108 protein-coding genes, 2 tRNA genes and 1 pseudogene are annotated in these 110,813 nt (G+C 59.1%); 50 read left to right on the top strand and 61 right to left on the bottom strand.

Annotation, left to right across the window (positions count from 1 at the left end; translation table 11 throughout):
- Positions 1–632, top strand: a 632-nt coding sequence (locus ACIY1O_RS03085; protein WP_397473607.1) for a molybdopterin cofactor-binding domain-containing protein, incomplete at its 5' end; no start/stop codon positions are given.
- Positions 633–678: 46 nt separating this feature from the next.
- Here the strand turns inward: ACIY1O_RS03085 and ACIY1O_RS03080 are convergent.
- From ACIY1O_RS03080 to ACIY1O_RS03040, 9 genes are all read right to left on the bottom strand, one after another.
- Entirely contained in the window at positions 679–1,377 is a 699-nt protein-coding gene (locus ACIY1O_RS03080; RefSeq protein ID WP_397473606.1) for a class II aldolase/adducin family protein, read from the bottom strand.
- An 18-nt stretch (positions 1,378–1,395) separates the two neighbouring features.
- Positions 1,396–2,337: a helix-turn-helix domain-containing protein gene (locus ACIY1O_RS03075; protein WP_397473605.1), complete on the bottom strand. Its 942-nt coding sequence runs from the start codon at positions 2,335–2,337 to the stop codon at positions 1,396–1,398.
- A gap of 107 nt (positions 2,338–2,444) precedes the next feature.
- Positions 2,445–3,458: an NADPH:quinone oxidoreductase family protein gene (locus ACIY1O_RS03070; RefSeq protein ID WP_397473604.1), complete on the bottom strand. Its 1,014-nt coding sequence runs from the start codon at positions 3,456–3,458 to the stop codon at positions 2,445–2,447.
- 20 nt (positions 3,459–3,478) lie between these two features.
- Complete coding sequence (locus tag ACIY1O_RS03065; protein ID WP_397473603.1) at positions 3,479–3,910, bottom strand: PaaI family thioesterase; 432 nt, start codon at positions 3,908–3,910, stop codon at positions 3,479–3,481.
- Positions 3,911–3,967: 57 nt separating this feature from the next.
- A complete protein-coding gene (locus ACIY1O_RS03060; protein WP_397473602.1) occupies positions 3,968–5,638 on the bottom strand; it encodes a class I adenylate-forming enzyme family protein in 1,671 nt (556 codons plus the stop codon).
- Positions 5,639–5,680: 42 nt separating this feature from the next.
- Entirely contained in the window at positions 5,681–6,514 is an 834-nt protein-coding gene (locus tag ACIY1O_RS03055; protein ID WP_397473601.1) for an SRPBCC family protein, read from the bottom strand.
- Positions 6,501–8,942, bottom strand: coding sequence for a xanthine dehydrogenase family protein molybdopterin-binding subunit (locus ACIY1O_RS03050; RefSeq protein WP_397473600.1), 2,442 nt, complete (start codon positions 8,940–8,942; stop codon positions 6,501–6,503). Before ACIY1O_RS03050 ends, ACIY1O_RS03055 begins: the two co-directional genes overlap by 14 nt.
- The gene (locus ACIY1O_RS03045) at positions 8,939–9,421 is read right to left on the bottom strand and encodes a (2Fe-2S)-binding protein (protein ID WP_397473599.1); all 483 of its coding nucleotides are present in this window, start codon (positions 9,419–9,421) and stop codon (positions 8,939–8,941) included. The genes ACIY1O_RS03050 and ACIY1O_RS03045 overlap by 4 nt, the downstream gene beginning before the upstream one ends.
- A complete protein-coding gene (locus ACIY1O_RS03040; protein ID WP_397473598.1) occupies positions 9,414–10,337 on the bottom strand; it encodes an FAD binding domain-containing protein in 924 nt (307 codons plus the stop codon). Before ACIY1O_RS03040 ends, ACIY1O_RS03045 begins: the two co-directional genes overlap by 8 nt.
- Positions 10,338–10,476: 139 nt before the next feature.
- Between ACIY1O_RS03040 and ACIY1O_RS03035 the strand changes: the two genes are divergently transcribed.
- Complete coding sequence (locus tag ACIY1O_RS03035) at positions 10,477–11,379, top strand: polysaccharide deacetylase family protein (protein ID WP_397473597.1); 903 nt, start codon at positions 10,477–10,479, stop codon at positions 11,377–11,379.
- Positions 11,380–11,535: 156 nt separating this feature from the next.
- Here the strand turns inward: ACIY1O_RS03035 and tcuB are convergent, their stop codons facing one another.
- Both tcuB and tcuA read right to left on the bottom strand, forming a co-directional pair.
- Positions 11,536–12,756, bottom strand: a complete 1,221-nt coding sequence (tcuB, locus tag ACIY1O_RS03030) for a tricarballylate utilization 4Fe-4S protein TcuB (RefSeq protein ID WP_397473596.1) — start codon at positions 12,754–12,756, stop codon at positions 11,536–11,538.
- The gene (gene tcuA, locus ACIY1O_RS03025; protein WP_397473595.1) at positions 12,743–14,179 is read right to left on the bottom strand and encodes an FAD-dependent tricarballylate dehydrogenase TcuA; all 1,437 of its coding nucleotides are present in this window, start codon (positions 14,177–14,179) and stop codon (positions 12,743–12,745) included. Before tcuA ends, tcuB begins: the two co-directional genes overlap by 14 nt.
- Before the next feature lie 229 nt (positions 14,180–14,408).
- Here tcuA and ACIY1O_RS03020 point away from each other — a divergent pair, with 229 nt between their 5' ends.
- Positions 14,409–15,083, top strand: a complete 675-nt coding sequence (locus tag ACIY1O_RS03020; protein ID WP_397473594.1) for a GntR family transcriptional regulator — start codon at positions 14,409–14,411, stop codon at positions 15,081–15,083.
- 181 nt (positions 15,084–15,264) lie between these two features.
- On the top strand, positions 15,265–16,281 hold the full coding sequence (locus tag ACIY1O_RS03015; protein ID WP_397473593.1) for a 2,5-dihydroxypyridine 5,6-dioxygenase NicX family protein: 1,017 nt from the start codon (positions 15,265–15,267) through the stop codon (positions 16,279–16,281).
- 73 nt (positions 16,282–16,354) lie between these two features.
- Here ACIY1O_RS03015 and ACIY1O_RS03010 read toward each other — a convergent pair whose 3' ends face one another.
- The 9 genes and pseudogenes from ACIY1O_RS03010 to thiD all read right to left on the bottom strand — a co-directional run bounded on the left by ACIY1O_RS03010 (position 16,355) and on the right by thiD (position 24,322).
- Positions 16,355–17,323 (bottom strand): AraC-like ligand-binding domain-containing protein, encoded by a 969-nt coding sequence (locus tag ACIY1O_RS03010; RefSeq protein ID WP_397473592.1) that lies wholly within the window; start codon positions 17,321–17,323, stop codon positions 16,355–16,357.
- Between the two features lie 98 nt (positions 17,324–17,421).
- A pseudogene (locus tag ACIY1O_RS03005) lies at positions 17,422–17,766 on the bottom strand ((2Fe-2S) ferredoxin domain-containing protein); the annotation flags it as partial.
- A 24-nt stretch (positions 17,767–17,790) separates the two neighbouring features.
- A complete protein-coding gene (locus tag ACIY1O_RS03000; protein WP_397473591.1) occupies positions 17,791–18,996 on the bottom strand; it encodes an NADH-ubiquinone oxidoreductase-F iron-sulfur binding region domain-containing protein in 1,206 nt (401 codons plus the stop codon).
- Positions 18,997–19,037: 41 nt separating this feature from the next.
- Positions 19,038–19,478: an ester cyclase gene (locus tag ACIY1O_RS02995; RefSeq protein ID WP_397473590.1), complete on the bottom strand. Its 441-nt coding sequence runs from the start codon at positions 19,476–19,478 to the stop codon at positions 19,038–19,040.
- 48 nt (positions 19,479–19,526) lie between these two features.
- A complete protein-coding gene (locus tag ACIY1O_RS02990; protein WP_397473589.1) occupies positions 19,527–19,919 on the bottom strand; it encodes a hypothetical protein in 393 nt (130 codons plus the stop codon).
- A gap of 28 nt (positions 19,920–19,947) precedes the next feature.
- Complete coding sequence (locus ACIY1O_RS02985; RefSeq protein WP_397473588.1) at positions 19,948–21,201, bottom strand: aromatic ring-hydroxylating oxygenase subunit alpha; 1,254 nt, start codon at positions 21,199–21,201, stop codon at positions 19,948–19,950.
- A gap of 142 nt (positions 21,202–21,343) precedes the next feature.
- A complete protein-coding gene (gene hemL / locus ACIY1O_RS02980) occupies positions 21,344–22,621 on the bottom strand; it encodes a glutamate-1-semialdehyde 2,1-aminomutase (RefSeq protein ID WP_397473587.1) in 1,278 nt (425 codons plus the stop codon).
- A gap of 224 nt (positions 22,622–22,845) precedes the next feature.
- Positions 22,846–23,514, bottom strand: a complete 669-nt coding sequence (gene thiE, locus ACIY1O_RS02975; RefSeq protein WP_397473586.1) for a thiamine phosphate synthase — start codon at positions 23,512–23,514, stop codon at positions 22,846–22,848.
- Complete coding sequence (gene thiD, locus ACIY1O_RS02970) at positions 23,507–24,322, bottom strand: bifunctional hydroxymethylpyrimidine kinase/phosphomethylpyrimidine kinase (RefSeq protein WP_397473585.1); 816 nt, start codon at positions 24,320–24,322, stop codon at positions 23,507–23,509. Before thiD ends, thiE begins: the two co-directional genes overlap by 8 nt.
- A gap of 166 nt (positions 24,323–24,488) precedes the next feature.
- Here thiD and ACIY1O_RS02965 point away from each other — a divergent pair, with 166 nt between their 5' ends.
- From ACIY1O_RS02965 to ACIY1O_RS02950, 4 genes are all read left to right on the top strand, one after another.
- Positions 24,489–24,653, top strand: a complete 165-nt coding sequence (locus ACIY1O_RS02965; RefSeq protein WP_026068197.1) for a rubredoxin — start codon at positions 24,489–24,491, stop codon at positions 24,651–24,653.
- A 41-nt stretch (positions 24,654–24,694) separates the two neighbouring features.
- Positions 24,695–25,285 (top strand): YqgE/AlgH family protein, encoded by a 591-nt coding sequence (locus ACIY1O_RS02960; protein WP_397473584.1) that lies wholly within the window; start codon positions 24,695–24,697, stop codon positions 25,283–25,285.
- Positions 25,278–25,676, top strand: coding sequence for a Holliday junction resolvase RuvX (ruvX, locus tag ACIY1O_RS02955; protein ID WP_397473583.1), 399 nt, complete (start codon positions 25,278–25,280; stop codon positions 25,674–25,676). The genes ACIY1O_RS02960 and ruvX overlap by 8 nt, the downstream gene beginning before the upstream one ends.
- Before the next feature lie 80 nt (positions 25,677–25,756).
- Positions 25,757–26,548 (top strand): lysophospholipid acyltransferase family protein, encoded by a 792-nt coding sequence (locus ACIY1O_RS02950; protein WP_397473582.1) that lies wholly within the window; start codon positions 25,757–25,759, stop codon positions 26,546–26,548.
- Between the two features lie 20 nt (positions 26,549–26,568).
- Here ACIY1O_RS02950 and ACIY1O_RS02945 read toward each other — a convergent pair whose 3' ends face one another.
- The 8 genes from ACIY1O_RS02945 to mpl form a co-directional block, all read right to left on the bottom strand.
- Positions 26,569–27,408 carry a symmetrical bis(5'-nucleosyl)-tetraphosphatase gene (locus ACIY1O_RS02945; protein WP_397473581.1) on the bottom strand — a complete coding sequence of 280 codons (840 nt, stop codon included), beginning with the start codon at positions 27,406–27,408 and terminating at the stop codon, positions 26,569–26,571.
- Positions 27,405–28,583, bottom strand: coding sequence for an LPS export ABC transporter permease LptG (gene lptG, locus ACIY1O_RS02940; protein ID WP_397473580.1), 1,179 nt, complete (start codon positions 28,581–28,583; stop codon positions 27,405–27,407). The genes ACIY1O_RS02945 and lptG overlap by 4 nt, the downstream gene beginning before the upstream one ends.
- 118 nt (positions 28,584–28,701) lie before the next feature.
- Positions 28,702–29,421 carry a monofunctional biosynthetic peptidoglycan transglycosylase gene (mtgA, locus tag ACIY1O_RS02935; RefSeq protein ID WP_397473579.1) on the bottom strand — a complete coding sequence of 240 codons (720 nt, stop codon included), beginning with the start codon at positions 29,419–29,421 and terminating at the stop codon, positions 28,702–28,704.
- A 4-nt stretch (positions 29,422–29,425) separates the two neighbouring features.
- Positions 29,426–30,280 (bottom strand): shikimate dehydrogenase, encoded by an 855-nt coding sequence (gene aroE / locus ACIY1O_RS02930; protein ID WP_397473578.1) that lies wholly within the window; start codon positions 30,278–30,280, stop codon positions 29,426–29,428.
- The gene (locus tag ACIY1O_RS02925) at positions 30,277–31,176 is read right to left on the bottom strand and encodes an energy transducer TonB (protein WP_397473577.1); all 900 of its coding nucleotides are present in this window, start codon (positions 31,174–31,176) and stop codon (positions 30,277–30,279) included. The genes aroE and ACIY1O_RS02925 overlap by 4 nt, the downstream gene beginning before the upstream one ends.
- 6 nt (positions 31,177–31,182) lie before the next feature.
- Complete coding sequence (locus ACIY1O_RS02920) at positions 31,183–33,069, bottom strand: ribonuclease catalytic domain-containing protein (RefSeq protein ID WP_397473576.1); 1,887 nt, start codon at positions 33,067–33,069, stop codon at positions 31,183–31,185.
- A gap of 113 nt (positions 33,070–33,182) precedes the next feature.
- Positions 33,183–33,803 carry a YqiA/YcfP family alpha/beta fold hydrolase gene (locus tag ACIY1O_RS02915; protein WP_397473575.1) on the bottom strand — a complete coding sequence of 207 codons (621 nt, stop codon included), beginning with the start codon at positions 33,801–33,803 and terminating at the stop codon, positions 33,183–33,185.
- Complete coding sequence (mpl, locus tag ACIY1O_RS02910) at positions 33,800–35,182, bottom strand: UDP-N-acetylmuramate:L-alanyl-gamma-D-glutamyl-meso-diaminopimelate ligase (RefSeq protein WP_397473574.1); 1,383 nt, start codon at positions 35,180–35,182, stop codon at positions 33,800–33,802. Before mpl ends, ACIY1O_RS02915 begins: the two co-directional genes overlap by 4 nt.
- 159 nt (positions 35,183–35,341) lie before the next feature.
- On the opposite strand from mpl, the gene ACIY1O_RS02905 reads away from it, so the two are divergent.
- The 8 genes from ACIY1O_RS02905 (at position 35,342) to ACIY1O_RS02870 (ending at position 41,824) form a co-directional block, all read left to right on the top strand.
- The gene (locus tag ACIY1O_RS02905; protein ID WP_397473573.1) at positions 35,342–35,833 is read left to right on the top strand and encodes a TlpA family protein disulfide reductase; all 492 of its coding nucleotides are present in this window, start codon (positions 35,342–35,344) and stop codon (positions 35,831–35,833) included.
- 88 nt (positions 35,834–35,921) lie between these two features.
- Entirely contained in the window at positions 35,922–36,356 is a 435-nt protein-coding gene (gene aroQ, locus ACIY1O_RS02900) for a type II 3-dehydroquinate dehydratase (RefSeq protein ID WP_397473572.1), read from the top strand.
- Between the two features lie 86 nt (positions 36,357–36,442).
- Positions 36,443–36,889, top strand: coding sequence for an acetyl-CoA carboxylase biotin carboxyl carrier protein (gene accB / locus ACIY1O_RS02895; RefSeq protein ID WP_397473571.1), 447 nt, complete (start codon positions 36,443–36,445; stop codon positions 36,887–36,889).
- 7 nt (positions 36,890–36,896) lie between these two features.
- A complete protein-coding gene (gene accC / locus ACIY1O_RS02890; RefSeq protein ID WP_397473570.1) occupies positions 36,897–38,243 on the top strand; it encodes an acetyl-CoA carboxylase biotin carboxylase subunit in 1,347 nt (448 codons plus the stop codon).
- A 63-nt stretch (positions 38,244–38,306) separates the two neighbouring features.
- Positions 38,307–39,227 carry a 50S ribosomal protein L11 methyltransferase gene (gene prmA / locus ACIY1O_RS02885; protein ID WP_397473569.1) on the top strand — a complete coding sequence of 307 codons (921 nt, stop codon included), beginning with the start codon at positions 38,307–38,309 and terminating at the stop codon, positions 39,225–39,227.
- Between the two features lie 23 nt (positions 39,228–39,250).
- Positions 39,251–40,330 carry a zinc-ribbon and DUF3426 domain-containing protein gene (locus ACIY1O_RS02880; protein ID WP_397473568.1) on the top strand — a complete coding sequence of 360 codons (1,080 nt, stop codon included), beginning with the start codon at positions 39,251–39,253 and terminating at the stop codon, positions 40,328–40,330.
- Positions 40,331–40,338: 8 nt separating this feature from the next.
- Positions 40,339–41,277, top strand: coding sequence for a carbohydrate kinase family protein (locus ACIY1O_RS02875; RefSeq protein ID WP_397473567.1), 939 nt, complete (start codon positions 40,339–40,341; stop codon positions 41,275–41,277).
- A gap of 31 nt (positions 41,278–41,308) precedes the next feature.
- The gene (locus tag ACIY1O_RS02870) at positions 41,309–41,824 is read left to right on the top strand and encodes an outer membrane lipoprotein (protein WP_397473566.1); all 516 of its coding nucleotides are present in this window, start codon (positions 41,309–41,311) and stop codon (positions 41,822–41,824) included.
- 248 nt (positions 41,825–42,072) lie between these two features.
- Here ACIY1O_RS02870 and ACIY1O_RS02865 read toward each other — a convergent pair whose 3' ends face one another.
- From ACIY1O_RS02865 to ACIY1O_RS02845, 5 genes are all read right to left on the bottom strand, one after another.
- Positions 42,073–42,636, bottom strand: a complete 564-nt coding sequence (locus ACIY1O_RS02865) for a YggT family protein (RefSeq protein ID WP_397473565.1) — start codon at positions 42,634–42,636, stop codon at positions 42,073–42,075.
- Positions 42,637–42,755: 119 nt separating this feature from the next.
- Entirely contained in the window at positions 42,756–43,400 is a 645-nt protein-coding gene (locus ACIY1O_RS02860; protein WP_397473564.1) for a histone H1-like DNA-binding protein, read from the bottom strand.
- A gap of 155 nt (positions 43,401–43,555) precedes the next feature.
- Complete coding sequence (locus ACIY1O_RS02855) at positions 43,556–44,752, bottom strand: ribonucleotide-diphosphate reductase subunit beta (protein ID WP_397473563.1); 1,197 nt, start codon at positions 44,750–44,752, stop codon at positions 43,556–43,558.
- Between the two features lie 19 nt (positions 44,753–44,771).
- A complete protein-coding gene (locus ACIY1O_RS02850) occupies positions 44,772–47,687 on the bottom strand; it encodes a ribonucleoside-diphosphate reductase subunit alpha (RefSeq protein ID WP_397473562.1) in 2,916 nt (971 codons plus the stop codon).
- 361 nt (positions 47,688–48,048) lie between these two features.
- The gene (locus ACIY1O_RS02845; RefSeq protein WP_397473561.1) at positions 48,049–48,486 is read right to left on the bottom strand and encodes a CopD family copper resistance protein; all 438 of its coding nucleotides are present in this window, start codon (positions 48,484–48,486) and stop codon (positions 48,049–48,051) included.
- 147 nt (positions 48,487–48,633) lie between these two features.
- On the opposite strand from ACIY1O_RS02845, the gene ACIY1O_RS02840 reads away from it, so the two are divergent.
- On the top strand, positions 48,634–49,149 hold the full coding sequence (locus tag ACIY1O_RS02840) for a hypothetical protein (RefSeq protein ID WP_397473560.1): 516 nt from the start codon (positions 48,634–48,636) through the stop codon (positions 49,147–49,149).
- Here ACIY1O_RS02840 and gltX read toward each other — a convergent pair.
- A complete protein-coding gene (gene gltX / locus ACIY1O_RS02835) occupies positions 49,146–50,564 on the bottom strand; it encodes a glutamate--tRNA ligase (RefSeq protein ID WP_397473559.1) in 1,419 nt (472 codons plus the stop codon). The genes ACIY1O_RS02840 and gltX overlap by 4 nt on opposite strands.
- A 119-nt stretch (positions 50,565–50,683) precedes the next feature.
- On the opposite strand from gltX, the gene ACIY1O_RS02830 reads away from it, so the two are divergent.
- Positions 50,684–53,137: a bifunctional acetate--CoA ligase family protein/GNAT family N-acetyltransferase gene (locus ACIY1O_RS02830; RefSeq protein ID WP_397473558.1), complete on the top strand. Its 2,454-nt coding sequence runs from the start codon at positions 50,684–50,686 to the stop codon at positions 53,135–53,137.
- Positions 53,138–53,160: 23 nt separating this feature from the next.
- Here the strand turns inward: ACIY1O_RS02830 and ACIY1O_RS02825 are convergent, their stop codons facing one another.
- Positions 53,161–53,835, bottom strand: coding sequence for an alpha/beta hydrolase (locus ACIY1O_RS02825; RefSeq protein ID WP_397473557.1), 675 nt, complete (start codon positions 53,833–53,835; stop codon positions 53,161–53,163).
- 34 nt (positions 53,836–53,869) lie between these two features.
- Entirely contained in the window at positions 53,870–54,412 is a 543-nt protein-coding gene (gene yjgA / locus ACIY1O_RS02820) for a ribosome biogenesis factor YjgA (protein ID WP_397473556.1), read from the bottom strand.
- A gap of 60 nt (positions 54,413–54,472) precedes the next feature.
- Between yjgA and pmbA the strand changes: the two genes are divergently transcribed.
- The 6 genes from pmbA (at position 54,473) to erpA (ending at position 59,574) form a co-directional block, all read left to right on the top strand.
- Positions 54,473–55,840: a metalloprotease PmbA gene (gene pmbA, locus ACIY1O_RS02815; RefSeq protein WP_397473555.1), complete on the top strand. Its 1,368-nt coding sequence runs from the start codon at positions 54,473–54,475 to the stop codon at positions 55,838–55,840.
- 323 nt (positions 55,841–56,163) lie between these two features.
- Positions 56,164–56,592 carry a 50S ribosomal protein L13 gene (gene rplM, locus ACIY1O_RS02810; RefSeq protein WP_397473554.1) on the top strand — a complete coding sequence of 143 codons (429 nt, stop codon included), beginning with the start codon at positions 56,164–56,166 and terminating at the stop codon, positions 56,590–56,592.
- Positions 56,593–56,601: 9 nt separating this feature from the next.
- Complete coding sequence (rpsI, locus tag ACIY1O_RS02805; RefSeq protein ID WP_397473553.1) at positions 56,602–56,994, top strand: 30S ribosomal protein S9; 393 nt, start codon at positions 56,602–56,604, stop codon at positions 56,992–56,994.
- Positions 56,995–57,214: 220 nt separating this feature from the next.
- Positions 57,215–58,273 carry an N-acetyl-gamma-glutamyl-phosphate reductase gene (argC, locus tag ACIY1O_RS02800; RefSeq protein ID WP_397473552.1) on the top strand — a complete coding sequence of 353 codons (1,059 nt, stop codon included), beginning with the start codon at positions 57,215–57,217 and terminating at the stop codon, positions 58,271–58,273.
- 109 nt (positions 58,274–58,382) lie between these two features.
- Positions 58,383–59,141: a DUF6776 family protein gene (locus ACIY1O_RS02795; RefSeq protein WP_397473551.1), complete on the top strand. Its 759-nt coding sequence runs from the start codon at positions 58,383–58,385 to the stop codon at positions 59,139–59,141.
- 64 nt (positions 59,142–59,205) lie between these two features.
- The gene (gene erpA, locus ACIY1O_RS02790; protein WP_397473550.1) at positions 59,206–59,574 is read left to right on the top strand and encodes an iron-sulfur cluster insertion protein ErpA; all 369 of its coding nucleotides are present in this window, start codon (positions 59,206–59,208) and stop codon (positions 59,572–59,574) included.
- Between the two features lie 11 nt (positions 59,575–59,585).
- Here erpA and ACIY1O_RS02785 read toward each other — a convergent pair whose 3' ends face one another.
- Both ACIY1O_RS02785 and ACIY1O_RS02780 read right to left on the bottom strand, forming a co-directional pair.
- Positions 59,586–60,707, bottom strand: coding sequence for an anhydro-N-acetylmuramic acid kinase (locus ACIY1O_RS02785; protein WP_397473549.1), 1,122 nt, complete (start codon positions 60,705–60,707; stop codon positions 59,586–59,588).
- 21 nt (positions 60,708–60,728) lie between these two features.
- On the bottom strand, positions 60,729–62,111 hold the full coding sequence (locus ACIY1O_RS02780; RefSeq protein WP_397473548.1) for a M23 family metallopeptidase: 1,383 nt from the start codon (positions 62,109–62,111) through the stop codon (positions 60,729–60,731).
- 161 nt (positions 62,112–62,272) lie between these two features.
- Between ACIY1O_RS02780 and tyrS the strand changes: the two genes are divergently transcribed.
- From tyrS to ACIY1O_RS02740, 8 genes are all read left to right on the top strand, one after another.
- The gene (gene tyrS, locus ACIY1O_RS02775) at positions 62,273–63,502 is read left to right on the top strand and encodes a tyrosine--tRNA ligase (RefSeq protein WP_397473547.1); all 1,230 of its coding nucleotides are present in this window, start codon (positions 62,273–62,275) and stop codon (positions 63,500–63,502) included.
- 16 nt (positions 63,503–63,518) lie between these two features.
- Positions 63,519–64,157, top strand: a complete 639-nt coding sequence (locus ACIY1O_RS02770) for a YbhB/YbcL family Raf kinase inhibitor-like protein (RefSeq protein WP_397473546.1) — start codon at positions 63,519–63,521, stop codon at positions 64,155–64,157.
- Positions 64,158–64,347: 190 nt separating this feature from the next.
- Positions 64,348–65,592: a serine hydroxymethyltransferase gene (gene glyA / locus ACIY1O_RS02765; protein ID WP_397473545.1), complete on the top strand. Its 1,245-nt coding sequence runs from the start codon at positions 64,348–64,350 to the stop codon at positions 65,590–65,592.
- 38 nt (positions 65,593–65,630) lie between these two features.
- Complete coding sequence (nrdR, locus tag ACIY1O_RS02760) at positions 65,631–66,107, top strand: transcriptional regulator NrdR (RefSeq protein WP_397473544.1); 477 nt, start codon at positions 65,631–65,633, stop codon at positions 66,105–66,107.
- Positions 66,108–66,119: 12 nt separating this feature from the next.
- Positions 66,120–67,295: a bifunctional diaminohydroxyphosphoribosylaminopyrimidine deaminase/5-amino-6-(5-phosphoribosylamino)uracil reductase RibD gene (ribD, locus tag ACIY1O_RS02755; protein ID WP_397473543.1), complete on the top strand. Its 1,176-nt coding sequence runs from the start codon at positions 66,120–66,122 to the stop codon at positions 67,293–67,295.
- A gap of 30 nt (positions 67,296–67,325) precedes the next feature.
- Positions 67,326–67,970 (top strand): riboflavin synthase, encoded by a 645-nt coding sequence (locus ACIY1O_RS02750; protein ID WP_397473542.1) that lies wholly within the window; start codon positions 67,326–67,328, stop codon positions 67,968–67,970.
- A gap of 154 nt (positions 67,971–68,124) precedes the next feature.
- Positions 68,125–68,215, top strand: a tRNA-Ser gene (locus ACIY1O_RS02745).
- A gap of 200 nt (positions 68,216–68,415) precedes the next feature.
- On the top strand, positions 68,416–68,607 hold the full coding sequence (locus ACIY1O_RS02740; RefSeq protein WP_397473541.1) for a hypothetical protein: 192 nt from the start codon (positions 68,416–68,418) through the stop codon (positions 68,605–68,607).
- Positions 68,608–68,639: 32 nt separating this feature from the next.
- Here the strand turns inward: ACIY1O_RS02740 and ACIY1O_RS02735 are convergent, their stop codons facing one another.
- Both ACIY1O_RS02735 and ACIY1O_RS02730 read right to left on the bottom strand, forming a co-directional pair.
- On the bottom strand, positions 68,640–69,146 hold the full coding sequence (locus ACIY1O_RS02735; RefSeq protein WP_397473540.1) for a GGDEF domain-containing protein: 507 nt from the start codon (positions 69,144–69,146) through the stop codon (positions 68,640–68,642).
- Positions 69,067–71,271 (bottom strand): putative bifunctional diguanylate cyclase/phosphodiesterase, encoded by a 2,205-nt coding sequence (locus tag ACIY1O_RS02730; RefSeq protein WP_397473539.1) that lies wholly within the window; start codon positions 71,269–71,271, stop codon positions 69,067–69,069. Before ACIY1O_RS02730 ends, ACIY1O_RS02735 begins: the two co-directional genes overlap by 80 nt.
- A 177-nt stretch (positions 71,272–71,448) precedes the next feature.
- On the opposite strand from ACIY1O_RS02730, the gene ACIY1O_RS02725 reads away from it, so the two are divergent.
- Positions 71,449–72,168 (top strand): class I SAM-dependent methyltransferase, encoded by a 720-nt coding sequence (locus ACIY1O_RS02725; protein WP_397473538.1) that lies wholly within the window; start codon positions 71,449–71,451, stop codon positions 72,166–72,168.
- 3 nt (positions 72,169–72,171) lie between these two features.
- On the opposite strand, the gene ACIY1O_RS02720 is transcribed toward ACIY1O_RS02725, so the two are convergent.
- The 4 genes from ACIY1O_RS02720 to ACIY1O_RS02705 all read right to left on the bottom strand — a co-directional run bounded on the left by ACIY1O_RS02720 (position 72,172) and on the right by ACIY1O_RS02705 (position 76,097).
- Positions 72,172–73,167 carry an AraC family transcriptional regulator gene (locus ACIY1O_RS02720; protein ID WP_397473537.1) on the bottom strand — a complete coding sequence of 332 codons (996 nt, stop codon included), beginning with the start codon at positions 73,165–73,167 and terminating at the stop codon, positions 72,172–72,174.
- Positions 73,168–73,289: 122 nt separating this feature from the next.
- Positions 73,290–73,799: a flavin reductase family protein gene (locus tag ACIY1O_RS02715; protein WP_397473536.1), complete on the bottom strand. Its 510-nt coding sequence runs from the start codon at positions 73,797–73,799 to the stop codon at positions 73,290–73,292.
- Positions 73,796–74,893: an LLM class flavin-dependent oxidoreductase gene (locus ACIY1O_RS02710; RefSeq protein ID WP_397473535.1), complete on the bottom strand. Its 1,098-nt coding sequence runs from the start codon at positions 74,891–74,893 to the stop codon at positions 73,796–73,798. Before ACIY1O_RS02710 ends, ACIY1O_RS02715 begins: the two co-directional genes overlap by 4 nt.
- A gap of 133 nt (positions 74,894–75,026) precedes the next feature.
- On the bottom strand, positions 75,027–76,097 hold the full coding sequence (locus ACIY1O_RS02705; protein ID WP_397473534.1) for a metal-dependent hydrolase: 1,071 nt from the start codon (positions 76,095–76,097) through the stop codon (positions 75,027–75,029).
- Positions 76,098–76,257: 160 nt separating this feature from the next.
- Between ACIY1O_RS02705 and ACIY1O_RS02700 the strand changes: the two genes are divergently transcribed.
- Positions 76,258–77,466 (top strand): amino acid aminotransferase, encoded by a 1,209-nt coding sequence (locus ACIY1O_RS02700; protein WP_397473533.1) that lies wholly within the window; start codon positions 76,258–76,260, stop codon positions 77,464–77,466.
- Here the strand turns inward: ACIY1O_RS02700 and ACIY1O_RS02695 are convergent.
- A complete protein-coding gene (locus ACIY1O_RS02695; protein ID WP_397473532.1) occupies positions 77,424–78,128 on the bottom strand; it encodes a TetR/AcrR family transcriptional regulator in 705 nt (234 codons plus the stop codon). The two genes, ACIY1O_RS02700 and ACIY1O_RS02695, sit on opposite strands and share 43 nt — an antisense overlap.
- Positions 78,129–78,295: 167 nt before the next feature.
- Between ACIY1O_RS02695 and ACIY1O_RS02690 the strand changes: the two genes are divergently transcribed.
- The 4 genes from ACIY1O_RS02690 to ACIY1O_RS02675 all read left to right on the top strand — a co-directional run bounded on the left by ACIY1O_RS02690 (position 78,296) and on the right by ACIY1O_RS02675 (position 82,870).
- Complete coding sequence (locus tag ACIY1O_RS02690; RefSeq protein ID WP_397473531.1) at positions 78,296–79,018, top strand: SRPBCC family protein; 723 nt, start codon at positions 78,296–78,298, stop codon at positions 79,016–79,018.
- Between the two features lie 62 nt (positions 79,019–79,080).
- Complete coding sequence (locus ACIY1O_RS02685) at positions 79,081–79,941, top strand: FAD binding domain-containing protein (protein WP_397473530.1); 861 nt, start codon at positions 79,081–79,083, stop codon at positions 79,939–79,941.
- A 19-nt stretch (positions 79,942–79,960) separates the two neighbouring features.
- Positions 79,961–80,455 (top strand): (2Fe-2S)-binding protein, encoded by a 495-nt coding sequence (locus tag ACIY1O_RS02680; protein ID WP_397473529.1) that lies wholly within the window; start codon positions 79,961–79,963, stop codon positions 80,453–80,455.
- A 15-nt stretch (positions 80,456–80,470) separates the two neighbouring features.
- Positions 80,471–82,870 carry a xanthine dehydrogenase family protein molybdopterin-binding subunit gene (locus tag ACIY1O_RS02675; protein WP_397473528.1) on the top strand — a complete coding sequence of 800 codons (2,400 nt, stop codon included), beginning with the start codon at positions 80,471–80,473 and terminating at the stop codon, positions 82,868–82,870.
- Between the two features lie 37 nt (positions 82,871–82,907).
- Here the strand turns inward: ACIY1O_RS02675 and ACIY1O_RS02670 are convergent, their stop codons facing one another.
- The 10 genes from ACIY1O_RS02670 to ACIY1O_RS02625 form a co-directional block, all read right to left on the bottom strand.
- Complete coding sequence (locus tag ACIY1O_RS02670; RefSeq protein ID WP_397473527.1) at positions 82,908–83,612, bottom strand: ABC transporter ATP-binding protein; 705 nt, start codon at positions 83,610–83,612, stop codon at positions 82,908–82,910.
- A 9-nt stretch (positions 83,613–83,621) separates the two neighbouring features.
- Positions 83,622–84,365, bottom strand: coding sequence for an ABC transporter ATP-binding protein (locus ACIY1O_RS02665; RefSeq protein ID WP_397473526.1), 744 nt, complete (start codon positions 84,363–84,365; stop codon positions 83,622–83,624).
- Positions 84,355–85,335 carry a branched-chain amino acid ABC transporter permease gene (locus ACIY1O_RS02660; protein ID WP_397473525.1) on the bottom strand — a complete coding sequence of 327 codons (981 nt, stop codon included), beginning with the start codon at positions 85,333–85,335 and terminating at the stop codon, positions 84,355–84,357. The genes ACIY1O_RS02665 and ACIY1O_RS02660 overlap by 11 nt, the downstream gene beginning before the upstream one ends.
- A 4-nt stretch (positions 85,336–85,339) precedes the next feature.
- On the bottom strand, positions 85,340–86,224 hold the full coding sequence (locus ACIY1O_RS02655; protein ID WP_397473524.1) for a branched-chain amino acid ABC transporter permease: 885 nt from the start codon (positions 86,222–86,224) through the stop codon (positions 85,340–85,342).
- A 64-nt stretch (positions 86,225–86,288) separates the two neighbouring features.
- Complete coding sequence (locus ACIY1O_RS02650; RefSeq protein WP_397473523.1) at positions 86,289–87,491, bottom strand: ABC transporter substrate-binding protein; 1,203 nt, start codon at positions 87,489–87,491, stop codon at positions 86,289–86,291.
- Positions 87,492–87,543: 52 nt separating this feature from the next.
- The gene (locus ACIY1O_RS02645) at positions 87,544–88,251 is read right to left on the bottom strand and encodes a TetR/AcrR family transcriptional regulator (RefSeq protein WP_397473522.1); all 708 of its coding nucleotides are present in this window, start codon (positions 88,249–88,251) and stop codon (positions 87,544–87,546) included.
- Positions 88,248–89,006: an SDR family NAD(P)-dependent oxidoreductase gene (locus ACIY1O_RS02640; protein WP_397473521.1), complete on the bottom strand. Its 759-nt coding sequence runs from the start codon at positions 89,004–89,006 to the stop codon at positions 88,248–88,250. The genes ACIY1O_RS02645 and ACIY1O_RS02640 overlap by 4 nt, the downstream gene beginning before the upstream one ends.
- Positions 89,003–90,295: a histidinol dehydrogenase gene (gene hisD / locus ACIY1O_RS02635; protein WP_397473520.1), complete on the bottom strand. Its 1,293-nt coding sequence runs from the start codon at positions 90,293–90,295 to the stop codon at positions 89,003–89,005. The genes ACIY1O_RS02640 and hisD overlap by 4 nt, the downstream gene beginning before the upstream one ends.
- An 11-nt stretch (positions 90,296–90,306) precedes the next feature.
- Positions 90,307–91,275 carry a cyclase family protein gene (locus ACIY1O_RS02630; protein ID WP_397473519.1) on the bottom strand — a complete coding sequence of 323 codons (969 nt, stop codon included), beginning with the start codon at positions 91,273–91,275 and terminating at the stop codon, positions 90,307–90,309.
- Positions 91,276–91,431: 156 nt separating this feature from the next.
- Entirely contained in the window at positions 91,432–92,943 is a 1,512-nt protein-coding gene (locus tag ACIY1O_RS02625) for a CoA-acylating methylmalonate-semialdehyde dehydrogenase (RefSeq protein ID WP_397473518.1), read from the bottom strand.
- 127 nt (positions 92,944–93,070) lie between these two features.
- Between ACIY1O_RS02625 and ACIY1O_RS02620 the strand changes: the two genes are divergently transcribed.
- Positions 93,071–94,030: a LysR family transcriptional regulator gene (locus ACIY1O_RS02620; protein WP_397473517.1), complete on the top strand. Its 960-nt coding sequence runs from the start codon at positions 93,071–93,073 to the stop codon at positions 94,028–94,030.
- Here the strand turns inward: ACIY1O_RS02620 and ACIY1O_RS02615 are convergent.
- Together ACIY1O_RS02615 and ACIY1O_RS02610 are read right to left on the bottom strand one after the other, a co-directional pair.
- Positions 94,019–95,263: an FAD binding domain-containing protein gene (locus tag ACIY1O_RS02615; RefSeq protein WP_397473516.1), complete on the bottom strand. Its 1,245-nt coding sequence runs from the start codon at positions 95,261–95,263 to the stop codon at positions 94,019–94,021. The two genes, ACIY1O_RS02620 and ACIY1O_RS02615, sit on opposite strands and share 12 nt — an antisense overlap.
- 11 nt (positions 95,264–95,274) lie before the next feature.
- Positions 95,275–95,733 (bottom strand): VOC family protein, encoded by a 459-nt coding sequence (locus ACIY1O_RS02610; RefSeq protein WP_397473515.1) that lies wholly within the window; start codon positions 95,731–95,733, stop codon positions 95,275–95,277.
- A gap of 163 nt (positions 95,734–95,896) precedes the next feature.
- On the opposite strand from ACIY1O_RS02610, the gene trhO reads away from it, so the two are divergent.
- From trhO to ACIY1O_RS02595, 3 genes are read left to right on the top strand one after another with little or no spacing between them, the layout of a single operon-like run.
- Positions 95,897–96,865 (top strand): oxygen-dependent tRNA uridine(34) hydroxylase TrhO, encoded by a 969-nt coding sequence (gene trhO / locus ACIY1O_RS02605; protein ID WP_397473514.1) that lies wholly within the window; start codon positions 95,897–95,899, stop codon positions 96,863–96,865.
- Between the two features lie 52 nt (positions 96,866–96,917).
- A complete protein-coding gene (locus tag ACIY1O_RS02600) occupies positions 96,918–97,880 on the top strand; it encodes an NAD(P)H-dependent flavin oxidoreductase (protein ID WP_397473513.1) in 963 nt (320 codons plus the stop codon).
- 6 nt (positions 97,881–97,886) lie between these two features.
- The gene (locus ACIY1O_RS02595) at positions 97,887–98,705 is read left to right on the top strand and encodes a glutathione S-transferase (RefSeq protein WP_397473512.1); all 819 of its coding nucleotides are present in this window, start codon (positions 97,887–97,889) and stop codon (positions 98,703–98,705) included.
- 132 nt (positions 98,706–98,837) lie between these two features.
- On the opposite strand, the gene fabI is transcribed toward ACIY1O_RS02595, so the two are convergent.
- The 3 genes from fabI to gloB are packed head-to-tail and all read right to left on the bottom strand — an operon-like array spanning position 98,838 to position 101,840.
- Entirely contained in the window at positions 98,838–99,620 is a 783-nt protein-coding gene (fabI, locus tag ACIY1O_RS02590; protein ID WP_397473511.1) for an enoyl-ACP reductase FabI, read from the bottom strand.
- 30 nt (positions 99,621–99,650) lie between these two features.
- Complete coding sequence (locus ACIY1O_RS02585) at positions 99,651–101,039, bottom strand: transglycosylase SLT domain-containing protein (RefSeq protein WP_397473510.1); 1,389 nt, start codon at positions 101,037–101,039, stop codon at positions 99,651–99,653.
- A gap of 6 nt (positions 101,040–101,045) precedes the next feature.
- Positions 101,046–101,840 carry a hydroxyacylglutathione hydrolase gene (gene gloB, locus ACIY1O_RS02580; protein ID WP_397473509.1) on the bottom strand — a complete coding sequence of 265 codons (795 nt, stop codon included), beginning with the start codon at positions 101,838–101,840 and terminating at the stop codon, positions 101,046–101,048.
- Between the two features lie 31 nt (positions 101,841–101,871).
- On the opposite strand from gloB, the gene ACIY1O_RS02575 reads away from it, so the two are divergent.
- From ACIY1O_RS02575 to ACIY1O_RS02540, 8 genes are all read left to right on the top strand, one after another.
- Positions 101,872–102,675, top strand: coding sequence for a class I SAM-dependent methyltransferase (locus tag ACIY1O_RS02575; protein ID WP_397473508.1), 804 nt, complete (start codon positions 101,872–101,874; stop codon positions 102,673–102,675).
- Complete coding sequence (gene rnhA / locus ACIY1O_RS02570) at positions 102,668–103,135, top strand: ribonuclease HI (RefSeq protein ID WP_397473507.1); 468 nt, start codon at positions 102,668–102,670, stop codon at positions 103,133–103,135. Before ACIY1O_RS02575 ends, rnhA begins: the two co-directional genes overlap by 8 nt.
- Before the next feature lie 83 nt (positions 103,136–103,218).
- Positions 103,219–104,325 carry an efflux RND transporter periplasmic adaptor subunit gene (locus tag ACIY1O_RS02565; RefSeq protein WP_397473506.1) on the top strand — a complete coding sequence of 369 codons (1,107 nt, stop codon included), beginning with the start codon at positions 103,219–103,221 and terminating at the stop codon, positions 104,323–104,325.
- Between the two features lie 7 nt (positions 104,326–104,332).
- Positions 104,333–107,362, top strand: a complete 3,030-nt coding sequence (locus ACIY1O_RS02560; protein ID WP_397473505.1) for an efflux RND transporter permease subunit — start codon at positions 104,333–104,335, stop codon at positions 107,360–107,362.
- A 244-nt stretch (positions 107,363–107,606) separates the two neighbouring features.
- Positions 107,607–108,332: a DNA polymerase III subunit epsilon gene (gene dnaQ, locus ACIY1O_RS02555; protein ID WP_397473504.1), complete on the top strand. Its 726-nt coding sequence runs from the start codon at positions 107,607–107,609 to the stop codon at positions 108,330–108,332.
- A gap of 46 nt (positions 108,333–108,378) precedes the next feature.
- Positions 108,379–108,453 (top strand) — tRNA-Val (locus tag ACIY1O_RS02550).
- A 315-nt stretch (positions 108,454–108,768) separates the two neighbouring features.
- The gene (locus ACIY1O_RS02545; protein WP_397473503.1) at positions 108,769–109,266 is read left to right on the top strand and encodes a DUF2971 domain-containing protein; all 498 of its coding nucleotides are present in this window, start codon (positions 108,769–108,771) and stop codon (positions 109,264–109,266) included.
- A gap of 30 nt (positions 109,267–109,296) precedes the next feature.
- A complete protein-coding gene (locus ACIY1O_RS02540; protein ID WP_397473502.1) occupies positions 109,297–110,199 on the top strand; it encodes a DUF2971 domain-containing protein in 903 nt (300 codons plus the stop codon).
- An 84-nt stretch (positions 110,200–110,283) separates the two neighbouring features.
- Here ACIY1O_RS02540 and ACIY1O_RS02535 read toward each other — a convergent pair whose 3' ends face one another.
- Positions 110,284–110,769 carry an antitoxin Xre/MbcA/ParS toxin-binding domain-containing protein gene (locus tag ACIY1O_RS02535; RefSeq protein WP_397473501.1) on the bottom strand — a complete coding sequence of 162 codons (486 nt, stop codon included), beginning with the start codon at positions 110,767–110,769 and terminating at the stop codon, positions 110,284–110,286.
- Positions 110,770–110,813: the final 44 nt, after the last annotated feature.

Below are 110,813 nucleotides of genomic sequence, written 5' to 3'. Positions count from 1 at the left end.
ATGGCGAAGATCCCATTGCGTTTCGGCTAAGGTTCATGGAAGAACCGCGAGCCAGGGCGTTGAGCATGTCCGTTGCCGAGCGGGCGGGGTGGGCCACTTGCGCCGGCAGGCCGTCCCGCACCGTCGACGCGCAGCGGCCCCATGTGCGACTGGGGCGCGGTTTCGCGCAGCATCAATATGTGCATGGCACTTTTCCGGGGGTGGGTTCCGCGTATTGCGCCTGGGTGTGTGACGTCGAGGTGAATATAGAAACCGGGGTGGTTCATGTACGCAAGGTGTGGGTCGGATATGACTGCGGCCTGGTCGTCAACCCTGCCGGCGTGCGCCATCAAATGCATGGCAACGTAATCCAATCGATAAGCCGGGCCCTGGGCGAGACCGTGCGCTTCGATGCGAACGGCGTGACGTCGCTTGAATGGGGGTCGTATCCCATCATCAGGTTCCAGCAGGTGCCGGAAATCGACGTGTATATCGCCCCCGGCGGCGATAATCCGCCGCTGGGCGCAGGCGAGTCCGCGTCAGTGCCCAGCGCGGCAGCCATCGCAAATGCAATTTTTGATGCAACCGGGGTAAGGCTGCGCGAACTGCCTTTTGATCGAGATCGGCTGCTTGCAGCGCTGCGAAAGGTGTAAAACCGCGGCCGGGCGTGAAGTGGCGGCAATTCAAAAAGCGACCGCTTTATGCGATACGGCCCTTCCACAGATTCCAGGCGCGTGCCATGGCCATGTCGGGTACTTTCGCGGCTTTTTCTATTTCGCCCGGGGTCAAGCCCGGCGCCGGGCCCAATGCCAACGCCCGATAGAGGGCTTCCGCATTCTTGCAGGATGTGACCGATCGAAAGACCAGTTCTTTGATGTCTTTGCCGACCACGGTCGCTCCATGGTGTTTCATCAGCACTATGGATGCCTTGCCCAGCGCACGCGCCAGCGAGGCGCCCTGTTCTGTATTGACGATCAGAAGATTTGTATCGCCGAAGTCGTCCCGGCTGTCCCAGCGCGGCACGTGGGCGCCGATCATGGCTCCGTGCTGGTATACGGGCGCCAAAGGAGCGTCGCTGATGCAAAACGGCATTATCGCGGGGCTATGATGATGGCATATGGCCTGTACATCAGGCCGCAACCGGTAGATTTCACCATGGATATAGCGCTCGGCATACTGGCTCTCTGAGATCGGGATAACGGGCTCGGAGTTGGCGTCGTATTCGATGATGTCTTGTTCAAGCACCAGTTCGGGGGCTCTGGAAGTAGACAATAGAAAGTGGCCGGGCCTGGCGGGATGCCTGACGCTGACGTGGCCGAATGCGTCCAATACGCCCTCATTGGCAAGAATCTGATTGGCGGCGACTAATTCTTGAACGCATAAGCTCACATTACTCATTGAAACTCCTCGAGACCTTCATTTGTTTTCCTGGCTTGAACCGGATTGGCTTGCTTGCGCCGGCTTTCGCGCGGCGTTATGTGTGTCGGCAGCCAGCAGTTCACGCAGATAGTTGGCTGCCTCGGCGCCGACCATCGACGTGCGCCAGGCGTCCTTGACTATGTTGTGATGTAGCTTCAGCGCTTCGGGCGCAGATGTTGCCAAAGCAACACCCACACGGATATTGGGCTGTTCGCCCAAGCGGAAGGGGCTGATGGTCAGCGTGCTGTGATCGGCTTGCCTGAAGATCTGGAACCCGTTCATGGGCAGGGTGTCGGTAACCAGGCCGATCTGCACGCCCAGGTCGTCAGCCTCGATCAATGCCGCCAGGTGTTCGATTTCGGCGCGCGCTATTTCGTGGCGTTCGCGTCGTGTTGATTCCGACAGGTCGGCGCGTCCGATCAGGCCGTTGCTTAAAAAGCGAGAGATTTGATCCGCGGACACCAGGTTCACGATGCTGGGGCGGCGGCGCAGATAGGTCTGCTTGCGTTGATGCAGGATTTCCATCACGCTATCCACGTCGGCCAGCAGCCTGGCGCGCTTGGCGCTCTTCTCGGGCACGCTTTCCGTCAATAACTGGCTCAATGTGGTTTCGAACTGTGGCGACGCCAACAGAAAAGATACCGGGCCTGCCAGCACTATGATCTGGTCGGCGGTTTCTTCAAGTTGGCGCGTACGCTCGAAATAGCTCACCGCCGAAGGCATGTATTCAATACCTACTCCAAGCAGCGTAGTGAGCGAGACTTCCAGAAGGTCGGACAGGCGTTCCAGCGTGTCGATCTTGGCTATTTCGCCTTTTTCCACGCGATAGAGCGCAGTTCGAGAGATGCCGATTTTTTGAGCCACCTCGTCGGCGTTCAAGCCCGAGGCCATACGGAATGCTTTAACTCGTTGCCCGATCTCTGCATATCGCCAACGCATAGTGTCGCCCTCCTTGCGGTCGGATCGTCGGCGAACAGCCGCCGACTATCCTTGATGTCAATAAGGATGGATAGTACAACACAACGTGGTCAAATTTGGTATTTTCCCTAAATTTGGACGGTTTCACGCTCGGGGTTCGGAACAAGAATCATTCGTCCCGATGCCTGGCGCGTGCTGACCCGCATCAATGCATCTGCGGCCTCTTCCAGACTTACTGTGTTTGTCGGGGTGGGTACCAGGCCGCCTTCTCCGTAAAGCCGGAAGATCTCGTCCAGGCAGTGCTGCATCATGTCGGGGCGGCGCTTGCGGTAGTCGCTGACTTGCACCCCGCTGACTTCAATGTTCTTGAGCAACAGATAATTGACCTTGACTGTCGGAATTTCTCCGGCCGCAAAGCCGATGACGACGAGCCTGCCGCACCACGCCACAGTGCGCAGGGCCGCGCTGAAGATATCGCCGCCCAGCGGGTCCAGCACGATATCCACGCCCTGGCCGTCGGTTAAGGCGTAAACCTGTTCACGCAGGCTATCCCGTAGATTGGGGGCGGCCAGATCGACGCAGTGGTGAGCGCCCGCGTTGAGCACCATTTCGCGTTTTTCGGGGCTGGATATGCCGGCAATGACCTTCAGTCCGTATGCGCGTGCAAGTTGTACGGCGGCCATGCCCACGCCGCCTGTGGCGCCAAGCACCAGCACCGAGTCGCCGGCCTTGGCGCGGCCGCGCTCGCACAGCGAGAACCAGGCAGTGTCATAAGCCAGCGCCATGCCGGCAGCCTGCACAAACGGCAGGTTGTCGGGCAGGGTAAAGCAATCGTGCGCTTTGGCGACGGCTTTTTGCGCATAGCCGCCATGTTCGGCCAGTGTCAGGACGCGGTCGCCGGGCTTGACGTTCTTGACCGAATCGCCGACTGCCAAAACCACGCCTGCCGGAAGCTTTCCGGGCGAGAACGGACGTTCGGGCAAGAATTGATAAGCCCCGGTGACGACCAGGGAGTCCACATAATTGATGGCGGTGGCCCGTACTTCGATCAAGACTTCGTCCGACGCCGGAACGGGATCGGCGACTTCTTCGATCGTGAGTGACTCCAGGGGGCCAAATTCGCGAATCAGTATGGCTTTCATATTGGATCCTGATAATTTTATTAAGGTAGCGTGCTGAAGGTGCCGCGCGCCACCGCGATTGCCGGTGTGTCTTTTCCACTGATCACCACGTCGACGCGCGCGATTGATCGGCCTACGCGCAAGGTTTTCGCCCTTGCATAAAGGTCGGCGCCGGGCGCCGCCCGCAGGTAATCGATTCGCAGATCGATGGTGGGCGCCATGCGTTGAATCTGCACGGCGACTGCGGCATGGGCCGCCAGGTCGGCCAGCGTGGCGATCACGCCGCCGTGGATGGCCGTGGAATCGGCAGCGCGCCGCAAGTGGTCTTGATACGGCACGCGAATGACTACCGAGCCTTCGTCCAGGTCGACAGAAATTGCTTCCGGCGCCAGCACCGCATGAAACGGTGGATGAGCAAGCTCATGGCGCAGTCTTTCAAGAGCAGCTTGTGAGGTGTCAGCAGTGTGGTTCATACGGATGGCAGAGTCAGGTGGCGCGAAAACAATGTGCTACAGCACGCATTTCGTAGTTCATGTGGTTACGCTGAAGCGGATTGATTCCACCTTCAGCTTGCCCGACTTGATGTCTTCGCTTAGGGGGCGCTTATATATCTTGCCGCTGGCGGTCAGCGGAATCTCCGGCAAGGCCACGAAATATTCAGGCATGTCGTAGCGCGACAACCCGGCTTGGTCAAGATGCGCCAGTATGTCTTCCGCCGAGCATTGCCTGCCAGGCTTGAACATGACGGCCAGGCATACTTTCTCGCCCAGCCGGTCGTCAGGCACAGGCAGCGCGGCGACGCGCGCCACATCGGGGTGCTGCGTTGCCAGGCTTTCTATTTTTGCCGGATAAATATTGTGCCCGCCCCGGATGATCAGGTCTTTTTTTCGTCCGGTGATTACCAGGTAGCCATGTTCGTCCAGCATTCCCAAGTCGCCGGTCATGAACCAGCCGTCAGAGTTGAAGGACTCTTCGGTTGCAAGCTGGTTATCGAAATAACCCAGCATCAGGCTGGCCCCGCGTCCGCCTATCTGGCCTACTTCGCCCGCCGGCAGTTCCTGGTCGGCGTTGTCTGTGGAGAATATCCTGACTTCGTATCCGTTGCAGGCGCGTCCCGAAGTGCTGATGATTCTGGCAGGATCGTCGTTCGGCAAAGTGTAGTGATGAGAGCAGGCTTCAGTCATGCCGTAGCCGCTTTGCGGTTTGATGCCGTGGTCGATCAGGCCCTGGACCACGCCGGAGGGCGCCGCGGCGCCGGACACCCGGAAGCCTTGCAAGCGCCCGACCGACTTGAGGCCTCGGCGGCGCAATTCATTGAGCATGTCAATGGCGTGTGTGGGTACGCCAAACAGAAAGGTCGTGTCCGTTTCGATCAGGCGGTCGATGAGGTTTCCGCCTTTGGGCAGGTCGTGCAGCACCACTTCGGCGCCGGACGCGAATGCGCTGATCATGGCCCCCAGGCCCAGGTTATGACTAAGCGGGCTCATTGTATAGAGCACGGAATCAGTGCCGAAATGCCAATCCTTCGCTATGGCGCGGGCGTTCGCCAGCAGCGTGTTGTCGCTGTGCATGACCCCCTTGGGTACGCCTGTGGTGCCCGAGGTGAACGCAAGATACACCACGCGGTTCGGATCCCGGCATGGCTCGCTTGTGGCGGTTCGGGCGGTGGCCGTCGACAGTAGTTCATCGGCGGCCCCGTCTTGGCTTGACGGCTTCAAGGCCACTTTCAGTTTCAGCGAATCCAGTGCTTCCAGGCGTGCAAAAATATCATTGCGGTGCGCATCGGCGCCCCAACCGATCTCGCCGATGAAAGCCGTGGCGCGCACGCGCTCCATCAGCTTGTACACATCGTCAACCGTATGGTCGCGATGCAGCGAGGGGCAGCATGTGTAATTGTTGCGCGAGCAGGCCAGCCACACCACAGCCGTTTCCGCTCGGCTGGATGTCCATAATCCGACGCGTTGACCCGGCACCACACCTGCATCCTCCAAGCGTGCGGCCAGCGCATCGGCGGCGTGCAGCAGTTGCGAATAGGTGAGTCGGTTGTGATGATCACGGATTGCATAGCTATCCGGACGCTGTTCCGCGTTTTGGCGCGCGCTTTCATAGATCGTCTGATCGCGCCAATGGCCCGAAGCGTAGAACGCCCGGATTTGCTCGGTCTCAAGCAAAGTGAGAACGGTGTTTTTTCTTATCGACAAAGTGTGCTCCGAAACGTATGGAACGGTAAAATCGTAACGAGGTTAATGCGGCTGCCGTGAGAACCAGCCGGCGACGGTGGATTTCAAAGACGAAAAGAGCAAGCTGAAGCCGCTGATGGGTTTCGCCTTGGGGAAGGGCGGGGGCCCGTTGGCCGGGATGCCCCCGCTTGGCGGCTTGCCATTGACGGCAAACACTTGCAAGGCGGCCTGATAGCCCGCCAGATGTCCGTCGGCGAAACCGTCCTTGTAGCCTTCCACATAAGATTGCGTGTTGCCTGCGGTTGACGTCTGGGCAACCGCCGGCCTGTTGGCTTGAGCCGAACCAGGCGCGCGCGTCGTGGCATCCGGGACAGAGTCTGAAGGCGCGGATAGCTCGCTTGGTGCTGCGAACATGTCTTGCCCGGTCTGCGCGGCGTGCTCTTTCAACTGCGCAATGCGGGCTTCGAGGTTCTGGGAAAATTGCGATACGATCTGGTTGGCCACGTTCTGAATGATGCCTACGCCGCGCCCGTATTGCGCCACGATTCCGGATAGTTCCAGCTCTGTGTCGATCAGTATCTTCGATCCCTTGGCGCTGGGCTGCAGAGAAAAGGCGATTTGTGCATTTGCCGTGCCACGGCCCTTTGCATCAGAGCCGCTTGCCACGATCTGCGCCTTGTAGCGTTCATTGTCAATGTCGGTGAATGTCGCATCACATATAAATACCAAACCCACAGGGCCCAGGCGCACGGAGATCTTGCCCTTGAATGACCCATCGTCTCGTTTTTCAAGCAGTTCGGCGCCGGGCATGCAAGGCACAATGGATTCGACATCCATCAACCATGGCCATGCTTTTTCCGGCGCCAGCGATACTTCGAAGCTGTTAGTGAATTCCATTGCTGTCCTGATCTGGTTTGTTCTGTTTGGTCGAGGTGGAAGCTGCGGCGCGGCGCGACCGCCCAAGCAATTGGTGTACGCGCATGGGCGTTACAGGCAGCGACGTGATGGCGCCCGGCATGCCCAGCGCATCGTCCACGGCGGCTGCAATGGCTGCGCCGACGGCGTTGGTTCCACCTTCGCCGGCTCCTTTCAAGCCCAGAGGGTTCAGCGGGCTCGGAGCGTCTTCGGTGATCATCACGTCGACCTCGGGCATTTCATGTGCGGTGACCATCAGGTAGTCGGCAAAAGTGGTGGACAAGGGCTGGCCGGACGGGTCGTAGGCGAACTGTTCGTACAGCGCGCCTCCGAGGCCTTGCGCCAATCCGCCAATGATTTGCCCTTCGATCATCTTGGGGTTGACCGCTCGGCCGACGTCGTAGGCGACCAGGTATTTCTCTACCTGGACGCGGCCGGTATCGGCGTCCACTGCGATCTGGGCCACGTGTACGCCGTAGGGATAGTTCATGTGCTCGCTGTAAAACCAGCCCTCGGCCGACAAGCCCGGTGCATGCCCGTTGCTGGTCTTCTGGCTGGGGTGCAGATAGCGTGCAACCTCGGCAAGCGACATGCGCCGTTCATCGGCGGCATCCCGCGGTTTGACCACGCCGTCCAGCAGAGTCAGTGCGTTCGCAGGCAGGTTCCAGTTTTCGCTTGCAGCCTGCAGCGCTTTGTCTCGTACCTTGCGGGCAGCGATCTGCGTGGCGGAGCCCGACATGACGGTTACGCGCGAGGCGTGCGCGCCGTTGCCGAACTCGATCACGTCGGTTCGACCTTTGACGACCCGGATGCGGGTGTAGTCGACGCCAAGCTCGTGGGCGCAGATCTGCGCCAAAGCGGTTTCCATGCCTTGCCCGACAGAGCCCGCGCCTGTCACCAGCTCTATGCCGCCGCCGTGGTCGACCGTCAGGCGTACCAGGTCTGATGGCCCCAGCCCGGATTTTTCGACGAACATGGCCAGGCCTATGCCGACGCACTCGCCGGCCTGTCGGCGTTGCGCCGCGTTGCGCTGCAGCTCATCCCAGTTGAGGCGTTTGAGGGTTTTATCGAGCAAGCCGGCGTAGTCGCCGGAGTCCAACACGACATCCACGCCCAGTGCATCCAGCGGACGCGTATATGGCATTTCGGACGATTGGATCAAGTTGCGCCTGCGCGCCTCGATGGGAGAGATTTCAACGGCCTGGGCGATTGCGTCCATCAGGCGTTCGCGAACGAAGGTGGTTTCGTAGCGGCCTGGAGAGCGATACGTGGCGGCCGGTGTTTTATTGGTCAGCCGGAAGTGGCCTTCTACCTTGTATGCCGGCACGCGATAGGGCCCCAACAGCAGGCCAGCCGACATGTCGGCCACGCGAGGCCCATGGGTTCGCACATAGCCGCCCTGGCTGTGGAAGAACTTGTTCCGTATGCCCAGGATGCGTCCTTCGCTGTCTATGGCGGCCTGAATCTGATGATATTGCTCGCGCGAGTGGTTGGTGGCGATCAGATTCTCGCGTCGGTCTTCCACCCATTTTATGGGTCTGCGCAAACGTAGCGCAGCCAGGCAGACCAACACATCTTCGGGATAGAGTTCGCCCCGTACGCCAAAGCCCCCGCCCACATGGCCCTCGTATAAATTTATGGTCGACGGAGGGCGGCCCAGCATCTTCGCCATTTCGTCGCGGTTCCAGTGCGATTTCTTCGCGGCTCCGTACATTTCGAGCATGTCGCGGCCGGCGTCATAACGCGCCACCGCTCCGCGACATTCAAGCGGCACGCCACTGTGGCGGCCTATGGACAGATCCAGGTCCATGACGCGCCAGGCATTGTCGAACGCTGCCTCGATGTCTCCGTAGCCTTTGCGAATGACAGTGGCTTCGGTGGTCAATCCGGGAAGGAACTCGCCGGGTTCGTCGCGGGCGTCCAGCAGCGGCGGCAGCTCGCGGATGTCGAGGGAGATCAGGTCGGCGGCGTCTTCCGCGACGTAAGGGTCTTGCGCGAATATCACGGCCACGGGATCTCCCACGTACCGGACATGGCCTTGCGCCAGTATGGGTTGGCAATATGCTTCCAGGCCCTGAACCTTTGTTGCGCGAAACGGAATGGGCGGGATGTCGGCGACGTCGGCGCCGGTCCATATCGCGACAACTCCGGGCAGCTTGAGGGCTTCGTCAACATGGACGGCATTGATTTTGCCGTGCGCTGACTGTGAGCGCACCACGCGCATATGCAGCTGCCGTGGAAAATTGATGTCGGCCGCAAATGTACCCTCGCCCCGCACCAGCGGCGGATCTTCGAGGCGTGTCACAGACTTGCCGATGACAGCCGCCGCGAGTTCTTGCTCGTCTACCAGAACCTCTGGCAGCAGATTGGTTGCTGCGATGCGGGCTTTGGTGGTGGTGGATGATTTCATTTGCTCTCCGGTGCCAGTGCGCCGCGGACCTGTTTCACCGCCTTCAGAATGTGAGCGTAGCCGGTGCAGCGACAAAGGTTCGACGACAAAGCGTCCAGCAGCTCGGTGTCGTTGATGCCGGGGTTGTTTTCCAATATTCCTTTGGCGAGCATCAGAAACCCTGGCGTACAGAAGCCGCATTGCAGCGCGTGCTGGTCTATGAACGCTTGCTGCAAAGGATGCAGCTCGCCGCCTTGGGCCAGCCCTTCAACAGTTTCGATTTTCTTGCCGTGGGCCTGAGCCGCGAACATCAGGCAGGAGCGCGCCGGCTGGCCGTCGACCAGCACCGTGCATGCGCCGCATACGCCATGTTCGCAACCAATATGGGTGCCTGTCAGGCCGCAGTCGTCGCGTAGCGTGTCCACCAGGGTACGCCGGGGCTCTACGCGCAAAGGAAATGCTTCGCCATTCACGTCCAGGACAATATCGATCTCATGCATGGCTGGATTCCTTTTCTGGGGATGCGCCCGGTACGGCCTGATCAGTTGGCGGCAATTGAAAAGCGGCTGCTTTTTCCAGCGCTCGCAACACCACCGTTTCGACGAGATCGCGCCTATAGGCTTGTTCGTCCTCAGTGCCGTCCATGGGGTTGATGGCCTCTGCGGCACATCGCGCTGCGTGCGCAAAAAGCTCGGATGACGCCGGCCGGCCTTCCAATACCTCTTCCGCTTCGGCCATGCGCCGCGGCGTGCTTTCAGCTGCGCCGACGCCGATGCGCACGTTGTGCAGGCCGGCGGCGGTGGGGGTCATGACGGCCAGCGCCATGGCTTGTGCGAAATCACCGGCCCTCCAGCTGATTTCCTCAAAGCCGAAAACGGTTTCTGAATCAAGCAGGGGAAGCTCTATGGCAACCAGCAGCTCATCGGGTTGCAGGGCCGTCGTCATGAAGCCGACGAAGTAATCGCATGCGGCGATACGGCGTTCGGCATTCAGGCTGCGGGCTACGATTGAGGCGTTTAGAGTGGCCGTGACCAGACACCACTCTGACGCGGGGTCGGCATTGGCCACGCTGCCGGCGAATGTGCCCCGGGTGCGTATAGGTAGATGCGCGATATGGCGCACCACTGTTGACAAGAGGGCCCCTAGAGGCCCCGATGCGGCAGGCTCGTGAAAGGCGGCATGCCTTACGCCGGCGTGGATAATAAGGCGCTGGTCGGTTTCGACCAGGGCTTGAAGCTCTTCAATGCGATTAATGTCTATCAGGTAGGCAGGCTGTGCAAGGCGCAGCGCCATTGCGGGTATCAGTGTTTGGCCCCCCGCCAGAATACGACCGTCCTGCCCGGCGACTTCGGACAACATGAACACCGCTTGATCGACCGACGTGGGTTCATATAAGACAAACGGGCTGGGCTTCATGGTGTCTCCGCAAGCATGTGTGACATTGGTTTGTCATCATATTGGAACTATAACCGATTTTGGTACAATATGAAAGTGCCGGAACTTGGTTCGGTGTTGTTTCGCGCCAGGCGGGCGCTCTATTTAGAAAAGGACGAGTATGCTGCTTCCACACCACAATCGGTACCCATACAGCCGGATTTGCGATCGCCCGGATTATGAGTGGCCCGGCGGCAAGCGCCTGGCTTTTTTCGTCGGCCTGAATATCGAGCATTTTGCCTTTGGCGCAGGACTCACTCACTCGCTTTCCGCACCGCTGCCGGCCCCTGATCAGCGCGCCTTTGCCTGGACCGACTATGGCAATCGCATTGGCGTGTGGCGTGTGTTCGATCTGCTCGATAAGCTGGGCCTGCCTGCATCCCACAATATCAATACGACTCTGTTCGAGTATGCGCCGCAAATCGTGGCTCGCATCAAGGAGCGCGGCGATGAAGTCATTGCGCACGGTCGAACCAACGCAGAGCGACACAGCGGAATGTGGGAACGCGATGAGGCCCGGTTCATCGAAGAGGTTCGGGACGAGATCGAGAAGCACTGGGGGCAGCGGCCCAAGGGCTGGATGGCGCCATGGATGTCGGTCACCAATGTAACGCCCGATCTCTTGCAAGAGGCGGGCTTTAAATATGTCATGGATTGGCCGGCGGATGATCAGCCGATATGGATGAAGACACGCGCTGGGCGGATCATGTCTGTGCCGTATCCGTTCGAGCTGAACGATTCGCCCCAGATGTTGGTGCGGCATCAAAGCCCTGATGAATTCACGCGTGCCATTATTGATCAGTTTGACGAAATGCTCGAACAGAGCGAGCAGCAGCCCTTGGTGTGCAGCCTGGCGTTGCATGCCATGGTGGTTGGGCAACCGTACCGGTTGCGGGCTCTGCGCCGAGCGCTGGAATACATCGTGAACCATCCTCAACGCGACAAGGTGTGGTTCACCAAGCCCGGCGACATTTACGACCATTGCGCCGCATTGCCGTCAGGCGTTATGTCAGACCCCTCATAGAGTTTGCACGTCGCCAGATTCAGCTCGCACTGGGCGTCGGGTTGAATGCGGCTTGAGCTTGCCCCAATAAAAATGCCGTCCATAAGATTCTGGACGGCATTTTGTATTACTGACGGGCGGCCCTTGACTTTGACGGATGGCCCGCTACGGTTGGAGTTAATCTCCGCCGAGTTTCAGATTAAGCGGCTGACGTTTTTCAATCGACCACTTCAACAGCGCCGCGGTACGGTATATGCCGTGCGCGAACTTGCCGTAGGGCATGGTCAGGAACAGGGCCATGACGAACCCCAGGTGCACGGCCAGAAGCAGCGCCATGTAAGAGGTGTCGCGCAAGCCCAGCAATAGCAGGCCGGTCAGGCTGATCAGGAACAACAGCACGATGAACCCCCTATCCATGGGTTTTTGCGCTGCATCGCCATGCAAAGGGTGGCGTTTGATATTCATCCACAATAATCCGGCGGGGCCGATGAGAAGCCCGATACCGCCAACTGTGCCCAGGATGACCGGCAAACTCAGCAAGGGATAGGGCGCTTCCAGCCCGAGAAAGTAATGGTATAGCGTTGCGACGCTGGTGGCCGCAAAGCACAACATGAAACCATAGAACGTGAAGTGATGGAATCGCCGGCGCCACAAGGTAAAGGCGTCGTCTTCATTATTGCAGCCCTTGCCGTGGCCGCCGTCCAAGTACCGTAGACGCAGCACGTCGCTGGCAGTTTCGGTGATAGCCGGGGCATTAACGGCTCCGGGCGTGATTTGACGCCAGAACTTGGTGACGCCCGCCGCCAGGGCCAGTACGGCGAAGCCGAAGACGACGCCGAACATGACGACCAGCAGATTATGAGGAAAGATCGCGTAGAAATCGCCGGCCAGCGGCTCGTGCAGCAGCGTGCCTGTCATGGCCAGCGCCAATAGAAGGAACAGGATCAAGCCGCCCGCGGTAGCCAAAGCCACGGTCAGGCCGTTGCGCTTGTACAGCGCGCCCAGCGCGGACGGCCAGGCGTAATCGGAATAGGTCTGGGCACGTACTTTGGCCATGGCTTGCGGCACGTTAACCGCAAATTCGTGAGGTGGTGCGTATTGACAGGCATGCAAGCAGTCGCCGCAGTTGTGGCATAGGTTGGACAGATAATTAATATCGGCCTTGCCGAACTCCAGCCGGCGCGTCATGGCCGGGAAGACCGCGCAGAAGCCTTCACAGTAGCGGCAGGCATTGCATATCGTCAAAATCCGATCAACTTCCTGTTCGTCGGCGCCAAGCAAGTTCGACGGCGAAACGTGCCCATTGCATGCGGCGTCTTTATGCGTTGCGGTGTGCTTGTTGACCGGCGCGGTGGAATGCGATTCTGCTTCGCGGATTAAAGTGTCAAGCGGCGTCACGCTGACCTCCTACATTGTTGCGATGTTGATTTTTTGCGGCAGCGGCGGCGCGGTCGCCGGCAATGAGTCCAAAGGTGGTGCCTATGCCGAGTCCTACCCCGGCCGTATAGCCTTTGCCCAGCACGTTTCCAGCCATCATTTCGCCGGCGACAAACAGGTTGTCGCTGGGCTGGCCATTGAAATGTACTGCGGCGTCTGCATTTACCTTCAGCCCGAGATATGTGAAGGTGATGCCGGGCCGCAAGGGGTAGGCGTAGAACGGTCGATCTGTGATCGGCCTAGCCCAGTTCGTTTTTGGAACTTCCAAGCCTTTGGTATGGCAGTCATCCAGCACGGTATGGTCGAATTTTCCGTTGGTGCAGGCGGCGTTGTATTCTGTCAAAGTGCGCATGAATTGCGTTTGATCCAGCCCCAATTTGTCGGCAAGCTCGGGCAGGGTGTTCGCCTGGGTGCCAGGAAATACCGGAGGCATGAAACTGCCCACGGCTTTGCTGTCGATGATCGAGTATGCGATCTGGCCAGGCTGTTGTGCCACGAGACGGCCCCAAATCGCATACCGCTTGGGCCAGAAGTCTTCGCCCTCATCATAGAAGCGCTTGGCGTCTCGGTTTACGACAATGCCTAGCGAAACGCAATCGATTCGGGTGCAGATGCCGCCGTCATACAAGGGCGAGCGAGCGTCGACGGCGACGCAATGCGATTGCGACGGGTCGCCGATTGAGTCTGCACCGGCATCCAGCATGTAGCGCAGCAGCACGCCCCGGTTGTACCGTGTTCCCCGTATCAGGAAATTGTCAGCCGGCCATTCGCCGTTCTCATTTTGACCCCAGGCCTCGCGCAACCACTCACGGTTGGATTCGAACCCTCCGGCCGCCAATACGCAGCTTCCAGCCGTGATGCGTTCTGCTCCGATATGCGCCGCGACGAACCTGCCGTTGTCGAGCTCGATTGAATCCACCGGCGCGTTGTAGCGAACGATTACGCCCAGGGCCTCGGCGCTACGATAATAAGCATTCACAAGCGCCTTGCCGCCGCCCATAAAGAAAGCGTTCGTGCGTGCGACATGCAGCGCACCCGAGAGCGGTTTCTGGAAATTGACCCCATGCTTGCGCATCCAATCGCGGCAGGTAGCGGTGGTGCGTATGACTAAGCGCGCGAGGGCTTCGTCTGTTATGCCGCCTGTCACTTTCAACAGGTCTTGCCAGTATTCTTCTTCAGGATAGGCGTCGATCAAGACATCTTGGGGTTCGTCGTGCATACAGCGCACGTTGCGGGTGTGGATGGAGTTGCCACCGCGCCATTCACGAGGTGCGGCTTCCAGCATCAAGACACTCGCGCCGGCTTCCGCGGCAGAAATTGCAGCACACAAGGCGGCATTGCCGCCACCGATAACTAAAACGTCATACTTCACCGGGTCTTTCACGTTGCCTCCGCTTCTGATCAATACCTGGCACGGCTCGCTGAGAATCCAGGCGAAACGCAAAAGGCGACGCCTGACGCCGTGGTGTTTATACTCGAGTCCAATTACATACAACAGTATACCGTAGTATTTTAGCGTGTGGCTTTGTACGTTTATCGATTACACTACTTGAAGTGGTTTTTCGTGTTTTGTATGTGGAAGCTCAGTGCAAATTGGTGGAAAGCGCAGCGTCATGAATCCTGTCTCTGAAGAAACCCAACTGCGTCGCGGCATATCGCGTAGCGCCCATGCCTATCAGTATCTGGTCGAAGCCATCCAGTCGGGGCGCTTCGTGTCCGGTACGCGCTTGCGAGAGATTGAGCTTGCTGAAGTGATGGGGCTGAGCCGCACGCCCGTGCGCGAGGCGCTGGGCCGGCTGCAATCCGAAGGGCTGGCGGTAAACGACCCCGAGCGCGGCCTTATCGTCACAGAGCTCGACCATTCGATGATGAGCGAACTCTATGCCATGCGAGAAGTGTTGGAGGGCACCGCTGCCCGTCTGGCTGCGCGGCACGCGTCCGACGTGGAAATCGAATTTCTCAGGGAAGTCATATTGCGTGACGGCCAATTGACAAGCACCGAAGAACTGGCGGCCAACAATCGTCTATTTCATGGCACCTTGTATCGATGTGCGCATAACAGGTATCTGGTCAAGACTCTCAGTTCCCTGCAAGAGTCGATGATTCTGCTGGGCCGCACCACGCTGGCCACTCAAGGAAGGGCCGAAGCATCACGACGTGAACATGAAGCCATTGTCGACGCGTTGTCCAGAAGAGATCCTGAAGCAGCCGAGCAGGCCGCGCGCGCTCACATCGTAGCTGCGTATCGTATCCGCCTCGAAGGGCTGCTTGAAGCAGATCAAAAGTAAGCCATCAGAAGCCTTGCACCTTGCGATTCCCGGCCCGGGCAACCGCTCTTGCCGACAGGCTTAGTCGCCCGTTCTTATTTGAGTAATATTTCCAAAACTGGTACATTTCTCGATAGCCACGCTGCGTGAGGTGTCGCGGTGTTATCCAGCCTCGAGAACGAGGCAGTCAAGGAGCGAGCTTATGTCAGGAAATTCTATGTTGCGTGCGGAAATCATGGGTGCCGCGCGCAATTTTTTGGTTGATTTTTTGGCTTTTGAGGCCGATAAAGATCTGCTGATCACGACCGACACTGCCCGTGCAGTGGGGGTTGTGGAGGCCTTGCAGGCCGTCGCCATCGAAGTGGGTGCGCGGTTTACGACGGTCACCATTCCTCAGTTGCCTTATCAGGGCAAACTGGCCGATCCATACCTGCCCCGGGCGCTTGTGGCTGCGATAAAGGAGTGCGATCTGTGGGTCGACCTGACATACCCTTACATCGCCGGTGCGGATGCTCACGTTGAAGCCATGAAAACCGAAGGCCTGCGATATATGCTGAGCAGCGACATGAGCGCTGAAGCGATGATCCGCATGTTCGGCGACGGTGTTCTTGATGCTTTATACCCACCGCAGTCAGAACTGGAAACGCTCATCGCCAACTCTGTGGGCAAGACGATGCGCATGACCACCCCTTCAGGCACCGATGTAACGTTCGCCTTGGCCGAATCGCTCGACATGAGCCCCCGTCGCGCCACCCGGTCGGGGCTGCATTTTTTGCCGGGGTCCTGCCTCATCGCGCCGGAAATCGAAAGCGTCCGTGGAAAAATCGTGTTGGAATCGTGTTTCCATGAGTACTACACCGAACTTAGGGAACCTATTGAACTGGAAGTGGACGGCAGAATCCAAAGCGTGCGGGGGGGCGGTACAGAACGCGCCACCATGGAGCGTGCCTTGTTGCGCGCCGGCGGCGGCCAGTATGGTTACATCATTCATTTCGCCCATGGCATGCACCCGCAGGCCCGTTTCACCGGCGAGTGTTTTGTAGAAGATATCCGGGTGGTTGGAAGCAACGCCATCGGCATGGGGCTGCCTTTCTGGGTGCCCGAGGGCGGCGAAAACCATCCTGACGGCGTTGCGACCATGCAATCGGTATGGCTGGATGGGCGTCAGATCATCCAGGACGGCCAGATACTCGATTTGCCGGTGGTTGCCAAGGACTAAGCCGCAGGCAGGTGAAGTAGACGGGGGCCGCGAAAGCGGCCCTGTTTTTGTTTATGAAGCGGTATCGGCCGTTTTACGCTTGCAGGCCGGCCTGCGGTTTGCGGGCGGCGTTAAGGACGTCGCTGGGAAGCCGCCTGTACCGGCGTTTGAAAGCCCGGGTCAGTTGCGACTGATCGGTAAAGCCCGCCGCGTAAGCCACCTGCGCCACGGTGGTGAATTTGCCGGCCTGCTGCAAGGCCTCGTTCGCGTATTGCAGGCGCTGGTTGCGGATCCATGACGATACCGATTCGTCTGTATCTTGAAAAAGAGTGTGTAGATAGCGCACAGAAATTCCACAGCCCTGGGCTATCGAACCCGGGGAGAGATCGGGGTCGGTAAGATGAGTGCGCACATAAGACTCAATACGCAATAGATGCGCATCTTTTACGGCCGTCGACTGCGACTGCAGGGCATCGGGATGATTCTGCAGGCCGATTGCCAACAGGTCGATAAGGTGCGCGCCCATTTGCGGATAGGCCTCGACGGCATTGGTTTGACAGGCGTATAGAACTAGCTTGAGATAGTCGGAGAACAGGCGCGCAACCCCTTCTTGCATATTGAAGTTGCGGGCGATGAACCGCCTTGGGTTGCTCATGCGCAGACGCACGGCTTCGGCGGGCATTTTCAGCACCCACATATTGCTGCCGTCGTCGTATGCATGGTCGTAGGCTTCTTCGCTAAGCTCGAGCACGCTTTGGCCCGCTACACAGTTGGCGGTTCGCCCCAATTGGCTGAAGGTGACGTTGCCCGAGACAGGCAAGGTGAGGAGGATATGGCGATCTTCGCCGTCGCAGTCTTTGCGCAGACGTTGGCTTTTCACGGCGTCGGAACTGATTCTTAGAAGCTCGCTTGTGGTGAAGTTCCATCGGTCGATCTGCCCACGGAAACCGGCTTTTTTGTGGGCGGAGAGCCTGAGTTTGAAAAGTGCGTCGCAGACTGCATCTTGCCAATAGTCGAAGCGCTGGTTTTCGGGCACGTCGTCGGTTGAATAGCGCCGGTGCATGGTAAAACACATCCAAAATCAAAGATTTATCAATGTTTATACTGCGTCATGCTCCATGTCCTGTCTACTGAGGGTTAACCCCATTCAAGGTGCGCGCTTCAGTCGTCGGGTGTGATCAGGCCGGCGTCGATCAGTCCCAGAATCATCGCCTCGAGTGAAGGTTCGTTTTTCTCGATCAATTTCGCGGGCGGCGCCTGCCCCTCCAGTACGGCGCGAACGGCAGCGGTGTCGTCGGGTGAGACTGCGGAAAGCCAGCATCGCCTATCGGGAATGATGACGTTGGGGCCGCTGTTGCACGCCGAGAAGCACAGGTAGTTATGAATCTGCACTGCCTGATCTTCGGGCCGCGAAAATTCTGCCTGAAGGGCACGCATCACTTTTTCCGACCCCCGATTCTTGCAATCGATGTTGTTGCAGACGTAAATCTCCATAAAGCTTGTTGTCTCCGTATTAAATCGTGGGGTTGTTCAGGATGTGGGGTCGCCGCCAAGCACTTGCGGAAAGCGTTGCAGCAGGCTCTGAACGGGCGGCACCGGCATATTGATCAATCCGCACAGGCCCTTGTCTGCATTGACTTGGGCGATGCGCGCAATTTGGTCGATAAGCTGCGGGCTCGCCTTGCCTGCCGCCACTTGCTTTGCGATGGTGGTCATCATGCGGGTCTGCATGGTGCAGGGCGGGCATTGCCCACATGACGCCGTGGCGAAAAAATCGGCCAGTTCTTGTACCGCGGCGATTAAATCGCCTGCGTTGCTGTATGCCCGGATGGCGGCGCAGCCTAATGACGAGCCTCGGGCTTTCAGTGCGTCGGCATCAAAGGCGCAGTCTAGTTCACCTGCCGGGAGGTAGGCCGACGATGGCCCTCCGGGCTGTATGGCCAGCAAGTGTTCTCCGCTGCGCAGTCCGCCCCCGTACTTGTCGACAAGCTTGTTCAGCGAGATGCCCAGAGGCACCAGTTGCACTCCATCGTGTATGAACTCGGGACCGAATGTACATAGAGTGGGGCCCAGGCCCGAGCAGCCCAGTTCGCGATAAGCTTGCGCACCGGCCAGCACGATGTACGGCACATGAGCCGCTGTCTCGGCGTTGTGCACCAGCGTGGGTGCGCCGTCCAGTCCGCGCTCGACCGGAAAAGGCGGGCGCCCCGTGGGCATGGGTTCCATTCCTTGCAGGGCCTGGATGAGCGCGGTTTCCTCTCCCGCTACATAGACGTCGGAAATGGGGTGAACCCGCAGCACAGGCGGTTGCTCATGTGCCTTGCCGATGCCTTCCACGGCTTTCGTCATGGCGCCCAGGGCATCCCGGCTTGTTTCGTTGATGCCGAAGTGCACATGCGTCGCGCCGACGGCCAGGGCCATGCACAGCGCCCCTTCGACCACGGCGTCGGCGTGATGGGTTTGCAGCCAGTCGTCTTTGAAAGACCCCGGCTCGTGTTCGGCGCCGTTGATGATCAAGTGCTTGATTGGGGCTTGACGCGAGCGCAGCATCCGCATTTTCTTGTGGGCGGGAAACCTGGCCCCGCCCTTGCCGTCAAGCCGGGCCTCTTGTATTTGCTCGAGCAGGCTATCGGCGCCCATGGCTTGTGCGTGCGCATAAGCTGGAGCGCTTTTGTCATGCAGTCCGCAACGAGCGGCAAGCTCCAGCAGCAAGGATTTATCGAAGATATTGTGCATGCGGGCAGCGATGGTGGCGAACCGCAGCCCGCCGCCTCCGGTTACATTAATGTGGGCGTGTCGGCGCTCATGTCAAGGGCGGGCTTGTAGCCCAGCTGTTTCGAAAGCGTTGCGGTGTCGCTGTAGAACTTGCACAGCTTGATCTTTCCATTCACCACTTCGGCATACATGCCCTCGAAGACATCGCAGCGTTTGCCCGTGATGTCATTCCCCATGAACACTCCGGTTCCGTTGGCTGTGGTGCGCAGTGCGGCAAACGCCTTGTTGCCTTCTTCGATAAGACTGCTTATCTCGAAGTGGATGTCCGGCATCGCGGCGAAGATGTACTCGTACAGCTTGACCACGTCTGCGTTGCTGTCCAGCGGGATGGGTGATGCGACGTCCAGCGTGATGCAGTCATCAGCAAAATACGACATCATTTTTTCAATGTCGTGGTCATTATGGGCATCGATGAATGCCTTCACTGTCTCTTTCGGGCTCATTCAGTTCTCCTTTTTCAGCTGAATGGTTTATAAAATTTGGCGCCAGGCTTAGCCGGCGGGAAACAGCTGGGCTTTTGGTTTTTGTTGCCACGCGGACGTTTCGTGTTCGGGCTTCCATACATGCCATGCCAGTCCGTCGGGCACCGTGGTGCTGCCGTGCACCTCAATCGCAAGCGACGCTTCGGCCAAACCCAGCATGAGCGTGTACAGGTTCATGGTTTCGGCGTCTGGTTCTGCGTGGCCTTGACTCGTTTTTTCGTCTACTTCATGAAAATGCTCGATGGCCGCCGCCGCCTTGGGCTGCGCGGCGTCATAGAAGGCCTTGATCGCCTCCATCGTGGATTCTTCGCGTTTTTGCAGGCGCTGGAATTCGGTGGGCTGGGCCCAATCCATAAAGGGTTCCAGGTCGGCAAAGGCAGGAGGAAGTTTCTGGCTTGTCATTGTCGTCTCGCGGTAATCGGGTCAGGAATCAGGCTTGATCGTGAACCATGTCGTTAAGCACTTTTTCGGCATGCCGGATAAGAAGCTCCTGATCTTGCAGGTACATCAGCTTGAACACGCCCGAATCAATGGATTTTTGTGCTCCCAGGGCCGTGTTGCCGTCTTCTCGCCATAGGTCACGCAGGCGGTATTTTTTATATTCGACCGCCCAACGGGCGGCCAGGCCCGCGGTGTCCACAGGCGGCGCAAAGAAGCGCCCATTCCAGCTGGACTTGTTGTGGGCTTCGCCAGGCATCATTTTGTGCACGATATAGGCGCAAGGGCCTAGAAACACAAAGTGCAGATTGGGGAAGATGTACAAAATGTCGAAAAACCAGTTAGCGGTGCGGGTGGGGTTGACACCCTTCGACCATTGTTCAAGCGGTACGTTTTCCACCGGGCCGCTGGTTCTCAGGGCGGTCTGGTTCGCTAGCGTTGCAATGGCGGCGGTTTCGGGAAGCTCGGCTGTGATCTGGGCCAGGTTTCCGTAGAAACTGCCAGAGTTATGCTTGCCCAGCAACTTGAAATCCCAGGCATGACGCGATGGCGCTTCTTCGCTTTCCATGAAGCCCGGCGCCGAACGCCGGTGCAGGTATTTAAGGTGATACCCCTCTAGCTGCGAGTCGCGCATGACCGGCCAACTGGTGTCAAGATGCGCGTTATATGAGAGCCGCACCGTGGTCTGTTCGAACGGGTAGTCTTCGTACAGGCTGATCAGTTCCGGGCCCAGATACTCGGCAAGTGTTTCTTCGGGTTGCGGGTCAAGGTTGAAGAAAATAAATCCTTTCCATTCGTCAACGGCAACGGGGATCAGATCGGCTTCCATTTTGTCCGTGTCGAAGAACATGTCTTTCTCGGTCACGAGTATGTTCTTGCCGTCCAGTCCGTACGACCATCCATGGTAAATACAGGTAAAGCGGCCCCGTACATTCCCGTAGTCCTGGTTTACAACCCGGGTGCCTCGGTGTTTGCACACGTTATGAAAGCCGCGGATGACGCCATCCAGCCCGCGGACAATAATGATGGAGTCATTGGTGATGTCGACTGTCTCGACAAAATAGTCGCCCGGCTTGGGAATTTCGTCGACGCGCTTGGCGGTCGCCATCCACACCTTCTTGAAGACTTTTTCACGCATTTGCGCGAAGTATTCCGGCGAACTATATGATTCGATGGTAACTGGGCCGGTCCCAAGTTCCGGGTGGTTCAGTGTCCAGCGGATGTCCTTCAGGTCGCTTAGTTTCATGGGTGCTCCAATATTCGACAGTACCGTGTTTGGTGGTACTGAAGAATATTAGAGGCGCAGGACGCACCCTTCTAGGCGGTGCGTGCACTGATGCTTGCGCCTCAGCGCACCTTTTGACGGCTTTGTGCGTCCTCGGGCCCGCCTACAACGAGGCAAACACCTCTTCGGCCGTATCGAGGGTCGCCTTGATGACGCCATCATCATGAGTCGATGAAACGAAGCCGGCCTCGAATGCCGAGGGCGCGAAGTACACCCCGCGTATCAGCATCCCGTGGAAGAACTTCTTGAATCGCTCCACGTCCGAAGCCGAGACCTCTTCGAAAGTCGTGGGGACGCCTTCACGGAAGTAAAGACCGAACATCCCGCCGACCTGGTCCGCGCAGAACGGAACTTTTGCGGCGGCTGCCCGCTCGGCCAGGCCTTGGGCCAGCTTGGTGGTCTGGGCGGCGAGCCTGTCGTAGAAGCCTTCTTCGGATAGCAGCCGCAGCGTGGCGAGCCCTGCGGCAACCGCGACGGGGTTGCCGGACAGTGTGCCGGCCTGATATACAGGCCCCAGCGGCGCGATGTGTTCCATGATGTCGGCCCGGCCTCCAAAGGCCCCCACCGGCATGCCGCCCCCTATCACCTTGGCAAGCGTCGTAATGTCGGGCGTGACCCCGGTAATGCCCTGCACCCCTTGTGGCCCCGCACGGAAACCGGTCATTACTTCATCGAATATCAAGAGGGCCCCGTATTGCGTGCACAGCTCGCGCAGCCCTTCCAGGAAGCCGGGAACCGGCTTGACCAAGTTCATGTTGCCTGCAATGGGCTCAATAATGATGCAGGCGATCTCATCGCCGAATTGCTTGAACGCCGCTTCGACAGCGTCCAGGCGGTTGAAGTCCAGCACCAGCGTATGCTGGATGAACTCGGCAGGCACGCCTGCCGAAGTAGGGTTGCCGAAGGTAAGCATCCCCGAACCCGCCTTGACGAGCAGGCTGTCCGCATGACCGTGGTAGCAGCCTTCGAACTTGATGATTTTGGATCGGCCGGTAAAGCCCCGTGCCAGGCGTATTGCCGACATGGTCGCCTCGGTGCCGGAACTGACAAGCCTTACTTTTTCGATGGAGGGAATACGAGCGACCAGGCCTTCGGCCATTTCGATCTCGCCCTCTGTGGGTGCGCCGAACGACAGTCCGTCGACTGCGGCTTCCTGGACCACACGCACGATTTCGGGATGGGCATGGCCCAGAATGGCTGGGCCCCATGAGCCCACATAATCGATATAACGCTTGTCCTCGGCGTCCCAGACGTAAGGGCCTTGCGCCCGCTTGATGAAGCGGGGAGAGCCGCCCACCGAGCGGAATGCGCGCACGGGCGAGTTGACGCCGCCGGGGATGGTCTGGCAAGCGCGTTCGAACAAAGAAGCGTTACGGGGCATGATGGAAAATCCGGATCAAAAGTGAAGTGTGTGCCTGGCGGTCGGCTGTGTGGCCGCCCGCGATGCCGGCGACGAGGAAGCCATAAGCATACCAAGCCGGCACCATGGGTTGTGGAATCGGCGTGAGTCAGATAAACGCGCGTCGCAGGAGGGTGGCGTTCATGGAATGCCGATGGTTCGGGTGCGCTGTTTCGAGCCGGGCCGAGCGCCCGTGACACATGGCATCAGCGCAGGTTGAACATGGCGGCGCAACGCGCGGCCTCGGCCTCGATGTCGGGGGCGTCGAACAAGCCGCTGATCAGGGCGATGCTGTCTGCACCTGCGCTAATGACCGGCCCCGCGTTATCCGCCGTGATGCCGCCGATGGCAACGACAGCGGCACGGTTGGTTTCCTCGGCCTCGTGCAGGGCGATAAGCTGCCGTCCTTCACGGATGTGGTCCAGCGTGGCGCGCACGGCGTCGGGCTTTACCTGCGATGGATAAATAGAGCCGAAAGCGATGTAGTCGACATCGTGGCGCAACGCTTCCGCGGCCATCTCGGGCTGGTTGTAGCACGATGTGCCCAGGATGCGGCCCGCGCCCAGCGCCTTGCGGGCCTGATGCAAAGGGCCGTCGTCGCGCCCCAGGTGTACGCCATCGGCATCCAGGCGCAAGGCGGTTTCAACACTGTCGTTGACAATGAAAACGACACCCAATGTGCGGCAATGTTCGCGCAAGGCGACGGCCTGGGTCCAGCGGGACTTCTCGTCGCCCGTTTTGCGGCGCCACTGCAGCGCCTTCATGCCCCCGCGCGCGGCCTGTTCAACTGCGGTAATCAGGCGCTCGGTGTCGGGCCAGTCGGGGGTGATGCCGTATAGGCCGCGCGGAAATCGCGTCGAACGGGTGTCAGTCATGGCGGAACTCGTGCAGGGAGCGGTCGATAATGCGGTAGCCCATGCCGGGCTGGAATGTGGTCGCAGTAAGCGCGGCGGCCTTCTTTAGCGCAACGTTGATAGCCTGGGGCATGGGCACGCCCCGCGCCAGTTCAAGGGTGGCGGCGCAGACAAGCGGACCGTCGCCGTCACTTAGCCGGCTGGCCGGAGGCTGCCAAAGCCAATTGAAGGTGGCCTGTTCGGGCCCGTGTAGAAGATGGGCATGTTGTCCCGGCCGTAATTTGGCGCCTGTGGTGAGCACCCACTGTGCGCCGAACTGGCGCAGCAACGACGCCGGCGTGCTGTTTTCCGCATGAGGCAGGATGCCGTCCGCCTGCCAGTGCGCCAGTAATTGATGATCGGCCACCACCAGGTCGGTCTGAGGCAGCAGCAGCTCGAACGTCGCGGCAAGAACGTCGTCGGGGTCGCTGTCTTCGAGCGCGTGGGTCTCAAGCGGTACTCCAAGCTGCAACACCAGCGGCAACTGATTGTAGTCGGCGGCGATCTGCGCAAGTACCCGCACCGCGTCAGTGGTGTACAGTGGCCCGGCCTTGATGGCTCGCACGTTCATGTCTTCAAGAAGACATCGAGCCTGGTCGTCAATGAACTCGGGTGTCATGGCGCATATGTCTTCGATATTGGCCGTGTCCTGCACATGTACGGCAGTGACGACGCTTAGCGCATGACCCCCCAGGCCGGCGCAAGTGATCGCGTCTGCAGGAAGATTGCCCGACCCGCTGGGGTCGAACGGGCCGAAGAAGAGAATTAATGGGGGAGCGGGGTGTTGCACGTATCTAAAACACGAATTCTGGGAGGATTGTTCGGAAACCTTGGCTTGGATCAAAGAGAAAGGCTATTGCGTTTAGTACTATTGTCCCCATTCTAATAGAAGCGTCGAGAGTCCGGACCAGAAATTCGCCGTTCTTGCGCTTTCCCATTTTTTGAGAGTAACGGATATGCGTACGTGGATGTGCTTGATATGTGGTTGGATTTACGATGAAGAGGCTGGTGTACCCGAAGAAGGCATCGCCCCCGGCACTCGCTGGGAAGATGTGCCTCCCAACTGGGTTTGTCCCGAATGCGGCGCCCGCAAGGAAGACTTCGAGCTCGTGGAGGTGTAAGCTTATTCAAACGGCGATTGCCGCAGACAGGAGGGTATTTCATGTCAGCCAGCAAAGATTCAGTTTCCGCACCAATCGTCGACCTCTCCAGACAGCTTCTGCTTGCCATGCCCGGCATGGTAAGCGGCAATCTGGCCAACACCGTCATTTACGTCTGTGAGCACACCAGCCAGGGCGCGTTGGGTTTGGTGGTCAACCGTCCCACCGACCTTACCGTGGGCAGCTTGTTACAGCGTATCGACCTCGACCTCTCGCTTGAGATCGGCCCTGTACAAGATACTCCGGTATTTTTTGGTGGTCCGGTGCAGACCGACCGTGGTTTCGTGCTTCATGCGCCGGTCGGCGATTACAGTTCCAGCATCCCCCTGGGGGAACTGGCCCTTACCACCTCGCGTGATGTGCTCCAAGAGGTCGCCGATGGACGCGGCCCCGAGTTCATGCTCGTCACGCTGGGCTATGCGGGTTGGGGTGCGGGCCAGCTCGAAAGCGAGATGGCCCAAAACGCCTGGCTCAACGTCACGGCATCCAACGATATTCTCTTCAGCGTCCCCCCCGAAGAACGCTATGAGGCCGCCCTTGGCGTCCTGGGCATCAGCTCGGCCATGCTGGCGGGCGATGCCGGCCATGCCTGAGGAAACCCTGCTGGCCTTTGATTACGGCCTCAAAAAGATTGGTGTCGCCCTGGGCAACACACTGACCCGGCAGGCGCGGCCCTTGCGCATTCTCACTCCGGTTACGCGCAAGCAGCGATTCGAGGCAATTGCCGAATTGTTCGATGAATGGCAGCCTGATCGTGTCGTGGTCGGGCTGCCTCTGATGCCCGACGGCGGCGAACAGTATCATTCCCTGCGATGTCGCCGCTTCGCCAACCAGCTTCATGGGCGGTTCGGGGTCGCCACCGAGCTGGTTGATGAGCGCGGCACCAGCGTAGAAGCCCAACTGGCGCTGGGCAGCAATGAAGACGACGACGCCATGGCGGCAGCCATCATTCTGCAGCGCTACCTTGATGCGCTGCCGGCCTGAAGCGCCGTGCAAAAGGGCATATCATTACGTCCTGGCAATGTCCAACACCATTTCCTAGCATGTCGTATGAGAGTCCCATTTTGAGTTTTCTGCTTGTCTTGCTGAGGCTGCCCCTTATCCTGGTGTGGCTGGTATCGAGTCTGTTATCAGTGTGCACCATTTACCCCATCGTTACGCCCACGGCTCGCGGCCACATGAACAAAGCTTGGTCGCGCGCGCTGGTATGGCTATGCGGAGTCAGAATCGACATCTTAGGACAGCCTCGCATGAAAGGCGCCGAGCTTTGGGTATCCAATCATGTCTCGTGGATAGACATCTTCATTCTCGCCGGCGTGCGCAGTGTCTTTTTCGTCGCCAAAAGCGAGATACGAAGCTGGCCCGTCGTGGGGTGGCTGGTCGCCAAGGTCGGTACAGTCTTCCTGCAACGAGGGCAAAGGCAGTCCATACGCAAGGTGGGAGAAGAAATGCAGCAGCGCTTTGGCCGGGGCGAAGTCATAGGCCTATTTGCCGAGGGCACGACTTCCACAGGTTTTGATGTGCTGCCCTTTCATGGAAGCCTGTTTGACCCGGCAATACGTGCGGGTGTCGATATACAGCCGGTGGCTCTACGCTTCATGCATCACGGCCGCCGTAGCGACTTCGCGGCTTTCGTGGGCGAAGAAACGCTGGTGGCCAATCTGTGGACATTGTTGCGCGCGACAGGGGTTTCCGTTGAAGTGGAATTCCTGCCCGTGATCAGCCCGCAGCAATGCCAGGAGTGGGGCCGAAACCAAGTTGCCCGCCATGCCGAGCAACTGATCGGCCAAGCGGTACGGTTGGCGCCTGCATGCCTGGTTGACGCCCCCGAATCCCGCGAGCGGGAATCGGCCTGATGTCTGAAAGCCGGGATTGATCAATCGCCCGCCAGGTGCGCGGCGCAATCAATCTGGACGACTTTACGGTCTGCAAGCCGTACTGCCGTCAATTGGCGTCCCCACACGCAGCCCGTGTCCAGACATATGACGTCAGGCCTAAGCAGCAGGCCCAGGGCCGACCAATGGCCGAACACGACGGTGGCTTCGCCCAGGGTGCGGCGGTCTGGCGCGTCGTACCAGGGCAGAAGCCCCGCAATCTGGTCGGAACGGGTCGGCGCCAACTTGTGGCGGAATTCCATGCGGCCCTGTGCGTCGCACATGCGTATCCGGGTGAGGGCATTAATGACGATGCGCTGGCGCTCATCGTCGGTCAGGTCGTTTCGCCATAGCGAAGGCTCGTTGCCGTACATGGTCTGGAGCCGCTGGACCCAGTCGGGGGCACGCAAATTCTTTTGTACTTCGGCGGCAAGCGCCAGGGTGTCGGCGACGCTCCATTGCGGCAAAACGCCCGCATGAACAAGCAAGTGCTGGTGTTCGTAGTGTGCCAACGGCCGGTGGCGGAGCCAATCGAGCAGTTCGCCCGCGTCGGGCGCCGCCAGTATTTCGTCGTAGGTGTCCGATTTTCCTGGTTTGCGCAACCCTGCCGCGATTCCCAGTAAATGTAAATCGTGGTTGCCCAATACCGTTACGGCACTGTCGCCCATGGCGATAACCTTGCGCAAGGTTCCCAATGAGTCGGGTCCGCGGTTGATCAGGTCGCCGGCAAACCAAAAGCGCGGTTGTTCCGAGGCTGCGATTTCAGGGTGTTCGAGAAGGGCGTCGAGCGAGCGGCAACAGCCTTGCAAGTCGCCCACCATCCAGATGTCGCGTGGGGTCATGTGTGAGCCGTGCTCCATGGCCAGCGAGCCAGCGCGAACCGTCGCACGTTATGTTGATTTTCCATGAGGATCAGACTGCCGAATGCAAGGAGCAGCGCTGCCAGGTTCGGCACCAAGGCGGTGACCCACGGTTGCCATCGACCCAGCATTCCCACGTTCAAAGCCAGCTGGTTGACCATGAAGAAGCCAACGCCCAGCAAGATGCCGATAAACACCTTGCCGCCGACGCCGCCGCGCCGGGTCTGCATGAAGCCGATCGGCGCAGCGATGGTAATCATCACCAGCAAGGTGAATGGATAGGCGATCTTGCGCCACAGCGCCACGATCTGTCGTTCGGTTTGCAGACTGTTGTTCTTGAGATAGTCGATATAGTCCAACAGCACCGAGATGGACATCCGTTCGGGGGTAAGAATACGTGCGATCAGGCGTTCGGATGTCAACGTGGTGGGCAGCTCACGCTTTTGGACATGCTGCATGCGGGTAAGAGGCGTGGAGGGCGCCTGTGCATCGGCCAGCGCCATCAGGGCATTGTCGTCTATATGGGTCTCGCTGACGTCGGTCAGCACCAGTTGTCCGTCATCGAAGTAGCCTTCCGCGGCTCGGGAAAGCGTCGCCAGTTCCTGGTCCTTGCGGAACTCGTAAACCGTGACGCCGCTGACGCCCCCGTTGGCCTTGAGCTCGGCGATGTTGATGATGCGATTGCCCCCCGAGGAGCCTTCTTCCTTGAACCAATAGCCGCTGTTCAGCCGGCCTCCGCCGGCGCGCCCCAGTAGTGAGAGGCTGGCTTCGCTGTTCTTGATTTCGGCTGCCGGCGTCACCACCTCGGAAAGAACGAAGGCCCCGATCATCCAGGGCACGGTGATGATCCAGAGCATGGCCAGCAACTTGATGCCGCTAACCCCCGATACACGCAATATGACCAGTTCATTGCGTTGCGCCAAGCTGGCCAGCGCCAGGATGGCGCCGATCAGCAGCCCGATTGGCAGCAGTTCGTACAGGCGGGTGGGAAGCTGCAGGGCCTGCAGGTAGAAAAGGTTCAGCAAGGTGAACTTGGAGCCGACGTTGTCGAGCTCTTCGATCAGTGCGAAAAAGGTGAACAAGCCCACCAGCGCCAACAGCACGACGGCGCAAGAGCGATAGATTTCGCGGGCGAGATAACGACGGGCGGTACGCATGGCGGTTATTGAAGGATGATGAAAAAGCGCACCCGCCCAGAGGCGGATACAGAGAAGCTTAACAAATAGACGGGGGCTCTAGTCACGAAAAATTGGCCGTCGATGCAAAGGATGTGGTTCAGGGTAGCTGGATCAGGCCCATGCGCGCCCGGATGGTGGCGGCGCGCGAGCGCAAATACGAGGTGGCGCCCCGTTCATCGTAATAGGCGGGGTTGGGCAGCATGGCCGCCAGCCTGGCCGCCTGGGCGCTGCTCAGTTGGTTGGCGGTGCCGCGATAGTAATGCGCCGCGGCGGCCTCGGCCCCAAAAACGTCTACACCCCACTGCGCCAGGTTCAGGTAAAGCTCCAGGATACGTTCTTTGCTCATGACGGATTCGATCATATAGGTCAGCATCAACTCTTGTCCTTTGCGCCAATACGAACGCGAGCTGGACAGGAACAGGTTTTTGGCAAGCTGCTGTGTAATGGTCGACCCCCCGCGCATGCGGCCTCCGCCTGCTTCGGCCTGATCCCTGTTGTATTCCCATGCTTTTCGTATGGCCTGCCATTCGACGCCCGCGTGCGTGAAGAAATTGGCATCTTCGGACGCCACCACGGCGCGCTTGAGGTTGTTGCTGATGCGGTCGTAGGGCGCCCATTCATAGTGGATGACGGCATTGGGGTTTTCACGCCGCAATTCGGCACGCGTGGCTTTCATGAAGGCGCTGCTGCCGGGATCATGAAAGCAAAGCCAGACCACCATGACGAAAAGCCCAAACTGATACAGCAGGAAGGCGAACAAGGCCAGCAGCAATGCGGTCGCCGCCACCTTGAACTTGGATATACGCCTTCGCGCCATGCCGTCAGCTTCCTTTCATGCCGGCACGCAGCGCTGCCAGCACGGGTGCCGGATCGGGCCGCACGCCGTTCCAAATGAAGAAGGCTTCGGCAGCCTGTTCCACCAGCATTCCCAAGCCGTCGGCGATAAGGCCTGCGCCTCTGGCGCTGGCCTGCGCCATGAACGGCGTGGGTTGTGGGCCATACATCATGTCGTACGCCAGCGCCTCGGCAGCATAAGCAGCGCCAATCAGCTCGGGCGTCTGGCCCGCCAGACTGCTTGAGGTGGCATTGATGACAATGTCCCATTCCCCGTGAGCCCGGGTCAGTCCGCCCGCTGAAAGTCTTCCTTCATATTGCGGAAGCTGTCCGAGCGCGTGGCTCTTAAGGCTGTGTGCGCGGTCCGCGCTTCGGTTGACGATGCGAAGAGATGCGCAGCCGGCCTTCAACAAGGGGAACAGGGCGCCCTTCGCCGCGCCGCCGGCCCCGACCAGCAATACGCGCTTGTTTTCGATAGAGACGCCCTGCCGGGCAATATCGGCCAGCAGGCCCACCCCATCGGTGTTGCAGCCACGTAGTTTTCCATCTTCCATCCACAATGTGTTGACGGCGCCCGCCAGCCTTGCGCGCTCGGAAAGACCATTGCCGCATAAAGCGTAAGCCTCTTCTTTGAATGGGACGGTGACATTCAGGCCTCGGCCGCCATTTTTGAAGAAATCGCCCACGCAGTGGACGAAGCCGTCCAGCGGGCTTTCCAGCAGGCCGTATTGCAATGTGACGCCGGTCTGGCGGCCGAATTGTTCGTGAATGGCCGGCGAGCGGCTGTGCTTGACCGGGTTGCCGACTACGGCGAAATGCCGCAAGGGGGCGCTATCGTTCATGGGTTCTCGGTAGACAGACGGTTATGAGTAAAGTGCCAGGTGCGGGTGATGGCCAGCACATCGGTCTGGCTTGCCACAGCCTCGGGCAGCGGAGCAAAGGGCGCGGCCAGCTGGACAATGCGCTGGGCGGCCAGGTTCAGTACGGCGTGTTCAGAGGGTTGGTCGATTTCGATGCGAAGCAAGTCGCCGTTGCTTTTTATGTAGGCCGTCAACCGAAGTTTGCCATAGACCTTTCCGCGCGCTTCGGCCGGGTAGTGCTCGGTGCCGACTATTTCAATCTGCTGGCGCCAGGCTTCGACGTATTGGGCATAGTCGGCTTCCTGTGCAGCCGGGCCCACGAATTGTTGGCGGGGCTGGGCGTTGTAGCGTTCTATCCTTTCCTTTAGCGCGCTGATGCGGGCATTAAGCACCAGGCTTTCCTGAATCAGCGCGTCTTCGCCTGCGATGTCCGACTGTTGCAGCAGGTCTGGCCTGTCACGGGCCTCGGGCACGATCTGCATGGCTTGCAGCTGTGCGTACAGCCGCTCTTGCTCTGATTCAAGTTGGGCCTGACGCTTGCGCAAGGCTTCCAGCACCACCTGGTCGGGGGAGTCGGCCGCTGTGCGAGGCAAGGGCGAGGCTGCGACGGTGTCGCCGCCGTCCCCTCCTGCGTTGATCTGTTGCTGGGCGATAACCTGCGCCTGAGCCGGCGCTGTCTCGGTGCGTGCATTGACCAGTGTGACTTCGAGCCGGCTGTCGGAGTGAACGGGCGCCGGTACGGAAGCCTGGAAACGCAGCGCGAGCAAGGCGGCGTGAGCGCAGATGGAAATTGCCAGGGCCAGAGGCAGGTAGCCGCTACGGCCTTGCGGCCGCGAGATCAGCGTCCAGATCAGCAAAGGGCCGGTAGCGGTTTTCATGGGTGGTCAGGGGCCGGCTGTATCTATGTAGCGGCACTGCAGTTCGACAGCCAGCTCGTCGCAGCCCATGATTTCCAGTTCTACAGCCTGGCCGCGCTCGAATTCGGGCAAGGCCGGCACGCGTGTGACCAGCGGGATGGCGTCGAGGCGAACGAGATCATCGCGCAAGACCTGGCCCCGGACCTGCTTGACGCCATGCTGCTGCAACCAGCGCAGACACCAGTAGCGCTCCATATTGTTCTGGAAGTCGTTCCAGACGGAGTATTGCGAATCGAATGCGCCGATGATGGCAAACAGATCAGCCTCCTTGGGTTTGAAGGGCGCCACGAGGCGGGCGGAAACCCCGTGCTCGGCTGCCGCCAAGATTTGCCCCTGGTTGACCAGGTCGACGTAGCGGCGCAAGGGGGAAGTTGACCAGATGTATTGCGGAACCCCGATGGTTTCGTGCGGCAACGATTGCGTTGACATGCGAACGCGCCCCGCTTGCTGCGAACGGTAGATGCCCGGCACTCCGTGCTGCGCCAGTAACCCGCCCCACAAATTATTCGCCAGAATCATGTATTCGGCAACCAGGCGATCCAGCGGCGCATCGCGGCGTCGCGGCAGGATGTGCACGGTGCTGTTCGGGTCGTCGGGGGGGCCGTCAAGGCGAAAGGAATATTCGACACGAGAGTTGTTTTCCGTCTTGCCCCGAATGGCGTCGCGCTGCGCGCTCAGCGCCTTGGCCAGGCGCCACAGCGGCCGCAGCCAATGGCCGTATGGCAATTCAGCGTGCGGATCGTCCAGCGCCGCTTCCGTGACCAGGTCGTCAAGCGTGTGCACGCGCAGGTTCTCACGCACGTGCACCATTTCCACCCGGGTTTCAGACTCCAGGATTTCACCGCTGTTTAGATCGGCCTTGACATACAGGGACAGCGCCGGGCGGGGGCCGTCAGCGTTCAGCGAGAAGCGCTCAATCAGTGCATTGGGCAACATCGGTATTTTTTCGCCGGGCACGTATACCGTCGACATCCGGGCTCGAGCTATCTCGTCCAGTGCGTTGCCCCGGGTGATGGCCAGGGCCGGCGCTGCAATGTGCACGCCGACGCGTACGATGTCTTCCGAAATCGTTTGGATGGACAGCGCGTCGTCCACTTCGATGGTCGATGCATCGTCCACAGAATAGGCTTCGACGTCGGCAACAGGAAAATTCCAGTCATCCGAGGGCGGTTCAAAGGCTGGAAAACCTGTTCCCTTTGGGAAGTTTTGCGACAGGAAGCGGTGCCGGTGCAAAGCAAGCGCATGTGGCCAGGCGCCCAAGCGCAGAAGCAGCTCTTCGGGGGTGGAGCCGGTTTGTGAACAAGCAGCTTCGAACGCCTTCCATTCCAAGGTGTTCTTGTCCGGACGGGTAAGCAGGGACTTGGCCACTTGGGCGATGGCGTCCGGTAATTGGCCGGCCACCATCTGGTCGGTCCATTGTTGTTGCTGTTCGGCCTGAACACGCTTTTTCTCTATGGCGGCCAGAGCAGCCTGGAGAATGTCGGGTGGCGCAGGACGGTAACGGCCCTTGCCGCGCCGATGGAAATAAGCGGGGGCGCTGTTCAGGGCGAATATCAACGCCGCCTTTTCCACCGCGTCCGGCGCATGGCCAAAATATTCCTGGGCGAAGTCGTCGGCGTCGAGCTCTTCCTGCGGCGCGCATTCCCACAGGAAACCAATGTCCAGCGCCTGCGCCTGGGCTTCGGCCTGCTCGAATAGGGCTGCGGGTTCGGGCTGTTCAAACGAGAACAGCACATTGGCTTTTTTAATCTTGCTTCGCCTGCCTGTGGCGGCTTCCACCTGAAGCGTGGAGTCGCTTTCGGAGAAGATTCTTCCGGCCTTGAAGTTTCCGCTGTCTTCGTAGAGAACGTACATAAATCGATTGATAGGGTGGGGGGACACCGAGGTAATTGTAATAAGAAGGCGTGACGGGAACTCGAAACGCGGCGGAAAAACAGAACTACGCGGGCGGGGCTATACGGACAAAGTCATTCGGTTGAACCTTGTGCTTCGGTTTGGCGATGGTCCGGGTCCAATACAAAGCTCAGTACTTCGGGAAGCCATTGCTCGAAGTCCGATATGCCATGGTCGCTGCCCTGGATAATTCGGCCATGGCTACCCGCATACCACTGGGCCATTTCGCGCCAGTCAAGCACTTCGTCCCCCGTGGCGGCCAGCAGGAAATAGCGGGCCGGATCGCGAGGGCGCTCGATCGCCATTTGTGCCAGCTCTTCGACGTGTTCGGGCAAGAAGGTGAAAGGTTCGTCGCTATGGTACTGGGTGTGCTCGCCGACCTGGGACGCCAGATCGCGCGCAGCGTGAACAACGGGGTTCAGGACAACTGCCCGGCAGCGGTATTTTTCGGCCAGGCAGCTTGCATAATAGCCGCCCAGCGACGAGCCGATCACGGTCAAGGCTTGGCTTGGGTCCGCCCCGCCGTGCCGTTCGACCAGGGCTTGGGCTAAAGCGACTGCTTGTGCAGGGCTGGCCGGCAACTGGGGGCAGAACCACTGGTCTTTCCGGCCTCGCTCGCTTAAAGCCGAAGCCAGCATGCGGGCCTTGGTCGAGTCGGGTGAAGAGCGAAACCCATGCAGATATAGAATCATCATGTCGCTCCGGGCGAGCCGGCCAGGCGGTCGAGGATTTTTTGATGTACGCCGCCAAAGCCGCCGTTGCTCATCACCAGGATCGAATCCCCTGGCCGGGCCCGGTCGGCGATTGCAGCCACCATGGTCTCCAGGTCGGAATGCGCGAAGGCGCGCTCGCCCAGCGGCGCCAGCACCTGGGCGGGATCCCAGCCCAGGGCGTGCTTGCCCTGGGTTTCGCCATAGCAAAACACCAGGTCGGCCTGGTCCAATGCTTCGGGCAGGCGTGCCGCCATCGCGCCCAGCTTCATGGTGTTCGAGCGAGGTTCGAGCACGGCAAGTATGCGGGCCTTGCGCACCTGGCGCCGCAACCCGTCCACTGTTGTGGCAATGGCGGTGGGGTGGTGTGCAAAGTCATCATAGACGGCGATGTCGCGAATGGTGCCGCGCAGCTCCATGCGGCGCTTGATACCGTTAAAAGACGACAGCGCGCGGACACCGGCCTCGGCCGTCACTCCCGCTTGTTCCGCCGCGGCCAGCGCGGCCAGCGCGTTCAAGCGGTTGTGGGCGCCACCCAGATCCCACTGCACCGTGCCTGCGTCGCGGCCATCCACCTGCGCCACGAAATGCGTGGGATGCTCGCCTGCGTCGCGGGCGCTCCAGCGGCCTCCCGGCCCGAAGGTTTGCACAGGCGTCCAGCAGCCTTGTTGCAGCACTGCATCCAAGGCTTCGTCATGCTGTGGCCGTATGATGGCCCCGGTGGACGGGATGGTACGAACCAAATGATGGAATTGAGTCTGGATGGCAGCCAGATCAGGGAAGATGTCGGCGTGATCGTATTCCAGGTTATTGAAAATTGCGGTGCGCGGCCGATAGTGCACAAACTTCGAGCGCTTGTCGAAGAATGCAGTGTCGTATTCGTCGGCCTCGATGACGAAGAACGTTTTGTCAGGGCTGTAACGGGCAGAGACGCCGAGGCCTGGCGCGATGCCGCCGATCAGGAAGTTGGGCTCGAGGCCTTCCTCGAGCATGATCCAGGCCAGCATCGAACTGGTGCTGGTCTTGCCATGGGTGCCAGCCACGGCCAGTACGTGCTGGCCCCCCAGCACAGTTTCGCCGAGCCACTGCGGGCCCGAGGTGTAAGGCAGGCCCTGGTCGAGAATGGCCTCCATCAGCGGGTTGCCCCTGCTGACCACGTTGCCGATGACGTACAAATCGGGGCGCAGGGCAGTTTGGTCGGCCGAGAATCCCTCGATCAGCTCGATCCCCTGCTCTTGGAGCTGGGTGCTCATGGGCGGGTATACGCCGGCGTCGCATCCGGTCACGGTATGGCCGGCTGCCCGGGCGATCAGCGCCAGGCCGCCCATAAACGTGCCGCAGATTCCCAATATGTGTAGATGCATGGTGTTCCTCCAGGCGGTATTGTAGTGATTCCGGCGCCGGGAAATCTTCCCGCAAGGCATCGCGCCGTCCAGGCGCCTGAATTATTCAGAGCTTCCCGGGCCGGCTGCGATGCTAAAATCGTTAATCATGATGAAAAAATCCACTTTTCTGGCAGCGCCATGAATCGGCGCGCCTTTCTTCTGCGTGCCGGCTCTCTTGCCGGCGCGGGTTTCGCCCTTGCGCTTCCGCTGCCCGCATTGGCGGCCGACTCCCTTTTTTCCGAAAAGCTTCCCGACGTCGACGGCGTCGAACAGCCGCTCAGGCAGTGGCTTGGCAAACCGGTAGTGGTTAACTTCTGGGCCACTTGGTGCCCGCCTTGCGTTAATGAGATGCCCGATCTCGAAGAGCTGCACCAGAAGTATCCCGATGTGCATTTTTTGGGGCTAGCGGTGGATACCGCGGTCAATGTGCGCAAATTCAACGAAAAGGTGCAGGTAAGCTATCCCCTGCTCATGATCGGTCATGGCGGAATAGAGCGAATGCGTGCCATGGGCAACCGTGCCGGAGGGTTGCCGTTTACTGTTGTCTACGACGCCCGCGGGCAGGCTTCCGAAACTATATTGGGCCAGGTGAAACCCGCCGAACTAGAAAAAATCATCCAGGGTCTATAGGCGTAGAACGCAGCAAAAACAATGGATTTCATGGACAAACACACCCTTTTGGCGTAAAAAGACGTTCTGACTCTTGAACAAAATCAACATGGCCCGAAACATTCTTGTCTTGCACGGCCCCAACCTGAATCTGCTCGGCACGCGTGAACCCCAGATCTATGGTCGTCAGACACTGGCCGAAATCGACGCCCGCCTTCAGCAAGTGGCGGCTGACAACGGAGCGCACTGCTCGACCTTTCAAAGCAACCACGAAGGCCGGCTTGTCGATCGCATCCAGGCTTCGGCCGGCGATGGCACCGATTTCATCATCATCAATGCCGCAGCCTACACTCATACCAGCGTGGCGCTGCGCGACGCTTTGGCGGCGGTTTCGATACCGTTCATCGAAGTGCACCTGTCCAATGTTTACAAACGAGAGCCGTTTCGCCATCACTCCTATCTGTCCGATTTGGCCTTGGGGGTAGTTGCAGGCCTTGGCTCTTTTGGCTACGAAGCCGCCTTGCACCACGCTATGGCCGGTTAAGCTCCGCATATCGTTTTTGTTTTTATCAATATTTCTTTCGCCGCAGGCCAGTGCAGGCTATGGTGAAATGACATGGAAAAGTCTGTATGGACCTCAGAAAACTCAAAACCCTGATCGACCTGGTTGCTGAATCCGGCATTGCCGAACTCGAAATTACCGAAGGCGATGGCAAAGTGCGCATCGTCAAGTCGGTGCCGCCGCCTCCGCCGCAGCCCATGGTCTATGCGCCCGAGCCGGCGGCAGCTCCCGCGCCGGCACCCGCCGCGGCAGCCGCACCCGCAGCGCCGGCCGCTCCCCAGGGACACATCGTCAAAGCACCCATGGTGGGTACCTTTTACCGGGCCCCTAACCCGGGCGCTTCGCCTTTCGTCGAGGTCGGCCAATCGGTCAAAGACGGCGAGCCCTTGTGCATCATTGAAGCCATGAAGCTGCTCAACGAAATCGAAGCCGACAAGGCGGGCGTCATCAAAGAAATCCTGGTTGAGAACGGCGAGCCCGTCGAATACGGCCAACCCCTGTTTGTCATCGGCTGAACGATCCATGTTTGAAAAAATCCTCATCGCGAACCGGGGCGAGATCGCCCTGCGCATTCAGCGGGCCTGCCGCGAACTTGGCATCAAGACCGTCGTGGTCTACTCCGAAGCCGATCGCAATGCCAAGTATGTGCGCTTGGCCGACGAGGCGGTATGCATCGGACCAGCGTCCGCACGCGACAGCTATCTGAACATGCCCGCATTAATTTCGGCTGCCGAAGTCACCGACGCCGAGGCCATTCATCCCGGCTACGGCTTTCTGGCGGAAAACGCCGATTTTGCCGACCGCGTCGAGAAAAGCGGTTTTGTCTTCATCGGCCCGCGTCCTGACACCATCCGCATGATGGGAGACAAGGTCAGCGCCAAACAAACCATGATTGAGGCCGGCGTGCCGGTCGTGCCCGGTTCCCCCGGCGCCTTGCCCGACGATGCCGAAGAAATCAAACGTATCGCCGGCGACATTGGCTATCCGGTCATCGTCAAGGCGGCCGGCGGGGGCGGCGGACGCGGCATGCGCGTGGTCTACACCGAGGCTGCGCTGCTTAACGCCGTTTCGATGACTCGAAACGAGGCCGGCGCCGCGTTCGGCAACCCCGAAGTCTATATGGAGAAATTCCTCGAGAACCCGCGCCATATCGAAATACAGGTGCTGGCCGACGGTGGACGCAACGCCGTGTGGCTTGGCGAGCGCGATTGTTCAATGCAGCGCCGTCACCAAAAGGTTATCGAAGAAGCTCCTGCGCCGGGCATTGCACGCCGCCTCATCGAACGCATCGGCGAACGCTGCGCGGACGCCTGCCGCAAGATGGGTTATCGCGGGGCGGGCACGTTTGAATTCCTGTACGAAGATGGCGAGTTCTTCTTCATCGAGATGAACACCCGCATCCAGGTCGAGCATACCGTCACCGAAATGGTCACGGGCATTGACCTGGTCGTTCAACAGATTTTAATTGCCGCCGGCGAAAAATTCACCTTGCGCCAGCGAGACGTACAGTTTCGCGGCCACGCCATCGAGTGCCGCATCAACGCCGAAGACCCTTTCAAGTTCACGCCCAGCCCCGGCAAGATCACCAACTGGCACACGCCGGGCGGCCCGGGCGTACGCATGGATTCGCACGTGTTCAGCGGCTACACCGTGCCTTCCCACTACGACTCAATGATCGCCAAGCTGATTACCTACGGCGACACGCGCACGCAGGCAATTGCGCGCATGAGCATCGCCTTGTCCGAGATGGTGGTCGAAGGTATTCAGACCAATATTCCCCTACATATCGAACTAATGCATGATGCGCGTTTCATTGAAGGTGGTACAAGTATTCATTACCTTGAGCACAAGCTGTCACAGCGCTCATAGCCACAGAAGACAGGTGTGTTGCCATAAACTCCACAATGCACCAGGTCTTTCCAGGAAATAATCATGCGTGAACTCGTCTTGCACTGCCGGGAAGCCGAAGCAGAAGCCCTGTCAGACGCACTGCTTGAGGCGGGAGTGCTTTCCGTTTCGGTCGAAGACGCAGACAGCGACACCGAGGCGGAACAGCCTTTGTTCGGCGAACCGGGCTCCGAGCCTGAAGTCCATGCCTGGCGGCGCAATCGCATCGTGGCGTTGCTGCCCGACGGCGTCGATCCCGAGCAGGTGCTCGAGCAGGCCGGCGCAGCGAGCGGATACGATTTTATCGCCAGTGCCTGGAGCACCCGTGATGTGCCGGATGCCGATTGGGTCAAGCTGACTCAAGCGCAGTTCCGTCCTATCCAGGTTGGCGAACGGCTCTGGATCGTTCCCAGCTGGCACCGCGACGATCCCGCCGTGGCCCAGGCTGCAAAGCCGGGCTTGGCGGAGGCGATCCATATTGAGCTCGATCCGGGTTTGGCTTTCGGCACGGGCAGCCATCCCACCACCCATTTGTGCCTCGAATGGCTGGAAGCCAATCTGAAAAAGGATCAATCGGTGCTCGACTATGGCTGCGGATCGGGTATTTTGGCTATTGCCGCAAAGTTGCTGGGCGCGGGCCCCACGATTGGGGTCGATATCGATGAACAGGCCGTAAAGGCCACAGAGTACAATGCCCAGGTCAATCACAGCGACTTGCGTGCCATGTTGCCCGACGCTTTGCCCGGCGGCCAGTTCCAGGTCGTGGTGGCCAATATTCTGTCCAACCCGCTTAAAGTACTGGCGCCCATGTTGGCCAATCGGGTCGCCCCCGGAGGCAGCCTCGTGCTGTCGGGTGTGCTCGAACGCCAGGCCGACGAGGTTGCCGGCGCTTATGCGTCATGGCTCGACATGAGCGTGTGGCGTGCGCGCGAAGGTTGGGTGTGCCTGAGCGGGCGGCGCGCCTGACGAAGGCCTTCTGGTAACTGCTTATGGATTTAACCACTCGCTGCCCTGAATGCAGCATCGAGTTTCCGGTCAGCCTGCAGCAACTGCAACTGCGCAAAGGTTATGTCCGTTGCGCAAACTGCGCCCATATCTTCGATGCCTACGAAGCTGTCGTACCTTCGGCTGGTGCTGAGCCCTCCGTTTCTCGGGCTGCGACCCCGACGGTTTCGGCGCCGGCCGAGCCCAGGCTGTCTTCAGCCGAGCCGGAGTTTTCCGCGGCTCAATCTCACATTTTTTCGGACGGGCCTCATTTTGTTGTCTCCGCCACGAAGGCCCAGCCGGCTTCTTCGCGAGCCGAGCCGGGTGTGTCCATTCGCGTACGAGGCACGGCAAGCGAGCCCGGCACATTCACTGCGCGCGACTCCGGGCCGGGCTTGAGCGAGCCAGACCCTCATACATTGCCGGACAGGGGCCGCAGCCTCAACGACACGAGGCACACCGTGGGTGAGCCCGGCATGCCGCGCGAGACAAAGGCATATTCGAATGAGGACGCCGGGCTATATGTCGAGCCACGCCAAGGTCGAGAAGCGGGACCAGAGTTCATTCATGACGATGAGCGTCCAGGTCTTGGCTTGGGCGGCGTGTTCTGGAGCATTCTGGTGCTGCTCGGAGTGGCGGCGGCGCTGCTGCAGGCGGCATATATTTACCGCGTCCAGCTGGCCAGCGAGTTTCCTCGTTTGCGGCCGGCGCTCGAATACTACTGCGAACCCCTGGGCTGCACGGTGGACTATCCGCGCCGCATTGCCCAGATTGCCATCATGGATTCGTCTTTGCAGGCCGTACGCGACAGCGAAAACGCGAACGAAGACGACAGCCGAATGATGCTTAACGTCGTGCTGCGAAATAACTACGAGAGGCCGCAGCAGTGGCCGACGCTATCGGTCGAACTGGTTGATTTCTCTGGCACAGTCGCCGTAAGGCGGTTGCTTGCGCCATCCGACTACCTGCCCGAGCTGTCTCAGGAGCGGCCATTTCCGGCCAGAAGCGAGGTTCGGGTATCTGTGCCCCTGACGGCCAGCGGCGTGCAGGTCAATGGTTATCAACTTGATAGATTCTTTCCGTAAGGATGGTAATGTCCAACAAAATTCTGGTTTGCGGCTCTGTGGCTTTCGACACCATTACGGTATTCGAAGGGCATTTCAAGGATCACATTCTTCCCGGCAATATTCAGTCGCTTAGCGTCTCTTTTTTCGTGCCTTCGATGCGCAAGGAGTATGGCGGGTGCGCGGGCAATATCGCCTACAACCTTCGTCTGCTGGGCGCCGATGTGGCGCCGGTCGGAACGGTGGGCGTCGATGCCGGCGATTATCTCGAATACATGCAACGCCTGGGCATTGATACCTCGCTGGTGCGGGTGCTGCCCGACATGTTCACCCCGCAGTGCTTTATCACGACAGACCTCGACAGCAACCAGATCGCTTCTTTTCACCCCGGCGCGATGTCCCGCTCGTTCGAGAACGATCTTAGCGGCACGCAGGCCGCGTGGGCTATTGTGGCGCCCGATTCGAAGGAAGGCATGTTCGCCAATGCTGAGCGCCTGAAGGCTCAGGGCACGCCCTTCATATTCGATCTGGGGCAAGCCATGCCCCTGTTCGACGGCGATAATCTGCAGCGCATGCTCGAGATGGCGCAAATGCTTACTGCCAACGATTACGAAGCCAGTGTCATTGAGCAGCGCATGGGGCGCAGCATTATGGAAATTTCCGAAGGCCTGCGCGCCGCGGTAGTGACGCGTGGGGCCGAAGGCGCGACGCTGTACGCCGGCGGAACCGCCACCCACATCGAGCCCATCAAGGCTGAGGAGGTCGTCGACCCGACCGGTTGCGGTGATGCGCACCGGGCGGGATTGCTTTACGGCTTGGTTAACGATTGGTCACTGGTTGATGCCTGTCGCTTGGCGAATGTTATGGGCGCTATTAAAATCTCTTCCAAGGGACCACAAAACCATCAACCCGCTCGCACCGAAATCGGTGCCATGCTGAAACAACATTATGGCGTCGCCCTGCCTTGAGCCAAAGGCTGTGCGCAGCAAGGAGTCTTACATGAGTTCATCATCTGCAATGCGTTCCGGCCCAGCGTCCATGCGCCCTGCGTATCGTCGCCTTCTGGCCGTTACGGTTGTTGCCGCTTCGCTGGCCGTTGTGGCCGGTTGCGCAAACCGCTCGGCTTCCAGTTCGGTATACACCTACGGTCAAGCGCAACAGGAACAGATCGTACGCACCGGCACGGTGGTGTCCGTGCGCGCCATCACCATTCAAGACGAAAAGTCCAGCGGCGCCGGCATGATCGCCGGCGGTGCGCTGGGCGGCGTGGCCGGTAACGCAATCGGCGGCGGTTCAGGGCGGGCATTGACCACGGTCGGCGGCGCCATCTTGGGCGGCCTGTTGGGCAATACGGTCGAAAGCCAGGTGGGCAAGAAGCAAGGCCTCGAAGTTACCGTTCAACTCGATAACGGCGAGACGCGAGTGGTGGCCCAAGAGGCCGATGTCGCACTTTCGTCTGGTCAGCGTGTGCGCATGATAAGCGGAGGAGGGCCGACTCGAGTCGTGCCCATGTAAAGCCGTCTGTGCGCAAGCCGCCGTAACTGCGCGCCCATATAGCCGGGCATGGTTGCCCGGCAGGCACACGCCCTGTTAACGGCTTGCTATTCTGAACCGCACCCCAAAAGTTGGACGCTTGTTCAACCTTTGGGGCTTTTTTTGTGCGGGCCGGCCCGGCGGCGCATGAAGCTGCACGGGTTGCGCGTGCGCCGCTGTAATCGGCCTTTATATCTTATAGGGCGGCCGATCTGTTTAATGTGGCCAACCTAGACGGCAAGCGCTGCGAAAGCGAAGCGCTGCACGACCATCATGGCGATTTGCGCAAGCACCAGCAGCACCAGCGGTGATAGATCGAGGCCGCCCAGGTTGGGCATGATGCGGCGTATGGGGTCAAGTAGCGGAGCTGTAAGCGTATGCAGCACCGGCATGATGGGCGCCATTGGGTTGACCCATGACAACACCGCCTGGATCAGTGTCATCCATACGACAAGATTCAGTGTCCATTTCAGGACGGTTAGCAGGCTGGCGAGCACGGCCGGAAGCAGCGACTGAACCATGGGTAGCTGGCCTGTCAGGACTATCCATGTGGCCAGCAGATACACCAGCGCGGTCAGCCAGCAGGCCAGCAAGCTGGGCAGGTCTACCTTTGCGCGCGGCGCAATCAGCTTGCGCATTGGCTGTACCAGCCAATCGGTCAGGCGGATGATGGCCTGCGAATACGGATTGAACGGATGAAGCCGTATCGCATAGGCCCAGGCACGCAATATCAAGGCAATGCCGAACAGCAAGAAAACAATGTCAAAGACGAATCCGAGTATGCCGCTGATCATGGTTTCATGATTTAAATAAGTTGCAAAACGCTATTGTCGCATGACTGCAGTTTCGGCTGGATAGAAAAACTGCCCGGCGTGCCGGGCAGTGTGAGGCTTGCTTCTGTCGGGGCCGTGTATCAGGGACGGCCGCCGGTGGGGAAGGGCCACGATGCCGCTGGATTTACAGTTTTACTGGCGGGCGTTGCCTTGGTCGCCGCTTTCTTGGCCTTGGCGTTTGCCTTGGCTCCAGACTTCTTGGCGGCAGCGGTTTTAGCCGCGGCTTTCTTGGCGGGCGCTTTTTTTGCTACTGCCTTTTTGGCGGCGGCCTTTTTAACCGCGGCTTTTTTGGCAGGCGCTTTTTTAGCTGCGGCTTTTTTAGCAACTGTTTTCTTGGCTGCGGTTTTCTTGCTTGCCACTTTTTTAGTTGCCGCTTTTTTTGCCGCTACTTTCTTGGTTGCGACCTTTTTCGCTGCAGTTTTTTTCGTTGCCGTTTTCTTGGCAGCGACCTTCTTCGCGGCTACTTTCTTGGCTGCAACTTTCTTGGCTGCTACTTTCTTAACAGCTGCTTTCTTTGCGGCGACTTTTTTAGTTGCCACTTTTTTAGCTGCTGCTTTTTTAACAACCGCTTTCTTGGCGGGTGCTTTCTTGGCTGCTACTTTTTTGATGGCGGCCTTCTTGGCGGGTGCTGCTTTCTTGGCGACTACTTTCTTGGCCGTTGCTGCTTTTTTTGCTGTTGCTTTCTTCGCAGCCGCTTTCTTTGCGGCCTTTTTGGCTGTTGCCATGGTCAAGCTCCTTGAGAATGAATCGTAGAGATACGTTCACCCATTTGATATGGCCCCCACGAAAGGGTGCGACCCATCTCAAATGGCGCAAGCGTGCAAGATGCCAGCACCTTGCACGCCTAGAGTCTAACGTAAGGAGTTGACGTCTCCAAGCATTATTCCCAGCTAAGAGCTCCTCCAGTTTGATATTCGATAACTCGTGTCTCGAAAAAGTTGCGCTCTTTCTTGAGATCGATCATCTCGGCCATCCATGGGAAGGGGTTTTCTTCTTGCGCAAACAACGGCTCGATACCAATTTGCTGGCAGCGGCGATTGGCGATGAAGCGCAAATAAGACTTGAACATCGATGCGTTCAAACCAAGCACGCCACGCGGCATAGTGTCCTCAGCGTAAGCATATTCAAGGTCTACAGCCTTTTTGAACAAGCCTTGGATTTCTTCGCGGAAGGCCGGAGTCCAGAGATGCGGGTTCTCGAGCTTGATCGTATTGATAAGGTCGATGCCGAAATTGCAGTGCATGGATTCGTCGCGAAGAATGTACATGTACTGCTCGGCGGCGCCTGTCATTTTGTTCTGACGGCCCAACGCAAGTATTTGCGTAAAACCAACATAAAAGAACAGGCCTTCCATCAAGCAAGCAAAAACGATGAGCGATTTGAGCAGCGTTTGATCGGCTTCGGGCGTGCCGGTTTCGAAGTGCGGATCGGCGATGGCGTCGATGAACGGAATAAGGAATTCATCTTTGGCGCGGATTGAGGGAACCTCGTGATACGCGTTGAAGATTTCCGCTTCGTCCAGATCGAGGCTTTCGACGATGTATTGATACGCATGTGTGTGGATGGCTTCTTCGAAGGCCTGGCGCAACAGGAACTGACGGCATTCCGGCGCAGTGATGTGCCGGTAGGTACCCAGGACAATGTTGTTGGCGGCAAGCGAATCAGCCGTGACAAAGAAACCAAGGTTGCGCTTGACGATGCGGCGTTCGTCCTCGGTGAGCCCGGTTGGGTTTTTCCAGAGGGCGATGTCACGCGACATGTTGATCTCTTGCGGCATCCAGTGGTTGGCGCAAGTGGATAGGTATTTTTCCCAGGCCCATTTGTATTTGAAGGGCACCAGTTGGTTGACGTCGGTTTCGCCATTGATGATGCGTTTATCGGCCGCGCGCACACGCTGGCCGGTGCCGCCTCCGATGCCGCCCGCTGGAGCCGTGCTTGACTGAGCCGTATTGGCCTGCGGCGCCGCGGGTGCGGGCATTGCGGTGTCGTCGGCCACGTGCGAGGGCCGGTTGTTTGTTGTGGCCGGCTGCGCCGCTGGGGCGGCCGGAGTTTGAGGGGTGTCGTCCCAATTCAACATAGTATTTAACCTCTATCTATTACTGGCAGGCTTCGCATTCTTCGAAGCCGTCATCGCCGGGCCGCATGGTGCACACTTCACCTACAAGCTCGGCTTCGGGCAGGGCCGCGGCGGGAACCGCCGCAGCCACGCTGCTGGTGTTGCCGTTGGAGACGGCGTTGAGCTCACCGCCACGTCCGGTGGATTTCTCGGCGTTGGTGGCTCCGCTGGAGCGCAGGTAGTACGTGGTTTTCAGGCCGCGCAGCCATGCAAGCTTGTAAGTGTCGTCGAGCTTCTTGCCCGATACGCCCGCCATGAAGATGTTGAGCGACTGCGCCTGATCGATCCATTTCTGGCGACGTGCCGCGCACTCGACCACCCACTTGGGGTCGACTTCGAATGCCGTGGCGTAGAGCTCGCGCAGATCGGCTGGAATGCGGTCGATGCGGGCCAGGCTGCCGTCGAAATACTTGAGATCGGCGACCATGACTTCGTCCCACAGGCCGCGCTCTTTGAGATCGCGCACCAAGTAGTCGTTGACCACCGTGAACTCGCCCGACAGGTTGGACTTGACGTACAGGTTGCGGTAGGTGGGCTCGATGCATGGCGAGACGCCAATGATGTTCGAGATGGTGGCAGTGGGCGCGATGGCGATGCAGTTCGAGTTGCGCATGCCGTTCTGCTGGATGTGGTTGCGCAGCGTGTCCCAGTCGAGCGTGCTGCTTTCGTCGATTTCGACGTAGCCGCCGCGTTGCTCGCGCAGCATGGCAAGCGTGTCTTGGGGCAGGATGCCGCGGTCCCACAGCGAGCCCTTGAACGTGGCGTACGAGCCGCGCTCGACGGCCAGCTTGCTGGAGGCCCAGTAGGCGTAATAGCACACGGCCTCCATCGAACGGTCGGAAAACTCGATGGCCGCATCCGAGGCGAACGGAACGCGCATCATGTGCAGGCAGTCTTGGAAGCCCATGACACCCATGCCGACGGGGCGGTGGCGTACGTTGGAGTTGCGCGCCTTGGCTACGGCGTAATAGTTGATGTCGATGACGTTATCGAGCATGCGCATGGCCGTGTCGATGGTGCGCTGAAGCTTATCGTGGTCGAGCACGTACTGGCCGCCGGCGTCCTGCTTGAGGTGGGCGGACAGGTTGATTGAACCCAGGTTGCACACCGCGATTTCGGTTTCGCTGGTGTTGAGCGTGATTTCGGTGCACAGGTTGGAGCTGTGCACGACACCCACGTGTTGCTGCGGCGAGCGGATGTTGCAAGGGTCTTTGAAGGTAAGCCATGGGTGGCCGGTTTCAAACAGCATTGACAGCATCTTGCGCCAGAGCGTCGTGGCGGGGATGGTCTTGAACAGGGGCAGTTCGCCACTGGCCGCCTTCGCCTCATACGCTGTATAGGCCTTTTCGAACTCGATGCCGTACTTGTCATGCAGATCGGGCACGTCGGAGGGCGAGAACAGGGTCCAGTCGCCGTTCTCCATGACGCGCTTCATGAAGAGGTCGGGGATCCAGTTGGCCGTGTTCATGTCGTGGGTGCGGCGGCGCTCGTCACCGGTATTCTTGCGCAGCTCGAGGAACTCTTCGATGTCGAGGTGCCAGGTTTCCAGATAGGCGCAAACAGCCCCCTTTCGCTTGCCGCCCTGGTTGACCGCCACCGCCGTGTCGTTGACCACTTTAAGGAACGGCACGACGCCCTGGCTTTCGCCGTTGGTGCCCTTGATGTGGCTGCGCAACGCGCGCACAGGGGTCCAGTCGTTGCCCAGGCCGCCGGCGTACTTGGCCAGCAGTGCGTTCTCTTTGATGGCATCGTAAATGCCTTCGAGATCGTCGGAGACAGTGGTGAGATAGCACGACGACAACTGCGAGTGCAAAGTGCCCGAGTTGAACAGCGTCGGGGTCGAGCTCATGAAATCGAACGACGAAAGAATTTCGTAGAACTCGATGGCCCGGGCCTCGCGTTCGATTTCGTTAAGCGCCAGGCCCATCGCCACGCGCATGAAGAAAACCTGGGGCAGTTCGATGCGACGGCCGCGCACGTGCAGGAAGTAGCGGTCGTAAAGCGTCTGCAGGCCGAGGTAGTTGAACTGCAGGTCGCGCTCTGCCTTGAGGGCTCGAGCCAGGCGGGGCAGGTCGAACTGGCTTAGCTTTTTATCGAGCAAGCCATTTTCGATACCCGTCTTGATGAAACGGGGGAAGTATTCGGCGTAGCCTTCGTCCATGGCCGATTGGGCGACCTCTTGGCCCAAGACTTCTTTACGGATGGTGTGCAGCAGCAGGCCTGCCGTAACGACGCTGTACGCGGGGTCGGTCTCGACCATGGCGCGAGCCGACAGGATGGCCGATTTGTAGACTTCGTCGACGGGGATGCCGTCGTAGAGGTTCTTGACGGTTTCCTTGAGGATGCCATCGACATCGATCTGGATCGGCAGACCCAGGCCGGCCTCTTCGATGGTAGTGCGAAGCTCGGAGAGGTCGAGCGGCCGCATCACGCCGTTGTCGTTAACGTTCAGCGTGCTTTTTTCGACAGGCGCTTCTTGCTGGCCGGCGCGAGCGCGTTCTTGCGAGCGCTTTTCGCGATACAGGACGTAGGCGCGCGCAACATCGTGCTCGCCCGAACGCATGAGAGCCAGTTCGACTTGATCTTGGATGTCTTCAATATGGAAGGTGCCGCCGCCGGGGCGGTTGCGCACCAGGGCATTGACGACCTGCGAGGTGAGCTGGTCGACCAGTTCGCGAACCCGGGCGGATGCCGCGCCCTGACCGCCATTGACCGCCAGGAAGGCCTTGGTCATGGCGATGGCAATTTTGCTGGGTTCGAACCCCACGACGGCGCCGTTGCGGCGAATGATGTTGAAGTTGTGCCATTGGCCGCCGGCTTCAGCCGGGCCATTGGAGGCGGGCGAGGACGGAGGAACAGTTACTGGCCGGGACTCAGCGCTGGTGTCGGTCTGCATGAAGGCTCCTGGGAATCAATAGCCCGCCGGCGTGCGGCGGGAAGGGCGAATTTGGATGGGGTGGGTGTGCCGGCGGGCTTGTTTATATTGGCCGCTCTTTTGGTCTAGACCACTATATGTTGTGGTTTTTATTGTTTCAGCCACTAATTGTAGTGATTACGTACAGCCTAGGCAAGCGCTTTCAGGACTTGATTTTTTCTGCAGTTATGCATGTTCAAGCGGCTGTGCAACATGGGTTTTACGCTAAGGCGCGCCAGCCGTCGCCTTGCGGGCATTGTGCGTCGCCGCATGACCCACGAAAAATTTTTTGTATCGAACTATGAGCCAAGCGCCTGTCTTCGCCAGCCTTCGACGCATACTGTCAATTCAGATAAAACATAGCCTTGGCAAGAAACACAATAACCACCACATGGACAAAAACGCTAAGGTGGATAAGACGCGATTGCCGTGACTTAAGCCGCCCCAGCGCTCCCATCCTGACCGCGTAGATAAAGTGCCCCAGCACACTGAGTGCAAGCAGAATCTTCAAGCTGAGCAGTGTGCCCAGCGTACTGTCAAAAGGCTGGGCCAGAACCGTGCGGTATCGCCATGCCATGCCCACGCCAGCGGCATAAAGGATGACGATCGCGAAAGGCATGATCCGGCGTGCACGTTGCCCAATGGCTGATTCAACCGCCCGCATCGCATCTCGGGGAACGTGCCGACGTATGCCTTCCAGCATCAATACTTCAAAGAACACCGTGCCCACGAACAAAATCGCTGCAAAAAGATGAAACAGAAGCAAGAGGAAGTAGTCCATGGCGCGGTTCCGTCTATAGAATGTGGGCTGGCTTGCATTGTAGGATGGGCTTGGCGTGTTTATGCTCGTAGCCGTACGGCGCTTGTGGTTATGCCGGGCGCCATGACACCACCAGGCATGACCAGCGCCGGCCAACCAGGAGACTCCATGAGCAACAACACAGAGCGAATGCACACAAGAAGCGCGATCGTCGGCTGGCGGCACTGGGCGGCACTGACATTGGCTGCGATGTTGGCGACAGGCTGCGCCGGCCTGTCCGGCACCGAGCCCCCGGTCGAAGATCAACAGGCCTGCAAACCGGCCGACGCCGCAGACGCCTGGGTGGGCAACTGGTTGGGCATCAATAAGCAAAAGGGCATCGCCGGCGAACTGCATGTGCTGATGACCCTGCATCAAGATGGCACCATGCAGTACGCCGAACAACTGAAGCGCGCCGGAAAGCCGCCACAAACGCTTAACGAAACCGGCTGCTGGCACCGCGAAAACGAAACGCTGGTGTTGCGCACCACTCATTCGAACGCCGTGGCGGTAGAGCAGGGCGATCCTATTTACGTCAACGAATACGAAACGCAGGAACGCGGCGGGCAATTGGTGCTGCAAGGCCCCGAAAACCCGCTAAGTTTCAAACGCATGCCCGGCGATTACCGCCTGCCTGTGTTTTAAGCCGGCTGTATTGCGTCCAGCCGTTGCAGCACGGTGTCACGGCCAATCAGCGCAAGGACGGCATCGATGGCCGGCGTCTGCTTCCGGCCGGTGGTGGCCAGTCGCAATGGGATGCCCAGCTTGGGCATCTTTATGCCGTGGCGCGCCAGTGTCTCTTGAATTAAAGCCGACAAACTGCCTGCATCCCAGCTTGGCAGTTCGCGGGCATGGTTTGCGAAGTCGGCCAGAATAGCCAGCGCCTCGGGCGTCAGGTGCTGGGCCGCCAGCTCGGCATCCACCGGAGCGGGCGGCGCGCAAAACAGCATGGCGCCTTCGGCCAGCTGATTAAGCGTTTCCGCGCGATCTTTGAGCAGGGCCATGACAGCCCCCAGGTCGACCGCTTTGGGGTCGCCGCCCAACCGTGTGATGCGTGGCGCCGCAAGCGCGGCCAGGTCAGCGTCTTCGCTGTGCTTGATGTAGTGGGCATTGACCCAATTGAGCTTCTTGGGATCCCATTGCGCCGCCGATTTGCTGAGGCTGCGCGTGTCGAACCATTCGATCAGTTGCTCGCGATTGAACAGCTCGTCGTCGCCGTGGCTCCAGCCCAGGCGGGCAAGGTAGTTGACCATGGCTTCGGGCAAGTAACCCTGCTTGTCGTAATCCATGACGCTAACCGCACCATGGCGCTTCGACAGCTTCTCGCCATCGGGTCCGAGGATCATGGGCAGGTGGCCATAGCGCGGCAGTTCCGCGCCGAGTGCGCGCAGGATGTTGATTTGGCGCGGGGTGTTATTGATGTGGTCGTCGCCGCGCAACACATGGGTTATCTGCATGTCCCAGTCGTCGACCACAACGCAGAAGTTGTATGTGGGCGTGCCGTCAGGTCGAGCGATGACCAGGTCGTCCAGTTCGGCGTTGTCAAAGCTGATGGGGCCCTTGACCACGTCGTCCCAGCTTGTAGCGCCCTCGAGCGGGCTGCGGAAGCGCACTACCGGCTTGCGATCGGCGGGGGCCGGGGGCAGGGTTTTGCCCTGTTCGGGCCGCCAGGTTCCGTCATAGCGTGGCTTGCGGCCGGCTGCGCGGGCTTGCTCGCGCATGGCTTCCACCTCTTCGGGGCTGCTGTAGCACAGATAAGCGGAACCTTCGCGCAGCATCTGGTCGATCACCTCGCGGTAGCGGTCCATGCGTTGCATCTGATAGAACGGCCCTTCGTCCGGCTCCATGCCCAGCCACTGCATGCCGTCCAATATGGCCTGCACCGCCTCGGGCGTAGAGCGTTCGAGGTCGGTGTCTTCTATGCGCAAGACGAACACGCCGCCATGATGACGGGCGTACGCCCATGAAAACAAGGCGGTGCGTGCGCCGCCCAGATGCAAATAGCCGGTGGGCGAGGGGGCGAAGCGGGTGCGGACGACGGTAGGTGTGGACGATGACATAGATTCTGCTTTAGGCTTGACGTTGTAGGTGCCTGGGTGGGCCGACAGGTTTACTGTCCAGCGCCTTGGCATGGCGTATTTTAGAGTACAGAAGTTTCATTGCTTAAGAATGGGGCCTTATGCTGCGTCACCACCTTGCCGCGCTGTTCGAGCCACGATCACTGCTCGTGGTGACCCACCGCCGTTTTTCGGTCGTTTCGAACCTGCCTTCCACTCTTCAAGACTCAACCACAGTCGTCGAGACGGTGGATGACGCTGGCTTCACCATTCCCGAAACCCTTGCGGGCGTCGAGCCGGGCCGGCGCGTCGACCTGGCCTTGCTGTGCGTCCACCCCCGGCAACTGCCCCAGTTGCTCGACGCGGTTGGCGCTCATAAGCCCCGGGCCTTGATCTTGTTGTCCACCGACAGCGCGCCCGACAATGCGCTCGAAGACATGGTCTATTGCAGAAGCTGGGCGCGGCTGAATGACTGCACCCTGCTTGGGCCGCGCTCTTTCGGAGTGCAGAACCCACCCGGCGGCCTGAACCTTAGCCATATGCCGCAATTGGCCCACGCGGGCAAGGTGGCCCTGGTGGCGCAATCGCGTTCGCTGGTGGCGGCGGTGCTCGATTGGGCGGTCGATGCACGCTTGGGGTTTTCCAAGGTGGTCTCGCTGGGCGACGAGGCGGGCGTAGAGGTTTCGCATGTGCTGGATTATCTGGCAAACGACCGCGACACCGAAAGCATTGCCCTCTACCTTGAGGACACCTTCTCCGCCCGGTCGCTCGCCAGCGCCCTGCGCTCCGCAGCCAGCGTGAAGCCCGTGGTTGTGCTCAAGGCGAGCCAGTTGAATCGCGACTCCAGCGCCGGCGAAGCGGTCTTCAATGCCTTGCTGCGTCGGGCGGGCGCGGTGCGTGTACCGTATTTCGTGCAGTTGTTCTCGGCCATCAAAATCTTGCGCCACACCTATTGGCCGCGCGGCCGCCGTATCGCGATTTTTTCCAATGGAGACGGCGCCGCCCAACTGGCCATGTCCGTTATCGGCCCTCGCCATCCGGCCTTGCGCGCCGAGCTTGCACGGTCGACCATCAAGGCCTTGCAAGAGGTGCTTGAGCCCGGCGCACAGGTGCTCAACCCCATTACCACTTCCCTGCCCATCACCCCGGACACCGTTCGCAAGGTAATCGAAATCCTGGCGGCTGATTCTGTAGTAGACGGAATCCTGGTGTTGTTGGCGCCCGATCCGCTTGCCGACCTGAGCCGGGTCGCCCAGCAACTGATCACCGGCGCATCGGCGGTGCGCAAGCCGGTCATCACATGTTTCATGGGCGAAGAAACCGTACGCCCCTTGCGTCACCTGCTGGACGAAGTCGGCATGCCTTCTTTTCGCACGCCCGAAGCGGCCGCCAATGCTTTTGGCGTGCTGGCGTCGTATCACTACAACCAGTTGCTGTCGCAGCAGACCCTTCCTCCCGTTCCATTACGTCGCGAGCCTTTGCTGGATCGGGCACGCACCCTTATCAGGCAGGCGCAAGCCGAGCGCCGCAACGAGCTTGCGCCGGACGAGTGCTGGGAGTTATTCGAGTGTTTTCAGATTCCCTTGCAGCGATCGGCCGGGGGCGGGCCGGACGTCGACACCTGGACGGCCGCCGAACCTCTCATGTCGATTCGGGCCCAACGCGATCCGCGCCTGGGTCCGTACATTAAATTCGGTACGGGCGGAACCGGCGGCTTGTCAGCCTACGACAGGGCGGTCGAGCTGCCGCCTCTGAATAGTTTTCTGGCCCGCCAGCTGATTGAGCGCAGCATGATCTGGAACCGCGTGTTGTCGCGCCAAATGACGCCGGCAGCCTTCGACAACCTGCGTGAAAGCCTCGAGCGCATCTCTGTGCTGGTCAGTGAGCTGCCCGAGATCGATAGCTTGATCCTCGATCCGCTAGTGGCGAGTGACAGCTATGTTACGGCCCACGCCGTGCAGGTGACCTTGTCCGCATCCAGCGTATTGGTGCTGCCCGAGTCTTCGGGCTATCGCCATATGGCGATCCACCCCTATCCACGGCGCCTTGTGCAGAACAAGCGGTTTGACGACGACCGTGAATGGACGATGCGTCCCATTCGTCCGGAAGATGCCGAAGCTTTGCAGGAATTCATACGCGGCTTGTCCACCGAGGCGCGCTACATGCGTTTCGTATCGATGCTGCGTGAACTGACGCCGCGTATGTTGGCAAGGTATTCCCGCATCGATTACGACCGCGAGCTGGCGTTGGTGGCGACCGTGCAAGTGCCCAACACCGAGCACAGGGGTCTTTTGCGCGAACAGATCATCGGCTTTGCCCACTACCTGCGTCACCCTGACGGACGCGGTGCTGAATTCGCCCTTGTGGTGGGGGACGACTGGCAGCGAAGACAACTCGGTACGGTGTTGATGCTGGGCTTGATCGAGGCGGCGCAATTTCAGGGCTTTTCGTACATAGACGGTTATGTGCTGACGACCAACCGGGGCATGCTCAGGCTCATGGAGAGCCTGGGCTTTCGCAATGACAGCATCCCCGACGACCCCACCACACGGCGAGTGTGGCTCGATCTGGGCTAGGCCTGTTGTGTGCAGGCAGAGCGCTAAGGCTGCAGAACCTGCCTTAGAAAGGCGGCGATGTCGTTGATTTCTTCAAGGCAGACCGAATGCGGCATAGGGTAGGTTTTCCAGCTTACCGAATAGCCCAGCTCTTGCAGCAGGGCGCAAGACTGTTGCGCACGCTGCAGCGGCACGACCGGGTCTTGCGCGCCGTGCGCCATGAAGATCGGTGTGTCTTGGTTGGCGGTGCTGCGTTCTGCCGGCAGAGACTCGGGCAGCGGCAGATAGCCCGACAACGCAAGCAGCCCCGCCAGCTTTTCCGGATGGCGCAGGCCGGCTTGCAAGGTGATGGCGCAGCCTTGCGAAAAGCCCGCCAACACGATGTTTTGTGTGGCGACGCCGCGTTCGTTCTCGCGCTGGATCAAGGCGCGGACGGCTTCCTGCGACTGCAGAATGCCTTGCGCGTCTTCGCGCTGGGCCAGGTCGGCATTGCGAATGTCATACCATGCGCGCATGGCCATGCCGCCATTGATGGTAACGGGCTGGATGGGCGCATGCGGAAAGACGAACCGGATGGCTGGCGCATCGTTCAACTTTAATTCGGGCACGATGGGTGCGAAATCGTTGCCGTCCGCGCCCAGTCCGTGCAGCCAAATGACGGCGTGGACTGGGTTGGGAGCGGTTTCAATTTCGAGGGCTTCTAATAGTTCAGGTTTCATTCTGTGTTGATATCGTCAGCAGGAAGTTCTGGAGTTATTCAGTACTGCCCAGGGCTTTCAGGGCCTGGAACAGGGCGCGGTAATGTTTGCGCTGGGGTTCCTGGCCCGGTTGAAGGGCGGCGTTGCGCCGGGCTTCTTTGCGGCCTTCACGAATCAAGGTTCGCAAATGTTGCGCATCGGCCGAGGGGTGGTCGCGTAACAGCTGGGTCAAGGTGTCGTCGTCCTTCAAGAGCAGGTCGCGCAGGGCCTCGACGCGATGCAGTGCTGCGGTTTCGGTGCGCGAACCATTTTTCCAGATATCCAGTTGCGTTCGTATGGCCTCGGCGTCGACCTGACGCATGAGCTTTCCGACGTAGTGAGTTTGGCGACGCAGCGCCTCGCGGCTGCTGGTGCGCTGCGCAAGGCGGATCGCATCGTAGAGCGCCTCGGGCAACGGAAGCTGCCGCAACTGGTCATTGGACAGATCGATGAGCTCTTTGCCCAGGTCGTGCAGGGCGTGCATATCGCGCTTAATCTGCGACTTGCTGGGCCGGTCGTCAGTGAGCTCGTTGTCTTGCGGGGTGGATTCTGGGGTCATGGAGACAAAAATATTCGTGATTAGCGATATGATAACTGTCTAACGTTTTTGCGAGCAGCAATGAGTCACCAACCCACCCCCCATCTTCCCATAGAACAGAACCGGCAACACTTTCTCGAACTGGTGCAAAAGGCGCTCGACTATGCCAAAAGCATCGGCGCCTCGGACGCGGCGGCCGAGCTATCCGAAAGCCAGGGCCTGTCGGTTTCGGTGCGCAACCAAGACATCGAAACCGTCGAGCAGACACGTGACCGCTCGCTTGACGTCACGGTATTCGCCGGTAATCAGCGCGGGTCGGCGTCCACCTCTGATTTCTCGGACCAAGCCCTGCGCGAGACAGTGGATGCGGCGTGGCACATCGCGCGCTACACAGCCGCCGATCCGGCCGCCGGCTTGCCCGAACCCGACTCTCTGGCTTCCGACATCATCGATTTGCAACTGCATCATCCCTGGAGCCTCGATACCGAGGGGGCGGCGGCCATAGCCTTGCAGGCCGAGCAGGCCGCACGCGACGTCAGCCCGTTAATTACCAACACCGACGGGGCATCGGTAGGCACGTTCGAAGGCCACTTCGTGTTGGGCAACAGCCGTGGATTTCTCGGTGGCTTCCCTTATTCTCGCCATACCGTCTCGGTGGCGCCCATTGCTGGGCGGGGCGGCAACATGCAGCGCGATTACTGGTACAGCTCTCAACGCGACCCTCGCCGTTTGGCCGACCCGGCCGAGGTGGGCCGCTATGCCGCACAGCGTACTTTGTCGCGGCTGTCCGCACGCCGCATTAAAACCGGCCGTTTCCCCGTCTTGTTCGAGGCGCCGCTGGCGGTGGGCCTGCTGGGTTCGCTGGTGCAGGCCACCAGCGGAGGCGCCCTGTACCGCAAGGCGAGCTTTTTGCTCGATTCGCTGGGCACGCCCGTCATGGCCGATCACGTATCGGTCACCGAAAACCCGTTTGTGCCCGAAGCGATGGGCAGCTCATCGTTCGACGACGAGGGCGTGCGCACACAGGCGCGTAGCGTCGTGGCTTCCGGCGTGCTGCAAGGTTATTTTTTATCGTCGTATACGGCGCGAAAGCTGGGCATGAAAACCACCGGTAACGCGGGCGGCTCACATAATTTAAGGCTTTCTTCGCGCTTGACCAAACCCGAGGACGATTTCCAGGCCATGCTTAAAAAAATGGGCACGGGCTTTGTGGTCACCGAGCTTATCGGCCAGGGCGTCAACTATGTCACTGGCGACTATTCGCGCGGCGCTTTCGGGTATTGGGTCAAAAATGGCGAAATCCAGCACGCCGTGCAAGAGGTCACCATTGCGGGCAACCTGGCCGACATGTGGCGGCAGATCGTGGCGGTGGGCGCCGATACCATCACGCGTGGCTCGAAAACCACGGGTTCGGTGCTGATCGAGCAGATGTCCATCGCGGGGCAATAGCCGCCCGTGCCCGTGGTAGCGGATCATCCGTTCAGACCCGCCACGTGGCCTGGATGCGACACACCTGGGTTTCCGTACTTAGGACCGTTGACAGGAAGCCACTGGCCGCCGAAAGCGCTTCGGTCGGGGGTATGTTTTTTGGCTTTGAAATATCAACAGTTAAATGTTAATATGTTGGGCTTACTTTAGCTTTAAGCGCTTTACCTGCACGGGCGAGATACAACGCTTTGGCGGGGCTTTAGGCTAGTTCATCAGGGTTGCAAGCAAGGTGTGCCGGGTGGTCCGGCAGCTTTTGCATCCCGTTTTAATCATCAGGAACCATCATGAAGACCTTTGTGGCCAAGCCGCATGAAGTCAAGCGTGACTGGTACGTGATTGACGCCAAGGGCAAAGTCCTGGGTCGTGTGGCCAGCGAAGTCGCACGCCGTTTGCGCGGAAAACACAAGCCAGAATTCACGCCTCACGTTGACACCGGCGATTACATCGTCATCATCAACGCGGCTGATATCGTCGTAACCGGAAACAAGGCGCAAGACAAGCGCTACTATCGTCACTCGGGTTATCCCGGCGGTATTACCGAGACCAACTTCGAGAAAATGCAACAGCGTTTTCCGGGTCGCGCCCTGCAAAAGGCGGTCAAGGGCATGTTGCCCAAGGGCCCGCTGGGTTACGCCATGGCCAAGAAACTCAAGGTTTATGCCGGCGCCGAGCATCCCCATTCCGCTCAGCAGCCCCAACCTCTGGAAATCTAAGGATAGGTCATGATCGGTAATTGGAACTATGGCACCGGCCGCCGCAAAACATCGGTGGCGCGCGTGTTCTTGAAAAAAGGTTCGGGCAATATCGTCGTCAACGGCAAGCCTGTTGATGAATACTTCGCCCGTGAAACCGGCCGCATGATCGTGCGCCAGCCGCTCGAGCTCACCGGCCATCTTGAGTCGTTCGACTTTCACGTCAACGTGCATGGCGGCGGCGAAAGCGGTCAGGCAGGCGCGGTGCGCCACGGCATCACCCGCGCGTTGATCGACTACGACGAAGCGCTCAAGCCCTCGCTCAAGCAAGCCGGCTTGGTTACCCGCGATGCGCGCGAAGTCGAGCGCAAGAAAGTGGGTTTCCACAAGGCGCGTCGTCGCAAGCAGTTCAGCAAGCGCTAATTGCAAAACGCGAGGCAAGTGCGCTTTTGCGTCTTGCCCGCTGCGGTATACACAAAGGCCCCGGCGCGTGCTGGGGCCTTTGTCATTATGGTTGCACCACAAGCGTGGTTGTTTGCAGGCCGCGAACTGGAAAAAGCGTGATCATTTGGTCTGTATTTGCATGGCCAATGCGGGCATGTGCATAATCTAGTTTTTACTTTACGGTTTTTGAGGCAAGGTCATGGCAGCAGGCAATCTGATCAAAGTAGGCATAGTCGGGGGCACAGGTTATACAGGCGTTGAACTTTTGCGCCTTTTGGCCCAGCATCCCAATGTGCAGATTCAGGCCATTACATCACGCAAAGAGGATGGCATGCCTGTCGCCCAGATGTATCCCAGCCTGCGGGGCAAGGTCGACCTGTCTTTTCAAACACCCGACACGGCCCGGCTCGACGAATGCGACGTGGTCTTTTTCGCCACACCGCACGGTGTAGCCATGAGCCAGGCCCAGAGTCTGCTCGACAAAGGCGTCCGTCTTATCGACCTGGCAGCCGACTTCCGTCTGCAGGACACCGTCGTGTTCGAGCAGTGGTACAAGATGCCGCACGTCTGCCCTCAGATTCTGGCTGATTCGGTCTACGGCCTGGTGGAGCTCAATCGCGACCAGATCGCGGCGGCCAAGGTCATTGGCAATCCGGGTTGCTATCCCACTACGGTAATCCTTGGCTTGCTGCCTTTGCTTGAAGGCGGCCGCAAGCTTATCGACGCTGATCACATCATCGCCGATGCCAAGTCGGGGGTTTCCGGCGCGGGCCGCACAGCCTCGGTGGGCACCTTGTATTCCGAGGCGGGCGATAACTTCAAGGCCTATGGCGTGGCGGGCCACCGCCACCATCCTGAAATATCCGAGCAGCTTGACCGCATCGCGGGCCAACCCGTGGGCCTTATCTTTGTTCCACACCTCGTGCCCATGATCCGCGGCATGTTCTCGACCTTGTACGCGCGCATCTTGCCCGAAGCCATGGATACCGACTTCCAGGCGTTGTTCGAACAGCGCTATGCAAACGAACCGTTTGTCGACGTCATGCCGGCCGGCAGCCTGCCCGAAACCCGTTCGGTCAGGGCCTCGAACAATCTGCGCATTGCTGTTCACCGGCCCGACAACGGCGATCAACTGGTGGTGCTCGTGGTGCAAGACAATCTCGTCAAGGGCGCTTCTGGCCAAGCGGTTCAAAACATGAACCTCATGTTTGGCCTGCCTGAGAACGCCGGCCTCGACGCGATCGCGGTGCTCCCGTAACCGCCGGCGGGCAGCTTGCGCATATGCAAGGCGGGCTCGCTGCACGGTTAAAAGTCGTCGCGTTCGGGGCGATCAAGAACTTTGCGGCTTGGCGGCGGTCTGTTTGTAGATGAATGAAACTCAGTCCGGCTCCGACATTGCTCCCGGCCGCCGATATGGCGGCTGGATTTGGTTTTGGCTCTTCTTGGCCTTGGTAGCCGGGGCCGCAGGCGGGTATTGGGTTGCCGGCACTATCGGCGAGGAATCCGCCGCACGCAGATTTGCCCGGTTAAATACAGAGTTCCAGGTTGTCACCGCGCAGCACCGTCACGACTACCAAGCATTGAAGACCAACTTCGACACCTTGCAGGGCCGGCTCCTGGTCGAAGAAAGCACGCGCAAAAGCCTCGAGGAGGCCTTGCAGTCTACCCAGGCAGAGTTGGGCCGCGCGCGTGATCAGCTGGCATTTTTTGATCGCCTGCTGCCCCCCGGGCCGAGCGGTTCGGTCAGCATACGCGCCCTTGATTTCCAGTCACACGGCCCCACCTTGTCTTATAAGGTGTTGTTGATGCGTAATGCTCCAGGCCCGGCGGCTTTCGCAGGCCAGATGCAGTTTCTGGCCACCGGAAAGCTGGGCGACGAGCAGGTCGAGCTTGCTTTGCAGCCTGCCACCGCCCACGCCGCGGGCGATGCGGCCAACGAGGTTTCCGATTCCGATGGCGAACCTTCCACGCAAGGCCCGCTGATGTTGCAATTTGAACAGTTCCAGCGCAGCGAGGGCTTGCTGGCGCTGCCAGAGGGGTTTGAACCAGCAACCGTTACGCTTAATGTACTTGAGGGCAAGACTTTGCGGGTGTCGCGCACCGTTAGCTTGCCTCCGGGCGAATAGCCCTTACAATGTAGTTATCAGACTGACCTTAATTGCGGCCTTGTAGCCGCCGGAGTACCCACTCATGTCCACTCTTACTGAATCCGTCGACCTGCAGGCCCCACCGCCGTCGCTCGTCTTTACCGACGCCGCAGCGTCCAAGGTCAAAGACCTGCTCCTCGAAGAGGGCAACCCCGACCTCAAGCTGCGCGTATTCGTACAAGGAGGCGGATGTTCCGGCTTTCAGTATGGCTTCACCTTTGACGAAACCATCAACGAAGACGATACCGCCATCGACAAAGAAGGCGTTCAGCTTTTAATCGACCCCATGAGCTTCCAATACCTGTTTGGCGCCGAAATCGATTACAAAGACGATCTTGAAGGTGCACAGTTCGTCATTCGCAACCCCAACGCCACGTCCACCTGCGGCTGCGGTTCGTCGTTCACCGCTTAAAAAAGCGCTGCTCATCCGGCAGGGTAGCAGGCGCCCAGCACAGTCGGCGCATGGGCGCCGGTCACACTTGGCAAGCCCGCCGGAATTCTTTTCACGTGGGCCCAGGCCAGCCACGCAAAGGCCAGCGCTTCGACGCTTTGCACTGGCACGTTCAAAACACTTGTCGGGTACACAGGCAGCCCAAGGCGATATTCAAGCTCGCTCATCAAACTGCTGTTCAACGCGCCTCCGCCGCATACCAGCACCTCGCGTATTTCGGGCGCATGAGCCGCCAGCGCTTGCTGGATGCTTGCCGCCGTCAGGCTTTGCAAGGTGGCCTGAATATCTTCATCGGCCAGCCCGGCCTCGTCGAAGCCGGCCAGCTTGTCCATCAACCAGCTTCGGTTGAACAGGTCGCGTCCGGTTGATTTGGGCGGCGGCAGGGCGAACCACGGTTCGTCGTTTAGCATGGCCTCAAGCAGCACTGCGTGTGTTTGGCCACTGGCGGCCCAGCGGCCGCCGGCGTCGTAGAGGGCTCCGGTTTTCTCATGGCACCATAGATCGAGCAATACGTTGGCCGGGCCGGTATCGAAGCCGCGGGGTTCACGCCCCGGCTCAAGAATGGTGACGTTGGCGATACCGCCAAGGTTCAAGATGGCCCGCGCGGTGTCCGCATTGAAAATGGCTTGATGGAAGGCCGGTACCAGCGGGGCGCCCTGGCCGCCGGCAGCGATATCACGAGAGCGGAAATCTGCCACGACGTCGATGTTGGTCAGCTCGGCCAGCAAGGCCGGGGCGTTGATCTGTATTGAGAACCCCGATTGGGGGTCGTGGCGCACGGTTTGTCCATGTGCGCCGATGGCGCGTATATGCGAGGCGGCGACGCCCGACATCTCCAGTAGTTGTCGGCAGGCTTGAGCATAAAGAAGTGCAAGCTCGTTGCCCGCCCGGGCGCCACGGGCCAGTTCGTCGTGTCCGGGCGTATTGAGCGCAAGAAATTCCGCTCGCAGCGCCTGTGGCATTGGCAGTGATGCCTGGGCGATGAGCCGGGGTGTTTTCGCTGGAGGGAACTCTGCCAGCACCGTGTCAACGCCATCAGTGCTGGTGCCGGACATCAGCCCTATGAACAGAGAGGCCGGTTCAGGAAGGGCCATGCCGGACGTGTGCAAGCAGCCTTACCGGCCGGCCAATTGCACCCGGCCTTCTTGAAGGGCGGCCAGCATCTGGATCTGCTGCTTATAGCCTGCCAAGATGGCTTCAAAGGTGTTGCGATCTTTGCCTTCGAGCGCGCGTGCGACTGGCAGATCGACAGACAGCGGATCGACGTGCTTGCTGCCAATGCGGAACTCGTAGTGCAGGTGAGGCCCGGTGGCCCAACCGGTGGAGCCCACGTGGCCGATCAATTGGCCCTGTTCAACCTTGCTGCCTTTCTTGAGGCCTTTGGCAAAGCGGCTTTGATGGGCGTACAAGGTGGAGTACTTGCCATGATGTTGCAAGATAACGACCTTGCCGTAGCCGCGCTGGGTGCCGATGAACGAGACGGTTCCATCAGCGGTTGCGTGGATGGGTGTGCCGGTTGGCGCGGCATAGTCAACGCCATTGTGATTGCGATAGGTGCCGTGTATGGGGTGCTTGCGCTTGCCGAAGGTGGAACTGATTCTTGAAAACTTGAGGGCCGAGCGCAAGAAAGCGCCTCGCATGCTGCGCCCTTCGAAGTCGTAATAGCCGCCGCCGGCGTCGCTGGGCTTGAACCACACCGCGTCGTAAGTTTTATTGCCGTTGATGAACTGCAGGGCAAGGATGCGGCCGGAGCCCACGTCGCGCCCCTGGGCATTGTGTGCTTCGTAGATTACCCGGAAGCGGTCGCCCTTGCGCAGATCGCGCATGAAGTCGATCTTGCTGCTGAGGATGTCGGCCATCTGCATTGTGATCGAATCGGGAATATCGGCCGCATCGGTGGCGCCGAACAGCGACGAGATGATTTCGCCTTCGGCTACCCGCACATGGGTCTGGGCCTGTTCAGCCTGCTCGAGCGCAGTGAACCCGCCGTTGTCGTCGGGACGCACTTCCAGCCATCGGGAACTGGATACGCCGTCTTGCGTGGAAGCGGGCGTATGATAGTAGCGTAGCCAGACAAGCCGGCCCGCTTCATCGAGCGCTGCCTGCACTATGCGGCCCGGATACAGCTTATAGATGGACCTGGCCGACTTTTCGTGAGTCAGGAAAGTGAGCAGCCCGTCTTCATCGACGTCGAGCCGCTGAAGCAGTGCCGATACCGTGTCGCCCGGCTGAATGTGCGTTTCGTCGATGAAGGGCGCACTGAACGTGGGAGGGGTTTCGGGGAACGGCGTGGGCAGCGCCAGACTGGTATTGGTCTGGGTCACCGACGGCAGCCTGGTCTCGCTAGAGGGTTTTACTACGGCAAGCGCGGCGGCCGCCACGAACAAGCCAAGCGCGATGGCTGCGAGACTACCGCTGAAGTAATGGTGGCGGCTGGATCGGCGGGCAAGGTTTTTGCCGGCCACTGAGGGATTGGCGGAGTTCCCTTTAATGGACATAAAGCTGGGGCCTGGGTCGTGGTATTGTGTTGCGCTGCGCGGTTAAGATAAGCCCCTTTGTTGCGTCAAAGCTACGATGGGCTCATTACTTAACGCGCTATGCTAGCGCATCTGCTTGTTTTTTTCGAGTTTTTTTTGATTTTTATTGCATCTTCATCTATATGCCGTCATCTCCGCTGCCAATAACGCCTCAAGTCGAAGCCGATCTGCGCATCGTCACAAGAGGGTGTGACGAACTATTGGTCGAAACCGAATTCGCGCAAAAATTGGCGCGCAGTCATCAAAGCGGCCAGCCGCTGCGCATCAAGCTTGGGCTTGACCCAACAGCGCCGGACATCCATCTGGGCCACACCGTCGTGCTCAACAAGATGCGTCAATTGCAAGATCTCGGGCATACGGTCATTTTCCTGATCGGTGATTTCACCTCCATGATCGGCGACCCCAGCGGGCGCAATGCCACACGTCCGCCGCTTACCGCCGAGCAGATTCAGGAAAACGCCAAAACCTATTACGCACAAGCCAGCCTGGTGCTGGACCCGGCTCGTACCGAGATTCGCTACAACTCAGAGTGGTGCGATCCGTTGGGCGCACGCGGCTTGATCCAGCTCGCATCGCGCTATACCGTGGCGCGCATGATGGAGCGCGAAGACTTCACCCGGCGCTTCAAAGGCGGCATTCCCATTTCGGTGCACGAGTTTCTTTACCCTTTGATGCAGGGCTATGACTCAGTCGCGCTTAAGTCAGACCTGGAGCTGGGCGGAACCGACCAGAAATTCAATCTGCTGGTGGGGCGCGAATTGCAGAAAGAATATGGCCAGGAGCCCCAGTGCATACTGACCATGCCGCTGCTTGAGGGTACCGACGGCGTCGACAAGATGTCCAAGTCCAAGGGCAACTACATTGGCATCACCGAAACCCCCGATTCGATGTTCGGCAAGCTGATGTCAATTTCCGACACCCTGATGTGGCGTTATTTTGAGCTTCTTTCGTTCCGTTCGCTCGAAGAAATCGCTAAGCTTGAAGAGCAGGTTGCCCAGGGCGCCAACCCGCGCGACATGAAGGTAATGCTGGCTCAAGAGATCGTGGCCCGGTTTCACTCGCCCCAGGCCGCACAACAGGCCTTGGCTCAGTTCGAAGCGCGTTTCCGCGACGGGGCCATTCCCGAAGACATGCCCGAGGTGCAGATTGGTTCCGCACCTCTGGGAATACTCAAGGTGCTGCGCGAGGCCGGCCTGGCCGCTTCGGGGTCAGAGGCTCAGCGCAACGTGGAGCAGGGCGGCGTGCGGGTGGACGGCACTCGCATCGACGACAAATCGCTGCAGTTGCCGGCGGGCACCTATGTGATACAAGTGGGCAAGCGCAAGTTCGCCCGAGTTACACTCAATGGATAGTTAGCAAGGAGGTCCCATGAAGCTCATCAGTACTTCATTCGTCGATCAACTTTTCATGTCCGAGCGCAATGCCTTCGGCAAGGTAGACGGGCCGGCCCACGTGGCGCTGGCGGGCAACGCCAACCCCCACTTTGCATGGTCCGAGGTGCCCAAAGGCGTGCAATCGTTCGCCCTGATCTGTCACGATCCCGATGTGCCCAGCAAGCCCGATGATGTCAATCAAGAGGGCCGCGAGGTTCCCGCCGATTTGCCACGAGTGGATTTCTTCCATTGGGTGCTGGTCGATATCGCGCCCGATGTTGCCGAGATCGCAGAAGGCGCATATTCCAGCGGCATCACTCCGCGCGGCAAGGGCGGCCCCATTGCCCCTCACGACACTCGTCAAGGCATTAACGACTTCACCGGCTGGTTTGCCGGCGATCGAGACATGTCAGGCGAGTATTACGGGTACGACGGCCCCTGCCCGCCATGGAACGATGCCATCGTCCACAGGTATATATTCACTCTCTACGCCCTGGACATCCCCTCTGTGCCGGTCGAGGGTGCGTTTACCGGCGGTGACGTGCTTAAGGCCATACAAGGGCACATACTGGCCCAATGCAGCATGACCGGGCTTTATACGCTTAACCCGCGCCTGCTTCCCGGCGCAGATTAATCCTCTTGTTCCTAACATGAGCCATGCTCATGTTGGCGTGAGCATGGTTGGCGCCCGTCGCTGCGCGGGCGCTTGAAACCCGCTTTCCGCCCTTCCACTTACCCTTTCGCACGGGTTCGTCGCGCATTCGCGCTAAAATGGCGTTCTTCTTCGGCAGCAGCCACCAAGCCATACCAATCTAGGAAGCCTCATGTTTGACCGCTCTCGCACTCTTGACCAAGTCGACCCCGAACTGTGGGCGGCGATTCAAAAAGAAAACGTCCGTCAAGAGCAACACATCGAATTGATTGCCTCTGAGAACTACACCAGCCCGGCTGTGATGCAGGCCCAGGGTACGCAACTTACCAATAAGTACGCCGAGGGCTATCCCGGCAAGCGCTATTATGGGGGTTGCGAGCACGTCGACGTGGTCGAGCAACTGGCCATTGACCGCCTGAAGCAACTGTTTGGCGCCGAAGCGGCCAACGTGCAGCCCAATTCGGGTTCACAGGCCAACCAGGGTGTCTACATGGCGGTCCTCAAGCCGGGCGACACCGTTTTAGGCATGAGCCTGGCCGAAGGCGGCCACCTAACCCATGGCTCTCCGGTGAACGCATCTGGCAAGCTGTACGACTTCAAGTCGTACGGCCTGAACGACAAAGAAGAGCTCGACTACGACGAACTTGAAGCGCTGACCAAGCTGCACAAGCCCAAGCTGCTGGTGGGAGGCGCGTCAGCGTACTCCCTGCGAATTGATTTCGAGCGTATGGCGCGCATTGCGCATGAAAACGGCGCCTTGTTCATGGTGGATATCGCTCATTATGCCGGGCTGGTTGCCGGGGGCGCTTATCCCAACCCCGTGCCCCACGCCGATTTCGTCACCAGCACCACGCACAAGTCGTTGCGCGGGCCGCGGGGCGGCGTCATCCTCATGAAGGCCGAGCATGAAAAAATCATCAATTCCGCTATCTTCCCGGGCATTCAGGGCGGCCCCTTGATGCACGTCATTGCAGGCAAGGCCGTGGCTTTCCAAGAGGCCCTGAAGCCAGAGTTCAAAGACTACGCGGCTCAGGTCGTCAAGAACGCCGACGCGCTGGCGCGCACCCTGGTCGAACGCGGCCTGCGCATCGTGTCCGGCCGCACCGAAAGCCATGTGATGCTGGTCGACCTGCGTCCCAAGGGAATCACCGGCAAGGTCGCCGAAGAGGCATTGGGCAAGGCGCACATCACGGTCAACAAAAACGCCATCCCCAACGACCCCGAGAAACCCTTCGTTACCAGCGGCATCCGCCTGGGCACCCCTGCCATGACCACGCGCGGCTTCAAGGAAGGCGAGGCCGAGCTTACCGCCCACCTTATCGCCGATGTGCTCGATAATCCCGACAGCGAAACGGCCATCGCCGACGTGCGCGCCCGAGTCAACGAGCTCACGTCGCGCCTGCCGGTCTACGGCTAAAACCCCACCGCCCGGGCTCCTCCCGGGCACAGGCTGCCATGAAATGTCCTTTCTGTAGCAGTTTCGATACTCAGGTGATCGACTCACGGGTTTCCGAAGAGGGTGACACCATACGCCGGCGTCGGCGCTGCACCGCCTGCGACCGGCGTTTTACCACCTACGAGCGGGTCGAACTCATGATGCCCGCCGTGGTCAAGCGCAATGGCACACGGGTTGAATATGATCCGGCCAAGCTGCGCGGCAGCCTCAACCTGGCGCTGCGCAAGCGGCCGGTGGGTACCGAAGAAGTGGATGCGGCCGTGGCCCGCATCGAAGAAAGGCTGCTTACCAGCGGTATGCGGGAGATCAGTTCCGGCAGCCTGGGCGGCTTTGTCATGGATGAGCTGAAAAGGCTGGACCAAGTGGCTTACGTGCGTTTCGCCTCGGTCTATAAAAGCTTTGAGAACATTGGCGAATTCGTACGAGCCATCGACGAGATTAAAGTGTCGCCCAAGAAAGCCAAGGGCGATGCCTGAAAGCGATGTGCCATGAATAATTCCTCGCTATCGCAGACTTCCGGCGATGGTTCTGAAACCGACGTCCACTGGATGCGGCAAGCCATTGCCCTTAGCCGCCAGTCCCTTTACCTGACTACGCCTAATCCCCGAGTCGCCTGCCTGATCGTGCGCGACGGCCAATTGATTGCCTCGGGCGTCACCCAGAAAGCGGGTGGCCCGCACGCCGAAATCATGGCCTTGCGCCAGGCCGCTGAGCAGGGCGTATCGACGAACGGCGCCACGCTCTATGTCACACTTGAGCCATGCAGTCATCATGGTCGCACTCCACCTTGCGTGGACGCATTGATTGAAGCGCGCCCCGAACGGGTGGTGGTGGCCATGGCCGACCCCAATCCGCTGGTCGCGGGCCAGGGGATTGCCAGGCTCAGAGCGGCCGGTATCGCGGTAAGCGGCCCAACCTGCGCCGACGAAGCATTAGAGATCAACCCCGGCTTCGTGGCCCGCATGACGCGCGGCACCCCATGGGTGTGGCTGAAGACCGCCGCGTCGCTGGACGGACGAACCGCCCTGGGGAACGGCGTCTCGCAATGGATAACCGGACCGGCCGCCCGCGTCGACGGCCACCATTGGCGTGCGCGAAGTTGTGTGGTTCTTACCGGAGCCGGCACAGTGCTGGCAGACGACCCGTTATTGAACGTGCGCGAAGTGAGTACCAGCAGGCAACCTATTCGCGCAGTCATCGACACAGGGCTTCAGGTGCCCGAGAAAGCGCGCCTTTTCGACGGATCTCCGGGGTGGGTGTTTACCGCCAGCGATGACCCCATCAAGGCACAGCGGCTCGCCGACCGCAATGTGCAGGTAGTGCGCATGCCATTGGACAACGATAGGGTGCACTTGCCTTCGGTCATGCGCTGGCTGGGTGAGCATGACATCAACGAGGTGCACGTTGAAGCAGGTTCCGTATTGAGCGGCGCCTTGCTTCAGGCCGGCTGCGTGGATCAACTTCTGGTGTACGTGGCCCCAATGCTATTGGGCACTGGGCGACCCATCGCGGAATTGCCGGTATTGCAAACCCTGGAAGAAGCTCTACGTTTCGATTTTTACGATGTGGCGGCTGTGGGCACTGATGTGCGCCTGCTGGCCCGGCGGGCTCAAGTATGGCGGGAACTGGTCGGTTCGGTGTCGGCCCTGTCCGCCTTTGAATAACTGTCATCACGCATAGCAAGGAAGTATTTCATGTTCACAGGCATAGTCGCCGCTATTGGCACCATTACAGAGGTGAAACCCCTCGCCGAGGGCGGAGCAGACTCGGGTGTTCGGCTTGACGTCCATGCGCCGGGGTTTCTTACGCCGGCCACCAAGCTTGGAGATTCCATTGCCATACAGGGCGCCTGCATGACCGTCGTTCAGTTGTCGGGCGACGGCTTCAGTGTCGATGTTTCGCGTGAAAGCTTGAACCTGACCGCGGGCCTGGACGCGCCGGGCGAAGTCAACCTTGAGCATGCCCTAAGGCTGGGTGATTCTCTTGACGGGCATCTTGTGTCAGGGCACGTCGACGGCCTGGGCGCAGTTGCCTTTTTCGAGCCGGTTGGCGAGTCGTGGGACCTGCGCATCGACGTACCCGCGCATCTTGCCAAATACCTGGCATACAAGGGTTCGATCACAGTCAACGGCGTGAGCCTGACCGTGAACGATGTCGAAGACCACGAGCAGGGCTGCCGCATCCGCATCAACCTTATCCCACATACCGTGCAGGTTACGACGCTAAAGCACCTGCGAGCAGGCTCGGCCGTCAATCTTGAGGTCGACACCATCGCCCGCTACGTTGAGCGCATGGTGTCGCTGGCGGGCAAGGCCAACGACCAGGCAGCCAACGGGTGACGACCAGCGTTTGGCTCGGCGGTGCAGGAAGGTTTGACGTTGGCAACGGTTTGGCATCGCACGGCAGATTCAACTCGTTTCTGTTAGAATGGCGGACTTCGCTTTGGTAATTTAGGCCGAAGCTTGTTGATCAAGCATTTGAATGATCAATGCAGGACAGGTGGCCGAGCGGTTGAAGGCGCACGCCTGGAAAGCGTGTATACGTTTATAGCGTATCGAGGGTTCGAATCCCTCTCTGTCCGCCAAGAACACATCTACAGCAGTACACGGTCGTCTAAGAAGCCCGCACAGTTAACGCTCTGCGGGCTTTTTCTTGCCTGCTCATGACATTGCCCGGTTTGGTTTCTATACAGCTACCTTGCGTCATTGGGAGGGGTAATGGGTTTTACTTGAAATATCATGTTTCTTTTGATAGACTAAGGGTTAACCCTAGGGAGGCTGATATATGAATCAATTACTAATTTCAGTCTTGTTGGCGACCGCGGCGGTTCTGTCTTTTGGCGCGCTGCTGTTGCTGGGACTGATTGCGCTTGCGGGCGTCGAGCGCCCGTTGGGTGCGGGCTGGACGCAGCGCATATTGTGCCGGCTTTCGTTTGACCGTTTAGGCTGCTGCGACGTGGCCGGCAAAGCCGGCTGAAGCTTCAGGCGCTACGCGCAACTTTCCAGCCGCTAGGCGGTTTCCAGGCGGTTGCGGCCCTTTGACTTGGCCCGGTACAAAGCCTGGTCGGCCCGGCGCAATACATCCTCGAAGCTTTGGTCACCTTGACGCAGGGTGGCGATTCCAGTCGATACGGTAATGGGCACATTTTGCCCCACCCATCTGAACCCCCCTTTTTCGATCGAAATCCGCATGCGCTCGGCGGCGGCCAGGGCATTGGCGGCATTCATGCCGCTAAACAATACGGTGAACTCTTCTCCGCCCGAGCGGGCGATCATGTCGAGCGTGCGGGTTTCACCGCGTAGGCGATTCCCGACATGGATCAGGGCGTGGTCGCCGGCCTCGTGTCCGTACTGGTCATTGAGAAATTTGAAGAAGTCGATGTCAATGACGGCGACCGCGAAACCGCTATGGGTCTTGACGGCTTCATTGAACATTTCACGGCCGCGTGCGGTAACGGTGCGGCGGTTGGGCAGATTGGTCAGGAAATCGGTGGCTGCCGCATGTTCGAGTTTCACGCGCAGCACGTCCGAGCACAGCATGAGAAACGCGGTGGTGCCTACGATGGGCAGCATTGTTAGCACGACGCTGCAAACCAGATTCCAGCCGCTGGCTCCTGACTCGACGACGTAATCTTTGGGAAGGTCGGATATTAGATACGCGGCCGCCCGCCCTACAAGACAGATTGCCAGCAGCAGCAAAAGGCCGATCAGCAGGTTTCGGCTGGACGACAGCCGTGGGGCCGGACGCATAGCAAGGGCATGAAGAGCGGTAAAAGCCAGGACAAGTTTGGCAAGCGTGACAATGATGACGCGCACCTTGAAATCCGGGACGACGGCAGAGAACCACAGCACGCCAAGCGCAGCGCCCGCAGCGGGCCCGTATAGCCAACGATTGGACATCAGGCCGCTGGTCTCCCGCAGCGCCATGCAGTAGGCCGCCAGACCGAACGTCATCCCTCCGTTGGCCAGGGTCAGCATCACGGGCCGTGGCAGAGATTGTCCGAATGCAAATAAGGCGCACCCGGCGGCGATCAGCAGGGTGCCCCATTGCCAGAGCCGGGCTGCCGGCCGCAAGGGTTCGGACAGGCTGCGATAAGCAATGGCCAAGGCTGCGCCGTTGGCCAGTATGGTCAGGGAAATTATCGTAAAGACTGTTTTGGCGTCCACGTAGGTTGACCCTGTAGTTTGGCTTGCGCCCTAGGTGAACGCGTTGGGGCCGCCAGCGCACTAGCGCCTCGGCTCCCTTTACCGGCCCTTCGGGGTCGTCAAACCGCGGCTGATAGTAAAGAACTAATTCTTTGCGTTCGATGGCGCGTCGCAGATCCTGAACAAGCTGGAGGTGTTCTTCCGCATTGGCGTTCATGGATGGATCAAAGAATGAATAGCCGTTGCGTCCCATGTCTTTGCGGTAATACATGGCGGCGTCGGCGTTGACCAGCAAAGCATGCGAGTCTTGTCCGTCTTCGGGGTAGATGGCGATGCCGACGCTGGTTGACAGACGCAGGTCAAAGTCGCGTATGTTGTAGGGCTGTGAGACCAGGTCGACAATCTTGGCGGCCAGCGTGGCGATGTCGTCGGCCTCGCCGATGGGGCTGAGCACAACGAACTCGTCGCCGCCGAAGCGAGCCACAGTATCTTCCGCGCGGATGCCGGACCTTATGCGCTGCGCGGTTTCAACCAGCAACTGGTCGCCCACGGCGTGGCCGTAGGCATCGTTTACCGTCTTGAAGCCATCAAGGTCCATGAACAGCACAGTAAAACGCGAGCTGTTTCGCTGAGCTGTTTCTATGGCCTGTTCAATGCGGTCGGCAAGCAGTGCTCGATTGGGCAGCCGGGTAAGCGCATCGTGAAGGGCCATGTGTTCCAGGGCCTTATTGGCCTTGTGCAGCGACCGGTTCAGTTCGCCTGTGCGCGAGGTATGGCGACTGTCGAGCACGGTGATGATCAGCGCTATGGCCAGCACGGCCAGGGTTACCATTGCCACGATGATCGACAGCCAATGCGTGTCGACTCCCACTATGGCGGCGCCACATATGCTGCCCAGCGGGAATTGCGCGGCCTCCATGCCGCTGTAGTGCATGCCGACGATGGCGCACCCCATGACGATGGCCGCGGCAAGTTTCAGCGCTGTGCGCTGGGCCGCCCGTCGGCCCAGGTAGGCGGTGATCCAAAGAGCGGCGCCCGAAGCCGTAACCGCTATGAGCAGCGAAAGCGCGAACCAGAATGGGTCATACACGATGCGCGGCATCATCATCATGGCTTCCATGCCCAGATAATGCATGCCTGCCACGCCCATGCCCATGACCAGTGCACCAATGCTTAATCGGCGCTTGGTCAGCGTGCGTCGGCAAGCAAGCCACAGGGCGAAGCCTGAAGAAGCCATGGCGACAAGCAGTGAAAGCAAGGTTAGCCAGGGGTCGTAGCCAAGTTCTATCGGCAGGCTGAAGGCCAGCATGCCGATGAAATGCATCGACCAGACGCCCAGCCCCATTGCGAAGGCGCCGCCGCCCAGCCAAAAAAACATGGTTTTGCCGTGGGTTCGGCTGATCTGGCTGGCCATGCTCACTGCAGTGTAAGAGGCCAGTATGGCCACAACGAATGAGGAGACCACCAGTACCGGGTTGTAGCTGCTGACAAGCATTTGGGGAGAATTCTGGTAACTATTTCGTATTTTTGCGCGCGAGTATATCGCTTGTGCTGGACCGTAGTGTCTCATTAAAGCCAAGCTTCAATGCACCCTGGGTGAATGAATAGATTGGCCTTCTTGGATAATATGAGAGATACTCATGTAGTTATTATTTAATAATGGTGATTATTCATGTTTGATAGCGGGGAAAACCCCGGTTACCTCACCAAAAAAGAAAATATAGAAATAAATGGTGTCAAAGGTTTACGTATTAAGTCTTTGCTTGATCGGCAGCAGTATCATGATCCCGCCCAGCAGGCGTTGCGGCTTGGCATAGGCCCGGCGGCCTGGCCGATGTTCGGCTTGCTGTGGCCCTCGTCCATCCATCTGGCGCAGCATCTGGCTGCACGCCCCGTCTGTCCGAACGAGAAAGTCCTCGAGATCGGCTGCGGGCTGGGGCTGGCAAGCCTGGTCAGTCACCGGCGCGGCATGCGTATCACGGCCAGCGATTGCCACCCGCTGGCAGAAAAATTTCTGAAAGACAACCTGCGCTTGAATGAGCTTTGCTCTTCATTGAAGTATCGGCATGGACAGTGGGGACTGGACGAGCCCCTGACCGAGCAGGAAGCCGGTCGGCCGGTATTGTCGGGGCATTACGATCTGATTGTCGGCAGCGACTTGTTATACGAGCCCGACATGCCTGGAGCCCTGGCGGCGTTCATTGACCAGCATGCAAAGCCAGAAGCCGAAGTATGGATCGTGGACCAGAATCGCGGCTATCGGCCGACATTCAATCGTCACATGGCCGAGCGCGGCTTCGAGCTGCTGGACGACGAACGTTTGGTGGATGAAATGTGCTCAAGAAGCAGCCGCGGCGCCTATAGAGGACGCCTGCTGAAATACAAGCGCTAGGGCTCAGCCCTTGTAGCGTCGCAAAGTGGCTGATGGCAATTCGCCGAATCGCCGCTGGTAGGCGGCCGAAAACTCGCCCAAATGGCCGAAACCCCAATCAAGCGCGGCCTGCGTGACGGTGGTGTCAGGGGCCGGAGCGGAAAGTTGCGCGCGGGCTGCATCAAGGCGCACCTCTTTGAGATACTGCATGGGCGAGGTGCTACGATATTTTCGATAGCCGGCGAAGAGGCTGCGGATGCTGACCCCCACGTGGTCGGCAATGTCGCTTGCGGTTAGCGGCAGATGGGCATTGTGTTCGATATAAGCTTGGGCGCGTTTGATGAAGCCGGGAGCAATGCAGCAGGGCTGGGCGGTATCGGCCTGGTTGTGAGGAAGGGTGCTTAGCAGCGCGATCATCAAGGCTTCTTCGAACTGCGCGGCGACCAGCGGCTGATCGAACAAGGTTCCCTCAGAGGCTTCGGTAAGCTGCCAGTCGAACAGCCGCTTCAGAGAGCGGGTTGCCGATACGGTTAGGGGAATGGCGGGCTGAAAATTAAGTGGCCCGCGCGGCAGTTGGCCATAGTATTGAGCGCATTGCTGCTCGAGCGCCGCACGTTCGACCCGGATGAAGAGCTTTTCGGCGCTGCGCTCGTGGCGCATGCGAAATTCAAGGGCGGGGCTGATGATGGTGCCCATGTTGGGATCAGACCGCACCGACTGCGCGCCGCAATGGATGTTTTCCTGCCCCGATATCGGTAATTGTATTAGATAGAAATCATTCAACTTGCCGGGCTCGATGTCTACCGTCGCGCCATACAGCATGCGCCCATAGCTAACCTTCTTGCCCCGCCGAAAACGAAGTTCGGTGTTGAGCGATTGAGACGGCCCAACGACGCGCAGGTCGTGGTCGCAGAAAACTTGGCTGACCTCGTGGCGCACTTCGTCGGCGTCGCGCGAGGCGAATCGGGCGAAGCGGCTGAATAGGGGCCTGCGCGGATGGTCGAGAGAGGCCGGCTGCATATGCATTGCCTTTGGCGCCGGAGGCGGGCGTGCCCCTGGGGCCGCCCTACGAAGCGCTTGCGAAAAGAATAGATTAGTTTATCCGTAAAGCCTCCCGGCGACTGCGCGGGTTTTCCTGGATGTCAGGCAACGGAAGCCTGGGAGAGCGTGCGGTAGCTGCCCTCCCAGTAGGTAAGGGGAAGCGGCCCCGGCATCACATCAATGAAGGCGACCTTGCCAATGACCAGTGCGTGTTGGCGGTGCTGGAACACTTTTTCCACGTCGCAGGCAAACACGGTCAATGCCTTGCGCGACAGCCAGACCCCTTGCGGGGTTTGAAGCCAGTCGTCATCGGCGTATCGTGCGGCGCCGCGCAGGCCGCCCTTGCCGGAAAAGTTCTCGGCAACTTGCTGCTGGGCGCGGTTAAGCACGTTGATGCCGAAGCGACCGGCTTTTTCCAGCACAGGCCACGAGGACGAGGAACGGTTGACTGAGATAAGCAGCTCGGGCGGATCCATCGAGACAGACACGACCGAGGTGGCTGTAAGCCCAGTGCGCTCCTCTCCGTCATTGACGGTTATGACGCAGACGCCGCCGGCCATTTGCCTCATGGCTTGACGAAATGCCTGGTTGAGCGCGTTGTTCATAATCATGATTGCTTCTTGCGGATGCCGTGCTTTTCAAGAATGGGCAGGACGTTGTCGCGGAAGTAGGGAAATTCGTCTGCGTAATGGAAGAACGACAATGTTGTCCCGCCGAACCCGGCTTCGTGCAGTTGGATAATGCCCTCGGCCACCTTTTCGGGCGTGCCCACTAGAGGGAATCCGCCGTGCCCGGCGGCAAAGCGCTCGCGGATCAGGGCGAGCAGGTCGTGGGGGAACGATTGGGCGTGGGCGAACTGCAGGCGAATGAGGTTGTCGACGGCGGCCCAGTCGGCATTGTCCTGCAGTCTTTGCCAGCCCTCGTCTGCTTCGGCCTGAGTGGGCCGGCAGATGACGTGAGCAAAGGTCAGCACTCCCACTTTGCGGCCTACGTCGGCGGCCTGTTGCTTAAGCTCGGCCACTTCTTGCTTGGAACGCTCAAGGTCGATGGCGGGCGTGAAGAGAAAGTCGGCATTGCGCGATGCAAACTCGCGCCCAAGCCCCGAGCCGGCCGCATTGAAGATGGGGGGGCGGGCGGCCGGTTGCGGATAACCGTAAGTATTCTTGAGGTGAAAGTATTTACTATCCCAATCAAATGGGCCGTCGTGCGTCCAGAGTTTTTGGATAATGTCGAACCATTCCTGGGCGTAACCGTAGCGGGTCTCGTGGTCGTCGGGCAGGGTCAGCCCCAGCGCCTCGTATTCGGGCTTGTTCCAGCCGGCCACCACATTCAGGCCCACGCGATCGCCGCTCATTTGCGCAATGGTGGCTAGCTGCTTGGCAACGATCACCGGATGGTTGGCGGCGGTGTGTATGGTGCCGAACACGGTAATGCGCTTGGTATGCGCCAGCAGGGCAGTGGCCCAGGTAATGGTCTCCAGCACATAGCCATGAAAATTCGTTTCGCCGCCATAGCCGATCCAACGGGCGATGGGCAGCATGAAGTCAATGCCGGCATCGTCAAGCAGCTTGCCCAGCTTCAGGTTGCTTTCCCAATCGGCGGGCCAACGGCCGGGCAGTTTCGAGACGGTCATGCCGCCGGAACAGTTGCTGGCAAAAGTGCCAAGCAGGAATTGATCTTTCTGCAGGAAGGGATGGGTGTGCATGCCAGTCTCCGGGTTTGGCGCGCGGGCGCTTTAAGGGTTTGTTGTAATTAGAAGGTAAGCTCGGAGGACAGGGGCGGCTATCGGATTCGCGCAGGCAATATCTGATTCGTGCAGATTGTTCCGTTATGTTCCATTATTTCGGCGCGGGGATATCGGCGGGTATACGTGCCATGCGCTCGGCCCACGCGGCTTGGGGCAAGGGTGGGTTCTGTCGCCAGACACGGCTTAGAACCGCAGGCAGCTCCGAGGTGCCGCGTTTGCCGGGCCAGTACTGGGGGGTTTCGGGCTTCCAGGGCTCACCGGGCACGGGTCGGCGTGCAAACAGGAAGCGAAACGAGTAATAGCCTGCTCCCAGGCCCATGCGCAGATCAGAAACCACCAGGTGGCCGTTGATATCGTCGTAGCGCAGCCAGTCTCCCGAGAACCAGCGCAAGCCATCCAGTTGCGCCGAGGGCGGCACGGCGCGGGCCAGATCACTATTCAGGGGTTGGCGAAGCCATTGGGGCGGCTGGCGATCCAGCACGCTGGCGGTCGATTCGTAATAATGGTCGTCGGGCCCGCGCGCCACCACTCGCCACAGCAGAATATTGAAGGGCTGAGGGGTGGAGAACATCGCCTGCACGGTTATCCCTTCGCTTTCCAAACGGTGTTTAACGCGCGATTCCATCATGTATTTGAATACGACGGAGGCTGCCAGGTAGATGCAGCACCAGGCCAGCGTCCATTGCAGGGCGCGCCTCGAGCGGGGTCCTGCCCCGCCGACCAGGGCCGCGACGACGGCAAGCGTCAGGGGCATGGTGAAGAAGGGGTCGATAATGAAAATGGTGGACCAGGCGGTGGGCGTCGGACGCAAGGGCCACAGCAACTGGGTGCCGTAGGCCGTGAACGCGTCAAGCAGGGCGTGCGTATTCAGGGTGAGCCAGATCGCCCAGAAAAGGCGGCTTGCGCCGTATTGGGGTGAGGAGCGCCAACACCGCAGGGCGGCTGTCAGCGCGAAAGACAGCACGGTCAGTACGAACAGCGAATGCGAGAACCCGCGATGATTGATCATTGCGGACACCGGATCGGCGTAGCGAATGACGACATCCAGGTCGGGGAGGGTGCCAAGAATAGCGCCGGCCACGATCGCCTTGCGGCCATGAGCACGGCCCAGCATCGCGCCGCAGATGCCCGCGCCCAGCGCGGCTTGGGTGATGGAATCCATAGCGACGAAACAAAATCCGGAAGTTGCCAAGCATAACAGGGGATGATGGCCGTTTCGTGCAGTGTCGCCCGCAGCCCGGGGTAGAATATGTGGTTTGTCTTAAACACATTGCCGGCGTTCCGTCGCGCCCTGCCGCTTTGGGGCCGGTCAAGGAAAAACCTTGTTCAGCACACTTTCGGCCTATGCCGGCGACCCCATTCTTTCTTTGCAGCTTGCTTATCGCGACGACCCTCGTCCTGACAAAGTGAACCTTAGCATCGGGCTGTATTACGACGATCAGGGCCGCATTCCACGCTTGCCTTCCGTCCAGAAGGCCGCCGAAATAGTGGGTGCGTTCACCGAACCGTGCGTGTACCTTCCCATGAGCGGAAGCCCGCCATATTGCCGTGCGGCGCAGGCCCTGGTATTTGGCGCAGATTCATCGGCCGTTCGCGATGGCCGTGTGGCCACCATCCAGACAGTCGGCGGCTCTGGCGCACTGAAAGTGGGCGCCGACGTATTGCGCCGTTTTTTCCCGGAAGCGACGGTGCGCATCAGCGCGCCTACCTGGGATAATCACCGCGCCATCTTCGAAGGCGCCGGCTTCCATGTCGATACTTACCCGTACTTCGATCATGCGACGCAGCGGCTGGCTTTCGACGCCATGGCCGGCCATCTGCGCACCTTGCCCGCGGAAACCATCGTTGTCTTGCATCCATGCTGCCACAACCCAACCGGGGCCGAACTAAGCACGGAACAGTGGGACGAAATCGTGACCATCGTGGCGGAACGCCGCCTTATTCCCTTTTTGGACATGGCATACCAGGGGTTGGGCGATGGTTTTGAGCGCGATGCCTATCTGGTGAAGGCGCTGGTGTCGGCCGATGTGGCCTTTCTGGTGGCCAACTCGTTTTCCAAAATATTCTCTTTGTACGGAGAGCGGTGTGGCTCGCTGAGCATGGTGTGCGCCAATGCCGATGAAGCTTCACGGGCGCTGGGGCAAATGCAGCAGGCAGTGCGGCGCAATTATTCCACCCCGCCTGCCCATGGCGGCCATCTGGTCGAGACGGTATTGCTCGACCCCGCCTTGCGTGCCATGTGGGAAGACGAGGTGGCCCAAATGCGCGACCGTATCCACGCGATGCGAACCCGTCTGTACGGCGGGCTGGTGCGTCATCACCCGGATTTCGATTGGGACTTCCTGTTGGCGCAAAGCGGCATGTTCAGCTATGCGCCGGCCTTGGCGCCGCACATGGACAGGCTCATCCAGACACATGGCGTGTATATCATTGAATCGGGCCGCATCTGTATCGCGGGGCTCAACGACCAGAACGTCGACCGTGTGGCTCAAGCGTTTGCGTCAGTGCTGAAAGAGGCGTCCGCTTCCTGAAACAGGGCTTTGGCGCCGGCGATATAGGCTTTTACCCGGTCTGCAATAATGGGTTCGATTTCGGTGGGTGTGGGCAATTGATACACCCACTGCTGGATGCCCAAGTAAAACACGCCGCCATGAAGGCCCCATATCAACTGGATTTCGCGTTCGGTGGCGGGGCCGCTATCGCCAATGCCCAGATGTCTTCGCGTTTCGCGCGCAATGCGTGGAAACAGTTTTGTCTTGAGCATGCTTAGATATTTTTCGGGAATGTAGCCATCGCTCAAGCCCGAAAAAATCAGGATGCGCACCCACTCGGGGGTCAAGACGGTTGAAGCGTAATCCTGATAGAACAAAATCAGCTTTTGTTCCAGGGCCAGGCCGTCGTCGTCCAGCCATTCTTCCCATTGGGGCTTCCAGCGGCCCAGGTACACCTGTTGATACACCCTTTCTATCAATGCTTTTTTGGTGGGAAAGTAGTGATACAGCAGCGGGTGGGTAATGCCGATTTCGCGCGCCAGGTCGCGAGTCTGTCCGTCGAGCCCACGTTTCGAGAAAAACGCGATGGCGCCGTCGAGAATCTGTTGTTCGCGATCCTGTGCGCTCATCCGCCGGCGCGGACCAGTCGTCTTCTTGGCGGGCTTGGCCTTGCTGGCCTTGGGCGTGTGGTGGGTGGACATGGAATATTCGGCTGAAGCTCGTTTGAAAAACGTCGGTAAGGGAACCGCGCCATTGTAGCTTTCGGTTGTTGACATTATTTACCATCTGGTCAACAATATAGCAAATATAAATGGTCGCCGTCCCGCATCCTGGGTCCGGTCCTGATCCTCACAAGAGAGACAAATTCATGGAGCTACTCGGTCAACAGCTGATCAGTGCAGACCGGCAAACGGTGTGGGCCGCACTGAACGACCCAGAAATCCTTGTGCAATGCATTCCCGGTTGCGAAGAGATCACCCGTGTGTCAGAAAACCAGCTGCAAGTACGTTTGATGGTGAAGATGGGTCCGGTGCGTTCTCGTTTTGCCGGCACGCTCACGCTGGAAGACATCGTCCCCCCAGAAAGCTGTTCATTGGTCTTCGAAGGAACTGGTGCTGCGGGCTTCGCAAAGGGGGGCGCCCAGGTCGTGCTTACTTCGCAAGGGGCCCAGACCCATCTCGACTACACCGCCAAGGCGTCGGTGGGCGGAAAGCTGGGTCAAATCGGCGGGCGCTTGATCGAATCATCGGCGCGGAAAATGTCCGACGAGTTTTTCAGCGCTTTTCAAAGTGTGCTGTCCAAAGAGGCCGAGCCCGGCATAGTGGCAGAGTCGACTGTCGCTGTTTCCCCCGCCCAGGATGCAAAGCTTGCATCGGCAGGCCGCACGGCCGGGGCGGAAAACGCATCCGGGGAAACGGCACAGCCCCAGGTACCGGCATCCCGCGCTACAGCCGCCCACAAGGCTGCCGGCTTGCCGCGCAATAACGTTACTACGGGCGTCGGCGAAGGTTGGCGCCCTGAACTGTATCGAGCATTTTGGTTTTGCCTCGGTGTCTTCTTTACTTTGCTGGTAGGCCACTGGTTGCCCTAAGTGTTTTTTAGCTAAGTGGTTGCAGCGCATTTCCCGTGTCTTCGACGCACGCAGGAGCCGCTATGAAAGCCCCTTCTTTCGATTACGTAAAACCTGGTTCCGTGGATGAGGTGCTGGCCCTATTGCGCCATCACGGAGACGACGCACGCATCCTGGCCGGGGGCCAGACCCTCATGGCAACGCTGAACATGCGGTTGTCAGAACCCGAGCTGCTTATCGACATCAATGCCATCGAGTCGCTTGGCGGCATCGAGCTTAAAGCCGGCCATTTATGGATCGGCGCCATGACCCGCCACAGCCAGATCGAAGATTCTCCCCTTGTGGCCGAGCATGCCCCCATGCTGTCCCAAGCGGCGCCGCACGTTGCCCATCGAGCCATCCGCAACCGGGGCACATTTGGTGGATCCATCGCGTTTGCCGATCCGGCGGCCGAATGGCCGGCCTGCATAGTGGCTTTGGATGCGGTGCTGCACATTGCGGGCGCACAGGGCGTGCGCACGGTGCCCGCATCAGAGTTCTTTCTTGATCTTTACACCACCGAACTTGGCGGCGACGAGCTGTTGCTGGGCTGTGAGATTCCTTTGGCGCCCGACCGCGTACACGCGTTTCAAGAGCTTGCGCGCCGTCATGGAGACTACGCCATCGTAGGCGTGGCTGCTTCCGCCGGCGTAAGCAGTGGCGTATTCAACGACCCAAGGATCGTGTTTCTGGGCATGGACAATACGCCGGTAAGGGCGCTGGATATCGAGCAATGGCTTGAAGGCAAGGCAGTGGGCGACGAGCAACTGGTTTCGCACGCAAAGCAATTGCTGGCCGACGTGCTGCAACCGTCCGCCGACCTGTACAACAGCGCCAAGACCAAAATGCATCTGGCCGGTGTACTGCTGGTTCGGACGCTGCGGCAACTGGCCGCACACGCCTGATCGCGGCAAGGAGACAACCATGGCTGAACCCATACAAATACGCGTTTGCATCAACGGAGTAGAAGGCAGCTATCGGGTCGAGCCGCGCCTGCACCTGGTTGATTTCCTGCGCGACGAGCTCGAACTTAAAACTGCGCGAGTCAGTTGCGAGCACGGTGTTTGCGGCGCCTGCACCGTGCGTCTCGACGGGGAAATTATCCGAGGTTGCCTGTACTTGGCCGTGCAGGCCGACGGGCATGAGATCGAGACCATAGACGGCGTCAGCGACACAGGCGAATTGCGCGAACTGCAAAACGCATTTCTCGAGCACAACGCGGCGCAATGCGGGTTCTGCACACCAGGCATGTTGTTGACCGCCGCCGCCTTGTTGCGAGAGAAGCCGGGTGCAACGCGTGAACAGGTGCGGGAATACATTTCGGGCAATTACTGTCGCTGCACCGGCTATCACTCCATTGTCGATGCAGTGTGCGAAGTGCTCGAGCTGCATCGCAAGCCAAGCGCAGTCCAGGCCTGAAAGGAGGATGCCATCATGAACACCACTGTCAAAGAAGAGTCGGGCGATATCGTCAAGCAGGACAAGGACACGCGCCAATACGTGGGCTCTTCTGTGAATCGCCCCAATATGCGGCGCCACCTCGAGGGCCGCGGTTGCTACGTTGACGACATCTCCTTGCCGCGGCTGGCTCATGTTGTCTACCTGCGAAGCCCCTACGCGCATGCCCGATTCAAAATCGTTGATGTCTCTCGTGCCAAGGCCATGCCAGGTATTGTCGCAATCGTCGCCGGCCCCGAAATTGCCAGCATCTGCACACCCTGGGTCGCCACCTTGGCCCACCTCGAAGGCATGAAGTCGCCGCCCGAGTATCCACTTGCCCTGGACCGCGCGTGCTGGCAGGGCGAGCCTGTTCTGGCCATTGTGGCTCTCACGCGCCACCAGGCCGAAGATGCGCTGCCGTTTGTCGATATTGATTGGCAAGAGCTGCCGGTGGTCGACAATATGGAAACTGCCCTGTCGCCCGAAACACCGGTTATCCATCCCGAGCTGGGCGACAACCTTTGCTTTACGAAAACAATCGATACCGGAGGCGTGGACCAGGCCATGGCCGAGGCCGACCTCATTGTTGAAGAAACCTATCGTTTCGGGCGGGTCACGGGCGTAACCATGGAGCCTCGCTCCTTGTTGGCCGATTACCAACCGTCCGAGAGCAAGCTTACGGTGTATCAGTCGCACCAGGCGCCCCACATGATGCAAGATCTGTACGCACGCCACTTCGACTTGCCCGAGAACTCGGTTCGCGTGATCTGCCGGGATGTAGGCGGCGCGTTCGGGCTAAAGGTGCATTCCTACCCAGACGATTTCGCTACGGTGGCTTTGTCCATCTTGCTGAAGCGGCCGGTAAAGTTCGTGGCAGACAGGCTTGAATCGTTCGCCAGCGATATCCATGCGCGTGAGCATGTGGTCAAAGCGCGCATAGGGGTCAAGTCTGACGGTGAGATTGTGGCCTTTGATTTCGACGACCTGACCGGCGTGGGGCCGTATTCAGTGTATCCCCGCACCAGTGCAATCGAAGGAAACCAAGTGCTGAGCATTGCCGGCGGCCCGTACAAGCACAAATATTATCGGGCTCGTCTCGATGTGGTGTTTCAAAACAAGTCGCCAACCAGTCAATACCGTGGAGTAGGGCATCCCATCGCCTGCGGCGCCACCGAAGGCATCGTCGAATACGCGGCGCAAAGGCTGGGCATCGATCCCTTGCAAATGCGTATTAAAAACGTCATGCGCGATGATTCCTATCCTTGTGTGGGCGCCTCCGGCATAAAGATCGAAGGGCTGTCCCACGAAAAATCGTTGGCCAAACTCGAGTCCATGATGAACTATCAGGCCTTGCGTGAAGAACAGGCCCGGCTGCGCGAGCAAAACGTTTATCGCGGTATAGGCTTTGCCGTGCTGGTCGAGCTCACCAACCCCAGTGCGGCTTTTTATGGGGTGGGCGGGGCCCGCATATCCGCACTGGATGGCGCGTCGGTGCGGCTGGAGCCCACCGGTGTGGTCACCTGCCACGTTGGTGTCGGTGAACAAGGACAAGGCACCGAGACGATATTCGCTCAAATCGCGGCGGACGCCATTGGCATAAACATTGAACAGATCAAGGTGGTAACCGGCGATACCGAGGCCACACCATATGGGGGCGGCACCTGGGCCTCGCGTGGTGCGGGCATAGGTGGCGAAGCCGTACTGCAAGCAGGCCGTGCGCTGCGGGCCAACATCTGCGAGTTCGCGGCGGTGGTGCTTGAAAAAGAAAGCTCGCAACTTGACGTGGCCGAAGGCTATATCGTCGACATCGATACGCGCGAGCACTTGGTTCCGCTGGCTGAAGTGGCGCGGCAGGCTTATTTTCGACCCGATATATTGCCGGCGGACGCCCGGCCAGAGCTCATGGTTACTCGCCACGCTGCGCAGCGCGGCTTTCCGTTTACCTTCACCAACGGCGTGCAGGCGTCTTATGTCGAAGTCGATATCGAGACGGGCTTCGTCAAGCTGCTCGACCATTGGTGCGTCGAAGACTGTGGCCGGGTCATCAACCCCAAGCTGGTCGACGAGCAGATACGCGGGGCCATTGTGCAGGGCATCGGCGGCGTCATGTTTGAAGAATGCCTCTACGACGAAAACGGCTTGCTGCGCAACGGGTCGATGGCTGATTATCTGGTTCCGATGGCCTTTGAAATGCCCGACATCCATGTTGCGCACGTAGAGACGCCCACCAAGACATCCGAGCTTGGCGCAAAGGGCGCAGGCGAAGCCGGAACGGCTGGTCCCCCGGGGGCGCTGATGAACGCCATCAATGACGCGATCGCGCCTTTCTCGGCGCGGGTGACATCCCAGCCGATCACGCCCGAGAAAGTGCTGCAGGCTTTGGGGGTGGTGTAATGCAAGCGGCCCGGGCGCACCGCGCCCCGGCATGGCATCAAACGGCGCAGTAGCGTTCTTGCATTGCGGGGTCGTCAAGCAGGGCGCGGGCGCTGCTTGAGTAAACGATTTCGCCCTGGTCCAGTATGTATACCCGATCGGCAATTTCCAGCGCCAGTTCCACGTTCTGTTCGACCAGCAAAATGGTTTTGCCGCTTTTCTTGAGCTGTGTGAACAGCTCGAACATTTCGTCGACCAGTATGGGCATGATGCCTTCTGAAGGTTCGTCCAGCAAAATCATGTCCGGCTCGGCGGCGATGGCACGGGCAATGGCCAGCATCTGCTGTTCGCCGCCCGACATCGTGACGGCGTTTTGATGCAAGCGCTCTTTCAATCGCGGAAATGTCTTGGCGATCTGTTCGATTACTTCGGTTTCGCGAGCCTTCAGTGGCGATGCCACGATGCCCAGCCGAATATTTTCGATCACGCTCAGGCCCTGCACAATGCGCCGATCTTCCGGCACATAGGCCAGGCCTCGGGCAAAACGAGCGTGAGCCGGCTGGTTGATAAGGTCTTCTCCTTTGAAGCTGATTTTCCCCGAGCTGCGGTCAAGCAGGCCCATGATGCTTTTCAGGGTGGTGGTCTTGCCCGCGCCGTTGCGGCCCAGCAAAGCAACCACCTCGCCCGGGTTCACGTGCAGATCGACGTCTTGCAGGATGTGGCTTGACGCATACCAGGCGTTCAATTTTTCTATGTTGAGCATGGCGGCGTCCTAGTGTTGACCCAGATAAACGCGTTTTACTTCTTCGTTGCTGCGTATGTCGGCAGGTGTGCCCGATGCCAGGAATTCACCGTGATGCAAGACGATGATGCGATCGCTGATGCCCATGATCATTTTCATCTTGTGTTCGACCAGAATCACCGTGCGCGTAGATGCCACCTGCACGATCAGGTCCATCATCGAACGCGTTTCCTCGGGGCTCATGCCGGCGGTGGGCTCATCCATGAGCAGCAGCTTGGGGTCGGAAGCCAGCGCAATGGCGATTTCAAGCGCGCGTTGCTGGCCGTGGGCAAGCTCGCGCGCCAATCGATGCGCGTGCTGCTCCATGCCTACCGTGCGCAACAGTTGCATGGCTTTGTCCCCGAGCTGCAGGCTGCTTTGCCGGCGCCAGAGGTTGTAGCGCGAGACATGCGACTGCAGGGCGATCTCCACGTTTTGAACTGTAGTGAAGTTGGGAAAAATATTGGTGATTTGAAATGACTTCGAGATTCCCGCATGCGAGAACTGGTGGGGCTTGAGGCCGGCCAAGTCTTTACCCTCGAAGACGACCCGGCCTTCCGAGGGCGGAAAGGCGCCCGAGAGCACATTGAAATAGGTGCTTTTCCCGGCGCCGTTGGGGCCGATAATCGAAGTAAGCTTGCCGCGCTCAAACTCGATGGAGACATTTTTAAGGGCGGTGAAGGCGCCGAATCGGCGCGTCACGTTGTGTGTCTCGATAATAATGTTATTTGACATTCAGCTTCTCCAGTATGGTCCCCCACACGCCTTTCGGGAAGAACAGGACGAAGATGATGAAGATGCTTCCGACGTACAGTTGCCAGTGCTCTGTCCAAATCGAGAATACGTCTTGGATGAGCAGGAAAAGCAGGGCGCCGACGATGGGGCCGAAGAAAGTTCCCATGCCGCCCAGCAGGCAGATCATGACTATCAGCCCCGAGGTTTCATAATGCAGGGTTTCAATGGCGACACTGGATAAATTAATTCCATACAGCGCGCCGGCCAGGCCGCAGAACGCACCCGACAGCACAAATGTGATCAGCTTGGTGTTTTCGACATTGAACCCGCAAGCCCGCGTGCGGGTTTCGTTCTCGCGGATGGCGCGGATGGCATGGCCAAAAGGCGAAGCCAGTATGCGAGAAATAATCCATAGTCCCACGGCCACGAAGCAGAAGAAAAAGTAATACTTGTTGATGGGGTTCAGTACATCGACGGTGAAACCGAACAGATTGATTTCGGATACATTGACGCCGCGCAGGCCGTTTTCGCCGCCCGATGCCGGCATCTGGTAGATGATGAAGTAGACGCATTGCGACAAGGCCAAGGTGACCATGGCAAAGTAGATGCCGCGCGTACGTATGGCCAGCGCGCCGATAACCAGCGCTGCGGCGGCCGAGATGACAATGGCGGCCGGTATTGCAAGCCACCACGTTACGGCATGTTGGGCAATAAGTATCCCGGCCGCATAGGCCCCGATGCCCAAGAAGGCGGAATGGCCGAACGACAACATGCCCATGTAGCCGAAGATCAGGTTGTAGCCCAGGGCGTACAGGCCGAAAATCAGAATGTGCGAGGCCACCGAATAGTTGGGTGTCATCCAGGGCAGGGCGGCCAGAAACAGAACAGTGGCCAAGACCCGATGCCGGCGAATGGCTTCGAATATCGAGGGCGCTTTGGTTTGGTCGAGTGTCATGGTGCGGGTATTCATGGAGTCAACTCATTAAGCCGGCACGGCCGAACAGGCCCATGGGGCGAATCAGCAGTACAAGGGCCATGATCACGAACATGGATACCTTGGATGCCTCGGGATACAGGAATGCGGTCATGCTTTCGACGATGCCGACCAGCAGGCCGGCCACGATGGCGCCGGTAAGCGACCCCATGCCGCCCACAACCGTTACCACGAAAGCCACGATCAGCACATTGGTTCCCATCTCGGGAGCGATACCCTGCAAGGGGGCGGCAAGATAGCCCGCCAGCCCTGCGATACCCGTGCCAATCGCAAATACAATCAGCCAAATTCGGGAAATATCGACCCCCAGGACGCGTACTATCATGGGGTCTCGCGCCCCGGCGCGAATGATCAGCCCGAATGAAGTGCGTTCGATGAAAAGCCACAGGGCAAGCAAGACGACAATCGCCATGCCGATGACGAACAGGCGATACAGAGGGAACGGGCCGACGAAAATATTGACTGCGCCTTGCAAGGCCTCTGGAGTGCCAACCGGCAGGCCCTGCTTGCCGAAGATGATGCGAACAATCTCGACCATCACGTAGCCCAGCCCGAAGGTGAGAAGCAGGGGATAGTCGATGCCGCGCCCATACAGCGGCCGCACCAAATAACGCTCGACGACGATGCCGACCACTCCGGTGAGCACCGGCACGGCGACCAGGCAAATCCAGAAGTTGGGAACGTACTGATATAAGAAGTAACCGACGTAGGCGCCCACCATGAAAAAGGCGCCGTGGGCGAAGTTGACCACAGTCAGCATGCCGAAAATCAGCGACAGGCCGACGGCCATCAATACATAGATGGCGCCCAGGGCCAAACCGGTAAACAGCTGCAGGCCCAGCAGCTGGAGCATGAATGCATCCATGATGTCTCCGTAATCTTGTCAATGGCCGTGCCTCCGCCCCGCCGGGGAAGCACGGCCTTCCTTCCTACTTGAAGCCAAGCTCGTCGCAGCTACGCAGAATGTCCTCGGTGGGGGCGACGACATCCACGATCTTGAAGATATCGTCCGGGTTGTCTTCGGGCGCCTTCTTGGATTCGATGATCAGCACCGATTGCACAGCCTGGTGGTCGCAAGTGCGATAGTATTCGGGCCCCTTGTACGTGTCGTACTTGAGAGACTCGAGCGCATCCACCACTTTCTCGGTATCGGTCGTGCCGGCTTCCTTGACCGCCATCAGCAAGGACTTGACCGCGCCATAGGCCAATGCGCCATAGTCGGAGGGGTAGCTGTCGTACTCTTTTTTATAGAGGTCGTTGAGGTTTTTCGCGGTGTCGAACTGGTCTTGCAGGGCCCAGTAGTACGACGTGGCGCCAAGAACGCCTTCGTATGCCTCTGCGCCGGCGGCCTGGCGTGCCGTGTAAAGCAGCACGGGTGTCACGAACTGCATCCTGCCTTTAAGCCCGAACTGGCCTGCTTGCTGAATCGACACATGGTTGTCGCGGCCGAAGTTGTTGAAGACAAGTACATCGGGCCGCATGGCCGCCAATCGCGGCAAGAACACCGAATAATCCGAGGTGCCCAGGGGGTGGCGGATCTCTCCGACGATTTCGGCGCCCACTTCTTCGGCGACGCGGGTAAAGCCGCGTGCCATTTCGTGGCCGTAAGCATAGTCGGACGTCAAGAAAGCGATGCGCATGCCTTTCTTGAACACATGCCGGCCCACCGCCTGCGTGGTCATGTGCGGATTAAGCGCCTCGTGAAACGTGTAGCGCGACATGTCGGCGGCTTCGTTGATCGCATCCGACTGGCTGATGGAAATGTAAATGACCTTGCGTTGCTTGGTCACGTTGTTTGTCGACAGCTGCGTCGATGCCGACAAGCCCCCGATAATGAAGTTGACGTGGTCTTTATCGATAAGGTCTAGAGCGCGGTTGGCCGCTTCTCCGGGGTTGAGCTTGTCGTCTCGTACCAGCAGCTCGGCCAGGCGGCCGTCAAGCCCTCCGGCCTCGTTGAATTCTTTGACGGCCAGTTCGGCGTTGCGTACCTGATCCTTGGCTTCGGCGCCATAGGGGCCGGTCAGTGGTACAGGCAGCCCGATGCGTATGGGTTCAGACTGCGCCAATGCACCTGACACGCCAAACACCGATGCCAGGCACAAGACGTAAGTCCATTGTCTGATAGATTTCATGTCGTCTCCTTTGGTTTTGAACTACATGGTGCTGCAGACTTCGATATTGTTGTTATGTGGTGGGGGGGTGTTTCCCGGGTAGCCGTAAAAGCCGCGCCAAGGCATGCGGGGCCGCGGCGATAAAAGTGTCTATGGACACATCGAGCATGCCCGGGTTGATTTCATGGTCTGACGACGTGCCAAAGGCACAGCGCCTGATCCCGTGGTAGAAGATTCCGCCATGAAACATCCATACGTAGTCGAGCTCGTCGTTGGTGATGGGCTTGATTTCTGGCGGCACCATATGAAACTCTGCCCGCAATTCCGCGCATAGCGGAATCAATATCTTCGTTTCGATCAGCTCAAAAAAGCGTCGGTTGATGGGCACGTCTGCCAGGCCGGCGTAGATATACAGCCGCATCCAGTCGCGGTTGAAGATCACAGCCAGATAAGAGCGGTAGAAGCGCGCAAGCCGCTCGCGCAAAGGGATCGTTCTATCGCAAATGAGGCTTGGCCATTCGTCTTGCCACTTGTCGGTGAATACGGCCTTGAAGATCGCCTCGAAAAGGTCTTCTTTGGAATCGAAATAGCGAAACAGCAAGGGCTGGGTGACACCGATCTGGCGCGCCAGATCGTGGGTTGAGCCCGAAAACCCGTGCTCGGAAAAGAACGCAATGCTTTCGCGCAGGATTTGAGCGCGGCGCTGGTCGCGAGGCTGCCGGCGGGCACGCGGCGCCTCGACGCTGCTTGCTTCATCAGGACGATGGCTTTGGTCGCTCATTGGGCTGTCCATCCTCCATCGAGTTTCAGGCTGGCGCCCGTTATCATCGCGGCGGCCGGGGAAGCCAGATAGCACACGGCGGCAGCCACATCTTCGGCAGGCAAGAGCCGGCCCATGGGCAGGCGCTGCATCACCCAGTCGCGAAAGCTTTCTTCCTTGAAGAACGCCTCGGTCATTGGGGTTTGGACGAAGGTAGGGGCGACAGTATTGACCCGGATATTGTGGGTGGCAAGTTCCAGGGCCATGGATTTCGTCAGCCCTTCGACGGCATGCTTGGACATGCAATATACAGACCGGCGCACGGCCCCGACATGACCCATCTGCGATGAAATATTGATGATGCTGCCGCCATTGCCGTTGCCCATGATTTTGCGGGCGGCTGCTTGTGCGGTAAGGAAGACCGCGCGCACGTTCAGAAGCAGCAGTTCGTCGAGTTGCGCCGGCGTGACATCGACAAAGTCGGCTGGAATATTGGTTCCGGCATTGTTGACCAGAATATCCAGTTGATCGATGGCGTCCAGAGCAGCCTGCACCGCCTGCGGGTCGGTAATATCGCACACCACGGGCTGGGCGTGGCCGCCACCGGCGTTGATACTTTCAGCAAGTTCATTTAGTTGGGACGAATTGCGGCTAAGCACATAGGTTTTTGCGCCGGCGGCGGCCAGGCCTTGGGCGATGGCCGCGCCCAAGCCTCTGCCGGCGCCTGTGACAAGCGCCGAACGCCCATTCAGATCGAAGCTGCGGTAAGTGATCATGGAGTGAGGCTCGCAGTTTTGCCGTATTTGCGCACGCGATAATCGGCTTGCTCTTTATGGCCCCAGAACCGCTCTATGGCGCACAGGCGAGAGCAATACTCGCCTATCATCACGCTGGCTTCCGGCGTGCATTCTTGCCAGGTGCAAGTTTTAAGGAATTTTCCCACCCACAGGCCGCCAGTGTAGCGAGCCGCTCCCTTGGTGGGTAGCGTGTGGTTGGTGCCGATGACCTTGTCGCCGTAAGCCACATTGGTTTCAGGGCCAAGGAACAGGGCGCCGTATTGGCTCATGTTGTCCAAAAAGTAACGCGGGTTGCGTGTAAGCACTTCAACGTGCTCGTAGGCGAGTTTGTCGGCTTCGATGACGGCTTCGGCATCGTCATCGACAAGAATGATCTGGCCATAATCGGCCCATGCCTTGCCGGCGACTTCGGCGGTGGGCAGTACAGCCAGTTGGCGCTCGATTTCGGCCGGCAACGCAGCGGCCAGCTCGGCCGAAGTGGTGATAAGGGCGGCGGGCGAGGTGTATCCGTGCTCGGCCTGGCCCAGCAGGTCGCAAGCCACCATGCCCACTTCGGCGCTGTCGTCGGCAATAACCAGTATCTCGGTAGGGCCGGCAAAAAGATCGATACCCACCCTGCCGAACAACTGGCGCTTGGCCTCGGCGACGTACGCGTTTCCGGGGCCGACCAGCATATCGACCGGCTCGATGCTTTCGGTACCGATGGCCATGGCGGCTACGGCTTGAACACCGCCCAGAATATAGATTTCGTCAGCCCCGGCCAGTGCCATGGCCGCCACGGTTTCGGGGTGAGCCTGCCCGTCGGTGGGCGGCACACAGGCGATTACGCGAGGCACCCCAGCCACCTTGGCCGTGACGATGCTCATGTGGGCCGACGCCACCATGGGGTACTTGCCCCCCGGAACATAGCAGCCTACCGAACTGACCGGAATATGCTTGTGCCCGAGTGTGACGCCGGGAAGCGTTTCGACCTGGACGTCGTGCATGGATGCCCGTTGAATTTGGGCGAAATTGCGGATCTGTTCCTGTGCAAAACGGATGTCATCCAGGGTGGCCCGGTCGACCGAACTTACTATTGACTGGATCTGCTCGGCCTCAAGCTTGAAAGCGGGCGGCGTCCATCGGTCGAATTGTTGTGAATAGTCGCGCACTGCCTGATCGCCCCTTGCTTCTACGTCGGCAAGAATGGCTTCGACAGTCTGGCGCACTTGAGCATCAAGTTTTGCGCCGGCTTGCGCGTTGAGGGTGTGTTTAAGGATGCGTGCCAAGGTCAGCCTCCTTATTTGATCGCGATGGGGTTCAGCGGTGAACCCACGGCGCGAGTGATGGGCAGGGGCGGGGCGGTGAAAAGGAACTCGTACACGCCGTCGGCGGCGCAGTCTTCGGCGAGCTCTTTGAGGTTGAAAATCTCGCCCATGCTGATGCCTATCATGGGAATCACCACCCAGTGCCAGGGCTGGGTGCAATCGTCTGTTTCGTTGGGGCGGACTTCGCAGCCCCAAGTGTCGGTACAGATCGCTGCAATTTGCTTGTCGTAGATCCAATTGGCGGTATCGAAGGCCAGACCGGGGGCTTCGCCGCCCGCATAGCCGCCCCAATCACCCTCGGTTTTGCATCGTTCCATGTGGCCTGTGCGCACAATGACGAAATCGCCACGGCGCACCTCGACCCCCTGCGCTTTTGCCGTCGCGTCGAGATCGGCGACCGAAATGGCCTGGCCGTCTTCAAGAGAATCGACGCCGATGTGCCGGGCAACATCAAGCAGCACGCCGCGCCCAACCATTTTGGCCTTGACCTTTTCGATGCCGTTCTTATGAGCGCCATCGCTATCGACGAGGCGGGCATCGTAGCCGTTCCACATCTTTTCGCCATAGAAGATATGGCCCAGGCCGTCCCATTGCGTACCGCATTGCAGGGGCATGGAGACAGCGTCATCGGCGTAGCGCAACCCGCCTTCGTCCTGATTGCCGGCGACGGCGTCGGTGCCGGTGGCCAGCATGGTGTGGATGGGGTTGTATCGATTGCCCCATAGGCCTTTTTGCGGCCCCTCGCGGTCAAAATCAAGCGCCAGCGAAAAGACTCTGCCCTTGCGCACCAAGCCAGCCGCCGCTGTGACGTCTTCCGGGGTGACGTAGTTGAGGGTGCCGATTTCGTCGTCCGGCCCCCACTTGCCCCAGTTGCAGCATCGTTTGGCTGTCTCGTGAACCAGATCGATGGTGAATTTGTTCTCGTCGTAGCGATGGACCATGGATTTGTCTCCTTATTAATCAATCGATAATATATTTCGTTGACGGGACCTCTTCCAATACTATTTCTAAATCGATTTTGGTTTTACAGCTTGTTTTGCTTATCGACTGATTATTTCTGTCGGGTTGCGCGCTTTACCATTGAAGAATTTGTTTACCTACTTCGGTGCGGGCATGGCAAACTCGGCGCCTTTTTCGGTGCTTTCCGGCCACCGCTGCATGATGCTTTTTTGCTTGGTGTAGAAGCGCACGCCTTCTTCGCCATACACGTGCATGTCGCCAAACATGGATTTTTGCCAACCCCCGAAGCTGTGCCAAGCCATGGGAACGGGAATAGGTACGTTGATACCGACCATGCCGCACTGAATGCGCCGGCCGAACTCGCGGGCGATATGGCCGTCGCGCGTATAGCAGGACACGCCGTTGCCGAACTCGTGGCCATTGACCAATTCGAGTGCCGCGGCGAAATCATCGACTCGCACGCAAGACAGCACCGGACCGAAAATTTCTTCTTTATAGATGCGCATATCGGCGGTAACGTTATCGAACAAGGTGCCGCCGGTGAAGAAACCCTGCTCATGGCCGCTTACTTTATGACCGCGCCCATCGACCACCAGTGTGGCGCCTTCTTCCACGCCCAGCTGTATATAGCCTTCGACACGCTTCAAGGCTTCGTCTGTGACGATAGGCCCCATTTCAGCTTCTGGGTCCATGCCGTTGCGCACCTTCAGCGTTTCGGCTCTTTCTTTGAGCCGGGGCATGATGCGGTCGGCCACGCTGCCGACCAGCACGGCGACCGACACAGCCATGCACCGCTCACCGGCTGAGCCATAGGCCGCGCCCGTTAGTGCGTCGATAGCTTGATCAAGATCGGCGTCAGGCATGACGACCAGATGGTTTTTGGCGCCGCCCAAAGCTTGTACGCGCTTGCCGAAATGGGCGGCTTGTTCGTAGATATACTTGGCAATGGGGGTCGACCCGACAAAGCTGATGGCTTTGATGTCGGGGTGGGAAAGCAGTGCATCGACTGCTGTCTTGTCTCCTTGGACGACGTTAAGCACACCTTCGGGCAAGCCTGCTTCATGGAAAAGCCGCGCCATGTACAGCGACGCGGAAGGGTCGCGCTCGCTGGGTTTCAAGATGAAGCAGTTGCCCGCGGCGATGGCTACCGGGAACATCCAGCAGGGCACCATGCAAGGAAAATTGAAGGGGGTGATGCCGGCGACCACGCCCAGCGGCTGGCGCAGTGTCCAGTTGTCCATGCCCGTGGCCACCTGGTCGGTGAAGTCGCCCTTGAGCAACTGCGGAATGCCGCAGGCGAATTCGATAACGTCTATGGCGCGTGAGACTTCGCCTTGGGCATCGCTGAAAACCTTGCCATGCTCGGCGGTAATGATGGCTGCCAAGGCGTCTCGATGCTGGTTCATCAGATCAAGAAACTTGAACATTACACGCGAGCGACGCAACGGCGAGGTGTCGGCCCAGGCGGCAAACGCCTTCTTGGACGAAGCCACGGCCTGCTCGACATCTTGCGGCTCGGCCAGCAGAACCTGGCGCGCCACCCGGCCCAAGGCCGGGTTATAGACATCCTTGCTTCGTTGGGCGGTTCCGGATGTAATTTGGCCGTTGATGAAATGGCCGACGTCGGCGGTATCGGTATAGGCTTGCATAGGGCTTCTTTGGAGGCTGTGACTGTGTTTGAGTCTTGGTATATGGAGCCCAGTTTACGTATGCGATTGTGTTCGCGATAGACCAGAAGGCTGGATTCATTGTTCAAAATAATGAATAATCAGCCGTATGAAAGACAAGAAAATAACCGCCTTGTGGTCCCATGTGCATTGGTTGGCCGTGTTGGCCGAGCAAGGCAGTTTCACGCGCGCGGCCGCTTACCTGAATGTAAGCAAGGCGGCCATGAGTCAACGCATCGCCGAGCTTGAGCAGGCGGCCGGCGTGCCGCTGGTACGGCGCACCACCCGAAGCGTGCGGCTAACCGAGGCCGGTGAGCAACTGGCTGAAAATACACGCGCTGCTTTCGACCAGATCGCCGATAGCTTCGAGGCGGTGCGCGAGCAGGCGATTACCCCGCAGGGCACTTTGCGGCTTAGTGCGCCCGTGGCTCTTGCGCGCCAGCAGCTCGTGCCGCGCCTGCCCCGGTTCCTTAAAGAAAACCCGCGGATTCGAATTGAGCTCGATCTGTCCGATCAGCTCAGCTCATTATCCGGAGAGGGGTTCGATCTTGCCATTCGCCATACATCGACGCCCCCGCCCAACTATGTCGCCTGGGCCTTGTGTGATGTACGTTCCGTGCTTGTGGCCAGCCAGGATTATCTCGATCGTCATGGGTCGCCTGATCATCCATCCGTCTTGGCCGATCACGCCTGTCTTCACTATCCACGCCGGCAAAGCACTACTGTGTGGACGTTCGAGCGCTCTGGCAAAAAGCCCGCAAGTCAGCACAATTTCGTCGTGCCGGTCAGCGGGCCGTTTGCAGTCAACAACAGTGAAGGTTTACGGCGCGCGGCAGAGGCGGGCCTGGGTATTACAGTGTTGCCCGATTTTTCCGCACAGCGTGCGCTGGAGCGGGGCGATCTTGTCCATGTGCTGCCCGGCTGGCAACCCGTGGGGGTGTTTGGTGATTCACTTTATGCGATCAGGCCCTACACCCCTCATGTGCCGCGCGCAACGCAGTTGCTGGTGGCGCACTTGCGTGAGGCACTCAAAAGCGGCTTCCCGCTCGATACGGGTTCAGTGGGCTGATTCCAGGTCAAGATATTGCAGTGACACGGCGGTTTCACGCATGAGCGTGTCCGGGGCTCGATAGCGGAAGGCCATTTGTTGTTGATGCTTGGAGTCGAAACTGGTTTGCAGGCTGGCCCCCATGTTGCGGGCTTGTCTGACTATGGCCTGGCCGAATCGGCTTCGTTCCGCTTGATAGGCGCCAAGGGCCGCCTGAAGACTGGGTTGAGTGCTTAGCGCACGGGTCAATTCGATGGCGTCGTATGCCGCTTTGGTAACACCCATGCCTGAATGAGGACGGGCGACATAAGCGGCATCGCCGAGCAGCGCAACGCGGTCCGACACCATTTGCTCTGTTTCCAGGTCGAAAATAGGCTGGAAGAACAGCTGTGATGTCTTGTGAACGATCTCTGCAAACTCGGGGGCAAGCGTCGCGGTGGCGGAAGCACGTACCTCGTCGAGTATGTCGGGCCGAATCGCACCGGGAGGGATGCCGCCCGCATGCCACACGCCTGCGGCATCAGTTTGCAAGCGCCGAAGTTCAGTATCTTCGGGGGCGGGTCGGTACCAGACAAAATTGATGCGCCTTTCACCTTCGGCGAGGGCGTTGGCCTTTCCGGCTACGGGATAGGTCAACATCTGTTCGTGAGGCGGCAAGCAGAAAGCAAAACGCTCCATCAGAGCCCCCCGAGTGTGCGTGCTTAGATCGGACTCTTCGACGAGCCCGCGCCAAGCGACGTAGCCGGCATATAAGGGGCGGGCGTTTGGCATGTACTGCGCGCGTGTCGTGGAACGGATGCCGTCGGCGCCGATCAACAACTCGCCGTTGGCGTGCGAGCCGTCGTCGAAGTAGGCGGTTACGCCGTCGGCGTCCTGCTCGATATGGGCCAGAGCCTTGCCGCGATGGTAGTGCTGCACAGGAAACGCTTCTTCAAGTACCTGCAACAGGCGGCTCCAGGCGGTAAGTACTTGTGGGTAGGGCAAGTACGCAATGGTGTGGCCATGAAGATCGACAGTAATTCTGCTTGCAACACTTACACCCAATGTTTCGTCGACTTGCGCGCCCGCGCATTGCAAGGCATGCAAAAGCTCTTGATGGGTGACGATGCCGGCGCCGCGGTCCGACAGCGGCCCTGGCACGCGCTCATAGATATCGGCCTGCCAGCCGGCGCGATGCAGCAAGTTTCCCGCAAACAGGCCGCCCATTGACCCACCCACAATAATCGCCTTGCGCTGTTTCTTGATCTTGTCCATGCGAAGGCCTTTTACGATTGAGCGGATTGACGCGCCGGCCCTTCAGAGGCGGGGTAGTTGAGCTCGATGGTAATGCCGCTGGGATCTTCCAAAAACAGTTGCAAAAGGCTTAGCGAAGGAACATCTCGTTCACGCCAAGGCAGGCCGTGTTGTTCAAGCCGTGCCCGCATGTCGGAGACATCGGTTGCCAGGAATGCCATGTGGTCGACGGCGCCGCCGCCTTTCATGGAGTCGATGTCTCGGTCACCCAGGTATTTGCGCAACCCTTCCGGGTTGTCGGGGTCGATGCCGATCAGGTGGACGACGCCATTCGATGTGGGGTAGGGCTCTTCGTTATAAAGCCAATGCCCGGGAAAATCGAATGGCGGGCGAAACCCCGCTTTGAAGCCCATGATATCGGTGTAGAACCGCAAGGATGCATCCAGATCCAGAGTGCGGACCGAATAATGGTCGAGGCGCTTGATTGTCATGGCAGGTCTCCAGCGGTACGCATGAATGTGTCGCGCAACTCTTATTTATCAATTGGTAAATAAGAGTTTACCACCATTAACGTCGGGGCTCAAAACCGTTGGGTGGATACAGCCGGAGCAGGGGGTAAAATGGCTTTTTCGCCCGGACCCTAACTTCAGCATCATGTCCCAGTTTCTCGTTGCGGCGCTGTACCGATTCGTGCAGCTAGCCGACTATCGCGCTTTGCGCGACCCCCTTTTTGATTATTGCCGGGCACACGACGTGTGCGGAACCTTGTTGTTGGCCGAAGAAGGCATCAATGGCACCATTGCGGGGCCCGAGGCAGGTGTGCGGGCGGTGTTGCAATATCTGCGTGACGATCCCCGCCTGGCATTGCTTGAGCATAAAGAGTCATGGGCCGACAGCCAGCCGTTCTACCGGCTTAAAGTCAAACTCAAGCGCGAGATCGTCACCATGGGGGTGCCGAACGTGCACGCGCAGACCATGGCCGGCGCCTACGTGCGGCCAGAGCAATGGAATGATCTGGTCGCCGACCCCGATGTCGTCGTCATTGACGTGCGCAACGATTACGAGGTTGCCATCGGCTCCTTCGAAGGCGCCGTCAATCCGCAGACACGCAGCTTTACCGAATTCCCTGAATGGGTAGAGCAGCAATCAAGCGAGGGCGGGCTGCTTGATCCGAAAAAGAAACCTCGGGTCGCCATGTTTTGCACCGGTGGCATACGCTGCGAAAAATCGACAGCCTATTTGCGTTCCCGGGGGTACGACGAGGTCTATCATCTTGAAGGCGGCATTCTTAAATATCTTGAAACCGTACCGCAGGATGAAAGCCGGTGGGACGGCGAATGCTTTGTCTTTGACGAGCGTGTTTCGGTCGATCACGGACTGGCGCCGGGGCAGTACGAATTGTGCCGCGCATGCCGCCTGCCGCTGTCCGAGCAGGACAAGGCCGCGCCTCAGTATGTAGAAGGCATCAGTTGCCCTCATTGTCACGGCACGCATACGCCCGAACAGATGCGACGCTTCCGTGAAAGACAGAAACAGGTCGAGCTGGCACGCAAACGCAAGACCCGGCACATCGGGGCGGCGATGCCGGCCAAGCCGATACTCGAGCGCGAAACCGACGACTAAGCGCAGTTGAATTCATCGCGCAAACCGATCAACCTTAATTCAGGAGGCCGTCATGATCACAACGCCGTTTTCCCAATCTTTCGATCTGCGCCATCCCATTGTGCTGGGCCCCATGGGGGGCGTGGCGGGCGGGCGGCTGGCCGCGGCGGTTTCCAATGCGGGTGGACTCGGCATGTTGGGTGGCGGCTATGGTGATCTTGACTGGCTCAAGACCGAACTGGCGCTGGTCAGGGAGCTTTCCACGCGGCCCTGGGGGGCCGGCTTCATTACATGGAATATTTCCGAAGCGGCGCTGGAACTGGTCCTCGAGGCGCGGCCTTCGGTGATGATGCTGTCGTTCGGGGATCCGGGCAAGTACGCCGCCACCATCAAGAACGCCGGATGCAAGCTGATCTGCCAGGTTCAGGACGTGGCGGGCGCCCAGTTGGCCCGCCAGGCCGGGGCCGATGTGATCGTGGCCCAAGGTACTGAGGGCGGCGGCCATGGCGGCGCGCGCGCCACCATGGCCTTGTTGCCGGCGGTGCTCGACGTGGCATCCGGCATTCCCGTGCTGGCCGCCGGCGGCATCGCAGATGGCCGGGGTGTGGCCGCTGCGCTTGTAATGGGCGCGCAGGGGGTACTGATGGGAACACGTTTTTACGCAACCCGTGAAGCTCTCGGCCATGAGCAGGCCAAGCAAAAGCTGGTGCAGGGCCGGGGCGACGATACGCGCCGCACTCGTGTCTTCGACATTGTGCGTGGCTACGATTGGCCTGAGGGTTACACCGGGCGTGCGTTGCGCAACCCCTTCATGCAGCGATGGGAAGGCCGCGAGGGTGAACTGGCCGACAAAGTGTCCACCGAAGGCCCGGCGTTCTGGGCGGCCGCAGCCGACGCCGACTACGACGTGGCCATGGTGTGGGCGGGCGAGGCGGTCGACCTTATCGACTCGGTGCCTTCGGCGGCTGAAGTAATTGAGAGCATCAGTGCCCAGGCCGAGCAGCGGTTGCGATCCGCCTCGGGCCTGCTAGTATAGAAGTACGTGTCTACTTCATCTGAACTTCCCATACTTTATTCCTTTCGCCGTTGTCCCTATGCGATGCGCGCGCGGTTGGCCTTGGCGGTAAGCGGCCGGCGCTGCGAATTGCGAGAGGTGGTTCTGCGAAACAAGCCCCAGGCATTGCTGCAGGCATCGCCCAAGGCAACGGTGCCGGTGTTGGTGTTGCCCGATGGCGTAGTCGTGGAGCAAAGCCTGGATATCATGCTGTGGGCCTTGCGCATGCACGACCCAGAGGGGTGGCTCGCGCCCGAAGAGGGCAGCCTTGCGGAAATGCTCTGCTTGATCCAAGAATGCGATGAGCGCTTCAAGCCCAAATTGGACCGCTACAAATACCCGGGGCGGTTCGTGGCTGAGTTCGTCCAGCAGCGCGTTACATCAAGTATGACCCCGGTCGCCCTTGATAAGACCCAGGCATCGTTCCATCCGTCTACGGAAGCCGCCCCCGATGACGCCCAAGAACCCCGCCATCCGTCTAAGGAAGTCGCACCCATAGTTGACGAAGCTGCGTTGTCGGCATGGGCGGTTACGCAGCGGGATGCCGGCGGAGCATGGCTGGCTTCGCTTGAAGCCAGGCTCGCAAAAAGCGCCTGGCTGTTTGGCCCGCGTCGCGCGCTGGCCGATATGGCCATTGCACCGTTTGTGCGCCAGTATGCGCATGTCGACAAAGAGTGGTTCGACGCCCAGCCATGGCCAGGCCTTCAGGCCTGGCTAAGCACATGGATGGAATCCCAGCTGTTTGCCGCTGTCATGACCAAATATCGGCCCTGGGCCCCGGATACGACGGGCGAACTGTTTCCCTAGCTGTGCCGGCTATGGCGGGCCCACGCTCGTGCAGCCGCGCATTCCTGCAGCCAGGCGTATCTTCTGCCACGCGTTCATGTTCACCCGCTGCAACTCATCGCGGCGCCCAAGACAGAGGCGCCGCAGCAGCGATTACTCCATGCCCGGGATGACAGTGGAGAAGCCGGCATCCACGTGGGTGATCTCACCTGTGACACCGGCGGCCAGATCAGATAACAAGAAGGCAGCGACGTTGCCGACGTCTTCGATGGTGACGTTGCGGCGCAGCGGCGCATGCGATTCGACGAATTTGAGGATGGAGCCGAAATCCTTGATGCCGCTGGCTGCAAGCGTCTTGATCGGCCCGGCGGAAATGCCGTTGGCCCGAATGCCCATCGGGCCAAGCGCAGCCGCCAGATAGCGCACCGAGGCTTCGAGCGAGGCTTTGGCCAGGCCCATGGTGTTGTAGTTGGGTACGACTTTTTCGGCGCCCAGGTAGGTTAGGGTAAGCACTGAGCTGTTGCGATCCTTGAGCAGCGGCAGCGCGGCCTTGGCCAGGGCGGGGAAGCTATAGGCGGATATATCGTGCGCGACGCGGAACCCTTCCCGCGACAGGCCTTCAAGGAAATCACCGGCGATGGCTTCGCGCGGCGCAAAGCCGATCGAGTGCACAAGGCCGTCGAGGCCGCTCCATTGGTTGCCAAGTTGTTCGATGGCGGCGTCGATGGATGCATCTTCAGCCACGTCGCAAGAAAGCACGATCTTGCTGTCCAATTGGGTGGCAAAGCCTTCAACACGCTCTTTGAAGCGTTCGCCAACATAGGTAAACGCCAGCTCGGCTCCTTGGCGGCGGCAGGCCTGGGCGATGCCGTAGGCGATGGAGCGATTGGACAATACGCCTGTAACCAGGATGCGCTTGCCTTTTAAAAAACCCATGTTGTTGGTCCTGTTGTATGTGGATATAGGCTAGCCGTGAACATTTGTGCCCGGGATGCGAAGCCGCTTGCCTCGGGACAGATTGTTGTTGGGCAGGTTGTTTAGCTTGCGCAAGGCATCCACCGAAGTGTTGTAGCGCTTGGCCAGCGCAAACAGCGTGTCGCCCTTGCGGACAGTGTGTGTGCGAACGTTGGCGCCGGCGCTGCGCACGACGACCACGTCGCGCTTGCCGCTTGCCGCAGTTGTACCAGGCCGGGTCGGGGCGCTTGTGCCGGCCGGAACTTCAAGCGAGGCCAACTGGATGCCACCGCCGGTGGGGGGGCTTTCGGGTACGACCAGTGTTTGGGCCACGGCGCGCGTGCTTTTCTTGCTTAACCCGTTCAACGTGCGCAGTTCGTCGAGCGGCAGGCCGAATTTCTTGGCAATTGCTGCATAAGATTCGCCCTTGCTGGCCTGATAGGTTGTCCAGCTGCCGAGCTTGTCTTTATAGGCTTCGAGGTTTGCGTTGAAGATATCGACGCGGTCTGTAGGCAGCAGCAGCGTTGGCTTATGCTCGGCAAGGAAGATGGGTCGATTGAACGAGGCGTTGAGGGCCTTGAATTCGTCGAGCGGCATCTCGGCAAGCTGGGCTGCTGTCGCCAGATCAAGCGACGGCGGTTCAATGACCGTGGTGAAATAGGGCTCGTTATGGACTTTTGGCAGAGTGAGTCCGTATTTTTCGGGGTCGGCGATGATGTTCTTGATTGCCTGCAGCTTGGGCACGTAATTTCGCGTTTCACCCGGCATGGCAAGCGCCACGTAATCGGTGCGCAGCCCTTGACCCGCATTGCGCTCGATGGCCCGCTTGACCGCGCCTTCGCCCCAGTTGTACGAGGCCAGCGCCAAGTACCAATCGCCTTGGAAATCGTACAAATACGTTAGATATTCGAGGGCGGCGTTGGTAGAGGCGATGGGGTCGCGACGCAAATCGCGCCACGTATCCTGCTTGAGGTTGTAATGCAGCCCGGTGCTGGGAATGAACTGCCACAGGCCCGATGCCTTGGCGCGCGAATAGGCGGTGGGGTTGTAGGCGCTTTCGACAAAAGGCAGCAGGGCCAGTTCAGACGGCAAACCCCGGTCTTCAAGTTGCTCGATGATGTAGTACAGATATTTGCTTGCACGCTCGCTCATGCGATAGACCGACTGGGGATGAGAGGCGTAATAGGCTGTCCATTCGTCGACCAGGTCGGACTGCAGGTTGGGAATGGCGAAGCCGCGGCGGATGCGGTCCCACATGTCGCGCGGAGGGTGGGTCAGGTCGACGGTGCGCGAGGTGTCGGCGGCACGGTACGAGGTTTTGACAGGGGTATGGTTGGAATTGCTTGCGCAACCGGCCAGGGCGGCTACAAAGAGCAGGATGAGAAGTCGCAGGCAGTTCATGGTTTGTTATTGAAAATTGTTTTTCCATTCGCGTAGACAGGCAAAAACGGCAACAGCCGAATCAAGCGGCGCCTTGGCGTGGGCTCGGGCTGCTGCGGCGACTTCTTCTTGCAACGGACGCAGGAATGGGTTGGTTTCCAGCTCGTCGCCGATGGTCGATGGCACGGTCGGCAAGCCTTGCTCGCGAAGCTTTTGTGCCGTTTTCCAACGTTGTTGCAATGCCGGATTGTCGGGTTCGACCTGCAGGGCCCAGCGAAGGTTCGACAGCGTGTACTCGTGAGCACAGCACACCAGGGTTTCCAGCGGCAGTTCCTTGAGCTTGCTTAGCGAATTCCACATTTGGCCCGGTGTGCCTTCGAAGAGTCGTCCGCATCCGGCGGCAAATAGTGTATCACCGCAAAATACCAGGGGGGTTTCTTCGTCCATGTAGCCGAAATAGGCAATATGGCCGGCAGTATGGCCGGGAACATCAAGCACCGAAAGCCGCAAACCCACGCTTTCTATGAAAACCTCGTCGTCTTCCTTTAGCCGTACGTCGCAGGCAGGTAGGGTTTCGCCTAACGGACCGTAGACGGGGGCGCCGGTGAGTTCCTTAAGAGCGACAACACCGCCGACGTGATCAGGGTGGTGGTGTGTAAGTAGAATAGCGTCCAGATTTAACTGGTATTCTTTTAGAAACGCCTCGACCGGCTCGGATTGGCCCGGGTCGACAACCACGGCGCGACCATTACGGCTAAGCACCCAGATATAGTTGTCGCTAAACGCCGGTACGGGTGTCAATAGGCTGGTATTGTGTGCCATCGTTGTTTCCACCTAAATGCAAGGAGCTCATGTGTCTGTTTCTTCGGGCCAGCCCCTGGCTGTCGAGCTAGCGCAATGGCTGGCTACGCCGGTCGGCCAATACGTGCAAAGCTGGGAACAGAAAAAAATCGATGGCATGGTTGCCAACGTGTTTGGCTACCATGCCATGCAAATCGGCCAGCCCCAATGGGATTTACTGCAAGCCAATCGGATTCCGAACAAAGATCGTACGCACTCGTGCTGGGATGAAGCGCAGCAGCACGAGCTTAAAGTTGCGTTATATGCCGAACCCGAATACCTGCCTTTGGAAAGCCAGAGCATCGACCTACTGATATTACCCCATGTGCTTGAGTGTTCCAATAGTCCGCACCAGGTGTTGCGCGAGGCCGAGCGGGTATTGGTGCCCGAGGGCCGGGTGGTAATTTCGGGGTTCAATCCATGGAGCCTCTGGGGCGCGCACGAGCGTGTGCCCGGCCTGGATCCCATCGTACCGGTTCCGGCGCACATGCAGGTATCGTTGGGTCGTCTCAAAGACTGGTTCAAATTGCTTACCTTCGAGGCAGATCGTGGACATTTCGGTTGCTATGCGCCGCCCTGCGTCAGCGCCAAATGGCTCGACCGCTGGTCTTTCATGGAGTCTGCCGGGGATCGATGGTGGCCCGTCTGCGGCGCGGTCTACGTGGTGTCGGCGGTCAAACGGGTGGCGGGGGTACGCCTCATCGGGCCCGCCTGGAAAGACAAGAAACAGCGCGTTCGTCGCGCAGCGGTCGTTGCCGGCCGCCATTCCGGCGCCATGAGGGCGCGCGACATATTGAATCAATGCAATCATGAGTAGTAATCCTGTTGAAATCTGGACCGACGGCGCCTGCAAGGGAAACCCTGGCTGGGGCGGCTGGGGCGCCTTGTTGCGCCAGGGCCGCCACGAGAAAAAGCTGTACGGCGGCGAACCTGACACCACTAATAACCGCATGGAGCTCCTGGCCGTGATCGAGGCACTGAAGGCTTTGAAGCGGCCTTGCGAAGTCGTTGTGCACACAGATTCCCAATATGTGCAAAAAGGCATGACGCAATGGATAAGCAACTGGAAACGCCGCAATTGGCGCACCGCCGACAAGAAGCCGGTAAAAAATGCAGACCTTTGGCAAGAGCTTGACGAACTTGTCAGCCGGCACGAGGTCACATGGAAGTGGGTTCGCGGACATGCGGGCGATGTGGGCAATGAGGCTGCAGATCAGTTGGCCAATCTGGGAGTCGAGCACGCGCGCTCGCTGGTTTCGACTGCAAACACCGGATAAAAGGCGTTGTTACCTATTTTTTGGCCGCGAGCCGGGACGACTGCGCTACTATCTGCGACGGTAGGATACAGACTGTTATTTCCATGAAAACAAACATATTGGGTTGGATCGTCGCACTGGGCGCGGGCGCGGTGATAGGCGTAGTGGGAGCTGGATGGTGGGCCGATAAACAGCCGGCCGCTGCTCTGGGCAACGCCGGCGCGGCCCAACCGGGCCAAGCTGCCGCAGCGCCGTCGGGCACTCGAGTCGAGGTTGCGCCCGCAGTGCTCGAGTCCATGCCACGCAGCGTCTCGGCCGTGGGCACCTTGCGCTCACGCGATTCCGTGGTGCTGCGCTCTGAGATCACCGGCCGCATCATCGAGATCAATATCGAAGAAGGCGGCAAGGTCGAACAGGGCCAAGTGGTACTGCGTCTTGATGACAGCGTGGCCAAAGCCCAATTGCAACAGGCTGAAGCCAGCCTGGCTCTGGCCGCCAGCCAAGACAGGCGAGCCGGCGAACTGACGCGTCAGGGCTTCATCAGCAAGCAAGCGCGCGACGAAGCCGCCAGCCAGTTGCAGGTGCAGCGCGCCGCAGTTGCCCTGGCCAAGGCCCAGCTTCAAAAAAACACCATTGTCGCCCCCTTCGACGGCCTGATCGGATTGCGCAACGTATCAGTGGGCGATTACGTGGGCCCCGGCGACACCTTGGTGCCGATCGAATCCGTCGACCCCCTGCAGGTCGATTTCCGCATTCCCGAACAGTATCTGCCGCTGGTCCATCCCGGCCTCAAATTGCTTTTGTCCTTCGATGCGCTGCCGGACATGGTGCGCGAGGGCGAGGTCAGCGCCATCAACCCTTCCATCGATGTGGGCGGGCGTTCCATTCTGTTGCGCGCTAATGTGGGCAACGCCGACGACACCTTGCGGCCAGGCGTGTTTGCACGTGTCGAACTTAGGTTCGCCGACGACCGGGTGCTGACCGTTCCTGAAACCGCCTTGGTGCCCTCGGGAGAAGACCGCTTCGTGTTTCGCGTGGTCAACGGTAGTGTCGAGCGCGTTACCGTCAGGATAGGCCAGCGCAGGTCCGGCCGTATCGAAATCACCTCGGGCCTGAATGAAGGCGACGAGGTGGTCGTGGCGGGCCTGCAAAAAATCTCCGACGGAGCTGCCGTAGTCGTTGACAGACCCGCGGCACCGGCCCAGCCATGAGGCAGCCATGATTCTGTCCGATGTTTGCATCAAGCGGCCTGTTTTCGCCACGGTGTTGTCGCTGGTCATTGTCTTAATCGGCCTGATCTCTTATGACCGCCTGACTGTTCGCGAATATCCGGCCATCGATGAGCCGGTGGTTTCTGTGCGCACCGATTACAAAGGGGCTTCGCCCGAGGTGATCGAGTCGCAGGTTACCAAGCCGCTTGAAGACCAGTTGGCGGGCATGGAAGGCGTCGACGTCATGACATCGCGCAGCCGGTCCGAGCGCAGCTTCATCAATATCAAGTTCAATCTCGACCGAGATCCCGACGCAGCAGCGGCCGACGTGCGCGACAAAGTGGCGCGCGCGCGGCGGTTCTTGCCGGATGAAATCGACGAGCCCATTATCAGCAAGGTCGAGGCCGACTCCAGCCCCATTATCTTCTTGGCTGTCAATGCAGGCAGCATGAATACGCTGGAAGCTTCCGACTACATTACGCGCTACGTAAAGACGCGATTGTCGGTGCTGCCCGGGGCCGCCGAGGTGCGTATTTACGGCGAGCGGTTGCCTTCGATGCGCATCTATGTCGATCGCGCCAAGCTGGCCGCTTATCGTCTAACTGTGCAAGACATCGAGGATGCCTTGCGTTCGCAGAACGTCATGATTCCCGCGGGCCGGATCGAGTCCGAAATGCGCGAGTTTTCGGTGGTGTCCACCACCGACCTGCAAACGGTGGCGCAATTCCGTGACGTTATCGTCGCCAATGTGCAGGGCTATTCGGTACGCATGCAAGACGTTGCCGATGTGCAGATCGGCCCCGCCGACGAACGCATCATCGCGCGGTTCAATGGTTCAAACGGCCTGTTGATCGGCATTACGAAGCAATCAACCGCCAATCCGCTTGATCTTTCAAAGGCCATGACTCAAGAGGTGGCCCTGATCAACCAGGGGCTGCCCGAAGGCATGAGCCTGGATATCGCATACGACAGCTCGGTATTCATTCAGGAGTCGATCAAGTCGGTGTACTTCACCATCGGCGAAGCCATCATCCTGGTGATACTGATTATTTTCTTCTTCCTGCGCAATGTGCGCGCCAGCCTCATTCCCATTGTCACTATCCCGGTTTCGTTGGTCGGCGCCTTCGGCATCATGTATTTCATGGGGTTCTCGATCAATACGCTGACCCTGCTTTCCATGGTCTTGGCCATTGGCCTGGTGGTGGACGACGCCATCGTCATGCTTGAGAATATCTATCGGCACATGGAAGAAGGCAAAACCCGACTGGAAGCGGCCTTCATTGGTTCCAAGGAAATTGGCTTCGCCATTGTCGCCATGACCCTCACCCTGGTTACGGTCTATGCGCCCCTGGCGTTCGCCACCGGTCGCACCGGCCGCCTTTTCATTGAATTTGCATTGACACTGGCGGGCGCCGTGCTGGTGTCGGGCTTTGTGGCGCTGACCCTCACACCGATGATGTGCGCAACGATATTGCGCCATCAAAGTGGACACGGCAAGGTCTATACCTTTATTGAAAATCTTCTGGTGGGCCTGACGAATCGCTATCGGCGCAGTCTCAAGCTGGCCTTGCACCATCGAGCCATCGTGCTGGTGCTGGGCCTGGTCGTAGCGCTGGGCAGCGTTGTGTTGTTCAAGACGGTCAAGAGCGAGCTTGCGCCCGTAGAAGATCGCGGCGTCATTTACGGCATCGTCACCGCCCCTGACGGCGCCACGCTCGACTACACCCTGGAAAGCATGCGGCGAATCGAAACCATGTACGCCGACATACCCGAGGCGTCGGGCAACCAGACGGTCATTGGCTTTCCAACCGTGGTCGACGGTTTCGCCATCCTTCGGCTCAAGCATTGGAACGAACGCGACAAATCTCAGCAAAGCATTGCAGACGAGCTTCGTCCCCAATTCAATGCGCTGCCCGGCGTGCGCGCCTTTCCCAGCAACCCGGCTTCGCTGGGGCAGCGGGCAACATCGAAGCCGGTCGAGTTCGTGATTCTGAGCCAGGCTTCATACCCCGAAATGGCTCGCTTAACCGATGCCTTCATGGAGCGTCTGGAGCAGTATCCGGGCTTGCAAAACCTTGAGACCGATTTGCGCCTTAACACCCCCGAACTGCAGGTGCAGGTCAATCGCGACAAGCTGGCCGATGTCGGCATCGACGTGGGCACAGTGGGGCGCACCCTGGAATCCATGTTGGGCGGGCGCCAGGTGACACGCTTTCGAGACGGCGGAGAGCAATACGACGTTATCGTCCAGGTCAAGAAAGAAGACCGTGCCGACCCCAAGGACATCTCCGACATCTATGTGCGCACCGGAGACGGCGGCATGGTGCAGCTTTCCAACTTTCTTGACGTAAGCGAAAGCGTATCGCCACAGTCGCTTAACCACTTCAACCGCCTGCGTGCCGTCAAGGTGCAAGCCGCGGTTGCGCCGGGCTATGCCCTGGGCGAAGTGCTGGAGCATATGCAGGAAGTCGCCGTCGAAATGCTGCCCGACACCGTCCAGACCGACCTGGACGGCCAGTCTCGCGAGTTTCGCGATTCTTCCGGCAATATCTATCTGGTTTTTGTGATGGCGCTGGTATTCATCTACCTTGTGCTGGCCGCACAGTTCGAAAGCTGGCGAAACCCGCTGATCATTATGTTGTCAGTGCCCCTTTCCATGACAGGAGCTTTGCTGGCCTTGTTGATATCCGGAGGGTCGCTGTCAATCTATAGCCAGATCGGCCTTATCACGCTGGTGGGGCTGATCACCAAGCACGGTATTCTTATCGTAGAGTTCGCCACCCAGCTTCGCGCCGAGGGCATGGAAAAGTTCGAGGCTGTGATGCAGGCCAGCGTACTGCGCTTGCGCCCCATCTTGATGACCACCGGCGCCATGGTGCTGGGCGTGCTGCCGCTGGCCTACGCCACCGGCGCCGGCGCAGAATCTCGCCAGCAAATCGGCTGGGTGCTGGTGGGCGGATTATTGCTGGGAACCGTACTAACCTTATACGTGGTGCCTGTTGCCTATACCCTGATCGCCGGCAAGGTACGGCGTTAAGACGCCGCCCGCCGCCTGGGAGCATATTGCGGGGCAGGCATATTGTGGGTGCGCCAAGGCAAGTTGGGCCGCGTTTATAGGGCGTGAATACAGGCGCGGCTGTGCGAGCGGGCCCGGACCGTTCTACAATCGATGGCGGGGCCGGTCTCGGACGGCCTTTGTTTTTGTTCCTAATCAGGGCCGGTACGCTTCGGTCGGCGACCAATACGCCGAAGCACAGGCCCCATATAGAAAAGCTTCTTTCATGCGCCAAATCATTCTCGATACCGAAACCACAGGCCTGGACCCCGCTCAGGGCCACCGCATCGTCGAAGTGGCCTGTGTCGAGATGGTCAATCGTAGCCTCACCGGCAACCATCTTCACCTGTACTTGAACCCCGACCGCGACAGCGACCCCGAGGCACTGGCCGTGCATGGCCTGACAACAGAGTTCTTGTCGGCCCACCCCAGGTTTCCAGAAGTTGCCCACCATATCTGCGACTTCGTACAGGGCGCTGAAATCATCATCCACAACGCACCCTTTGATTTGAAATTCCTGGATGCGGAATTGGCAAAAGTTGGGCGCCCCGCCTTCAATTCCCTGTGCGGCAAGATCACCGATTCTTTGCTCCATGCACGCGAGCTGCACCCCGGCAAGCGCAATTCGCTCGATGCCCTATGCGAGCGCTACGGAATTTCCAACGCACACCGCACCCTGCACGGCGCCTTGCTTGATTCTGAGCTGTTGGCAGAAGTGTGGCTGGCCATGACCCGCGGCCAAGACGCCCTGATCATGGACTTCGGCAGCAGAGATAATCAAAGCAGCGGCGGCGTGCAGTTGGGGCAGTTCGATGCCTCGGTATTGCAGGTATTGCCCGCCGGCGCCGACGAGCTTGCCGCGCACGAGGCTTATCTGGATGATCTGGATAAAGCCGCCAGCGAGCCCTGCGTCTGGCGGGCCGAAACGGCCGAAGTTTCCATGCTAAACTAGCGGGCTTCCCATCTTCCAAAGCTTTTCTTGAAGCTTTCGGCACTTGGGGCGGTTAGCTCAGTGGTAGAGCACTGCCTTCACACGGCAGGGGTCACTGGTTCGAACCCAGTACCGCCCACCAAAAAATCCTAGATAGATCAAATACATATGTGCTGTTAAGCATAAAGTGGCCAAATGTCGGCTTTATGCTTTATTTCCTGTTTGGCCATATTATGCTTTATTGAATGACCAGCTGGCGCGACGAATACCCACAAAAAACGGAACCTATTAGGTTCCGTTAGCATTTGATTGGCCAGCGAGCTCATCAGCACGACCAAAAGATAAGCCCACCCCCCACGAGCTCAATCCAAGCCATATCTGTGGTCGGATTACCACCGAGGCGCCCTGATCGTCCTAGCAGTGTTAATGCCGTCAGAGTAGTGCTTGGGTTGTTCATATGGGCAAGGCTGCACGAGTACTGTGTTTGACGGGGGATTTCGATAACGAGGTAATGTGGGGCACGTATGCCGATAACCACCAAGGCTACGTACTGGGTTTCACTGCTGCGTCGGTTGATAGTCCGTTTCATGAGGCGAGACCTGTGGCTTATTCAGTCGACGCTCCGATTGTGGGGTCTGGTTTAGATTTCTTGTTATATGGTGACTCGCCGGAACTTCGAAAGCGTACGGTCGAGGCCGTATGCTATACAAAGAAACAGTCATGGTCATATGAACTAGAATGGCGCCTCATTACTTGGCGTCATGGAGAGGTAGATGCCCTTTATGGTGACTACATATTCCATCCAGAAGAGTTAATGTCTGCAACTTTTGGCGTAAGAGCCAAGCACGAGCTGATTCAGTCAGTACGCACGATCGCGCAAAAACAATACCCAGACTTAGCTTTCTACCGTATGACTCATCATAATGGCGAGCTGCGTAGAGAACCTATCGCCTAGTGAATCAATTCCACGATTGGATGATTAACGATGATTTTGTATCATTACTGCAGCCCTGAGGCGTTTCTTAGCATCATTCAGGGAAAGAAGCTCTGGCTATCTCGTATCAATAATATGTCCGACTATATGGAGGGAAGTTGGGCGGTCGGAATTATTAACCAAGCTCTTGCATCCCTCGAACAGGAATTCGGATCAGAACTAGTCCAACAAGTCGCTGATCTGTATAACGCCAATAAATTTAGCCCCTATGTTTGCTGCTTTTCCGAGGATGGGGACCTTCTGAGCCAATGGCGAGGATATGCTAGTGACGGCCATGGATTTTCAATTGGGTTCAACAGCGAGCTTTTCCCGTGTTCCGTCGGAGTTCCTCAGCGGGCATATACGAAAGAAACCCAATTGCGCCTGAGCAAGATCGAGTATCAACTCGAGGCCCAGCAGAGCTTCATCCAGAAATTACTTAAACTGGTAATGCATGATCTAACAGCGAAAGAGGGAGAGATTCCGTTAGGGCGGATGCTGCAACTGGCTAGCATGAGCATGAAAAGCGAAGGGGTCTCATTGCCGGGGTTCCCATGTGGCGGAGTTCACGAGCTAATTACCCAGTTAACAGGGTATTCCGTTATTGCGAAAAATCCTGCATTTCATGAGGAGCGGGAACATCGTTTGATTCATGCGCCAATGGTTCTGGCCAGCCAGATTAACAATAAGACGACCTCAAGCCTCTTTGAAATATCCGATTCAAAATACAGAGTGTCCAATAATCGGATTTGCGCGTATTACGAGTTCGACTTTTCGGAGTTTATGAGCGAAGGCATCATCGCTGAGATTATCAAAGGACCGAAAAATGGCACTTATAGTGACCTCGGGGCAATTTTCGGGAAAATGGAGCGCCCTGATATACAGATCAAGCAATCCAAAGCGTCATATCGGTGATTAAGAGACAGTGGCACCCCGAAAATTGCGGGAAGATATGCTTGTTGGCGAATTTTTTGCTAGTCATCAGCAAGGCTATGGGCATCAAACAGAGATACCGTGTTCTAGTCGGCCAATTAGGTTCAACAGCGCTTCGGTTTGGGCCGAAGTTGCGATCATGTTGATGGGTATATCACCTAGTCCTTTAACTGGGTGAGTAAGCCATCGCAAGCCCGCTTGTACGTAGCCCTCAAATAGACGAGTAGCAGCTACAAATACTTGAGTGAAGCGGGAAATCTTGTCTGTTTCCGCCTTGCCGGGCCCGGCAGGTTCGGTTTGATGCTGTGTTGTCGCCGACACAAGCTCGAGGACCCCGGTTAGCTTATCCAGAACCTCTGCTTTGCTACATAAATTATCCAGTTCCCTGCGTGCGGCATGACGGGCTGCTTTGCGATCAAAGTCAGAGTCGAGATCGAAAAGCGACTCGATTTCTATTGCCCGTACATCCATGTACTCCAAGGCGTAGTCCAGCCAGCTTGTATAGCCAGCCGGAGGCGTCGGTGAATTATTATCCGATTCGCTATCGATCATGGGTCGCAGTCCATATAAGCTGTTTCTGCTTATGGTAGCTAGCT

This window comes from Pusillimonas sp. (assembly GCF_044464525.1).
Lineage (GTDB): Bacteria > Pseudomonadota > Gammaproteobacteria > Burkholderiales > Burkholderiaceae_B > Pusillimonas.
Note: the sequence above shows the minus strand (reverse complement) of the source record. Positions and strands in the feature narration are given on the sequence as shown.

What these genes read in the sequence shown, in the direction of transcription:
- ACIY1O_RS02585 (WP_397473510.1), bottom strand. Translation starts at nt 101,039, where the DNA reads ATGAACTGCCTGCGACTTCTCATCCTGCTCTTTGTAGCCGCCCTGGCC.
- ACIY1O_RS02655 (WP_397473524.1), bottom strand. Translation starts at nt 86,224, where the DNA reads ATGGATGCATTCATGCTCCAGCTGCTGGGCCTGCAGCTGTTTACCGGT.
- ACIY1O_RS03055 (WP_397473601.1), bottom strand. Translation starts at nt 6,514, where the DNA reads ATGGAATTCACTAACAGCTTCGAAGTATCGCTGGCGCCGGAAAAAGCA.
- accC (WP_397473570.1), top strand. Translation starts at nt 36,897, where the DNA reads ATGTTTGAAAAAATCCTCATCGCGAACCGGGGCGAGATCGCCCTGCGC.
- nrdR (WP_397473544.1), top strand. Translation starts at nt 65,631, where the DNA reads ATGAAATGTCCTTTCTGTAGCAGTTTCGATACTCAGGTGATCGACTCA.
- ACIY1O_RS03070 (WP_397473604.1), bottom strand. Translation starts at nt 3,458, where the DNA reads ATGAAAGCCATACTGATTCGCGAATTTGGCCCCCTGGAGTCACTCACG.
- accB (WP_397473571.1), top strand. Translation starts at nt 36,443, where the DNA reads ATGGACCTCAGAAAACTCAAAACCCTGATCGACCTGGTTGCTGAATCC.
- rpsI (WP_397473553.1), top strand. Translation starts at nt 56,602, where the DNA reads ATGATCGGTAATTGGAACTATGGCACCGGCCGCCGCAAAACATCGGTG.
- ACIY1O_RS03075 (WP_397473605.1), bottom strand. Translation starts at nt 2,337, where the DNA reads ATGCGTTGGCGATATGCAGAGATCGGGCAACGAGTTAAAGCATTCCGT.
- ACIY1O_RS02855 (WP_397473563.1), bottom strand. Translation starts at nt 44,752, where the DNA reads ATGTTGAATTGGGACGACACCCCTCAAACTCCGGCCGCCCCAGCGGCG.
- ACIY1O_RS02990 (WP_397473589.1), bottom strand. Translation starts at nt 19,919, where the DNA reads ATGACAAGCCAGAAACTTCCTCCTGCCTTTGCCGACCTGGAACCCTTT.
- ruvX (WP_397473583.1), top strand. Translation starts at nt 25,278, where the DNA reads ATGCCTGAGGAAACCCTGCTGGCCTTTGATTACGGCCTCAAAAAGATT.
- ACIY1O_RS02695 (WP_397473532.1), bottom strand. Translation starts at nt 78,128, where the DNA reads ATGTCCACCCACCACACGCCCAAGGCCAGCAAGGCCAAGCCCGCCAAG.
- yjgA (WP_397473556.1), bottom strand. Translation starts at nt 54,412, where the DNA reads ATGACCCCAGAATCCACCCCGCAAGACAACGAGCTCACTGACGACCGG.
- ACIY1O_RS03010 (WP_397473592.1), bottom strand. Translation starts at nt 17,323, where the DNA reads ATGCACCGGCGCTATTCAACCGACGACGTGCCCGAAAACCAGCGCTTC.
- ACIY1O_RS02860 (WP_397473564.1), bottom strand. Translation starts at nt 43,400, where the DNA reads ATGGCAACAGCCAAAAAGGCCGCAAAGAAAGCGGCTGCGAAGAAAGCA.
- glyA (WP_397473545.1), top strand. Translation starts at nt 64,348, where the DNA reads ATGTTTGACCGCTCTCGCACTCTTGACCAAGTCGACCCCGAACTGTGG.
- ACIY1O_RS03020 (WP_397473594.1), top strand. Translation starts at nt 14,409, where the DNA reads ATGAATCCTGTCTCTGAAGAAACCCAACTGCGTCGCGGCATATCGCGT.
- ACIY1O_RS03015 (WP_397473593.1), top strand. Translation starts at nt 15,265, where the DNA reads ATGTCAGGAAATTCTATGTTGCGTGCGGAAATCATGGGTGCCGCGCGC.
- ACIY1O_RS02630 (WP_397473519.1), bottom strand. Translation starts at nt 91,275, where the DNA reads ATGGTCCATCGCTACGACGAGAACAAATTCACCATCGATCTGGTTCAC.
- ACIY1O_RS03080 (WP_397473606.1), bottom strand. Translation starts at nt 1,377, where the DNA reads ATGAGTAATGTGAGCTTATGCGTTCAAGAATTAGTCGCCGCCAATCAG.
- ACIY1O_RS02600 (WP_397473513.1), top strand. Translation starts at nt 96,918, where the DNA reads ATGATCACAACGCCGTTTTCCCAATCTTTCGATCTGCGCCATCCCATT.
- ACIY1O_RS02685 (WP_397473530.1), top strand. Translation starts at nt 79,081, where the DNA reads ATGAAAGCCCCTTCTTTCGATTACGTAAAACCTGGTTCCGTGGATGAG.
- rnhA (WP_397473507.1), top strand. Translation starts at nt 102,668, where the DNA reads ATGAGTAGTAATCCTGTTGAAATCTGGACCGACGGCGCCTGCAAGGGA.
- gloB (WP_397473509.1), bottom strand. Translation starts at nt 101,840, where the DNA reads ATGGCACACAATACCAGCCTATTGACACCCGTACCGGCGTTTAGCGAC.
- ACIY1O_RS02680 (WP_397473529.1), top strand. Translation starts at nt 79,961, where the DNA reads ATGGCTGAACCCATACAAATACGCGTTTGCATCAACGGAGTAGAAGGC.
- ACIY1O_RS03040 (WP_397473598.1), bottom strand. Translation starts at nt 10,337, where the DNA reads ATGAAGCCCAGCCCGTTTGTCTTATATGAACCCACGTCGGTCGATCAA.
- ACIY1O_RS02725 (WP_397473538.1), top strand. Translation starts at nt 71,449, where the DNA reads ATGTTTGATAGCGGGGAAAACCCCGGTTACCTCACCAAAAAAGAAAAT.
- ACIY1O_RS02920 (WP_397473576.1), bottom strand. Translation starts at nt 33,069, where the DNA reads ATGTACGTTCTCTACGAAGACAGCGGAAACTTCAAGGCCGGAAGAATC.
- ACIY1O_RS02905 (WP_397473573.1), top strand. Translation starts at nt 35,342, where the DNA reads ATGAATCGGCGCGCCTTTCTTCTGCGTGCCGGCTCTCTTGCCGGCGCG.
- ACIY1O_RS02665 (WP_397473526.1), bottom strand. Translation starts at nt 84,365, where the DNA reads ATGTCAAATAACATTATTATCGAGACACACAACGTGACGCGCCGATTC.
- lptG (WP_397473580.1), bottom strand. Translation starts at nt 28,583, where the DNA reads ATGCGTACCGCCCGTCGTTATCTCGCCCGCGAAATCTATCGCTCTTGC.
- dnaQ (WP_397473504.1), top strand. Translation starts at nt 107,607, where the DNA reads ATGCGCCAAATCATTCTCGATACCGAAACCACAGGCCTGGACCCCGCT.
- ACIY1O_RS02610 (WP_397473515.1), bottom strand. Translation starts at nt 95,733, where the DNA reads ATGACAATCAAGCGCCTCGACCATTATTCGGTCCGCACTCTGGATCTG.
- thiE (WP_397473586.1), bottom strand. Translation starts at nt 23,514, where the DNA reads ATGACTGACACCCGTTCGACGCGATTTCCGCGCGGCCTATACGGCATC.
- ACIY1O_RS02795 (WP_397473551.1), top strand. Translation starts at nt 58,383, where the DNA reads ATGAATGAAACTCAGTCCGGCTCCGACATTGCTCCCGGCCGCCGATAT.
- aroE (WP_397473578.1), bottom strand. Translation starts at nt 30,280, where the DNA reads ATGAACGATAGCGCCCCCTTGCGGCATTTCGCCGTAGTCGGCAACCCG.
- ACIY1O_RS02625 (WP_397473518.1), bottom strand. Translation starts at nt 92,943, where the DNA reads ATGCAAGCCTATACCGATACCGCCGACGTCGGCCATTTCATCAACGGC.
- ACIY1O_RS02845 (WP_397473561.1), bottom strand. Translation starts at nt 48,486, where the DNA reads ATGGACTACTTCCTCTTGCTTCTGTTTCATCTTTTTGCAGCGATTTTG.
- ACIY1O_RS02840 (WP_397473560.1), top strand. Translation starts at nt 48,634, where the DNA reads ATGAGCAACAACACAGAGCGAATGCACACAAGAAGCGCGATCGTCGGC.
- ACIY1O_RS02870 (WP_397473566.1), top strand. Translation starts at nt 41,309, where the DNA reads ATGAGTTCATCATCTGCAATGCGTTCCGGCCCAGCGTCCATGCGCCCT.
- ACIY1O_RS03035 (WP_397473597.1), top strand. Translation starts at nt 10,477, where the DNA reads ATGCTGCTTCCACACCACAATCGGTACCCATACAGCCGGATTTGCGAT.
- ACIY1O_RS02620 (WP_397473517.1), top strand. Translation starts at nt 93,071, where the DNA reads ATGAAAGACAAGAAAATAACCGCCTTGTGGTCCCATGTGCATTGGTTG.
- rplM (WP_397473554.1), top strand. Translation starts at nt 56,164, where the DNA reads ATGAAGACCTTTGTGGCCAAGCCGCATGAAGTCAAGCGTGACTGGTAC.
- ACIY1O_RS02645 (WP_397473522.1), bottom strand. Translation starts at nt 88,251, where the DNA reads ATGAGCGACCAAAGCCATCGTCCTGATGAAGCAAGCAGCGTCGAGGCG.
- prmA (WP_397473569.1), top strand. Translation starts at nt 38,307, where the DNA reads ATGCGTGAACTCGTCTTGCACTGCCGGGAAGCCGAAGCAGAAGCCCTG.
- aroQ (WP_397473572.1), top strand. Translation starts at nt 35,922, where the DNA reads ATGGCCCGAAACATTCTTGTCTTGCACGGCCCCAACCTGAATCTGCTC.
- ACIY1O_RS02915 (WP_397473575.1), bottom strand. Translation starts at nt 33,803, where the DNA reads ATGATGATTCTATATCTGCATGGGTTTCGCTCTTCACCCGACTCGACC.
- ACIY1O_RS02565 (WP_397473506.1), top strand. Translation starts at nt 103,219, where the DNA reads ATGAAAACAAACATATTGGGTTGGATCGTCGCACTGGGCGCGGGCGCG.
- ACIY1O_RS02660 (WP_397473525.1), bottom strand. Translation starts at nt 85,335, where the DNA reads ATGAATACCCGCACCATGACACTCGACCAAACCAAAGCGCCCTCGATA.
- ACIY1O_RS02705 (WP_397473534.1), bottom strand. Translation starts at nt 76,097, where the DNA reads ATGGATTCCATCACCCAAGCCGCGCTGGGCGCGGGCATCTGCGGCGCG.
- ACIY1O_RS02615 (WP_397473516.1), bottom strand. Translation starts at nt 95,263, where the DNA reads ATGGACAAGATCAAGAAACAGCGCAAGGCGATTATTGTGGGTGGGTCA.
- ACIY1O_RS02985 (WP_397473588.1), bottom strand. Translation starts at nt 21,201, where the DNA reads ATGAAACTAAGCGACCTGAAGGACATCCGCTGGACACTGAACCACCCG.
- ACIY1O_RS02535 (WP_397473501.1), bottom strand. Translation starts at nt 110,769, where the DNA reads ATGATCGATAGCGAATCGGATAATAATTCACCGACGCCTCCGGCTGGC.
- tyrS (WP_397473547.1), top strand. Translation starts at nt 62,273, where the DNA reads ATGCCGTCATCTCCGCTGCCAATAACGCCTCAAGTCGAAGCCGATCTG.
- ACIY1O_RS02675 (WP_397473528.1), top strand. Translation starts at nt 80,471, where the DNA reads ATGAACACCACTGTCAAAGAAGAGTCGGGCGATATCGTCAAGCAGGAC.
- ACIY1O_RS03045 (WP_397473599.1), bottom strand. Translation starts at nt 9,421, where the DNA reads ATGCATGAGATCGATATTGTCCTGGACGTGAATGGCGAAGCATTTCCT.
- ACIY1O_RS02785 (WP_397473549.1), bottom strand. Translation starts at nt 60,707, where the DNA reads ATGGCCCTTCCTGAACCGGCCTCTCTGTTCATAGGGCTGATGTCCGGC.
- ACIY1O_RS02780 (WP_397473548.1), bottom strand. Translation starts at nt 62,111, where the DNA reads ATGTCCATTAAAGGGAACTCCGCCAATCCCTCAGTGGCCGGCAAAAAC.
- argC (WP_397473552.1), top strand. Translation starts at nt 57,215, where the DNA reads ATGGCAGCAGGCAATCTGATCAAAGTAGGCATAGTCGGGGGCACAGGT.
- ACIY1O_RS02740 (WP_397473541.1), top strand. Translation starts at nt 68,416, where the DNA reads ATGAATCAATTACTAATTTCAGTCTTGTTGGCGACCGCGGCGGTTCTG.
- ACIY1O_RS02690 (WP_397473531.1), top strand. Translation starts at nt 78,296, where the DNA reads ATGGAGCTACTCGGTCAACAGCTGATCAGTGCAGACCGGCAAACGGTG.
- ACIY1O_RS02945 (WP_397473581.1), bottom strand. Translation starts at nt 27,408, where the DNA reads ATGACCCCACGCGACATCTGGATGGTGGGCGACTTGCAAGGCTGTTGC.
- erpA (WP_397473550.1), top strand. Translation starts at nt 59,206, where the DNA reads ATGTCCACTCTTACTGAATCCGTCGACCTGCAGGCCCCACCGCCGTCG.
- ACIY1O_RS02925 (WP_397473577.1), bottom strand. Translation starts at nt 31,176, where the DNA reads ATGAAAACCGCTACCGGCCCTTTGCTGATCTGGACGCTGATCTCGCGG.
- ACIY1O_RS02720 (WP_397473537.1), bottom strand. Translation starts at nt 73,167, where the DNA reads ATGCAGCCGGCCTCTCTCGACCATCCGCGCAGGCCCCTATTCAGCCGC.
- ACIY1O_RS02965 (WP_026068197.1), top strand. Translation starts at nt 24,489, where the DNA reads ATGCGTACGTGGATGTGCTTGATATGTGGTTGGATTTACGATGAAGAG.
- pmbA (WP_397473555.1), top strand. Translation starts at nt 54,473, where the DNA reads ATGAGTCACCAACCCACCCCCCATCTTCCCATAGAACAGAACCGGCAA.
- gltX (WP_397473559.1), bottom strand. Translation starts at nt 50,564, where the DNA reads ATGTCATCGTCCACACCTACCGTCGTCCGCACCCGCTTCGCCCCCTCG.
- fabI (WP_397473511.1), bottom strand. Translation starts at nt 99,620, where the DNA reads ATGGGTTTTTTAAAAGGCAAGCGCATCCTGGTTACAGGCGTATTGTCC.
- ACIY1O_RS02995 (WP_397473590.1), bottom strand. Translation starts at nt 19,478, where the DNA reads ATGAGCCCGAAAGAGACAGTGAAGGCATTCATCGATGCCCATAATGAC.
- mtgA (WP_397473579.1), bottom strand. Translation starts at nt 29,421, where the DNA reads ATGGCGCGAAGGCGTATATCCAAGTTCAAGGTGGCGGCGACCGCATTG.
- ACIY1O_RS02960 (WP_397473584.1), top strand. Translation starts at nt 24,695, where the DNA reads ATGTCAGCCAGCAAAGATTCAGTTTCCGCACCAATCGTCGACCTCTCC.
- ribD (WP_397473543.1), top strand. Translation starts at nt 66,120, where the DNA reads ATGAATAATTCCTCGCTATCGCAGACTTCCGGCGATGGTTCTGAAACC.
- ACIY1O_RS02650 (WP_397473523.1), bottom strand. Translation starts at nt 87,491, where the DNA reads ATGAAATCTATCAGACAATGGACTTACGTCTTGTGCCTGGCATCGGTG.
- ACIY1O_RS02730 (WP_397473539.1), bottom strand. Translation starts at nt 71,271, where the DNA reads ATGCTTGTCAGCAGCTACAACCCGGTACTGGTGGTCTCCTCATTCGTT.
- ACIY1O_RS02640 (WP_397473521.1), bottom strand. Translation starts at nt 89,006, where the DNA reads ATGATCACTTACCGCAGCTTCGATCTGAATGGGCGTTCGGCGCTTGTC.
- ACIY1O_RS02830 (WP_397473558.1), top strand. Translation starts at nt 50,684, where the DNA reads ATGCTGCGTCACCACCTTGCCGCGCTGTTCGAGCCACGATCACTGCTC.
- ACIY1O_RS02875 (WP_397473567.1), top strand. Translation starts at nt 40,339, where the DNA reads ATGTCCAACAAAATTCTGGTTTGCGGCTCTGTGGCTTTCGACACCATT.
- ACIY1O_RS03000 (WP_397473591.1), bottom strand. Translation starts at nt 18,996, where the DNA reads ATGCACAATATCTTCGATAAATCCTTGCTGCTGGAGCTTGCCGCTCGT.
- ACIY1O_RS02540 (WP_397473502.1), top strand. Translation starts at nt 109,297, where the DNA reads ATGATTTTGTATCATTACTGCAGCCCTGAGGCGTTTCTTAGCATCATT.
- ACIY1O_RS02880 (WP_397473568.1), top strand. Translation starts at nt 39,251, where the DNA reads ATGGATTTAACCACTCGCTGCCCTGAATGCAGCATCGAGTTTCCGGTC.
- trhO (WP_397473514.1), top strand. Translation starts at nt 95,897, where the DNA reads ATGTCCCAGTTTCTCGTTGCGGCGCTGTACCGATTCGTGCAGCTAGCC.
- ACIY1O_RS03050 (WP_397473600.1), bottom strand. Translation starts at nt 8,942, where the DNA reads ATGAAATCATCCACCACCACCAAAGCCCGCATCGCAGCAACCAATCTG.
- ACIY1O_RS03065 (WP_397473603.1), bottom strand. Translation starts at nt 3,910, where the DNA reads ATGAACCACACTGCTGACACCTCACAAGCTGCTCTTGAAAGACTGCGC.
- ACIY1O_RS02710 (WP_397473535.1), bottom strand. Translation starts at nt 74,893, where the DNA reads ATGCACACCCATCCCTTCCTGCAGAAAGATCAATTCCTGCTTGGCACT.
- ACIY1O_RS02825 (WP_397473557.1), bottom strand. Translation starts at nt 53,835, where the DNA reads ATGAAACCTGAACTATTAGAAGCCCTCGAAATTGAAACCGCTCCCAAC.
- ACIY1O_RS02770 (WP_397473546.1), top strand. Translation starts at nt 63,519, where the DNA reads ATGAAGCTCATCAGTACTTCATTCGTCGATCAACTTTTCATGTCCGAG.
- ACIY1O_RS02670 (WP_397473527.1), bottom strand. Translation starts at nt 83,612, where the DNA reads ATGCTCAACATAGAAAAATTGAACGCCTGGTATGCGTCAAGCCACATC.
- ACIY1O_RS02560 (WP_397473505.1), top strand. Translation starts at nt 104,333, where the DNA reads ATGATTCTGTCCGATGTTTGCATCAAGCGGCCTGTTTTCGCCACGGTG.
- hemL (WP_397473587.1), bottom strand. Translation starts at nt 22,621, where the DNA reads ATGCCCCGTAACGCTTCTTTGTTCGAACGCGCTTGCCAGACCATCCCC.
- mpl (WP_397473574.1), bottom strand. Translation starts at nt 35,182, where the DNA reads ATGCATCTACACATATTGGGAATCTGCGGCACGTTTATGGGCGGCCTG.
- ACIY1O_RS02850 (WP_397473562.1), bottom strand. Translation starts at nt 47,687, where the DNA reads ATGCAGACCGACACCAGCGCTGAGTCCCGGCCAGTAACTGTTCCTCCG.
- ACIY1O_RS02865 (WP_397473565.1), bottom strand. Translation starts at nt 42,636, where the DNA reads ATGATCAGCGGCATACTCGGATTCGTCTTTGACATTGTTTTCTTGCTG.
- ACIY1O_RS02750 (WP_397473542.1), top strand. Translation starts at nt 67,326, where the DNA reads ATGTTCACAGGCATAGTCGCCGCTATTGGCACCATTACAGAGGTGAAA.
- ACIY1O_RS02545 (WP_397473503.1), top strand. Translation starts at nt 108,769, where the DNA reads ATGGGCAAGGCTGCACGAGTACTGTGTTTGACGGGGGATTTCGATAAC.
- ACIY1O_RS02715 (WP_397473536.1), bottom strand. Translation starts at nt 73,799, where the DNA reads ATGATTATGAACAACGCGCTCAACCAGGCATTTCGTCAAGCCATGAGG.